We start from the raw sequence: 99,114 nt of genomic DNA, 5'->3' as shown, positions 1-99,114 counted from the left end.
GTTATGGACTTACAATCACGACCGGCCCAACACGGGCATCGGCGGCATCACCCCGAAACAGAAACTCGCACTTGCCGCATAGCCTCTACTCATAGCTCGCGCTAAAAATGGGGGGATTACCGGGTTACCGGCATGGCAATCGGGGTTATTGATGATGCCCGCGGCATTTGCTGCGATGGGGATGAAACTGATTGCCAGTAAAGTGCTGAGACGCTTTGGCTACCGGCAGGTGTTGATTGTGAATACCCTGATGATAGGGATAACGATTTGTTTGTTTTCGACGGTTTCACCGGGCACGCCGCTGGCACTGATCGTATTACTGGGATTGACGCAGGGATTTTTTAATTCTCTGCAATTTTCAAGTATGAATTCGATGGCATTTGCCGATGTCAAAACAGAGGATTCCAGCATGGCGAGTACTATCGCCAGCACGCTACAACAATTGTCGATGAGCTTTGGACTGGCTTGCGGCTCACTTGTCACTGGCTGGTACCTGAGCGGCCTGCCGCAGTCGGATCAGCTCGCAGTGACCGGCGCCTTGCATCATGCATTCATCACACTGGGTGTGATGACGATGCTGTCGTCTATTACCTTCTGGAGCTTGCGTCCGGAAGATGGCGAGAGCGTAAGTAAAGGAGCGACCTGATTCTGCGATAAGCGGGTGAATTCATCTGCGTGCTCACCTGCGTTCGTTTGTTTTTTTCTGCTTCACATGGATTGTTGCGCCACCCAATATGCCGTCTTTGGCAGAATAAATAATAGGGCAATTTACAACAACCGTTGTCGGAGTGAGCTGGATTTCATGCTTGTCAGCGGCGTTCAGAACTTCCTCTTCCGAACGTAAAGTCCGTGGCGTTGTACCTGCTTGCCAGGTCACCAGATAGACCACCCATAAAGGCGTATAAGCCTCGCTGGTATTTTGGTAGCCGATTTTTTGCGGTGCCGACGGGAATACACTACCCTGATTGAAATTGGTAAATTTATACACGCGGTCTACCGCTGTTGGTTGCCCCGGCAGTGGTGCACGCAATACATACGACAGGCGTGACACGTAATTGGTACCAGTTTGCTGCGACATCACTTGATCCGACATATCGGTTGAGATGTAGTGTACTAGTTGCCCTTCGTACCAGCCTGCCAGCAGGGGAAGCTCAATCGTCGCCACCGAGTTCTCATTTAGTTGATGGAGTTGCCTGGCCGCGCTGTCAGCGGCCTGTACGCTGACGCCAAATACGCTCCCGCAGAACAAGACCGCTGCGTACGCTGAAGTTAACATCGTAAACCGAGGCTGCTTGAGTTTGACGGCAAACGGCATGGAATTCTCCCAATAAAAAGATGATTTACCAGTGAAAGCAACATTTACATATGCTGAATCTCAAGTATGAAGCTTTTAGAAGCACTCATAAAGACACACCTATATTCTATGGGCGCTCCAGACCTCTTTTGGCCTGAAAGGCGCATGTACTATGCGGGATCTGTATTAATTTTTCAAAAACGCAGCAATAAGAAATCGCATCATCCTTGATGAGTCGGTTAGTAGATGCATACCTTACAGTCTTTGCCATGATGAATACAAAATACTTAATCTTTCCAGACTACCCGGTTTCTACCGCTATGCTTTGCCTCATACAAGGCTGCATCAGCGCGCTCCAGTAATTTACCTAAACGCTCGTCATCTTCACGGTTGGTCGAGACACCAATGCTGACGGTCAAAGAAAACAGCTCACCGTTCGGCGCGTTAAACACCAGCTCCTGTACACGCTCACGGATGCGTCCGGCAGCAGTCATCGCATCTTCACGAGGTGCCTGCTGCAACAGAATACAAAACTCTTCACCGCCCAAGCGCCCAAATAAGTCCGATTCGCGCAGCTCTTGTCCTACCGTCTGTGCAAATTTGACCAGTACGTTATCACCGCCCAAATGACCGTAGCGGTCATTAATCGCTTTAAAAAAATCCAGATCCAACATCAGTAAAGTAATGCCGGTGGTATAGCGCTGACTGCTTTTAAATAACTGTTCGGCATTTTCTAAAAATGCGCGCCGGTTCTGAATGCCGGTCAGTGTGTCGATCGTAGCCAAGCGCTGCAACTCACGCTCCAGCATTTTGCGCTGAGTCACGTCGCGATATATACCTTCTACGCCAGCAAATGCCCCCTGCTCATCATAAATTGCCTGGCTGCTGATAGAAATGTCGATGATGCGACCGTCCTTGCGCACCATCTGCCCGCCAAAATCGCTGACCTTGCCGTCTCTGGCGATTGCCTGTTTGAGGGCGTCACGGTCTGTTACGTTCGGATAATACGACTCGGCTGTTTTGCCGACGATCTCTTCTGGCTCATATCCCAGCACCGTGCGGACACCGGGGCCAACCATCAGCACGACGCCTTTGGCATCGGTGCGGTAATACACGTCTTGCATATTGTCAAAGAGCCGACGGAAATTTTGCTCACTGATACGAAGCTGCTCCGAGATTTCACTTTGTGCAGTCATGTCCATGCCGACTAACAAAATGGCGCTTTTAGTCTCGAATTCGATAGTCAGACTAGCGACTAAAAGCATGCGCAAATTACCTTTGACGCTACGCAAACGAAATTGCTGGGGCGCGTTAGACCATTCTTTACTCTGACGATGCAGGCGGTTATTTGAACGGGTAATATCGAGCGGATGCACAAAATCACTGACTGGACGCCCAATCAGGACGCTGGCGTTATCGGCTTCCAATAAAATAGCCGCAGCATTGTTGGCGTACGTGATCTGGTTATCAGTCAATACCACCATCGATACTGGCATGATGTCGATCAGATAACGTGAAAATCCATCTGTAAGCATGCCGACCTCATTTCCTTATTTTAATTGTGCTCTGGAGAACAAAATCTGATGCTGAGGTTATTGCCAGGTTTGCGTTTTATGCGTTAATTTAGGGCGTAACAGGGAACAAATTCAAATAAATTCTACTCGAATAGCGTCAAAAACTTTCTATCCGTCGAAAAGATTTTTTATATTGTTTCTTGCTCAGTTTTTATCTAGGCGTTCATCACCTAAGGGGGCTACATAAGGATTCACCGAAACTAGCCATAATTTGGTATCGTGTTGCTCTCTGGATATCCTCCGAACACCCCAAAACTACCCTCCGGCTCAGTCTCATCATAAGTGTGACTGGCGGTGATGTAATACTTAAACCTTCTGGTATTTTTATGCGAATATTGTTGTTTACTCTACTGGCCGCTATGTCATTTTCCACATCTGCAGAACGTCTCACCATCGACCGCATTTACGACAATGCGAATCTGTCCGGCAGCGCGCCGCGCAAACTTCAGGTATCTCCCGACGGCAGCCGCGTGACATTTTTACGCGGTCGCGACAGTGACCAGTTCCAGCTTGATCTGTGGGAATTCAATGTCAAAGATCAAAGCATGCGCAGGCTGGTCGATAGCAAAATTCTGCAAGCCGAAGAAAATATTTCTGATCAGGAAAAAGCTCGTCGTGAACGCGAACGTATCGCCAATCTGCGCGGCATCGTCGATTACAGCTGGTCACCTGACGGCAAACAACTCCTGGTACCACTGGCGGGCGATCTGTATCTGATCGACCTGTCGAATACAGACAAAGCGCGCAAGATCGCTTCTGGCCAGGTCATGTCAGCGCAAATTTCGCCGAGAGGTCGCTATGTCTCTTATGTCCGCGACCAGAATTTATTTGTGTTCGAACTCAGCAGCGGGACTGAGCGCCAGCTGACCAAAGATGGCGGCGGCACGATTCATAATGCCGAAGCAGAATTCGTCGCGCAGGAAGAAATGGCACAGACCAGTGGCTACTGGTGGGCACCAGATGACTCACGTATTGCGTTTAAACGTTTTGACGAAAGTCCGGTACCCGTCGCCCGTCGTTTTGAAATTTATGCAAACCGGACTGAAGTCGTTGAACAGCGCTACCCATATGCTGGCGCATCCAATGTGCTGGTCAGCCTTGCGCTGGTGAGTCCTGAGAACGGTGTGATACAAGCCATCGATCTGGGCAAAGAGAAAGATATTTACCTCGTCAGAGCGGACTGGAGTGCAGACGCCAGCACTCTGGTATTTCAGCGTCAGAGCCGCAACCAGAAACAGCTAGACCTGATCGCCGTCGATAAGCAAAGTCTGGCGCAACGCAACCTGATTACCGAAACAGCAAGCACCTGGGTCAGCATTCTGGACAAACCTTACTTTCTGAAAAAGACGCAACAATTTTTATGGATGTCCGAACGTAGCGGCCGCAAGCATTTGTATCTGTATGACCTGCAAGGCAAGCTGGTGCGCGCCATCAGCCAGGGAGAATGGGGAATTGACGGCCTGCTGGCCGTTGACGAGCAATCACAGACGGTCTATGTCGCCTCCAACCGTGATGCCGTATCCGACAAACAGGTATATGCACTCAAGCTCGATGGCAGCACGGCTAATCAGCCGCAACGCGTCACCAAAAACGACGGCTGGCACGAAACCCGTTTCTCAGCCAAGGCCGAAATTTTTATCGACACCTGGTCGGACGACAATACGCCGCCGCAAGTCAGCTTGCGCAAACCAGACGATACATTAATCACCTGGATAGAACATAACGAACTCAATACAAGCCATCCTTATGCCCGCTTCAAGGAAGCGCATGTCCCGACTGAATACGGCAGCTTGAAGGCGGAAGACGGCCAGACCCTGTATTACTCCATCAAGAAACCACTGAACTTTAATCCAGCCAAGCGTTATCCGGTATTCCTGCAAGTGTATGGTGGTCCCGGCGCGCAGACGGTACAAAGACATTGGGGCAGCCTGTTTGAGCAATACATGGCACAGCAAGGGTATATCGTCTTCAAACTCGACAATCGCGGCTCAGCCCGTCGTGAACGGCAATTCACGAATACCATCTATAACACTCTGGGGAAACATGAAGTCGCCGATCAGCTTGTAGGCATCAACTGGTTAAGTCAGCAAGGCTTTGTCGATGCGAAACGTATCGGCGTATTTGGCTGGAGTTACGGTGGCTTCATGAGCTTGCGCTTATTGTCGGCCGCCTCTGACAAGATCGCGGCAGGGGTCTCCGTTGCGCCGGTCACTGATTGGGCGCTATACGACACGCACTATGTCGAGCAATTCATCAATCAGCCGAAAGACAATGCCGAAGGCTATCGTCAGAGCGGCGTGTTTGCCCATCTCGACGGTTTAAAATCACCGCTGTTGCTCATGCATGGCATGGCGGATGACAATGTGCTGTTCACTAATACCACCAAACTGATTGATGATCTGACGACCCGCGGCGTGCTATTCGACCTGATGACCTACCCGGGAGGTAAGCACGGAATTGCCGGTGCGGCGAAGCAGAAGCATGTGTTTCATACGATAGAAGCCTTCTTCGCCAAGCATTTGAACAATCCTGCCGGTGGCAAACCTTAAGGATAGTTGCTGACCATCGTGCCATAGCGAATTTCGGTTATCTATGGCACATGATGAAACTGCATAAGGAAATGATTCACAATGTAGTGGTATTTGTAGTGATATTGATCTGTATTCACTCGCTTAGGTTTTCTACTTCCGCCGTATTGATTGCTTTGCCTTCCCCCTTCTTCCCTTAAACCATGATGACTCCATTTAATCCGAAAAATTCTGACTTCGCAGTGCGTCGCCGCCTCCTGTCGGGTCTGATCGCGACCTGTATCGCCGCCAGCACAGCATTATCTTTCTCAGCTAGTGCAGCACCACTGTCCGCCAATACCGCACCGGCCACACCAAAATTGCTTGTCGTGCTGGTCGTCGATGGCTTACCGCAAGAACAGGTGCAGCGTTATCGCGATCAGTTCGGTCAGGGCGGCTTCCGTCGTTTGCTAGATCAGGGTGCGTGGTTTAGCGACAGTCATCAGGCGCATGGTGTCACCGTCACAGCGGTTGGCCATGCGGCAGTACTGACCGGTGCCTATCCGTATCAGCACGGCATCATCGGCAATGAGTGGATAGACCGCAGCACGATGACATCGATGTACTGCACACAGGACACAGCGCACACCTACCTCAACGAGAGCACCAAACCCAGTGATGGCACATCGCCAGCTAATCTGCGCGTGAGTACCGTCGGCGACGAACTCCGTTATAGCAATGGCGGTCAGTCCAAAGTGGTGACAGTCTCTGGCAAAGACCGCGGGGCTATTCTGCTGGCAGGTAAATCCGGTACGGCCTATATGTACATGAGTAAATCTGGCCATTTTGCAAGCAGCACTTACTACATGCAAGATTATCCCGGCTGGTATAACAGCTTTAATGCCGCCAAGCCCCAAGATAAGTTTTATGGCAAAAAATGGGAATTATTGTTACCGGAAAAAGCCTATCAGGGTGATGCGCCGGATGGTTCACCAGGGATGGGCAAGCTCGATAACCAAACAGGCTTCCCGTTCGTGTATGACAGCAAATCCGGCAAACCTGATTCGGAATATTATGGCCGGATTTTTACCGGCCCTTACCTAGATGAACTGACCCTCGACTTCGCACGTGCTGCGATTGATGGTGAGCAGCTTGGTCATAATCCGGCCGGAGTCACTGACGTAATTGGTATCAGCTTGTCCAGCCACGATTACATCAATCATAGTTTTGGTCCGGAGAGTCGCATGTCGCATGATCATCTGCAACGTCTTGACCGCTTGCTTGCAAAGTTCTTTGACGACCTGGAAAAACGCGTTGGCCTCGATAAAACTCTGGTAGTGCTGACGGCAGATCACGGTTTCCCGAATGTGCCGGAATTTTCACAACGCCGCAAAATCGATGCACAGCGCCTGAACACCAAAACATTGATGGATGATGTCAATACGCATCTCGCACAAAAATTCGGTATCGCTAATCTGGCTGCTAAATGGTCATCCCCCGCGGTCATGCTCGACTATCCGGCAATAGAGCAAAAGGGACTCAAACGCGACGACGTAGAAAATACCGTGGCGCGCTTCTTGTCAGCATACCCTGGCGTAGCACGCACTTATACCCGTACCCAGCTTGAATCAGGTGCGCTTCCAGACACGCGTCAGGGCAAGTTAATGCAACGTGGCTGGAACCAGCAACTATCCGGCGATATCATGGTCGTGACGAAGCCTTTCTGGTATTTTGGTAGCGGCACGACAGGTACCTCCCACGGCTCACCATATGCATATGACACCAATGTACCGCTGATTATGATGGGCAAAAACTGGATCAAGCCAGGTGCTTACGGGCAATATGCGGAAGTCGTGGATATCGCCCCGACGCTGGCCCATCTGTTACACGTGCGTCCACCCAGCGCCAGCGAAGGAGGTGTACTCACTGAAATCATCAAAGCAGACTCAGTGCGCTGATATCTATTGTTGAGTGAATCGCTTTGTGTCCTTATGTAACAAAAAAGAGCGGCGCAAAGCGATTTCGCGTCAGTTTGTAAGACCTCTTTTACAAATGACAAAACCGACTAAAATGGTGGTGTAGCTGGTTCACAAGCAAGGAGTCAATATGATGCGACGTTCACTGATCACTGCGCTTTTTTGCGCGATCACCCTCCCCGTCTTTGCAGGCGAAGCTCAAGTCGATTTCGTTCAACCAGAAAAGTTCACCGATATCCGCAATGTGAATGACAGTCTGGAAGATGCACAAATCCGGGTAAGCAAAGAATTTAGTTTATATTTTTCAGATCTGGCGAAGACACTTCCCGACGGATACATCCTAGAAGTACAAGTCACCGATATCGACCTCGCGGGCAGGATCGAGTACAACTATGCCAGAACCATGCGTGACATCCGCGTACTGAAAGACATCGACTGGCCAAAAATGTCTCTGTCCTACACGCTCAAAAATCCTCAGCAAGAAGTCGTCGCTTCCGGCAAAGAAGATATCCGCGATATGTATTATTTATCGAAAGCGAACTTAAGCAGCAGTGATTACAAATATGAGGAGCAAATGTTGAAAGAATGGTTCAGGCATCTGCAACGTAGTAAGGTATTTCCGACCAGAGAAAAATCCTGAAAACTCTCTAAGTTACGTTCATCAATAGTAAATCTACCTGCAACGATACAAGGTAAAAAGCCGCTCAGATGATCTGAGCGGCTTTTTCAATTTCACATGAAATTACTCACTATGCGGCGCGGCGACCACGTCTGAATATAAACGATCCCAGACGTACAATGCGGCGATACATAAAGCGCAGCAAAGTGATCGTCAATAAAGCTTCAATCAAGGTCGTCACGAACGCAAATAAAGTATTCCAGCGGGCATCGCGTGCCAGGAACTTAGCGAACATCCGGTCTCTGGCGATTTCTATACTGTCATAAAAAGTCGGTACTACCAGCAAAGTCAGCAAAGTCGAAGTAATCGTACCACCGATGATAGCGACTGCCAGCGGACGATAGAACTCACCGCCCTCACCCAGGCCGATCGCGACCGGCATCATGCCAGCAATCAGGGCGAACGTCGTCATCAAAATCGGACGCAGACGCATACGACCGGCATACATCAGCGCCTCTTCGCGGCCAAAGCCTTCCGTTTCACGTTTGCGGGCACAATCAAGCAACAGAATCGCATTTTTAGCGACTAATCCCATCAGCATAATGACCCCGATGAAACTCATCAGATTCAAGGTGCCACGCGTCAGCAGCAACGCTAGAACCACACCGATCAGACTCAAAGGCAAGGACAGCATTACTGCAATCGGTGCTGTAAAAGAACCGAACTGCATAACCAGGATCAGGTACATCAGGCCAATACCTGAGATCAGGGCAATACCCATCTCGGTGAACAATTCCTTCTGATCACGCGCAGCACCGCCAAGCTCAATCCCGTAGCCGGTAGGAAAATCAATCGCGTTCGCAATCTTCATGGCATCTGCCGTGACTTCGCCAGGCGAGCGGCCCTGTGCGTTGGCAGACACAGCAATCATGCGCTTACCATCAGAGTGCTGAATCTGCGCCGGGCCTTTGCCCATCGTGATTTTTGCGATCTGATCCAGAGGAACCATCTTATCGGTACCGCTGACTGCGATGGGTAAATGCTCGATATTCTCAGCATTGACCCGGTCTTCCGGCTGCAGGCGCACTGCAACGTCACGTGCTTCCCCGGTAGGATCCACCCAGTCGCCGACCTCAACACCGGCAAATGCGACGCGCAGAGATTGCGCCGCGTCACCGACTGAAATACCCAGCGAATTCGCCAGACCGCGATCCAGCTCAATCTGTAGTTCATCAATCGGATCCTGTTCGGATAATCCGACATCAACCGCACCGGGAACGGCGCGTAATTTCTCCATATACGCCGTGGTGATCGCCATTAATTTACGCGAATCAGGGCCGGAAAACTGAATCTGCACTGGCTTACGTGCGCCATTATTCAAGTCGTCCAGCACAACATATTCAGCGCCAATGACACCAGCGACTTTTTTACGCAGATCGACGGCAATTTTTTCAGCGGAGCGCTGGCGCTTGGTACTCTTACCCAAGTCCACGTAGACCCGACCACCGCTGGCATTCACATTACTATTCGTTGCCACGGTCTCTGGCAAGGTACGGGCAATCTCTGCCGCTTTTTCTACCTTCAGCCGTGCGTAATCCAGGCTGGAACTTGAGGGTGTGCGGATATCGATAATGATGGTGCCGTTGTCAGCAGCCGGCAAGAAACTCGAACCGCCAAACATCACATGTAGCGTCAGCGCACCGATCAGGCTGACCACCGCAATAATCGCCATCCAGATGCGGTGATGCAACGCCCAGGCGATCACTTTACTGTAGCGATCTGCCTGATGATCAAACCAGTGATTAAACCTGGACAGCAACAAACTGATGCCCGTTTTTTTCTCCAGATGATGTCCGACCGGATCCCCCCAATATGCCGACAACATGGGATCCAGCGTGAATGAAATAAACAGGCTGACCAGGACCGAACTGGCAACCGTCAAAGCGAATGGACGGAACCATTCACCCGCACCGCCCGGCATAAACGCAACAGGAATAAATACAGCAATAATAGAGAACGTGGTCGCAGCAACTGCCAGACCAATTTCGCGCGTACCGTTACTGGCCGCAGTGCGGCGATCCGAGCCCATTTCCATATGACGCACAATATTCTCGCGCACCACGATGGCATCATCGATCAGCACACCAATCGCCAGCGACAGACCAAGCAAAGTCATGAAGTTCAGCGTAAAGCCACAGAGCCAGACAGAGATAAATGCGGCGATCACTGACGTCGGCAAACTCAGCGCCGTAATCAGTGTCGAGCGCCAGGAATTTAGGAATACATACACAACAAAAATCGTCAGTACCGCACCGAACATCAGCGACTCGATCACATTATTCAGGCTGCTCTCGGCATCCTTGCCACCATCCTGTGTGACTTCGAGCTTGGTTCCTTCGGGCAGTGTTTTATTGATTTCATCCACCAAAGTACGGATCTTGTTTGCTACCGATACCGTACTCGCGTCGCGTGAGCGAGTAATCGAAATACCGACGTTAGGATTGCCGTTACGCATACTAAAACTATTCAGTTCTGCGAAACCATCAGCAATCTTAGCGACCTGTGCCAGACGGATGACTTCCGTGCCGCGGCGCTTGATAACAATTTGCTCAAACTCAGCAGGCGACTCAATCCGCCCCACCAGTCGAATACTTTGCTGATCCAGAATGCCACGTACTTTACCGACAGGTGCCGTCGTATTCTGGTTGCGCAGGGCATTCACGACTTCGGTGACGGAGACATTGTATTCACGTAATTTTTGCGCATTCAGCAGTACGCTCAGTTCACGACGCAAAGAACCATTGACACTGACTACCGCCACACCATCGACCGCACGAAACTTATCGGACAGCTCGTCTTCCGCCTTGCGTGAAATTTCCGCATGTGACATAGTTTTTGATGACAAGGCCAGTTGCATAATCGGTTGAGCTGCCGGATCAATCCGCTGCAAAATCGGTTCACGCATTTCTGCCGGCAATTTATAACGTACTGAGGCGATTGAGTTTCGAATTTCATCCGAAGCCTCGATCATATTTTTTTTGAAGTTGAAGATGATCACGATGCTGGCATTGCCTTCGCTGGCCGTCGCACGGATCTGATACACACCCGTAATGCTTTGCAGCGATTTTTCTACGCGGTTGATAATCTCGCGTTCTACCGTATCGGGTGAGGCACCCGGATAGGGGATATTAATCACCATCACCGGCTGCTCCACATCAGGAATCTGATTCACACGGAGTTTTTTCAGTGCCAGTAAGCCCAGGCACATCATCGCAATAATAATGACGATCGTCGCAATCGGACGCTTAATACTAAAATCGGATAGGAACATAATTATTTCCCCGTTGCTGAGCTGGCAGGCGCACTCATGACGGCGGCCGCTTTCGCGACACCGGCTGCACCGGCCGACTCAACCAACATTACTTTCTGGCCGTCTTTGAGAGTCGATACCGGATTGCGTACAACCTTGTCGCCATCCGACAAGCCAGTACTGACGACATAATCACCGCGGCGCGGATCGCGCTCGCCCAAAGTGATGCTCACTTTTCTGAGCAGACCATCCTTAACACGCCAGGCATAAGCCTTGTCACCGTCACGGACCAGCGCACCGCTCTTAATCATCAGGTTTTGGGTACTACCTGCCTCTATACGACCCTCGGCATACAGGCCGGATACTTTAGGCTGATTGCTGTCAACGAAATCCACCAGCACCTCAACCTGACGTGTAGTTGCATTCGCGGCAGGATCAACACGACGCACCTTACCGATAAAATCCTGCTCGCCATAGCCATTGACACGGAAACTGACCGGCATACCTGACTTGACATCCTTTACACGGTCTGCGGACACCAGGCCTTGCAGGCGCATGCTGGTAGGGTCAATCACTTTGACCAGCTCTTTGCCGATTTGCGCAGTATCGCCTGCAGATACCTTACGTTCACTGATGATGCCGTCGAACGGTGCGCGGACCTCGGTGCGTTGCAATGTCTGACGGGCTTGCGCAGAACGTGCTTTGGCGGCGACCAGATCACTTTGGGAGTTATTACGACGGATCTCGGCATCTTCTAATTGCTGGGTCGACGTCATGCCAGAGGCGCGCAAGGTTTTTAAGCGCTGGAATTGACGTTCCGCCTGATCAAACGATTGCCCGGCAGCACGTACTGCCTCCTCTGCAGAGGTCAGACTGTCGCGAATTGAGGTGTCGTCCAGGCGCACCAGCAGGTCACCACGTTTGACGACATCACCATTTTCTTTGAGTACCTGCAAAACAATCGAGGAAATTTCCGCACGCAGATCTGCGCGGCGCTCAGGCTGTACAGAACCGGTAATGACCGGACCAGAAGCCAGCGAATTATTTTGCACGGTAATCAGATCTTCGGCCGTGACCTGCAAAGTCACCTCTTCCGAAGCGCTGGCTTTCTTGCTGGCGGAGGCATTGTTTTTGTCGCTTTTATCACCTTGTGCACCCTTGCTACATGCAACAAGTGTGGTTGCAATGGCGAGTGCAAGTAAAGTACGACGCAACATAGACGATCTCCCGAAATAGGTACATTTGAACAAAGCAATTTAATAAAACAATTGAAACGCGAGCGAAATAAATCCGCTTGATAAATAAGCTTGATACATATTTTTAAGGAATAATCCTGTAACAAGTTCTTACAATCTTCACGCGGCAGAGTATCGCCAGCTTGTTGCATGATGTCAATCACATAATGTAGATCACAAATATAGGTAATTCATTTGGATCACCCGCGCAAATCACCTACTTAGCAGCTTTTCGCCAAGACAAGCCGCCTACCAGCAAGTTTGCAGATCAAACCTCAGGAATCACTTGAAGTTTGCGTCTAACTCCAGTAGTCTCCGCCCTCTTTCTTGTTTTAGCTTGCAATTGATGAATTGACTGCCCGCGTTGCCGCTGGTGGTCCTCGCTTTATCTATGACCGTCATTATCGCCACCGATGTATTTGGAAACACCCCGGCTGTCGCCAGCCTGATTCGCAGTTTGGACCATCCCTGTCTGATCGTCTCACCACATGACGATCAGGATCACAGCGGCATCCACTATCGCTCCGAACAAATCGCCTATCAAGCCTTCATCGCCCAGGGCGGGCTTGCACGCTATAGAGACAAACTTGACCGTGTTATACAAAAGCAACAGGCAGAATATCGCAACACCCCTTGCGTCACCATCGGCTTTAGCGCTGGTGCCAGTGCGCTCTGGCTGCTGGCTGCAACGGAGAACGCGCATCACATCGATCAGATGGTGCTGTTCTATGGTTCACGCATCCGCGATTACACCCATCTGCAACCACGGTGTCCCGCAAGGCTGATCTTTGCAGCACGCGAAGCTGCCTTTGATCCGCTTGCACTCACCCAACAATTGCGCCAGCAGGGTCAACCTGCCGAATTGATTGCGAATACCACGCATGGATTTATGAATCCTTACTCAGGCGGATTTTGTGTCAAAACACAGGCATTGTTTTTAGAGGAACTCGCGCGGCTAATTCGGGATACACATCCATGCGCATTAGCCGCATGAAATGACGAACAAATGACGAAAGCGAACAATAAGTTTACAGAATGGCGGGCACTAGCAACTGACGGCATCCGTCGCGCAGCACACCTGTTAGGACAACCTATTCAAATAATTTATTTTTTCTGTGCCAGCCAACGGCGGTAAGTCAATAAAGCGACGTGCGCATCATCCGCCGCATAGCGGATCTGCCGCTCCGTCAATGGCGCCAGCGACCAGTTCGAGGTTGACGTCTTTTTAGATTTTTGTAAGGTCATTCCCAAAAACCGTGCTGCGGCAGTTTTCGCCCCCATATCGCTGCCTTTACGCTCGCGCATGGCTCTCGCCAGATCAAGAATCTGTGCAGGATGCATCCCCAAACGCGCACGCAAACGGCTCTGATCATCACCCAGACCAAAACCCACCTTTAATATATGCGATGCCTCCAGCGCCGCCTTAGCCGGTGCCAGATAGGCAGAATCGATGACCGGAAACAGAAACACCTGATCGTCCGTGGCAAGTTGAATCAAATGCGGCCCGCCCGAATTCTGCCCTTTGACAAAAGTCGGTCGCGACTCTGTATCAAATCCCAGCACATCCGCTGCCAGCAAAGTCTGCTGCGCCTTCTCGGCCAATTCAGCATTTGTGACTATATGAATATGGGCTGCACTCACACCCTGATAAGCTGGCAAGGACGGGGGTGCAGCACCCGACACGTCTTTGTCGGGTACTGCGCTGGGGGATTCTTGCTGGTTGGTTAAAGTTGAGTTCATCAGTCAATGATACATGGCATATCAAGGATGTGAAATTGAAGAATCAAGTGGAATAAGAAAAGCAAAAGACCGCATATAGCGGCCTTTTCATTTGGTGCATTTTTCAGCTTGTTAGCGTTCAAAGCACATATCCCAATCTGATAATGCTTGAATAATAGAGATGTATTACGGTAAAGTCAAAGTGTTATTAAAAAAACATAGGATTAAACATGCTCGGAAAAATGGCTTATCGGCTGGCATTAGACCTTGGATCTACCTCACTAGGCTGGGCGATGATTAGACTAAACAATGAAAATCCACCGTTCCCAACAGCCGTCATTAAAGCGGGCGTGAGAATTTTTTCTGATGGGCGCAATCCAAAAGATGGGTCATCGTTAGCGGTAACTCGTCGGGAAGCACGTGCTATGCGTCGTCGTCGCGATCGTTTATTAAAACGAAAAACGCGAATGACTAAATCACTTATTGAACATAATTTTTTTCCTGTTGACGCACAATCACGTAAAGAACTAGAACTACTCAATCCCTACACGCTACGCGCCAAGGGCTTGGATGAAATGCTGACGCCCCAAGAATTCGCTCGTGCACTCTTTCATATTAACCAGAGACGTGGTTTTAAAAGTAACCGTAAAACCGATAAAAAAGATAACGACAGCGGAGCACTAAAAACTGCAATTAATAAGTTACGGTCGGAGCTTATCGAAGAAAACTGTCGCACAGTAGGCGAATGGCTACATAAAAGAGATAGTTCTGGAAGAACTGTACGTGCGCGTTTCCGTGAAAATAAAGTCACTAGGGATGACGGAAAAACTCGCATCGATAAAAGCTACGATCTATATATCGACAGAGCAATGATTGAGGCTGAATTTGAAGCATTATGGCAAAAACAAGCCATATTCAACCCGACATTTTTTAACGAAACAGCCAAAGTAGATTTGAAAGATGCGCTGTTATTTCAACGTCCACTCAAACCTGTCATACCCGGGCGTTGTACGCTGATGCCAGACGAGATGCGAGCGCCACTCGCACTACCTAGTACCCAGCGCTTCCGTATCTACCAAGAAGTAAATAACCTCAGAATATTACGTGCTGGTCTAAAAGAAGAATCTTTAACTATTCAGCAACGAGACATTATTGTCGCAGCGCTCGAAGAGAACAGCAAACGCTCATTTACTCAAATAACGAAATTACTCGATTTAGGCTCCATTACATTTAATATCGAAGATGCAAAACGTCAGGAACTTAAAGGCAACACTACAAGCGCGATTCTCAGTAAATCCGATCACTTTGGAAAAGTGTGGTTTACATTCGACGAAAGCAAACAAGACGCTGTAGTGCATCAATTAGTAACAGAGGAAAATCTCGCAAAATTAATGCGCTGGCTGATAGTTGAAACAAATATCGACGAAGAGCGCGCGGAAGTCATTGCCAACGTTGGCTTACCAGAAGGATACGGAAGTCTTAGTTTGCAAGCGCTAAATCGCATACTTCCAGAATTGCGAAAAGACGTTATAACTTACGACAAAGCGGTGTTAGCAGCAGGCTTTGCACACCATAGCAATATTAGTGCATCGGCTACAGGTGAGATTTTATTAGAGTTGCCTTATTATGGGCAGCCGCTACAGCGCCATGTCGGATTTGGTACAGGCAACCCAAATGACACAGATGAAAAACGTTATGGACGTATAGCAAACCCAACTGTTCATATCGGACTGAACCAAGTCAGATTAGTCGTAAATGCGCTAATTAAACGCTATGGGCACCCTAGTGAAATTATCGTAGAACTCGCACGCGATCTTAAGCAAAGTAAAGATCAGCGGGACGACGTGAATAAGCGTCAAGCAGAGAATCAAAAACGCAATGCACGCTTGCGTACCGATGTGGCAAATATTCTACAAATCAGCGAAGAGCGGGTAAAAGCGGCGGATGTACAAAAAATGATTTTATGGGAAGAACTCAGCTTTGACCCAGCAGATCGTCATTGCCCATACTCCGGGATTCAAATCAGCGCGCACATGTTGCTCAGCAACGAAGTAGAAATTGAGCATATATTGCCATTCTCTATTACGCTAGATGATAGTCTCAACAATAAGACGGTGGCACTTCGCAAAGCGAACCGAATTAAGGGTAACAATACTCCTTGGGATGCGTTTGGAAAGCAAACGGTAGCTGGATTTTCCTATGCCGAAATACTCGCGAGAGCGGAGCAAATGCCTAAAGCTAAGCGATACCGCTTTGCGGAGGATGGCTATCAAAGATGGCTTAAGGACGATGCAGGTTTTTTAGCCAGAGCACTTAATGACACTCGCTATCTAAGCAAAATAGCACGTGAATACGTTCAATTGATTTGTCCAAAAACACGCGTTATCCCGGGACAAATGACAGCAATGTTGCGAGCCAAATTTGGCTTGAATGATGTACTTGGGCTCAATGGTGAAAAAAATCGTAACGACCATCGACATCATGCAGTTGATGCTTGTGTCATCGGCGTTACAGATCAAGGTTTAATGCAACGGTTTGCGCAAGCAAGTGCCAGCGCAAGAGAAAAACAACTTAATCGACTTGTCGAGAATATGCCTTTACCTTGGGATACATATCGAGAACATGTAGAGCGTGCGATACAAAGAATTTGGGTGAGCCACAAACCAGATCATAGCCACGAGGGTGCGATGCATAATGATACTGCTTACAGTTTGCTCGGCAATGGCAAAGTTAGCGTGCATAAGATAGTTGATGGCAAACGTACTCGCGTTGAAGATAATCTAAAGGTCATTGAATTTACTGATGGCAAAGCAATTGATCGGCACGGACTAAAACATAATGGTGAACCTAAGCCCTACAAAGGATATAAAGGTGACAGTAACTATTGTATTGAGATTGTCCGCAACGAAAAAGGTAAGTGGGAAGGAGAGGTTGTATCAACATTTGACGCTTACCAGCTTGTACGTAGTTCAGGAATTAAACGATTGCGTGACTTGACTCAAAGTCTTTCCGGAAAACCGTTGGTAATGCGGTTAATGATAGATGACTTTGTTAGGCTAGAAGTAGACGGCATTCAGCAATCGACTAGAGTTGCAACTATTAGTACTAATGGACAAATTTTTATGGCAGGTATTAATGAGGCCAATGTCGATGCTAGAAACCGGAGTAAAGAAGATGCTTTTGGTTACATATCTAAGTATGCAGGTTCACTACAAAAAGCAAAAGGAAGAATGGTAAAAATATCTCCACTAGGTGAGCTACGTGACCCCGGCTTTAAGGAGTAAACTCCATGATAGGCCGCATAGTAGAAATAGCTGATGATCGCCGCCATTTATTCCTATCACGCGGTTTTATGGTGGTGCAGGATACTGAAGGTCTGCGCAAAGAACTAGGGCAGATACCATTAGACGATATCGCTGCGGTCATCGCTAACTCACATGGCTTGAGTTATACCAATAATCTACTCATCGCCTTAGCGGAACGCTGCGCACCTTTTGTGCTGTGCTCTGCGAATCACAATGCAGCCGGCATGCTACTACCAATCGAAGGCAATTTTCAACAGGCAAAACGTTTTGATGCGCAGCTAGCGGCATCTCAACCCACTATCAAACGCCTTTGGGCCGATATTGTTAAATCAAAACTCCAACAACAAGCGGCAGCGTTAGAGGCAGCTAACGTTGCCAGCATTCCTTTATCGTCCTTGGTACGCAAAGTACGCTCTGGTGATCCAGACAATTTTGAGGCACAAGGAGCACGACGGTATTGGAGTCTTCTATTTGGCGACGACTTTAGGCGTGATCAACAATCTGGCGGATTAAACTCGATGCTTAATTACGGCTACACCGTGTTGCGTGCGACAACAGCACGTGCTGTTGTCGCTGCAGGTCTGCATCCGACGATGGGGCTACATCATAGTAATCAAGGTAACGCAATGCGCCTAGTCGATGATTTGATGGAGCCATTTCGCCCAATGATTGATCTCAAAGTTTGGCAGTTGCATAAGCAAGGTGAGAGTTCTATCACACCGGAAAGTAAGCGCGCATTAGTTCGCACCATGTATGACGATATGCAAACAAATGTCGGGGTCACACCTGTTATTGTCTGTACGCAAAAACTTGCGACATCGTTGGCTCAAATATTTATTGGTGAAAAAGATAAACTGGATTTACCTTTACCTGGCTTACCCCTCAATTTGGCTTCAGCTCTGCAAGAAGAGTAATGCGCCATGCTTACCGGATATCGCGTCATGTGGATTGTAGTGATGTTTGATTTACCTGTGATAGAAAAATCTGAACGCAAAGCAGCAAGCGAATTTCGCAACTCCTTACTCGATATGGGATTTGAAATGTCGCAATTTTCTGTATACATGCGCTTTTGTACTAGCCAAACTCAAGTAGATACGTATTGCAAACGAGTCGAGCAAAACTTACCCAGCGGCGGCAAGGTGAATATCCTACAATTTACGGACAAACAATACGAACGTATCATCACTTTTCGTGGAAAAGCGAAACAAGCCCCTAATAAATCCCCAGATCAATTCGACTTATTCTGATGAAAAATCCCGTTTTCCCCGCCTCAAAAAAGCATAAACCCCTGAATAATCAGGGGTTTATGGTGTTACGAGTTTAGCAGATTGGGATATGTGCTCTGACCGGAACTCTACAGCCAGGCGGTAGGTGCCTGGTGCGAGTTTAGCAGATTGGGATATGTGCTCTGACCGGAACGGCGTGAATGTCATGTCAACCATGTATGTGAGTTTAGCAGATTGGGATATGTGCTCTGACCGGAACTGATTCACTTTTTCATCAAGCTTGTTACCAAGTTTAGCAGATTGGGATATGTGCTCTGACCGGAACAAAAAAATGGTCTGGTATTTTTCGATCAGTAGTTTAGCAGATTGGGATATGTGCTCTGACCGGAACACTGTGACCATGACAATTGTTATTGCATCCAGTTTAGCAGATTGGGATATGTGCTCTGACCGGAACTTGACGAACCGACACGCGACGCGTTGGTCAAGTTTAGCAGATTGGGATATGTGCTCTGACCGGAACGCTCTTCGGCGGCGATTTCAAACATCGTTGAGTTTAGCAGATTGGGATATGTGCTCTGACCGGAACTACAACATGTCTCGTCTGTAAATCGAGGCTAGTTTAGCAGATTGGGATATGTGCTCTGACCGGAACAGCCTTACGGTGAGTCACAACAATTACGCAAGTTTAGCAGATTGGGATATGTGCTCTGACCGGAACTACGTCGTACCAGATACCCAAGCGACTTCGAGTTTAGCAGATTGGGATATGTGTTCTGACCGGAACCCGATGGACATTTTCATTCCGTTTATGTGAAGTTTAGCAGATTGGGATATGTGCTCTGACCGGAACATGCATCCGCATGACGATTAAACTATTGTCAGTTTAGCAGATTGGGATATGTGCTCTGACCGGAATTGGGCAATATAAAACAAAAAAACAATATGCCGCTTATCTTGTTTAAATTACTCTACTCCCTATCCTCAATTTGAATTTCCTCCCCCTATCGCCTATACTCGCACCCGCGTGACACAATCACCGCCCCGTTATTGGCAGCACCACACCGCAGCCCATGACTAGCAAGACCTTGTTGTACTGAGAGACTATTTTTTCACATAACTTTTTTGCGGCACGTCATCATTCGCCTTATCGGGACGCATGATCACCACCGCGCGGAGCCATAAGCATGACCGCTTTTGTATTTAACGAAATCAATTTTGACGACCACGAACAAGTCGTTTTTGCCTCAGAAGCCAAATCCGGCCTCAAAGCCATCATCGCTGTCCACAATACCCGCCTTGGCCCAGCCATGGGTGGATGCCGCATGTGGAATTACGCCAGCGAAGCCGAAGCCGTACGTGACGTACTGCGCCTCTCGCGCGGCATGACCTACAAAAACGCTGTAGCAGGCCTGCCAATCGGCGGCGGTAAAAGTGTCATTATCGGCAACCCGAAAACGGACAAAACACCTGCCTTATTTGAAGCCCTTGGCGAAGCACTGGAGCGCCTCGGTGGCCGTTATGTCACCGCAGAAGACGTCGGCACCAGCCCGGCAGACATGGCCAATGTCGCCAACAAAACCAAATTCGTCGCCGGTCTCGGTGACCGTGGTGATCCATCACCGTTCACCGCGCTTGGCTGCTTTGTCGGCGCGCAGGCTGCAGTAAAGCATCTGCTGAAACGCGACGGCTTCGACGGTCTGACCGTCGCTTTGCAAGGTCTGGGTCATGTCGGCTACGACTACGCACGTCGCCTGCATGAGGCTGGCGCTAAACTCGTTGTCGCGGATATCGATCAGGCGGCACTCAAACGTGCACAGGAAGAACTCGGCGCGACAGTTGTCGGTATCGACGCGATCTACGACGTGCAAGCTGACATCTACGCTCCTTGCGCGCTCGGTGCGACCTTGAATCCAGACACATTGTCACGTCTGAAAGCCAGAATCGTTGCAGGTGCCGCGAACAACCAGTTAGCCACTGCCGATATCGGTGAAGCCTGCCGTCAAAAAGGTATCTTGTACGCGCCGGATTTCGTCATCAATGCGGGTGGCATTATCAAAGTCTGCTACGAATACCTGAATACGCCGGAAGACGGTATGGACGCGCATGTACGCCGTATCGGTGAGACACTGACTGAAGTCTTTATCCGCGCTGATGCAGAAGGCTTGCCAACCAGTGTGGTAGCGGACCGAATTGCTGAGGCAAAGTTTAAACACTAAGCAAACCAAAGAAACTCTCTGATTCATCAGAGCACTACTATCAAAAAAGCCGCCTGAATACTATTTCAGGCGGCTTTTTATTCGCTGGCGAAGTCGGGAGGAGGATCCGGCAAATGAGAACGCCATCGCGTAGCGTCGGCATACGCCACGCAGACGGATCAACGAGTGATCAGCGTCACCGTCAGATTCTGGCTGTCTGCATCGTCAGATGCGCTGGCGATCAAGGTCAGCAGTCGATCGATATTCGGGTGCTTACCCGGAAAAGCTCTGGCATCCGCCGTGTGCTCTGCATACATGGCCAGCCCCTCGGTAGCGGCCGTCACATTGATTTTGCCAAACTTCTTCAGCAATGCATGATAGACGCGCACACTACCGGCTGTGCCAGGCTTATTCTCCAAGCGAGTGACCAGCGTATCGCCATCAAACAACTCCAGCGCTGCGACGTGATCGATGGTGGGCAGAGCAGCTAGGATCTCACTGAATTGCATACAACTTTCCTTTTAAAAAATAAAATAATGTCCTATTGATGCACAGCATTTGTAGGACGTTTTTGGCGATAAATCGGATACCAGCCAGAGATGGGTGATGACTGGTCATGGCTCATCTATCTGGCTCAAGTAAGTATTCAGGTGAGGAGTAGCGAATTTCATTTAGCTTCTGCATCTACCAGCAACGCCTCCAACTGTGAAGCCAGATACCCAGTGGAATCATAATTAGACAGCACAATAACGGTGTATCCACTATCGACATACATCGCCACCTCACCCGAAACACCTTGTAAACTACCCGTGTGCCCAGCCACCTTCCCCATACCGCTGCTCCAGACCTGAAAACCTAAACCGAACGGTCGCCCACCAACATTTTGGCCCTTGCTGTTGTCAGTCCAAAGCAATTGAAGCGATTCATTTTTAATCAACTTCCCTGCTCGTAATGCAGATGTGAACTGCCACAAATCATGGACAGTCGAATACCCCACGCCAAACGGCGAACCCCGGAGAGGAATATAAAAATTATTTTCTTTTGAAAAGTTCGGTGCTTGCGGCGTAGAAAAATAACCCGTGGCGATATTCTCAACCGGCTCGTCCCTGAAATAGCTATCAGAATTCACCATGCCAGCGGGTTGATAGATATGCTCGCGAATATAGGTAAAAAAGTTTTTTCCTGACGCTTTCTCGATTACTAGTCCCAATAAAAAGAATCCCGTATTACTATATAAAAAATTACTATCTGGTTCGAATTTCAGTTTGTCGTTTCTTAACAGAGACTTGTAATCTGCTAGTTCTCTCAGAAAGATCAGTTTGATATAGGGAGCATAAACAATATGCTCAGAAAGCATATCGCCAAAACCCGCACGATGCGACATCAACTGACGTATCGTGACCTGATCAAGGATACTTTTTGGATACCAACTCGTATCCACATAGCGGCTTAATTTATCGTCATAAGAAAGCTTACCCGCCTCGGCCAGTTGTGCGATAGCGACGGCCGTAAACATTTTCCCTATCGATGCGATATTAAATTTGGTCTCCATCGTATTGGCAACGTGGTAGCGCTTATTCGCCTGACCACACACGCCGTCGGTGATGAGCTGGTCTCCTTTCGCAATGACTATTGCACCTGAAAATTGATCCTGATCACATTTCTCTTGAAGCAGCACATGAATTTTTTCTGACAGTTGCGTTTTCGGCGAAGTCTGCTGATTCGGCTGACTCTGCATCACGCTATTTGGAGACTGCGGCGATCCGGATTGACTTGTCGATTGCGCGAAAGAATAAGATATTCCGCTGAAAAACACAGCAACTCCAGCGCAAAAGATTAGCCATTTTTTTATTTGCATACGATTACCTTTATTTTTATTGATTGGATTCTGATTTTTAATTCAAGTTCAGCTCAGTAAAAACGACAAAGCCGCCTGAAAATTATGTCAGGCGGCCTCGTTTTCATAATATCGCTTTTAACGCTGTCCATCAACCGAATCGAATGTCAGAAAATCTAAATCTATATGGGCTCAAACCGGCTTCTCTGCGCCATCCAGATTTAACTCTGCCTCGCTATTAAAAACATCCATATTGGTCTCGCCCAATACTCTGCTAGTAATAGTACCGGCAGTGATGGCGCCGCTGACATTCAGAGCGGTACGTCCCATATCGATCAAGGGCTCCACCGAGATCAGCAAGCCCGCTAATGCCACGGGCAAATTCATCGTCGAGAGTACGATCAGCGCGGCGAAGGTCGCGCCGCCACCGACGCCAGCAACACCAATCGAACCGACAGTGACAATCGCGATTAATTGGGCGATGAAGTTAAAAGTAAATGGATCGATCCCGACGGTCGGCGCAATCATGATCGCCAGCATCGCGGGATAAATTCCGGCACAACCGTTCTGACCAATGGTGGCACCAAACGACGCCGCAAAATTGGCGATGCCTTCAGGTGTACCAAGGCGCTGCGTCTGAGTTTGTACATTCATGGGGATCGCTCCCATGCTGGTGCGCGAAGTAAAAGCGAATGCCAGTACAGGAAAAATCTTTTTAGCGAAACGGACAGGATTCAGGCCAGCACCTGCGATCAGGCACAGATGAACGGCAAACATCAGCAGCAGTGCGCTATACGATGCAACAACGAAGTTGATTAACTTCAGTATATCGGCATAACTCGACTCTGCAACCACCATCGTCATCAACGCAAACACGCCATACGGAGTCAGGCGAAGTACCAGCGTGACCATGCGCATGATGATCGCCTGCGCGACGCTGACAAACTGGGTAAATGACGCGAATAGCAAGGGCTTAGCCCCCGCAATACCTGTTGCAGACAAGCCGATAAAAATCGAAAAAATTACCACCGCAATCGTAGAGGTTTTACGCGCACCGGTTAAGTCTAGAAACGGATTAGTCGGAATAAAGCTCAGTAGCAAACTCGGCAACGTCACCGCCTTGGCACTGGCCAGCGTACCTTGCAGATACTCGCCACGCGCTACTTCAGCTGCGGTGGAACTTAATCCAATCGCAGTCAGGCCAAATAATTTCGCCATCAAAATACCAATGCCTGCTGCCACCATGGTGGTTGCCAGCAGTGTGCCGATGGTCAGCGCACTAATTTTACCGACGGAGCTGGCACCTTTCAGCTTAAGAATGGCACCAACAATCGACACCATAATCAGCGGCATCACAATCATCTGCAACAGCTTGACGTAGCCGCTACCAACGATATCGAGGTAAGCATTCGTCGTCGTGATCACAGCCACCGTGGCAACATCGCCGCCATACAACAAATGCATCGCTGCCCCCAAACCCACACCCAGCCCGAGCCCAGTCAACACCCGTACCGTAAAAGTCGCCTCAATATACTGTTGCCGGTACATAAAAACACCAATCGCCAGCGCGACCGCTAGATTGATCAGAACATAGATGCTGGAATAAGATGCGATCGAACTGATCATGGACTTACCTTTATCGAAATGGAATGAAATGCGGTGACGGATGGGTCACTAGAATGCGGAGATTTTTCGGTAAAAAATCAATAGCCTTCACAATTATACGTGGCAACGATTATTCATTGTCAGCAGAGAAAATCGCAATTTCCGCCTTTCATCGTCTAATCACACAGTTGATAAAACCAAAGTATAAAAGCCAATGTAGCACGGAGTACGGTCATGCTCTGTTCGTTTGTACGCATATAGGCATAAAGATGAGTGTGCCTTGGCTGATTAATTTTAGATGGTGAAACATCATCGTATTTATCTTTAAGGATGCAAAACATACAGCGCACCACGTCGCTAAATTTCGTGGTTGCTGGGAGCATTCTCCCAACCGACATTTTGCAGCACCACACGATATCCGTCGTGATCAGTAAAGGTTTTTCCGTTCACATTCCAATACGGGTTGAATGCTGCCACTTGCTTGAAACCTGCCGATACCATTTGCAGGCAACTTGCTTCCCATTCCTGGTGATCGGGCAGATAAAACACGACCAGGTCTTCTGCTGTCGGTTGCGGGTAAACCGGATGTGATTTGCAATGCGTGAATTCGAAGTGGTAGTGCATACCGGCACGACCGAGCATGACGCCGTCGAATCCCTGATGGTCTTCAAATGTCCCGATGACGCTGAGCTGCAATCCCGCTTGGTACATTGCTTTCGCTCGTTGCAGATCACTCACTGGACGGGCGATTCTGAGATGGGCTTGCATATGATCTCCTGCAGATAACTTATTGGCGACAATGAATTGACATTGAATTAGTCGTGACCAAGCATACTAGTCAGTAGCAATCCTATTATTTAAAACAGATTCACTTACTCCAAAAAACACATACTACCTACCTGTATTTTAAAATTCCCACACGAATAATGCGGATCACGGCTATTTATTTAAAAAATAGGGGGAGTATATGTATCTCGTCAAACTTTAAGCGACTATCTAAGCCACATCAGAAATGCGGTGATACTGAAAGAAGAAGTCGCTGCGATCAGAGGAATCTGTCTCTCCGTCCACCTACAAACCCTGAACTTTCAATGCCTCAATCTCGGCATCGCCATCATCGACCAGTCGCGTCCAGCCGTCGAACTTCGCTACTCCTAGCGACCGTGCCATGGATAGCTGCAGACTTTGACCCGGAGCCGGACGATCTGGTAGCAGTTGATAGACCGGATCTGCGAATGCACTCGCGGGCGTGACGATATTCCAGTCCATGTCTTTAAATTGTGTAATCACATCATCGAGCCATAGGGCGTTAATCAGGTTGTGATGAAGCAGGATGATTTGGGGAATATCGCGGCCTTGCAATTGCTGCGACAGAGCGCGGTAGGCAATGGCACGCTGGCGTATGTGGCTGAGGTAGGTGCGCTTGATTGGGCTGATATCTGCTTGCGGATTTTTTGTCAGAACCTCGGTGAGTTTTTCATCGAGCCGCCAATCACTGGTGTCGAGGCTGACATAGGCATTACGGTAGCCGTGCTGTTTTAAAAATCCGCGCATACCATCGCGCTTTTCCGGTGTATTGCCTTCTCGCAGATAGGTGAAACGAAACCATTTCTGGTAACCGGGTAGCGTGCTGATGATGCGGTCACAATCGAGTATCTCTTGCTGATATTGCGCAAGACTGAGCTTGTCAATATGCAGATCGGGATGGGTCATGGTGTGATTGCCGATCGCGTGTCCGGCATCGCCCCAAGCCTTGGCGAGCGCATATCCAGCGGGCTGAGTTGCCCCATTCGCGGCCGTGATAAATAGTGCCGCCTTGACCTGATGTTTGGCTAGCGCATCAAGCATCGCCTGATTACGTGCCTGAGCCGACAGCAGCGGCGTGCTGGCAACGCTGGGGCCGTCATCGAAGGTAAAGGCAACGGACTGTGCCTGAGCATTGGTGATAAATACAAAGGCCAGCGTTAGCTCAAAAAACGTAAGTAAATTTTTGAAGGTAGGCATACTATTATTTGATCATGAAATGCCATCTAGTTTTTAATCCATACGCCACAAAAAAACACCATGGCAAATGGACATTCTGTCATGTTGACATGAATACCCCTGATTTGACCCGAACTCAGGACTGCAATTGCAGGGTTTTGATAATCCGTGACTCGCCCTTCTCTCCAGCACCAGATCCGCTACTCTTGCTTTCTTTGCGCGTGGTGATCAGACGGTCACCGACCTGCGCATAGACTTGCTCGTCATCATTCGTCGATTCAAAACTGATCACGACGAAGGCGCGGCCGGATACCGTTTCATGCTGGCGACTGGCGAGTGGCGTGCCGTCTGGGGCGACCCAGATGTCGAGTTTGCCTTCGTATTTTTTGACATATTTACGGTCTTTTTCGCTGATCTTGTCGATCGACAGATCAAAGCTCAGCAGGCGTGCCGGTTTGCCGTTGAAAGTATCGGCTTTTTCATTTTTAAAATTCGCTTTTTCGACTGCACGCGATAAGCTGCCTGCCGCATAGATCAGCGGACGTACTTCGCTGGAATTGATTTCTTTCAGGGCGGACAGTGTCGGTGTTTTGACCTTGGCATCTTTTTCTTTGGCGAGCTCTTCGGTGTCGAGTTTTGTCAGCAATTCCTTACTGTAATGAATGTGCAGACCGCGCTGCCCTTCTTCGATAAAAACATTCGCGACACCATTTTTTTCCTCCGCGTCTTTTCCCTCGCCCTGCTTGCTCCAGGTTTTAGCCTCCAGCGTTGCCTTGACTGCGGCGGGACCTTGTAATCTGGCGAGCGCGGCCCTCAGATCGCTCAAGCCATCGGCATGCGCAAATAGCGGGCTGAATGCACAGGCGCTCAACAGACAGATACGGGATAACATTTTTGGGACAGGGTTTAGACGCATTTTTTACCTCAATGTAAAACATTCGTTATTTACAGTATTCATTCATCACATTCATCAAGTTCAAAGCAGTAATTTATCGCATCACATTAATACTCACGCTCTCGAATTTTCTGAAAGACGTATTTCAGACCCAAAGCGATATCACAAGTTCAACTTTGGATAAGGACATAGCGCTATAACTCCAGCGGAAAATCCTTGCGACCATGGGTTACAGCGAATTCGGTAGAAAAAAGCAACGGATAGTGCGACATGGCTGTTTCAATGTTACAAGTTCTCTCGTAGAATTGTTAGCATAGAAAGATTAATTAGCAATATAACGAATGTTATGTGCACTCTTTTTAAAAATACACACTAAGGATTGTGCATCAAGACTCTTTAGCCACTATTACCAGACCAGGAGAGAACATGGGTATGGTCTTTTGCCGCGGTTGCGGAAAAGAAATACATGAGACAGCGATGAGCTGCCCTCATTGCGGCGCTCAGCAATTAGCGCCACAAAATCAGACAACCACAGACAAGCGGATATTACCTGCTGCACTGTTCTGCTTTTTCTTTGGCTTTCTGGGAGTGCACCGTTTTTATGTCGGAAAAGTCGGAACGGGCATTCTGCAAATTTTGACACTAGGCGGGCTCGGCATCTGGGTACTGATTGATTTTATTATGATCGTTGTCGGTAGCTTCACGGACAGTGACGGCAAGAAAATTAATCTGTGGACCTGATGTGAATCAACTGTAACGTCGCAGGCCAAAGTCACCACGATGTCAATAAAATGATTCATGCGGCTTACTTGGCTCATGTGGCTTACACAACTTTTACAAGCGATACAATCAGCAGCACATTGAAGAACTCAAGGGAGATCAAATGAACATGGTATTTTGTCGAGGCTGCGGTAAAGAAATCCACGAAACCGCTGTCACCTGCCCGCACTGTGGCGCGGCGCAAGCCACAAGCTCAGCAACATCAACGGCGTCCACCATAGCAGATGACACGGGCAATGCCTTTGACTGGTATATCTTGGTGTTACAAAAATATGCGGTATTTACCGGTCGCTCACGTCGTAAGGAATATTGGTTTTTCTTCTTGTTTACGATATTGATTTCAATGGGACTGGCGATTGTTGACCGCATCACAGGCACGGCAAGTTTTGGCTCGAATACGGGCTTGCTTGGTGGCCTTTACTCATTAGCTACGTTTATCCCTGGTTTAGCCGTTACGGCAAGACGCCTACACGATACCGGGCGCAGCGCATGGTGGATGTTAATTGCGTTCATCCCTGTTATTGGCTGGATCATCCTGATCGTATTTTTGGCCTCAGAAAGCCATCGTGCAGAAAATGAATACGGCGTATGCCCGAAAATGATGTAAATCAGACTGGCGCCTGCTGCATTTAGGCAATACCTAATCAGGGTATCAGGATCATAAGAGGTGACATCCCAATACGATTGTCACCTCTTTTGTTTTTATCGACACCGATCAGGCAGGCTAGACTGAAGCAAATTCGCCCCTGTCGCCTAAAACCCGCTAAAATCTAAGGCTGTGCAAACTTTACTCTGCGTCATCCAACGCCATCATCCAGAGCGGAACACCAACATGCTGACATTTCAACAAATCATCCTCACACTGCAAGACTACTGGGACAAACAGGGCTGCGCCTTGCTACAACCCTATGACATGGAAGTCGGTGCGGGCACTTCGCATACCGGCACCTTCTTGCGCGCGATCGGGCCAGAGCCATGGCGTGCTGCCTATGTACAGCCGTCACGCCGCCCTAAGGATGGTCGTTATGGCGAGAATCCCAATCGCCTGCAACACTATTACCAGTATCAGGTCGTCTTAAAACCCGCACCGGACAATATTCTCGACCTCTACCTCGGTTCCTTAAAAGCTCTGGGTCTGGATTTGCAGCAAAACGATATTCGCTTTGTTGAAGACGATTGGGAAAACCCGACGCTGGGCGCATGGGGACTGGGTTGGGAAGTCTGGCTCAACGGCATGGAAGTCACGCAATTCACGTACTTTCAGCAAGTTGGCGGTCTGGATTGCAAACCGATTCTCGGCGAAATCACCTATGGCATAGAACGTCTCGCGATGTATTTGCAAGGCGTAGAAAACGTCTATGATTTAGTCTGGACTGAGCGCGAAGAAAACGGTAAAACTGTGCGCCTGTCCTACGGCGATGTCTTCCATCAAAACGAGGTGGAACAATCGACTTTTAATTTTGAATATTCGAATACCGATTTTCTGTTTTCACTATTTACCAATTACGAAGCCGAAGCCAAGCGCCTGCTGGATGTCACCGAAAAATCTTTGGCTTTGCCTGCTTACGAAATGATTCTGAAAGCCGGACACACTTTCAATTTGCTCGATGCTCGCGGAGCGATTTCTGTGACGGAACGCGCCGCGTATATCGGCCGTATCCGTAATTTATCGCGTGCAGTTGCAGCAGCCTACTACGCTTCTCGTGAAAAGTTAGGCTTCCCTATGTGTGCCGCAGATGATCAGCATAAACCAGTCCCTGTATTGGCAGATTAAACGCAAATAGCTAGGGAATATACGTAGGGTGCGCCATGCGCACCACCTCGCAAACCTGTAGTTATAAACCGATGAACTAGTGCGCACTGCGCCCCCTGCATAAGCGAGTTTGGTCGTATCGGACAAAGTTAGAATCTATAGAGATAGAAAAAATGAACAACACACTCTTAGTTGAATTATTTACAGAAGAACTGCCACCGAAGGCACTCGCTAAACTTGGCGAAGCATTTGCCGCTGGCATCGTGAATGGATTGAAAGCACGTGATTTCTTAGAGAGCGACTCTGTTGCCACCAGCTACGCATCACCACGCCGTCTGGCTGTGAGTATCACGAATGTGCGTGCTACGTCGCCAGATAAAGTATTGCGCGAAAAAGTTTTACCGGTATCTGTCGCACTCGATGCAGCAGGTAACGCCACCGCACCGCTGGCAAAAAAACTGGCGGCACTTGGGTTCCCCGATCTGCAAGTCAGTCAGCTCGAACGCGCTGTCGATGGCAAGGCTGAGAGTTTTTTCTACAGCTACACGGCAGCAGGTTCTGCCTTAGCAGGTAGTTTGCAAACGACATTGGAAGAAGCGATTAGTAAATTACCGATCCCTAAAGTCATGAGCTATCAGCGTCCTGATGGTGAAACCGTGCATTTTGTGCGCCCTGTACATCGCATCATCGTTCTGCACGGTGCCGATATTGTGCCGCTTTCCCTGCTTGGCTTAAAGAGTGATCGCGTGACTTTGGGTCATCGCTTTTTGACGACGGGTCAGATCAGTATCACGCATGCAAACGACTATGCCGCCAATCTGGCAAGTCAAGGTAAAGTCATCGCCAGTGTCGCCGAGCGCAAGGAAAAAATTCGTGCTGCCTTGTTAGCAAAAGCAGGCAACGATCAGGTATTGATGCCCGAATCTCTGCTCGATGAAGTCACTGCACTGGTCGAATGGCCTGTGATTTACGAATGCAAGTTCGAAGATGAATTCCTGGCTGTGCCGCAAGAATGTCTTATCCTGACCATGCAAACCAATCAGAAGTATTTTGCCCTGACGGACGCCAATGGCAAATTGCGCTCGCGCTTTTTGATCGTCTCGAATCTGGAAACAGCAACACCGGAACACATCATTCAAGGCAATGAGCGCGTGGTACGCCCACGCTTGTCGGATGCAAAATTCTTCTTCGAGCAAGACAAGAAAAAAACTCTGGAAGCGCGCTTGCCGATGCTAGCAAATGTTGTGTATCACAATAAACTCGGTAGCCAAAAAGAACGTACTGAACGCGTACAGTCACTGGCAGGCCAAATTGCCCTGTCAATGGGTACCGATGCCGCGCTGGCGAAACGTGGTGCCTTGCTGGCAAAAGCAGATTTGCTGACAGATATGGTCGGTGAGTTCCCTGAATTACAAGGCATCATGGGCACGTATTACGCGCTGCATGATGGCGAGCATGCCGAAGTTGCCGCTGCGGCGTCTGAGCACTATCAGCCCCGTTTTGCCGGTGACGCATTGCCTGCGACAGCAACCGGTACCGCCGTCGCGCTGGCTGATAAACTGGAAACACTGGTCGGTATCTGGGGCATAGGTTTACAACCGACCGGCGACCGCGATCCGTTTGCGCTGCGTCGTCATGCTCTGGGCGTGTTGCGTATGCTGGTTGAAAAACGTTTACCGCTGTCACTCAGTACACTGCTGGCAGATACCCTTGCACAATTTGCTGGCAATGCCAATTTTAAAGATCCTAGTGCGGAAGTACTAAGTTTCATGTATGACCGTCTGCGTGGTCAGTTGCGCGAGAAAGGCTTTTCTCAGAATGAAGTCGAAGCTGTCGTTGCACAAAATCCTGACACACTGGACAACATCGTAGAGCGCCTGCAAGCAGTACAAGCGTTCGCCGCCCTACCAGAGTCAGCTTCACTCGCTGCCGCCAATAAGCGCATCACGAATATTCTGAAAAAATCAGAAGCTACGCCAGGTGCCGTGCAAGTCAGCTTGTTGCAGGAAGCTGCAGAGCAAGCTTTGTACAATGCGATGGCCAAGGTAAAGCCAGAAGTCGATGCCGCATTTGCCAAAGGTGATTTCGCAGCAGCACTAAAAACTCTGGCGGCATTACGTGCTGAAGTTGATAGCTTCTTCAACGATGTGATGGTGAATGCTGACGACCTGGCTTTGCGAAATAATCGTCTGGCTTTGCTGAACGAATTGCATGGCATGTTAAATCAGGTAGCAGATATTTCTAAACTGGCTGCGTAATAATTGTGATCGATTACAGTCGATCGCAGTCGCTGATGCTGGCAACTATTGCATAACAGACGCACTCCCCTCACGCTCACTCGCTCGCGGATGAGCGTGAGTAAAACCAGAACTAGCCTAGATTAATCTAATCAGAAAAGGAATGCTCATGGAAAAACCGATGAAGCTGATCATCCTTGATCGCGATGGCGTAATCAATCATGACTCCGATGCTTTTATCAAATCACCGGACGAGTGGCATCCTATCCCTGGTTCCTTGCAAGCAATTGCGAAGCTTAATCAGGCAGGTTATCTGGTGGTCGTTGCTACCAATCAATCCGGTGTCGGTCGTAAGTTATTTGAAATGTCGACGCTGAATGCAATTCATCAAAAAATGCATACGGCCGCACAGCATGTCGGTGCTGAAATCGATGCTGTATTTTTTTGTCCGCATATCGCCGATGATAATTGCGATTGCCGTAAACCAAAGCCGGGCATGCTGCGGGAGATCGCGCAGCGCTACGATATTAGCCTGAAAGGTGTGCATAGCGTCGGTGATTCGCTGCGAGATTTACAGGCGGGATTTGTCGAGGGCTGTGTGCCTCATCTGGTATTGACCGGCAAAGGTAAAAAAACCTTCGACAAGGGCGGCCTGCCTCCCGGAACACAAATTTATCCGGATCTGGCGTCGATGGTAGACATCCTGCTAAAGAACACACCGGCAGAATTTTTTGTAGCGGTTTAGTAACGATTAAGTAGCGGCTTAGTATCAATTAATGGCTCTAATTCCTTGATCCAAAAACAATTTTCACGGTCTTTATGCTGCTTTTTTGTAGATTTTATTTTTCATAATCAGCACTTCCTTTATTGACGATAATCACTTCCCGGTTATCTTGTTGGAGATACGATGCTTCGTTTTACCTATTTTTTACGCTCTGTATTATTTGTCAGCTTGATGGCTGTTGCGACGATAATCTGGGCAATGGCCTGTCTGCTATTCGCACCTTTGCCTTACAACAAACGTTATTACTGGACGGCGCGCTGGAATGTTTTTGTGATCTGGCTGGCGAAGGTCGTATGCGGCATCCGCTATGAAATCAAAGGCCTGGAAAATCTGCCTGACCAGCCAGTGATTTTATTGTCCAAGCATCAGTCCGCATGGGAAACCATTTTTTATATGACCTGCATGCCACGTCCTTTGGTGTATGTATTTAAAAAAGAGATTACCTATATTCCCTTCTTCGGCTGGGGCATTTCTCTGATGCGCATGATCCCGATTGATCGCAGCAAAGGCAAAGATGCCTTCGCCCAGGTCGTAGAGCATGGACGCCGCCGGCTTGCCGACGGACAATGGGTTATTATGTTCCCTGAAGGTACGCGAATTCGTGTTGGTGAAAAAGGCAACTATAAACTCGGCGGCACTCGCCTGGCAACAGAGACCAACACAGCCGTCGTTCCTATCGCTATGAATTCCGGCGAATGCTGGGGCAAAAATTCTTTCATCAAGACGCCTGGGCTGATCACCGTATCAATCGGCAAGCCGATCGTACCGGATGGTTTGAGTTCATCGGAATTGATGCAAAAAGTTGAGGCCTGGGTAGAAGGCGAAATGCGCGTCATCTCGCCGCAGGTATACAAAAAAAACTGATCAAGACTCTCTTGGTCAATCAGGAGAGTTGAAGCATTGAAATCATGTTTGTCATTATTGACCAAGCCTTTGCAGTTTCTGATGCAACTGGACTTATTTTCGGATCATCGTACAGACGATGCGGAATCGTCTGGTTCTGCATCATCCGGTTCACCTTATGCTGATCGCGCGCCACGGTTTAAAAAAACACCATCACTCAAGCTAGAATCCCCGCCCTCTCCCCCTCCCGCTAAAGCGCCTAATAAGCGTCAGGTTCGCCTGGCCGAGCAATGGCTGGAATACACGCTGCTGCGTTCAAAGCGCCGCACCATCGGCTTTCTGATCAACGAGGACGGACTGAGAATTACTGCGCCGCGCTGGGTCACGATTGCCGATATTGAGCAGGCGATTCATGAGAAGCAACGCTGGATAGTGACCAAGCTCAATGAACGCCGCGAACGCGACGCGCGCCAGCTACAACCGCAAATGCAATGGGTGGACGGCGGCAAATTACCTTACCTAGGCAAGCAATTGACCCTACGTATTCTGGCGAACCAGGCGATGGGGATCACACTGGATAATGCCAGCGATGAGCTCAGGATCAGTCTGCCGGCAGACGCAGGTGAACAACAATTGAAAGATCGCGTACAAGCCTGGATGCAGCAGGAAGCGCGCCGGGTATTTTTAGAACGGTTACCGGTCTATGCAGAAAAACTTGATGTCAGCTATCACTCAATGTCTCTGTCAGCTGCGACCACGCGCTGGGGTTCGTGTACCTCGCAAGGCAAGATACGCTTAAACTGGCGCCTGATTCATTTTTCTCCGGCATTGATCGACTATGTGGTTGCGCATGAGCTGGCGCATTTACGCGAGATGAACCATGGCCCGCAATTCTGGGCGACGGTACAATCGGTGTTCCCCGACTTTGAGCAGGCCAAACACGCTTTACGGCATCACGCTATTCATGACATTCCTGTATTTTAGGGGAGTATCTGATTTACATGGCTGATTCCGCAATGTCTACATAGGCATTTAGTTTATTTACCCATATACTCATATCCAGTATATTTATCAATCAAACAAGGACAAACTCATCATGCGTATTTTGCACACCATGCTACGCGTTGGAAATTTGCAAGCTTCCATCGACTTCTATACCAAAATTTTAGGCATGACACTGCTGCGTCAGTCTGACAATCCCGAGTACAAATATACGCTGGCATTTTTAGGCTACGGCAGCAATCCGGAACACGCCGAACTAGAGTTGACCTATAACTATGGCGTGGATAGCTACGATCTGGGCAGCGCCTACGGCCATATCGCGATTGCCGTACCTGATGCTTATCAGGCTTGCGCCGATGTCAAAGCCAATGGCGGCAATGTCACGCGCGAAGCCGGTCCTGTCAAAGGCGGCAAAACCGTGATTGCATTTGTGCAGGATCCTGATGGTTATAAGATTGAGCTGATCGAACGAAAAACAGCCGATCAGGCCACCAGTCTGTGATCGACGACACTATCTGCAAGCGAAGCTATCGCGCTATATACGCACTGTATGAATAATAAAAAAGGAGCCATCTGGCTCCTTTTTTATTATTCATACATTATTTTGACCGGATCAAAACACCATTTACGAATGAGATTCACGCATACTGTGTGATGATTTGTCGACTGAAGCGTGTTGAGACTCTTTAGAATGTTGTTCTTCGGTTTTGATCTCTGCCTGCTTGTTGGCAATGGCATATCCTGTCGCCACCGGCAGGACAAAATATAAGAACCAGTGATCCAGCAATGCCAGGAACATCATGCCGTAAGAATCATCATAGGAAGCATGCCCGCTTTCGATACCCTTCAAAGTAACAACAAGGAAGAGTAAGGCAAGCATCAGATAATTAAAATGAATAGAAGTTGCGGCTCTCATTTTTCGGCGCTCAAAGTCAATAATTAAATTTGCAATTTAGGGTTGGTGATCGGAAACTTGCTCAGACTGCTGCTCTGCGATTTTATTCATGACTTTGACCAGACCAACAAGACCAGCGATTAAAGCAACGGTTAATACACCGATAATTCCGTCCAACATAATAACTCCAATTAGGAAAATATTTCTATAAACCAATAATTTCTACAGGTAAATTATATGGATATTTTCCCGAAGGAAACACCTAGATTGTGTCAAATGTTGTTAAATTTTTTTACGTTTTAAGTTAGGCGATGTTGTGATGGCTTGTCACTATGTTTCATTGTTGTGGTCAACACTGATGACCACAACAATAAATCAGACATGCCCGTGACGGCGGAAATACGCGATCAGGCCACTGGTCGACGTATCGAGTTGTGCGTCATAAGCCTGATCACCCTTGATCGCTGGCAGTAAGCGATTCGCCAGTTGTTTACCCAGCTCGACACCCCACTGATCAAAGGAATTTATTCCCCAGATCACGCCCTGTACAAACACTTTATGCTCATATAAGGCAAGCAACATACCGAGCTGAAAAGGATCAAGATTTGGCATCAGGATCGTTGTCGACGGTTGATTGCCTGCAAATACTTTATGCGGCAACAAGGCGGCAATTTTTGCCTCACTCAGTCCTGCCGCAGATAATTCCACCCGCGCCTGCTCTTCGGTTTTACCGAATGCCAACGCAGCACTTTGCGCCAGACAATTTGCCAGCAAAGGTGCCTGATGCCCAGGCAAGGGATAATCGCTAGACGCCGCCACTACGAAGTCACAAGGGATCAGCCAGCCACCCTGATGCAACAATTGGAAAAAAGCATGTTGACCATTGACGCCGATTTCACCCCAGACAATCGGGTTGGCACGGCAGGTCAGCGGCTCGCCATCACGGCCAACCGTTTTGCCATTCGACTCCATCTCCAATTGCTGCAAGAACGCAGGCAAATGACGGATTGATTCGTTATACGGCAAGATCGCGGTAGTTTCAGCCCCCAGGAAATTGGTATTCCAGATCGAAATCAAAGCCAGCAACACCGGCAAATTATGCTCCAGCGGCGCACTGCAGAAATGCTGATCCATGGTCTCAGCCCCCTCCAAGAGGCGCTCAAACCCATTCATGCCGATCGCCAGCGCAACTGATAATCCAACCGCCGACCACAGAGAATAACGCCCGCCGACCCAGTCCCAGATTTGTAAAATATTGGCATCGGGAATACCGAACTCATGCGCTTTATCCGGGCTAGATGTGACCGCAATAAAGTGCTTGGCAACAGCCCATTCCTCCATCGCTGCCGCCATCAGCCAGGTCCGTGCAGTATGGGCGTTGATGCTGGTTTCCTGCGTGGTGAAGGTTTTGGAGGCCACGATAAACAAGGTCGTCCGCGGATCAAGCTTTTCGAGCAGCGGCGCGAGATGGGCACTGTCCAGATTCGACACATAATAAAAAGTCAGGCCAGGATGCTGAAGCGCAGACAGCGCGCGGGTTGCCAGTTTAGGTCCGAGATCCGAGCCACCAATACCAATATTCACCACGTTCTGAATCGCATCACCTTTAAAGCCGCGCCACAGGCCGCTGCGCACACGCTCAACGATATCGCGCATCTGCTTGCGTACACCGCGCACCAGGGGCATTACATCGTTTTCAGCGGAAGGAAATGGGGTAAAAGTCGTATGACGAAGTGCCGTATGCAAGACCGCACGATCTTCGCTGAAATTGATTTTTTCACCGGCAAACATACGGTCACGCCAGTTCTCAACCTTGGCAAGCCGGGCTAGCTCGATCAGGCTTTGCAACGCTTCTGCATCAATTCTCTGCTTAGAATAATCAACCAGCAAGCCATCCAGCCCGGCAGAAAAATGCTGGAAGCGTGCCGGATCAAAGGCAAATAAATCACGCAAATGCAGCGCATCGAGCCTGGCCTTATGGCCCAGTAATGTCTGCCATTCTGAAGTACGGGTGATATCCATATTGACCTAACTTATACGAGATGCGTTAAACGGGATGCGTTAATTGGAACCAGATTTGGAAGCAGACATTATCGAGACACGGCAAGTTACTGAGCCCTTATACGCCAGATGTTTGCTTCTCTAGCAAACGTGCCAGCGCCACGTAGTGCTCCAGAGAGATCGTCTCGGGGCGCATTTGTGGATTGACACCTGTGTCAATTAATTGTTGTTCGGCAAACATACCCGCAACGCAGTTGCGCACCACTTTACGCCGTTGAGAAAACGCTTTGGTCACAACCTGTTCCAGCATTTTGACATTGCATTCCAGAGGCGCCGCTTTAGGAATCATACGCACAATCGCTGAGTCCACTTTAGGCGGCGGATCGAACGCCGTTGGCGGCACAACAAATAATAAGTCCATGTGATAGCGCCATTGCAGCATCACCGATAAACGACCATAGGCTTTGCTACCGGGCTCTGCAACCATGCGCTCAACCACTTCTTTTTGCAGCATGAAATGCTGATCTTCCACCAGCGGGGCAATCTCGGCCAGATGAAATAATAAGGGGCTGGAAATGTTGTACGGAAGATTACCGACAACACGTAACTTTTTCCCGGCCGGAACCGGAATCGTTGAAAAATCAAACTGCAAGGCATCGCCTTCATGGATGATCAATTTAGCAGGATCGAAGGTTTTCTTCAGACGGGCAACAAGATCGCGGTCAAGTTCAACGACGTGCAACTCGCTTAAACCATCAAGCAGTAATTTTGTCATCGCTGCCAGGCCGGGACCAATCTCGACCATGGTCTGGCCAGGCTGGGGATTGATCGCGCTAGTGATGTCACCAAGGACAAGCTGGTCCGTCAAAAAATTCTGACCGAAGCGTTTACGGGGTATGTGTTTCATGTTGTGTCGAAAAGTTGATTGCCGCGATTGTAAAACATACGCGAGCTATTGAATGTGCGATAAGCGCGGAATCCTTAGTCAATGTTGCAAATGATGCATCCAAGGAAATACTCTGTATCAAAGATACTTCAGGTCACGCCCAAATTCGCCATAGCGGCTGCAACGCGAATTGCAACTAGCATACTACCGACATCGGCATGTCCTACGCCCTCTGCAGCCAGATCCAGCGCAGTGCCATGATCGACCGAAGTGCGTATCAGAGGCAAACCGAGAGTGATATTCACCCCCATGCCGAAACTTGCATGCTTCAATACAGGCAGGCCCTGATCGTGATACATCGCCAGCACGCAGTCTGCTTCTTGCAGATATTTTTGCTGAAACAAAGTATCCGCCGGATATGGTCCCCGGACATCCATTCCCAGACTTTGCGCCTGCTGGATCACCGGGATGATCACGTCAATTTCTTCTCGCCCGAGATACCCATTTTCACCCGCATGCGGATTCAGGCCAGTGACCAGTATTTTCGGCTGCGGCAACCCAAATTTAGTGTGTAGATCGCGATGAATAATCTGGATGGTAGTCAGTAAATGGGTCGGCTCGATCGCTGCAGCGACATCTTTGAGAGGCAGATGGGTTGTTGCCAGTGCCACCCGCAGAGGCTGCGGTAAGTGGGCAGACGCTTCGCAGGCCAGCATCATGACGACCTGAGCAGTCTCGGTTTTTTCTGCGAAATATTCGGTATGTCCGCTGAACGGTACACCTGCATCATTGATCGTGCTTTTTTGCAAGGGAGCGGTAACAATGGCATCACACCAGCCTTGCTGCACACTTTCAATGGCCACATCCAAGGTATGCAAAACCGAGCGGCCGTTGCGCGCATCTAACTGACCCGCGATCACATGTGCGGCCAGCGGACAATCAATCACCGTGATCTGATCCGCGCCGCAGCCGGGCAAGCCGCTGTAACGCAGCGCTTCCAGAGAAACGCCCATTAGTTTCATATCAGGATCAATCTCGCCAGCCAGCATTGCCAGATAGGCCGCATCTCCGATCAGGACAGGACGGATTTCGTGCCGTAATTGCCATGCAGCGCGGAGTGAGATTTCCGGGCCTATGCCGGCGGGCTCTCCCACCGTGATGGCAATTTTCTTACTCAATTATCGTCCAGGCGGAACTCGACATAAGCACGATCACGCAATTGACGCAACCAGTCTTGCAAGGCCTCATCCGCTTTACGATCACGCACGGCCTGGCGGGCAACCAGACGCTGACGCTCTTTGGAAACATCATCGGCTTTACGCTCGGTGACCTGAATCAGGTGCAGGCCAAACGAGGATTCAACCGGTTCACTGACCTCATTGATCGCAAGTTTATTCATCGCCTGTTCAAATTCCGCCACGGTATCGCCAGGATAAATCCAGCCTAGATCACCGCCCTTAGACGCCGTTGCATCGTTCGAAAACAACTTCGCCAGTTCTTCAAATGTAGCGGCCTTATTGTCGAGACGCTGTTTCAATTCGACCAGCTTGCGGCGCGCTTCAGCCGCAGTCACGATCTGGCTAGGCTTGATCAAGATATGGCGTACATGCGTTTGCTGAACGACGGTACCGTCGGCTTTGGTTTTCGCGATATCACGTTTGCCGGTCAGTTTCAGGATGTGGAAGCCATTTGGACTACGTACGATTTCCGTGACTTCGCCGACTTTGATTTTATTCAGGAAATCGATAAACAATTGCGGCAAACGATCCTGCTCACGCCAGCCGATATCGCCGCCTTTGATGCCTTCAGTGGCATCAGAATAAGTCACAGCGAGTTTGGCAAAATCTTCACCTGCACGCAGTTTTTTCGCTACTTCTTCGGCGCGCAAACGACGCTGATTGATTTGCTCAGCAGAAGCGTTTTCCGGGATCAGAACTAGAATATGCGACAAGCTCAATTCTTGCGGAACTTTGCCCGGTGCGGCTTCTATCGCGAGATAGTTATCGACCTCTGATTCGGATACCTGGATTTTGCTATCGACTTCGCGTTCGCGTATGCGCTGCATCATGATGTCGTCACGGACCTCTTCGCGGAAACGCGCATAGGACGTGCCTTCACGTTCGACCTGATTGCGAAATTCCTGTATCGACATTTTGTTTTGTTCAGCCAGACGCACCATGGCGCGGTCTAACATGATGTCATCGACACGCATACCGTTCTCTTTTGCCAGTTGCAATTGAGCGCGATCAACGATCATGCGCTCAAGCAATTGCTTTTGGAGATCTGTACGGTTTGGCAAGGCGGTACCTTGCGCGGCGAGTCGCTTCTCGACTGAACGCAGACGCTCGCTCAACTCCTGGCTGGTAATCACGTCTTCATTCACAACGACAACGATCTTATTGACCAGTTGTCCTTTTTCATTCGGATTGTTCGCTTGATTCACCGGCAGAATCGGCGCGATCGGAGAAATCGCTGGTGCCACTTTTTGCGCCCACACCGGAGCGGCGGCGACCATCGTGACTGAAACAGCCAGAGCAGAGAAAAGAGTACGTTGTGTCATGTGCAAGTTGTGTCGCATAGTGATCCAAATTCATATTAAAACGGACAGGAAATCGCACGTCTTGTGCGCCGCCTGCCACTACTTACCGCTGCCTCGCGCTTAAAAAACATTAAGCGAATTAAGCAAAAGCTGAAATATACGCTAATTTATCGGCTGATAACCTGAAATATTCTTTTTCAGGACCTCTATCGGGTTCGATCCCAATTTGGCCAGTCCGTTCAATTCCAACTGAATAAAAAACGCCGTTGTACTCGCCAGCGTCGTCGTGGAAAAGCGCTGAGCCACCATGCGGAACGACCAGCAATTACAAGGATCTTTGTATTCAAAACCCGCGAGACCATCAACCAGCTTTTTATCTGGCAGAGAATAATTACTTCTACCCACTACAAACCAGCGATTCGCGATTGGCAGTTGGGTAGATAAATCAAGTTGCTCCAGGCTATCGCGCTGATAGCGGTATTCGAGATTCAATACCGTTTGCTGAGCAGGTTGCCAGCGTATGCCGTAATTCGACCGCACCGAATGCCGGTCTGTCTGACTTATCTGCAAAGCTGTATCTGCACTGATCTTGTCGGAGATTTTGCCCGAGGCGGCCAATAATAAATCCGAACGGCTCTGGCTATTGCTGGTGCTGTCGAGTGCGACCTTCTGGGTATTGAAGTAGAAACGCTGGCCAATCGCTACTTTGAAACGCTCTTCGCCATTACCCTCAATAAAACGTGAAATCAATGCGGCAGTAATCTGATTCGCGTCACCGATGCGATCTTGTCCGGTAAAGCGGTTTTCGCTAAAAATCTGGGCAAAGTTGAAATCGGCAGCAGCGCTGTCAAAATTCGGAAACTGGCTTTGATCGCGATAGGGCGTATTGACGTAAAACAGGCGCGGCTCCAGCGTCTGCGTCACCGGTTTACCCAGCAAACTCGACTGGCGCTCGAATACCAGCCCACTATCGACCGAGAAGGTTGGCAGGGTCCGATGAAAATCGGTGTCCTGACCGACGCCGGGATTGGTCAGGTGGTAATTGGTGGCATTGATCGAGAGCTTAGGCACGATGAAGAAACCAGGCTGGACAATAGGATAGGAGATCTGCGGATTAATCACGGCACGATCACCACGTACCAGAGTCGGATGCCAGAAGCGCGTAACGATCGTATCAACCGACCAGTCAAATCCCAGCACATCATGCTGTTCTGCATGCAAATTCAATTGTGGCAAACGGTCATAGGGGCGCGTAATCGGCGCCGTCAAATCCTGCAAGACCTGATAATTCGATGCCCGTAAAGCCGCATAACCAAGCCAGCCAGAGTAAGTCAGGCTCACATCCCGCAGCAATAAACGCTGTGCCGTTTTGGTAATCGAACTCGAAAAATCACTGGCATAGTCATCGTCAGACGCCGTGTTCACATTCCAGGCGAAGTCGAGTTGCGGCAACAGTTTTTGTTGATGCACCGATGCCAGCGCATAACGATTGGTACCTGTCTGACGATCATTCGCCAGGCCCTCTATCGTGGTAGTACCGGAAAAATCATCATCTAGGTAACGCGCCTCGGCACCCAGTTGCAAACCGCGCCGGGTAATCAGCTTGGGGTACAGAGTCAAATCCCGGTTTGGTGCAATATTGAAATAGTATGGCAAAGTCAGTTCCGGGCCACCTTTGGATGATCCGCCCCAGATCGGTGGCAACAAGCCAGAATGACGCGCGCCAGACAAAGGGAACGTTAGCGACGGGGTAGCCAGAATCGGTACGCCTTTGAAATACACGATCGTTTTACCCGCGATACCACGATCTAACCCGGTATCAAGCTTCAGGGTGTCTGACTGCAAGTACCAGTCAGGATCATCACTGCTACACGTGCTGTAGGTGCCGTTAATTACCGTCGATTGCTCTTCATTCTCAAACTCGATGCGCTCTGCTTTACCCTGAGCATTACTTCTGGTTAATTTGTATTTAGGCTTCAGCACAAATCCGATACCGGAATCGAGCTGCAATCGCATCGCCTCGCCGGTGTAGTTATCACCGCCTTTTTGCATGCGCACCTTGCCCGTCGCTTTAACTTCATCGTCGAGGTTGGTATAGGTCGCTTTATCCGCGTTGAGCTTGGTATCGCCACGAGTGACCTCGACATCATCGTCAAAGTCGACATATCGTTCAGGGCGTCCCGATATTTTTTCTGCACGCAATACCGTGGGTTGCTCTTTATCCCCTTTGATCACAACCTCGGACGGTTTGCTGCTGGCCTGCTTGTCCGAATTAGCCACCGCCGCAGGTGCTGAGGCGGAGCTTGTACTGGCGGAGTTCGTTGGCGCGCTCGTTGCTGGCGTTTGAATAACGGCCTGTGCAATAGCGTGGAGCGGAAACAGTGCCGACACAGCAATCGCAGAGATAGTAGGAAACAAATGCTGTGGGTGAGATAATACGGGTTTCCGGCGCATGTAATGTGAGTTCTAAGGAGCTTGTTTGGCGTTTATACGGATGAACACAAGCAGTCAAGTTTGCAACAATATCATCGCAAACTCTTTGCTACTACTTAGCAGTAATGCACCGCTGTAATCGTGTCGCACCCGAAATCAATCGCCTATTATAGGGGAAATGGCAGAAACCTCCGCACATTGTGCTGCCAAGATCTGCTGATCTGACGAAAGTCAGCAGAGCTAACGCCGTTCATACTCACTTTGTATTCGCTTCGTATTCAAACTGCAATCAATAATTATCTAAAATTTACCCAATTCCACCATGTCTACAAGCTCTGAAAACCAACGCATGTCCGATATTCATACCTGGCTTGCCACTATTAATAATCCCAGCCTGAACGTTGACAGCCTGCGCCCGGCTTCCGCTGATGCCAGTTTCCGCCGTTATTTCCGCATTGACGGTCAGGATGGTAAAACGTATATCGTCATGGATGCGCCACAGCCAGCCGAAGACGTGCGTCCTTTTATCAGCATTGCAGAATTATTGACTAAAATGAACTTGTCTGTTCCAGACATTCTTGCTCAGGATGCAGAACAAGGCCTGCTGCTTCTGACAGATCTGGGGACCACAACATATTTCAATGCGCTGAACCACGACACCGCACATAAGCTTTACATGGATGCCGTCGACAGCCTGATTTTGCTGCAAACTCAAAGCCGGCCGGACGTATTGCCCGAGTACGACAGAGAGTTCATGCTGCGCGAGCTGATGATTTTTCCGGAATGGTACATCGCGAAACATTTGGGTGTGACCCTGAGCGCAGCACAGACAGAGAGCCTGCACAAAGTATTTGACGCGCTGCTGGCTAACATCATGGCGCAGCCGCAAGTCTATGTACATCGCGACTACCACTCACGCAATCTGATGGTGCTGGACAAAGGCAACCCGGGGATACTGGATTTCCAGGGTGCACTGTACGGACCGCTGACCTATGATCTGGTCTCGCTATTACGCGATGCCTACGTGCAGTGGGATGAAGAAATGGTGCTGGACTGGGCCATTCGTTACTGGGAAAAAGCCCGCCGCGCCGGATTGCCGGTCAATACCGATGTCGACAGTTTCTACCGTGACTTTGAGTTCATGGGATTGCAACGTCACCTGAAAGTATTGGGTATCTTTGCGCGCCTGTCGCACCGCGATGGCAAGGACAATTATCTGGCCGATATGCCGCTGGTGATGGACTATGTCCGCAAAACCGCTAACCGCTACCATGTGTTAATCCCTTTGCTGCGTCTGCTCGACGAAATTCAGGAGACTGCGCCGACATTCGGTTATACGTTTTAAATCCAGCAGATCAAAGTAACCGGACAGTACTGACGTGAAATTGTTACCGCAAACGCAATGACAGAGGCAAAGGCAATGCGGCCAGCCACGACGCGCGGTAATGCCACCAGAGCGATTTTGCGCAATCACAGTCGAATTTGTATCGCAGCAATCTGCCCGAAGCTACATCACTTGTTACCAGAATAGATTACACGCCTATGAAAGCCATGTTATTAGCAGCAGGTCGCGGCGAGCGCATGCGACCACTGACCGACACCTGCCCTAAACCTTTACTCAAAGTGCGGGGTCGTCCACTGATCGTCTGGCATATCCTGAATCTGGTAAAAGCCGGGATTACCGAGATTGTCATCAACCATGCCCATCTGGGTCAGATGATTGTTGATGCCATCGGCGACGGCAGCAAGTTTGGTGCACACGTCACGTACTCAGCCGAGGCAACGGCGCTTGAGACGGCAGGCGGTATTGCGCAAGCGCTGCACCTGCTCGGCGACGAGCCGTTTCTGGTGGTGTCATCGGATATCTATATTCCCCATTTCAACTTCGAGGAATGTAAAAACACGCTGGAAGACAATGATATGTGGGGCAATCCGCATCCGCTGGACCAGCGCGATGTCGCCTGGCTATATGTGGTCAAAAATCCTGCCTTTCATCCCGAAGGCGATTTTGCGATGAACCTGATGGGCTTGTCGAATGACAGTACCAAAGGTTCGACACGATACACATTCGGAAATATCGGCGTCTACCGGCCAGAGATTTTTGCCGGTATCAAACCCGGCAGTCATGCCAAACTAGGACCTCTCTTGCGCGAAATCGCGGATAAGGGACAGCTCGGCGGCGAACTGTATCGTGGCGACTGGCACAACCTCGGTACGCCAGAACAACTCGCGGCATTGAATGCTCCGCTCAACCCACAAGCCCGTATTTAGCCGAATCGATGGAGATCTGCCTATGAGTTCTTCTACTTGTTTTAGTGATTTCGCTGACTTCACTCATTTTCAAACACGTCGCCAGCAAGTACTGACACAGATGCAGGCACAAGGTGGCGGTATTGCCATTATCCCTACCGCGTACGAGATGACGCGTAACAGCGATAATTTTTTCCCGTTCCGACATGATAGTTACTTCTACTATTTGTCGGGCTTTACTGAGCCGGAAGCACTCATTGTATTGATTGCAAATGCCAGCGAGCAGCGCAGTATCCTGTTCTGTCGCGAAAAAAATCCTGAGCGCGAAATCTGGGACGGCTTTCGCTTTGGTCCGGCAGCGGCAAATGAACACTTTGGCTTCGACAGCGCGTTTGCAATCGATGCGCTCGACAGCACAATGCCGGATTTACTCGGCGATGCGCACACACTGTTCTATGGTACTGGCCGCGATCGGCAACTCGATGCCCGCCTGCACGGCTGGATGGAGGCAGTGCGTGCCAGATCACGCAGTGGCATCAGCGCCCCGGCGACGACTGTCGACATACGCGAACTGCTAGATGAAATGCGTCTGCGCAAAGATACGTCCGAAATCGCCTCAATGCAAAAAGCCGCCAGTATCTCGGGTCTCGCCCACACCAGAGCGATGCAGATCGCATTGCCCGGTCGCTACGAATATGAACTCGAAGCCGAACTACTGCATGAGTTCCGCCGCCAGGGCTCGCAAGCGCCTGCGTATGGATCCATCGTGGCAACCGGTGCTAATGCCTGCATCCTGCATTACAGTAGTAATAATGCCCAAATCAACGATGGGGATTTGATATTGATCGATGCAGGCTGCGAATACGATAGCTATGCATCTGACATCACACGCACCTTCCCTGCCAACGGTAAGTTCAGCGAAGCACAAAAAACCCTGTATGACATCGTCCTCGCCTCCCAGCAAGCGGCACTGGATTGCGCCCGTCCCGGCTCACGCTATATGGACGGTCATCACGCCGCAGTGCGTGTGCTGACCCAGGGCATGCTCGATACCGGACTGCTTGATAAAAACAAAGTCGGCAATCTCGATGAGGCGATTGCCAGCGGGGCTTTCCGCCAGTTTTATATGCACGGAACAGGTCATTGGCTAGGACTAGATGTCCATGATGCAGGCTCTTATCGCGAAGCAAAAAAAGTGGGCGATGAAAAACCGTATCGCCAGTTAGAAGCCGGCATGGTCATTACGATAGAACCCGGCATCTACGTCCGCCCCGCCGAAGATGTGCCAGAACAATTCTGGAACATAGGCATCCGCATAGAAGACGATATACTGATCACAGCAGACGGGCATCTGAATCTGAGCCGGGACACACCAAAAACCGTCGCCGACATTGAAAACGTAATGAAGCGATGAACTTAGCAGACAAAACAGATACGACGAGTGCAGCAAACCCGGTCGATTTCCATATCGCCATCTGTGGCGCAGGCCCTGTCGGGCAAGCACTTGCCCTGCTACTATGCAAACAAGGCGTCGCACCCGAGAGCATCGTTTTGTTTGATGCCAAAACCAGTAGTCAGGCTGAGCAGGATGTGCGTTCGATTGCCTTATCCTATGGCAGTCAGCAGATACTCAGCATTGCTAGCGCATGGCCAGTCAAGGCGACCAGCATCCAGCAAATCCACGTCTCCCGGCGAGGTCACCTGGGCCGCAGTCTGATCGACTGCAAGGATTACCAGATCCCGGCGCTGGGCTATGTCGCCCGCTATGGTGACATCATGATGCCATTGCAGCGTGCTCTCGCACAAAGCGCCATTTACATCCAGCGCCCAGTCAAAGTAAGCGCGTTAGAAGAAACCGAAGATAGCGTCACGTTGCGCTTGCAGGATGGCAGCGCCATTACTGCAGGTGTAGTGGTGCAGGCGGAGGGGGGCAGCTTTGCCGATCAGAGACAAAAAACGCAGCATCACGATTACCAGCAAACCGCCATCATTTCTCACATTACGGTCAGCCAGCCCGTCGCTCAGCGCGCATTTGAACGTTTTACCGGACAGGGGCCGCTGGCGTTACTGCCGCAAGAAGATGGCTATGCCTTGGTATGGTGCGTGCGTCCATTGGTGGCAGAACAGCTTTTAGCATTGGATGATGTCGCGTTTAAACAGGCTCTGCAACACGCATTTGGCGAGCGCCTCGGCACCATCCTGACCATCTCAGTGCGTCATTCCTATCCGTTGGGCCTCAATGCCCAAGCGCATGCTACCAGGCGCACGGTAACAATCGGCAATGCAGCGCAAACCTTGCATCCCGTCGCGGGTCAGGGATTGAATCTAGGCTTGCGTGATGCCAGCATACTGGCTCCGCTTTTAGCAAATTGTATGTCTCTAACAATGCTGCAAGCGGCGTCCGGTGATCTGCTTAGCGCTCAGTTGCAGTTATTCCTTCAGCAACGGCGAACTGACCGCCAGACCACGATCAGGCTCACCGATACCATGGCGAGAATCTTCGCCAGCGCCCCGGATGGCGCACTGACGCAATCGATGTTGGGCCTGGGTTTGGGTCTTCTGGACATCATCAAACCAGCAAAAAAAATCCTGGCAGAGCAGATGATGTTTGGCTGGCGCTAGAGAAAAATCTAGCCAAAATCAGGCAAAACCTGCCAGTGGCAACAACTATGGCACCCGCAAATCCGGTTAGCGGAGGAACTGACCATCCTGCAGCTTCAACAACCCGAACTAACATTAAAATTATTAGTCAAATTGAGGGAGTATATTAAAAAATTCACTTCAATCCTCAAGTGTTTAAAGGGGATTAAAAATATACTCATAGCAGTATATAGATATAATAAGCATCAAAACATAGCGATTCAAACGATAGGTAAACTACTCACTGGCTTGATTTCTTCCATACAAATCATCGAACGCAACGACGCTACACCCGGTACCTGCATCAAGCGATCCGTCAAGAACTGCGACAAACTTTTCAGATCAGGTGCGACTACCTTCAGGATGTAATCGAAATCGCCGGTAATCGTATGGCACTCGATAATGTCCGGGAAGGCCATGATATTGCGCTCCACCTCGCGCACATTACGAAACTGCTCCCTGTCCAGCGACAAATTCACAAAAGCTGTAACGCCAAGACCAATCGCCTCGGCCGACACTTGCGCAACATAGCCGCGGATCACCTTCTTCTCCTCAAGCGTACGGACCCGCCGCAGCGTTTGCGGCGGTGATAAATGGATATGCTCTGCCAGTTGCAGATTACTCATGCGACCATCATCCTGGAGATGCTTCAAAATACTGCGATCATAGTTATCCATATCATCCTCAAAAATTTAATAATTTTATGATTTAATTAAATTTAGAAACTAAAATCATTAAACCAATCTAATTAGAAATTATATTTCATTAAATCTGTTTTATATATTCCATTTAGAAATCTAATTTCCGGCCGATTCGCTACAATTTATAGCAGAACATCTAGCGATTCAGGCGTACAAATTCTCTTGAATCCGTTCTGGCACTACCCCCAAAAATCAACGGAGAACATCATGGTGACCTTCATCGGCACACAGGAAATGCAAAGCCACCTGAAAAAAGTCAGCGTAGAAACAGCGATTGCACGCTTAGCTGACATGATCAAGGAAGATTATTTACGCTGGAATCAATTCGACAAATGCGCACGCGTTGCCAGCCACTCAGATGTTGGTGTAATCGAATTAATGCCCATCTCTGACGGTACTCAATATTCATTCAAATACGTCAACGGACATCCAAAAAATACACAAGAAGGCTTGCTGACAGTGACAGCATTCGGTGTATTGGCAGATGTGGATACAGGTTATCCCAAGCTCTTGTCGGAATTAACATTGACTACCGCCATCCGGACTGCTGCCACCTCGGTACTCGCCGCTAAATACATGGCGCGACCAGACAGCCGCAGCATGGCCCTGATCGGCAATGGCGCGCAAAGCGAATTCCAGGCAATCGCCTTCCATTGCATCCTTGGCATACAAGAATTGCGTGTGTATGACGTCGATCCGGCTGCCACCGATAAATTGATCAATAACCTGCGCGCGTATCCAAATTTGCGTATCATTCGCGCTGGGTCTACAGCAGAGGCTGTCAAAGGTGCAGATATCGTCACGACAGTAACGGCGGATAAAACCAATGCGCTAATTTTGCTGCCGGACATGATAGGCGATGGCGTGCATATCAACGGTGTTGGCGGTGATTGCCCCGGCAAGACCGAATTGCATGCCGATATTCTGAAAAACGCCAACGTTGTTGTCGAATACGAGCCACAAAGCCGCATCGAAGGTGAGCTGCAACAGATGCCGGCAGATTTTGCTGTCACTGAATTATGGCAAATATTAGAAGGTCGAGTTGCAGGACGTCACAACGAAAAACAGGTCACCGTATTTGATTCCGTTGGCTTTGCTTTAGAAGATTTTTCCGCAATGCGTTATCTAGAAAAATACGTGATGCAAAAGAGTTCGCCCATCCTGGATCTGGTACCCGAGTTACTCAATCCTAAAGATTTGTTTGGTATGGCCGTGGATGAAAAATCGACCACCGTGTCCGGCATCATTGCAACAGAAACAGCAGTACCGATAATCGCTTAAATTTTAATAAATAACCGAATGAAAACCATTTCCTTAATTGGAGCTCCAACCGATGTTGGGGCAAGTGTCAAAGGTGCAGGCATGGGTCCCGACGCGTTGCGCGTCGCTGGTTTAGTAGAAGCACTGGAGGCCAGGCAATTGCGCGTCGTTGATCGCGGCAATTTGCATGGCCCTGCCAATCCATGGCAGCAACCGGTAAATGGTTTGCGTCATTTGAAAGAAGCGATTGACTGGAATCAGGCCGTATTTGATGCCGTCGATCAGGCGCTTAACGATGGTCACATGCCCATGATGCTGGGCGGCGACCATTGTCTGGCAATCGGCTCGATCAGCGCGATTGCCAAACACTGCAAGAAGAACGGTAAAAAACTCCGTGTCCTGTGGTTTGACGCTCACGCCGACAGCAACTTGTCGACGATTAGCCCGACCGGCAACATCCATGGGATGCCTGTCGCCTGCCTGATGGGCCATGGTCCTGAGCAATTAATTCATTATGCTGGCCACTCACCGGCAATGTCACCTGACCAGATTCGCATGATCGGCATACGCAGTGTGGATGCAGGCGAGAAAAAATTCATTCACGAAATGGGCATGCAGGTATTCGATATGCGTTACATCGATGAACATGGCATGCGCAGCGTCATGAATAGCGCACTCGAAGGTATCGATGACAACACGCATCTGCATGTGAGTTTCGATATGGATTGTCTCGATCCTGATATCGCCCCCGGTGTAGGAACTGCAGTGTTGGGCGGTCCGACTTATCGTGAAGCGCAATTATGCATGGAAATGATTGCCGACAGCGCCCACCTCGCCTCACTCGATCTGGTGGAACTGAATCCTGCTCTTGATATCCGTAACCAGACTGCGGTGTTAGCCGTTGATCTGATCGAAAGTCTGTTTGGTAAATCTACACTAGTCAGGATGTAATGCTAAAGCGGATGTAGCAAAGCCCCGCAGCCCTGCAAATTTTCGCAGAATGATCACGAAAATGTTACGAATTAGCAGAGTTAGCCGCATGTTACTGCATGCGGTTTTTTTTATTCCTCTTCGCCTGTTGTAGCATGAAGTTTTGATTGATGACACGCAGATCGCAAAAAGTTTCAGAAGCTTACAAATTAAGCCACAAATCCCCGGCATATTTCGCTTCATCGCTGGAAGTAAAATTGTTTTAGCGTTATGCTAAGGCATGACCGCCGACACGCTACGCACCCACCTGCCGCATACCAATCCAGTCCCCAAAGGGCGTATTGGCCGCTTCGTATATGAGAGTGAAATAGGGCAAGGCTCAGTTGGTATTGTGTATCTGTTTCGCGATCCATTGATCGGCCGCAAAGTCGCGATCAAGATTCTGAATCCGCAATTACCTTCAAATCAACGTCAATTATTTGAAAAACACTTCATTCAGGAGGCACGTGCTGCAGGTCGCCTGAATCACCCAAATATCGTGACGGTCTATGACGCCGATAAAGAGGGCGATTTGCTGTACATCGTCATGGAGTACCTGGAAGGCAAAGAGCTACGCGATTTAATGATGGGAGGCCATCAATTCAGCTACAAACAGATTGCTGACATGATCGCCCGTACCGCCAACGCGCTGGATTACGCGCATGAGCATGGTGTAATCCATCGCGATATCAAACCTGCCAATATATTTATCACCGGTACAGCAACACCGAAGGTCCTGGATTTCGGCATTGCCAGCGCCTCTCGTCAGTTGTCCGATGGCGATGCAACACTGGGGCAAGATCATTTATCTGAACAACGTTTACTCGGCACACCCAACTACATGTCACCGGAGCAGACGCGCGGAGAATTAGTAGATGCGCGCACGGATATTTTTTCTCTAGGCGTTGTTCTGTACCAACTGCTGTGCGGTCAGTTGCCGTTTAAGGGCGATAGCATTAAGCAGATTTTGCATGCGATTGCACATGATCCGGCGATCCCGCCACAAGAAATACGCACCGACGTTCCTTTGCGTCTGGCACGGATTGCTGCCAAAGCATTGGCTAAAAAACCGGCTGACCGTTACGCCCGCGCCTCGGACATGGCGAACGATTTAAACCGTTTTTTATCCAAAGAAAGAGCCGAGCGCATCATCGCCAAAATTCAGCAGCCCTCGACAGAAAAAGATATCGCCGCCGATGCAACAGGTGACCGGCGCAGAAAAAGTGATCAGAAAAAATGGGGTATCAATCACCTGCTGATCGCTGCCGGATTATTCGTGGTGGTCGCGGTAGGCGCCTGGTCCTGGATGCACCCGGCTCCGCAAACGCTGGCTCCCGTTATCGTGCAGACCGAGGTGAGTAACCCGTCGACCGCAGCGCCGCCCGCAGAAAAAACCTCTGCCGTCCCAGCCAGCAGTTCGGTCAAAGAAGACTCTGAAGAAATCGTCAATTTACCACTGGCAGCGACCACAACACCTGAAAAAATCAATAAAACGGATCCGGCAACGGCTAAGTCTCAGCAAAAACCCAAGGCATCCGCAGCTACGGTTGCGCTACCGCCAGTACCAGTCGTGCTCGGCGCAGTACAACTTGCCGTCTCCCCATGGGGTGAGGTGTATGTGGACGGAGAAGCCAAAGGGGTAGCACCTCCACTCACCAAATTAAATCTTGCGGTGGGTAAGCATAAAATTGAGTTCCGCAATGGCGACGATAGCTATACCGTCAACATCGAAGTCAGTGCAGATAAGGAGAATAAAGTTGGCCACAGATTTTAAGCAGTCATTACTGTATACAACAACACCTGATAACCGCACGGATACACCCAGTCTGGATTCATCCGAAAAACTATCTGGCAAGCAAATAAGTCAAGGGTCAAACGCCTTGACTGGCATAGTGAGTGCGCTCGGATTAGCGCTCGTTCTGGCTGGCTGCGCCGCGCCGGAAGCACAAGTCGGATTGTCCGACCTATCCGCCCGCCCTGGCGAAAAAGCCCTGCTATCCGGCATCCGTTCTTACGAAGATGCTCAATATGCCGAAGCAGAAAAATCGCTGACGCTGGCACTCGGCTCTGGCTTTACCGTTAAAAAAGATGCCGCGCTTGCGCACAAATATCTGGCGTTTATTTTTTGCACCAGCGCACGGATTGACGCATGCAAACAGGCATTCCGCTCAGCACGTATGGCGGATCCGGGATTTGAGCTCACTAAAAGTGAAGTAGGCCATCCGCAATGGGGGCCTGTCTATAAACAAGTCATGGCTGAATAAACTCAGACCAGATCCGCTCTCAGCTTCCTTCTCACATCCTCTGTCACAGATACTGTCCGGACATTCATGATACGCAGCCTGCTGAAATGGCTGGTGATTGCCAGCCTTGTTTTGTTAGGCGTTTCGCTATGGCGCATGCATGATTTGCCACCGGCGACGGAACTCTCTTCGTCATTGCTTGAAGAGCCTATTCAAACGCCGCTGAAACAAGCAGTGTTTTCCGTAGAATCACATGGCATCACTTACCAGGTTCAGCCGCTCTATCAATATGATTTAACAGGTTTGGTCGTCAGCAAACATGATGCCAATACCTGGTGGGATTACTTGCATCGCGAGTGGAATGATAGCCTGAATATTGTTGATGTCTGCGTCGTCTGGGGTAATAACGTCCGCAGCGGTTCATACGCAGATATCAATTTTTCCAGTGGTCAGTTCACCTGCAATTTCAGTACGAATTCGAATGAGGCGTTTGCGGCTTTCGATCAAACGGCAATTTCAAACAATCATCTGCTTACCGATAACCCGCAACTCGCAAAGCTCATCCGCAGCGTGCAAGTAGGCGACCAGATTCATTTTCGCGGCCAGCTTGCGGAGTACTCACATCATCACGGTTTTGCATTTAAGCGCGGCACCAGCATCACCCGCACAGACACCGGCAACGGCGCTTGCGAAACAGTATTTATTGAAAATTTTGATATCCTCAGGACAGGCGGAAAACCCTGGCGCGGCCTGTGCTGGATCGCGGGATTGATGCTGCTCTTAAGCCTGATTGCGTGGTTTATGCAACCTGTCAGATTTAATGATTAAGTAACTGCATACAGATCTCTTGATGTCTGTATGCCGGACGCAATAAAAAACCACCCTGATGTTGAGGGTGGTTTTTGTATGGCCTAAATCTAGTCGCTATTCAACCGCTTTCACCATATCTTCGATCACTTTTTTCGCATCGCCGAACACCATCATGGTTTTATCCATGTAGAACAATTCATTGTCCAGACCAGCATAACCCGAGGCCATGGAGCGCTTGTTGACGATGACAGTTTTCGCTTTGTAAGCTTCGAGAATCGGCATGCCGGCGATCGGTGATTTGGGATCTTTGGCCGCTGGATTGACCACGTCATTCGCGCCCAATACCAGCACCACATCGGCCTGACCAAATTCGCTGTTGATATCTTCCATCTCAAAAACCTGGTCATACGGTACTTCGGCTTCTGCCAGTAAGACGTTCATGTGACCAGGCATACGCCCTGCCACGGGATGGATTGCATATTTGACGGTGATCCCTTTGTGTGTGAGTTTTTCAGTTAATTCTTTCAGCGCATGTTGAGCACGTGCCACCGCCAAACCATAGCCCGGAACGATGATGACCGTCTCCGCATTACCCAATAAGAAAGCGACGTCGTCGGCAGAACCGGACTTCACGTTACGCTGCGCCTGCCCAGCCGCTGCCGCTTCAGTCGGCGCACCGCCGAAACCACCCAGCAAGACATTAAAGAAAGACCGGTTCATCGCCTTACACATAATGTAAGACAGGATCGCTCCCGAGGAACCCACCAGAGAGCCCGCGATAATCAGCATCGAATTATTCAGCGAAAAACCGATACCCGCTGCCGCCCAGCCCGAATAACTATTCAGCATCGACACGACGACCGGCATATCCGCGCCACCGATAGGGATAATGATCAATACGCCAAGGATAAAAGCAATGGCTGTCATCAAGACAAATGGCAACCATGCCGGCGCATTACCTGGCGCGAAACAAAAAATCAGCCCCAGACCAAGCATAGCAATGGCCAGTATCAGGTTCAGAAAATGCTGGCCCTGAAAACTGACTGGTGCGCCCTGAAACAAACGGAATTTGTATTTACCGGACAATTTACCGAACGCAATCACCGAACCCGAGAACGTAATCGCACCGACAAACGTACCGATAAACAATTCCAGACGGTTACCAAAAGGAATTGCCGCGTCGCGCGTGGTGATATTAAAAATCCATGGTTCAGCCACTACCGACACCGCAATACACACTGCTGCCAAACCGATCAGCGAATGCATCGCAGCGACCAGCTCAGGCATCTTGGTCATCTCAACACGCTTTGCCAAGGTTGCGCCAATGCCACCACCGACGACGACACCAATAATGACCAGTCCATAACCGAGGCCAGAGCCAGCTGATTCATTTTTTAGCTTAACGATCAGCGCAACCGTGGTGGCAACCGCAATTGCCATACCAATCATGCCGAAAGCATTACCACGTCGTGCCGTCGAAGGATGCGACAGGCCCTTGAGCGCCTGAATGAAACACACCGAGGCGATCAGGTACAACATCGTAACCAGATTCATACTCATTATTTGTGCTCCTTAGCGCTGTTTGCATTGGCCTTGGGCTCTTTTTTCTTGAACATTTCCAGCATGCGCTGGGTGACCAGAAAGCCGCCGAATACATTGACCGCCGCCAGTGCAACTGCCGCAGTGCCCATGACTTGTGCCAGCAGGCCTTCGGTCATTCCGGCAGCCAGCATCGCGCCAACAATAATGATGGCGGAGATGGCATTGGTCACAGCCATTAACGGTGTGTGCAATGCCGGTGTAACCGTCCAGACCACGTGGTAACCGACATAAATCGCCAGTACAAAAATGATCAGGTTGGTGAGGGTGTGACTAACTTCCATGATGTCCTCTCTTTTCTTTATTTGGGTGAGACATGCAAAGTAAACCGTCGGGATTAATATTCTTTAAGACTGGTAATTTGATTCTTGCCATCGACGAAAACGACTTTCGGCTTAAAGTTACTCGCCTCGTCATCGCTCATCGGAGCATAAGTGCAGATGATCATCAAATCACCGAGTTGTACCCGACGCGCTGCTGCGCCGTTCAACGAGATTTCTCCGCTACCACGTTTGCCTTTAATGACATAGGTAGAGAAGCGTTCGCCGTTGTTAACGTTATAAAGCTCAATCCGTTCGTGCTCCTTGATATCGGCAGCATCGAGCAGATTTTCATCAATCCCACACGAACCTTCGTAGTGGAGATCGCACTGGGTCACAGATGCGCGATGAATTTTGGCGCGGAGCATATTTCTTTGCATGGTCGTTCTTCTTTCAATTACATTTACTAAAAAATTCTGGCTAAATTTCTTTAGCTGCACTACGTCACATAAAGGCCGCTGACGAATATCTGGTCTTATTTTCTTAAAACTTCACCGCCTGCGCACACCAGAGTCGCGACGACGATTTCATCGTCTTTATTGATCGCCAGAGCGGCGTCTTTATCGATGATCAGTTTTAAAAAATCCAGTACGTTGCGGGCATATAAGGCAGATGCATCAGCAGCAACCAGCGTGGCCAGATTAGGTTCACCGATAATATGCACGCCGTATTTGGTGACGGTTTTATTCAGTTCGGACAATGGACAATTGCCGCCTTGCTCGACCGCCATATCGACAATCACGGAACCGGGCTTCATTGCTTTGACCGTGTCTTCGGAAATCAAAACCGGTGCCTTGCGGCCAGGGATCAGCGCCGTCGTGATGATGATATCGGCTTGCTTGGCGCGCTCATGCACCAGAGCCGCCTGACGTTCCATCCATGCGGCGGGCATCGAACGGGCATAGCCGCCGGCGCCTTTAGCGATTTCGCGCTCTTCATCCGTCTCGTAAGGGACGTCGATAAACTTTGCCCCCAGAGATTCAACTTGCTCTTTCACCGGCGGGCGTACATCCGATGCCTCAATCACGGCTCCCAGACGTTTTGCCGTCGCGATTGCCTGCAAACCCGCAACGCCAACGCCCATGATCAGGACGCGAGCGGCTTTGACGGTTCCCGCAGCGGTCATCAGCATGGGCATAAAGCGCTGATAGGTATTCGCAGCCAGCATGACTGCTTTGTAGCCAGCGATATTTGCTTGTGAAGAGAGCACGTCCAGCGACTGCGCACGGGTAATGCGCGGTGCAGCCTCCAGTGCAAATGCAGAAATGCCGTGTGCGGCCATCGCTGCAATATTCTCTGTATCAAACGGATTGAGCATGCCGACCAGCACCGTACCGGGTTTGATCATGGCACGTTCATCTGCACTTGGCGCCCTGACTTTCAGCACCAGTTCGGCACCAAACGCTTCAGCCGCAGTACCGATCTGCGCACCTGCTGCCTGATAAGCTTCGTCCGTGATACTGGCTGCAATACCGGCACCGGATTGCACGATGACCTGATGTTTGGCCGTCACATATTTTTTAATGGTCTCTGGGGTCGCCGCTACACGCGTCTCGCCCGGCCGTGACTCGGCGGGGATGCCGATTCTCATAGGTTTGCTCCTTGGTTGCTTGTTTTAAATTAGTCGCACGGGCTCAAGACTCGACCCTCAATAATTTTTATCAGACTATGCAAGACTCAGGCAATTCCAGACCCTCTCGGTGCTTGCTCCAGCCGCCGGAATCCTTACCCGAATCTTACACTTGATATTCGACAACGATATTACACGCAAAATGTTTTTTAGCACAACCGTTCTATTTTCTGCTTTTTCTAGCAAAGACTGCCTTGTATTTGCACCAATAGCGGGCAAATTGCGTTTGCTACACTAGCATGAAAACCCGCTTGAAATAAGGCTTTATCCATAAAACAGCCAAATTTAATACGTCTTTTCCGGCAAAACTGTTTGCTATTAATTCATCATGAAAACTGCCCATAGATAAAATTCGCATTAGCTAATTCGGCATCAGATTTGCTGCTTTGCCACACAATATTTGATGGCAAAGTAAAATACCGGACTTATTGAAAGAAGCTATGTCCACAATTTGGAAACCCTCGGTCACAGTTGCTGCCATTATTGCGCGTGACGACCGATTTTTAATGATAGAAGAAGAGACCGAAGACGGCGTAAGGATCAACCAGCCAGCCGGTCATCTTGATCCCGACGAAACCCTACAACAAGCTGTGATCCGTGAAACGCTGGAAGAAACCGCGCACGATTTTACGCCGACAGAGTTAATCGGGACGTATCTGTCACGCTATGTGTCGCCAAAAACTGGCGAACAGGTGACCTACTTGCGCTTTGCTTTTAGCGGCGAGTTGGGTCAACTGCATCAGCGCGCGCTGGATCATGGAATTTTGCGTACTGTCTGGATGAGTCATGCAGAATTACTCGCATCACAGGAACGCCATCGCAGCCCTCTGGTGATGCAATGTGTGAACGACTACCTGGCAGGTCAACGTGCGCCGCTGTCGCTGCTCTATACGCATCCGTCTGCATTAGACATCAGCATCACGAAATCCAATTCTGAGCATAATTAAGCAAGACCACGAATAAGAAATAAGAAAGAGAAGTACAGCATGGCAAAGAGACGCGTAGTAATAGGCATGTCCGGTGGCGTTGACTCATCCGTCTCCGCATGGCTGCTCAAAGAACAGGGTTATGAAGTCATCGGTCTCTTCATGAAGAACTGGGAAGATGACGATGACTCAGAATATTGCTCGTCCCGCGAAGACTGGATTGATGCCGTCAGCGTGGCTGACGTGGTCGGCGTCGATATCGAAGCAGTGAATTTTGCGGCGGAGTATAAAGACCGCGTATTCGCCGAGTTCCTGCGCGAATATCAGGCAGGTCGCACCCCGAATCCGGACGTGCTGTGCAACGCAGAAATTAAGTTCAAAGCCTTTCTCGACCATGCGATGAAGCTCGGCGCCGATTACATTGCCACTGGTCATTACGCACGCGTTCGTGAGGTCAACGGTGAATTCCAGTTACTCAAAGCCCTCGACGCTAGCAAAGATCAAAGCTATTTCCTGCATCGCCTTAATCAGGCGCAATTATGCAAGACACTCTTCCCATTAGGTGAAATCCAAAAAACTGACGTGCGCAAAATTGCAGAACAACTGCAACTGCCGAATGCCAAGAAAAAAGATTCTACCGGTATCTGCTTTATCGGCGAACGTCCTTTCCGTGAATTTTTAAACCGTTATCTGTCGTATCAACCCGGTGACATGAAAACACCTGAAGGCGAGATCGTCGGCCAACATGTCGGCTTGAGTTTTTACACTTTGGGTCAGCGTAAAGGGATAGGTATCGGCGGCATAAAATCACACCAAAATGCCGATGGCAGCAGCGATGCCTGGTATGTCGCTAAAAAAGATATCGCCAGCAATACGCTGTACGTCGTGCAAGGTCATGATCATCCATGGTTGCTGTCCTCCGCATTAGAGGCCGAGCAAAATAGCTGGATTACCGGACGTGTGCCAGACCAGATCCAGCTTTCGGCAAAAACTCGCTACCGCCAGGCAGACATCGCCTGCGCGCTACAAACACAAAGCGACAGCTTCGCCTTACATTTCGACGTCGCCCAATGGGCGGTAACGCCAGGTCAATCGGCGGTTTTATATGCTGGCGATGTGTGTCTGGGTGGCGGGATTATCAGTGGTGCGACGGCGAGCTAGGCAGCGAGTTAAATGCATGGGTTATGCAGCTCATGGCGAGCTGGCATGCTTGTTTCTTTTGACACGCACCGGGACTTTTTCGCTATAGTGCCGCATCTCAAAAAAATCAGCTTGCTCGTATGCCATCCTGTCTGCCATCCTGTTTGTCATCTTCTACTTCATCCCTGCTTACCTTTTCCCGTTTAGCGCTGTGTGCGCTAACATCGTCCAGCGTATTAAGCGCAACTGCAGCGGACGAGAACGGCGCTGCCAATACCAATAAGGAACCTTTACATAGCGTCGAGGTGCGCGGTGCGCATAGCGTACTGGACGAACGCAAGCAGGCAACCGCCAGCAAGGCCATCGTCAATCAGGAAGACATCGCGCGCTATGGCGACAATAATCTCAGTGATGTGCTCAAACGGGTGCCTGGTTTAGGTTTCAGCAGCACAGGTGCTTTACAGATGCGGGGGCTGGGAAATGGCTATACCCAAATTTTGCTGAACGGCGAAGCGACGCCGCAAGGCTTTTTAGTCGATAGTATCGCGCCCGATTTGATTGAGCGTATTGAAGTCTTGCGCAGTGCGACGGCAGAATTCAGTACGCAGGCAATTGCCGGGACGATTAATATTATCCTGAAAAGCAACGTCAAAAAACCACAGCACGATCTCAAAATCGGCGTCACCAGCAGCAATGGCAAGATTTCACCAACTATGTCACTGCAATTAGCTGATCGACGAGGGGCGCTGGCTTATACCGTTGCCGGAACATTACAACATCAGCAGCGGATAACACCGTCCACTCAGGACGAAACAGGTAGCGGTCAGATCGCATCGATGAATCTGCAACGACACGCCAATCTGGAAGAACGTTTTACCAAAGATGAATTGAGCGTTGCGCCACGTCTGGTCTGGACGTTTTCAGAAGACGACACCCTAACCTCCCAAAGTTTTCTCAGCAGCAGCCGCATCAATAATGTCAAAGAGCGGCATGAGATCAGCACAACCGGTACGCTGTCTGAATTCCCGAACAATACCGGCAGTTGGGATGCGTATACCAATGCCTTGCGCAGCAACCTGAACTGGCGACGTAAATTATCCGACAGCGCCAGGATAGAAACGAGTGTCGGACTCAACATCAGTCACCGGCATACCTATTTTGATTTTAAAGGAATGTCCGCGCAACAGGCTTTGTTAGAGCGACACGAAGTCGTTTCCGGCATTGATGACCAGACCGCGACATTCAGCGGCAAATACACCGCACCATATATTGATCATCATGCCTTGGTGTTAGGCTGGGATGGCAGCCTGATACGTCGCGACGAAAATCGTATTGAGCACATGAGCGATGCGCAGGGGCAAGGTACTGCGGATAGCAATGAAGCCTATCAGTCGAATGTCAGGCGCCTTGCCTTATTTGTACAAGATGAATGGGAAATCAGCCGCCAGTTAAGTGCTGCCCTGGGCTTACGCTGGGAGGGGTTGCAGACCACAACCACTGGCAATGTCCTGAGTCAGGTACATAATCAATCCAGCGTCTTCAGCCCTTTGCTACAAAGTGTGTGGAAACTCAGTGATGATGCCGCCAACGCCAGACAAACGCAGCAATTCCGGCTGGCGCTGACGCGCACTTATAAAGCACCGACGACCACAAGTCTGATCCCGCGTCGCTATACCGTCGATAACAATAACAGCGCGATCAATCCTGATAACCAAGGCAATCCGCAGTTGCGCCCGGAACTCGCATGGGGTTTGGACGCCGCGTTTGAACAGTATTTCGGACAAGGCGGTTTGTTCAGCGTGAGTATGTTTGTACGTAAAATTGATGACGTGATTCTAGATAAAGTAACGCAACAAAACACCGTCTGGACCAGTACCCCGACCAATAGTGGCAAGGCACAAGTGCACGGCATCGAACTGGAAATCAAGTTGCCGCTACAAAACCTCATGAGCAAGGCGCCTGCCATTGATCTGCGTGCCAATCTGAATCGCAACTGGTCCAGCGTCGATCAAATCCCAGGCCCCGACAATCGCCTCGACCAGCAAACACCGCTCAGCGCCAACCTCGCACTCGATTACAAATGGGATCATCAACTCACGCTCGGCGGCAATCTCAGCTATCAACGCGGCGGCAATGTCCGCAACTCATCCACCCTGAGCGGCATGACAGGCAATAACCGGACACTGGATTTATATGCGGCATGGAGTCTGGCAAAACAAACGCAACTGCGATTGTCGCTGACGAATCTGTTCCCCAAAAATAAACTGGAAATTGCCCACTATAAGGATATACAGACGGCTCGCCAATCAACGACAACGACATCGGGATTGAGTAGCGTCAAATTAATGCTGGAACAGGCGTTTTAGCTTGCCCCCGGATAAGGGGAGCAAGTGGCAAGTGCGGTCAAACACTTGTGCAAAAAATGACTTCAAGGATACGATATAGCAAGAGCCGAGCAGCTTCTTTGGGGGAGCGCAATAAATATACTCCCCTTATTTTTTATAAAATCAACCTTAATCCGCAACGTTTATGCAGGCATAAAAAATATACTCCTTACGAGTATATTAAATATGTGAATATATCTAGATATATATATGCAGATACATTTAGATATCAGCGCTATTTTCAGGCGACAACAAATCCATCCCAAGTCTGCTCTCCAAAAAATATATCTACCCCTCGTTTAAGCAATCTCGCCTGATGCGGTCTGAGCTCAATCCAGAGTCAGTTAATCATGAAATGGTAAGTGGCAATCTGTGCGCTAGCAAACAGATCATCACAAATGAAGCAGGCATGATGCGGTGTGTTTGTATGACCGGATCGGCTAAGCAATACATCAATACCCTACCTAATGCATCGCCACCACACGATCCGGTGATCTGATGACACTCTCTTTAGTCAATCACTCCGCCGCTGTCCGGGCTTTTTTTCAACGCCAATGCGGGAATGTTTGCTTCTCAACTATTTTTACATTGAGGTACTTATCATGAAATATCCGATTTTATTATTGACCCTGCTTGGCACTATGACTTTATCCGCTTGTGAACGTCAGGCTCCGCCGGTTGTGGTTCAGGTTCCGGTCGCAGTACCCGGCCCTGCCGGTGCAACGGGTGCAACAGGTTCCACTGGCGCGGCAGGTCAGACCGGAGCGCCAGCGTCTGTCGGTGCGACGGGAGCTACCGGCGCCAGCGGCGCTCAAGGCATGCCTGGCTACGATGGCAATAAAGGTGATGCGGGTGCCAAAGGTGAGCCAGGAACGCCCGGCAAACCCGGCGACACCGTTATCGTCGTGCCCAAATAAATCCGCTCAGATTGTCAGAGGCAAGAAATCCTCTCCGGAGGATTTCTGAAAAACTTTTGCGCGTCATCACATGGCATGCAAAGACAAAAATAGTACGGAACAACACAAATAACACAAACAACATAAGCGACAACAGCCACATTGTCGCGCTATTACAAAATCACAAAGGAAATCCTATGACAATGCTCATCAATCTTATTATTTATCTGGTGATATTCGGACTAATCTGGTGGCTGGTTGGCTTACTTCCCCTACCCTCACCGGTGGCACAAGTCGTACGCGTACTATTCATCATCTTATTGATTGTGATTATTTTGTCCGCGTTCGGTATTGTGCCCGGCATCCATTTGCCGAGCTTATCAGGCTGACTCCGCCAAAGCTCATGTCAGCCATCAGCGACAGTCCCAGTATTTGATACTAGCTTGACCCGCGCGCACCGTTGTACACTCAGGGGATACCATCACCCGCTTATCAACGGAGAACACCATGCATGTTGCGCGCTACCTGACTTTGATCATTGCCAGCTTTGTGTTTTTGTTGTCGATGTTCATTGCCTATTTATTTCACGCAGGCTGGTGGCTGGTAGCACTTTCTGGTGGCATCACGGCAATCGGCGTTGCCGACCTGCTGCAAACCAAACGCTCCATCTTACGCAACTATCCCATCATCGCGCATTTTCGTTTTTTCTTTGAATCGATCCGTCCTGAAATACGCCAGTATTTTTTAGAGGAGGATACCGCTGCCAATCCTTTCTCCCGGAATCAACGCTCGATTGTGTATCAGCGTGCCAAGCAAGAATTGGATAAGCGCCCTTTCGGTACGCAGCTTGATGTCTACCAATCGGGCTATGAATGGATCAATCATTCGATTACCCCTAGCAAAATAGATAACCACGATTTCCGTATTACGATCGGCGCGGATCGCCCGCAGCCCTACTCTGCCAGCGTGTTTAATATCTCCGCAATGAGCTTTGGCGCCTTGTCGGCGAATGCCATTCGGGCACTGAATCAGGGAGCACAAAAAGGCCGCTTCATGCATGACACGGGCGAAGGCAGCATCAGCCGTTATCACAAGCCTGAGAGCGACGATGAGTCAGGTGGCGATCTGGTCTGGGAAATCGGTTCCGGTTATTTTGGCTGTCGCAACGCAGATGGCAGTTTTTCTGAAGAGCGCTTCGTCGCCAGCGCCTCTTTAGCTCAGGTCAAAATGATAGAACTGAAATTGTCACAAGGCGCCAAACCAGGCCACGGCGGCTTGCTACCTGGAGCCAAAGTGACGATAGAAATCGCTGAGGCTCGCGGCGTTCCGGCAGGTACAGATTGCGTATCACCGGCATCGCACTCGGCATTTTCTACTCCGGTAGAAATGCTGCAATTTATCGATAAACTACGCACACTGTCCGGCGGAAAACCGACGGGCTTTAAATTTGCCGTCGGTCATCCATGGGAATTTTTTGGCATTGTCAAAGCCATGCTAGCAACGGGGATCACGCCGGACTTTATCGTGGTTGACGGCGGAGAAGGCGGCACCGGTGCGGCTCCGGTCGAGTTCACCGATCACGTTGGCGTACCTTTACAGGAAGCCTTGCTGCTCGTACATAACACGCTGGTCGGCACAAACCTGCGCGACAAAGTAAAAATCGGCGCTTCCGGCAAAATCATTACCGCATTCGATGTCGCTCGTACGATCGCTCTCGGTGCTGACTGGTGCAACTCAGCTCGCGGATTCATGTTTGCACTCGGCTGCATTCAGTCACAAAGCTGCCATACCGGCAAATGCCCGACCGGTGTCGCAACCCAGGATCCGCTGCGTCAACGTGCCCTGTTCATTCCCGATAAGGCAGAGCGTGTTGCGCATTTCCACCAAAATACCCTCAAAGCACTGGCAGAACTGATCGCCGCAACTGGCTTACATCATCCTTCAGAACTCAAGCCCTACCATTTGGTACGCCGCGTTTCGGGCAACCAAGTCAAACTGGTATCTAGCCTACTACCTTATCTGGACGCTGGAGAACTGCTAGATCCTAGTCAGCTTAGCCGCATGCCGGAGGTATTCTCAACCTACTGGCCACTGTCTCGGGCAGAATCGTTCCATCCGATCAAATAAACATACTCCCCATATTTAGATAAAAAATACACCCATTCCGCATGTATTTATTAGAGTTTTAAAATATACCCGGGTGGGTATATAAAATGGAAGCTCTTACATGGCACGGCGAGAAATTGTATTCTTTCATCTTTTTACTAACAAAATTGAGTAACGAGATGTTATTTCAAAATAAAACTCGATAGAAACCCGATATTCTTGGCGGCTACCTAATTTCATTCAATTTTAACGAGAAAAAATCTGAAATTCGGCTCTGCGTAAAATTTCAGCATTTTTTTGATGCGTTTTATTTCTTTACAATTTAAAACGATGAAATTATATTTACATTTAACCTGCCGATTAATCTTTACTCACCTCCTTTAGATTGCCACCGATCATGAATCGATTCGATAACCAAGCACTAGGTGGTACGGTTAATACCCGCATCGGCAAGGTGTATATGCACCTATCCAAGGCGCACAGAAAAACTGCCGACTACGTGTTATCGAATGTCTTCCGCTCAGCAACCATGTCGATTGATGAACTGGCAAATGCCGTCGGGATCTCGGTTGCAACTGCAAACCGCTTTGCCCGCGCACTGGGCTTTGAAGGCTATCCGCAATTCCGCGCAGAATTGGTCTGCGGTTTTGAAGCGATGTTGGCACCGATTGATAAATTGCGCAGCGAATTACAACGCCCGGCGACCAGCACTGAAATCATTGCGGGCTCGCTGAATGAAGATATCAATAACCTTGAGGCGACACGTCGCTCTCTGGTCGCTGATGTCTGTAATCAGGCTGTCAAAATGATTTCGAATGCCGAACGCATCTATATCGTTGGTTATGGCGCGAGTGCTTTTCTCGGCGGACTGATGGCGCATGGGCTGGATCCGTATTGCCAGACTATACAATCCACGATTGGATCGGGCGGACCATCGCATGTGGCACGTCAGTTATTCAAATACACCGAACGTGATCTGGTGATTGGCATTACCTTCCCGCGCTATGCAGAAGATGTGATCACGCTATTGCAGCAGGTACGGGAAAAAGGTGTGCCGATTCTGGCACTGACTGATGCCCCCAGCTCGCCGCTGGCATCGATTGCAAATCTGACCTTGTACGCGCAAACCCGTCGTCAGCTGTCACCGAATTCCGAAGGTGCGGCTCTCTGTCTGATCGAAGCTATTTGCAGCGCCGTCGCGCATCAAGCCAAATCACCAGTGCACGCTGCGTCAGAGATGACAAAATTCATGCTGCCATGGATGTATCAGGAACCAAATTCAGGCGCACGCAAATCAACGCCCGTCGAAGATACGACAAAAAAATCACCCTCTGATCATCCTGTCTAGTCATCCCGCTTGATTCGCGCTGACACATCCATGTTGCGATGTGTTTGATGTCGTCCCCGCCGAGCAATACCGGACTAAATCACCATCAGCGTGTTGGTGAAATCAATCACCGATTACCGCAGGATTTCACTGGCACAAACACTAGCCAGCTACTACACTTGCCTTGTTTTCATTCAAACAACAAGGTACATCCATCATGCTTGCACAAAAGCTGCCCAAAATTATTGCGCTGGTCATTGTTCTCATCCTGCTGTTCTCTCTTTCACCTTTTGCTACGATCCCGGCAGGTTATCGCGGGGTATTGACGACCTTCGGCAAACCGTCGGACGAAGTGTATAGCGAGGGTATTCACTTCGTCTGGCCAATAGCACAAAGCATGCACCGTGTCTCTGTCGCGATCCAGAAAGGCGAAGGCGACGGCGATGCTGCTTCCAAAGATTTGCAAACGGTACACACAAAGATTGCGATCAACTATCACATCCGTCCGGACGCTGTCGTATCGGTGTATCGCGACCTCGGTAATGAGGCAGGTGAGCGCATCATTATCCCTAGCGTGCAAGAAGCGGTGAAAGCCGTTACCGCGCGCTTCACTGCCGAAGAGCTGATCTCACGCCGCTCACAAGTCCGTGATGAAATCATCCTCGCATTACGCGAACGGATGGCCCGCCACGGTCTGGTCGTCGATGAATTCTCCATCGTCAATTTCAACTTTAGCAAAACCTTTAACGAAGCGATCGAGGCGAAGACAACAGCAGACCAATTGAAGATGAAAGCGGAACGCGACCTGCAAAGAATCGAAGTCGAAGCGAAACAAAAAATCTCCCGCGCCCGCGCTGAAGCAGAAGCCTTAGCTCTGCAACGTCAGCAGGTGACGCCAGAATTACTACGTTTGCGCGAGACCGAGAATCAGGCAAAAGCGATAGAGAAGTGGGATGGTCGCTTACCGACAACCACCGGTGGCGCGATTCCTTTCCTGAACATTGGCAGCCGTGGTGGTGATAAGTAAAAGACATGCAAGAAGTCATTCACCCAGCGTCTGACATGTTGAATGTGAAGGTTGAAGGTTGAATCTCGGAGGTAGCAAGCAAAACGGCAGCCTCACTGGCTGCCGTTTTTACATACTTTTGCAGAAAGAAACAAAGAACAATTATTCTGCAGCGATCACCTGTGCTGCCGCATTTACCACCGCAGCGATACGGCCAACATCACGCAACTGCACGGTCGACATTCCTTCTTTTTTCAACAATTCAAAATGCGATTTCACACAGAAATGGCATTTACCAACGATCGATGCGGCAAGCGCATACATTTCAAAACGACGCTTATCAACACCACCGTTTGTCGCGTACGCGTTCATACGTAATTGCGCCGCCTGAGTTTTGAGATCGGCATCATCTGCCATTTCAACGAACGGATACCAAACGTTATTCATCCCCATTAAAGCGGATGCCGTTAAGGCCGCATGAATTTCTTCAGGCGAGATCGCGCCGCTGCCTTTGATTGCATCGATGATGGCCTTGCTTTTTGCAGCGAATGCCGCAGCCAGCGCAACGCCGACGGCATCATTGCCTTCGAGACTAGAGCGAGCAATCGTGCCATCGATATTCAGACGGATATCTTTCGCATAATCAGGAATAAGGTCTTTAATTGAATTTAAGAATTCCATAGTATTTACCTATCATTTCGTGATTTTAAAACCCGCCGAGGCGGGTTTTCGTCATTGATGTGGACATAACACGGTGTCCGCGTCAAATTTACAGTGTAGAACCACCAACTGTGCGATTGCATGGGCACAGTTCATCTGTTTGCAAACCATCCAGAATACGCAAGATTTCTGTCGGGTTACGGCCGACGTTCAGATTATTCACCGAAACGTGTTGAATGACATTGTCTGGATCAACGATAAAAGTCGCACGCAAAGCCACGCCTGCGTTCACATCACGTACACCCAACATATCAACCAAAGAGCCTGTAGCATCACCGAACGCGTGGTGATTCAGCTTGTCCAGATCTTTGTGTTCACGGCGCCATGCCAATTTGCAGAATTCGTTGTCAGTAGAGCCGCCCATCAAAATAGCGTCGCGATCAGCGAAATCTTTTGTCAATTTAGCGAATTCAACGATTTCTGTCGGACAAACGAAAGTGAAATCTTTTGGGTAGAAGTAAATGATTTTCCATTTACCCGGGAAAGAGGCTTCAGTGATTGTTTCGAAAGCGGATACGCCGTTTTCTTCATGATGATTAAAACCTGGCTTAGCTGCTGGTACGCTGAACGCGTCGAGTTTTTGACCTACAGTTTTCATAAATTTCTCCTGAATGGTGGTGTAAAGAGTGGCTAAAACAGTCTGTTTAGTCACATTGGATCGAAGCATATCACTATGAATTTTAAATATCCAATAGATTTTAGCTAAAAACAAATTAGCCAAAACATATACCAGTTAATGGTGCGCCTTTGATTAACGACTATCGACGCCCATTGATGCTCCACAGCAGCATCATGCAGCAGATCTAATACAAACGTATGACATTTAGCGGAAGGAATTGAACGTACCGTATTGAGTGCGCATCTACCGCTTTAGCCGTTCGCTGGCATTAACCCACTAAGCATTGCTTGCTGTCTGCGTTTGCACGAAGTAATAGCGGTTTAGTGGAAAATCCGGGTTAACCCCGGATTAAGCTCCCATTCCGCGCAGTCACCGTTATAATCCTTGCACTTCTTTATTTGGATTGATTTATCGTGTCTGATCGCCTCGCTGTATTACCCCAATATTTAATGCCAAAAAAAGCGCTGACTGAATTTGGCAGCCTGATTGCCGATGCTAAAGCAGGCAATCTGACGACTAAACTCATACGCTGGTTCGTCGGCAAATATCAGGTCGATATGAACGAAGCCGCAAATCCGGACATCGCCAGCTACGCCAGCTTCAACGAATTCTTTACGCGAGCACTGCGCCCGGATGCCCGTCCATTAGCGGGCGCCGATATGGTGTGCCCAGTTGATGGCGCCATCAGCCAGTTTGGCCCGATTGCACAAGGCCAGATCTTTCAGGCGAAAGGTCATGATTATTCTGCTACCGCCTTAGTCGGCGGCGATAAGGAGCTGGCAGCCCATTTTCATAAAGGCAGTTTTGCAACCATTTATCTGAGTCCGCGTGATTACCACCGTATTCACATGCCTTGTGATGGTCGCCTGACGAGAATGATCTATGTTCCCGGTGATCTGTTCTCTGTCAATCCGACTACCGCTCGCGGTGTACCGGGCTTATTTGCTCGTAATGAGCGTGTTGTTTGCGTGTTTGAGTCAGCGAACGGCCCGTTTGTACTGACACTGGTGGGTGCGACGATCGTCGGCAGTATGGCGACAGTCTGGCACGGCATTGTCAATCCGCCGCGTACCAAGCAAATCCGGGAATGGCACTACAAGAATCAGACCATCGTTCTTAAAAAAGGCGAAGAAATGGGGCGCTTCTTATTAGGCTCGACCGTCGTTCTGCTATTTCCAGAAAACACGGTGGATTTCAACCCTGCGTGGCAAGCTGCCGGTCCTGTCCGCATGGGCGAGATGATGGGTAATACACCGAAACAACTGAATCCTTAAAAAATCGCGGACAAGCATTACATCCGATAATACAGTATTACTTGTCCGCGATCTCGACACTACCGGTAGTAGAAATTACTCTTCGGCACAGGTGAAGTTCCTGCATAGGTAACGCTCCCGTCATATCGCGGTCGCTTTAGCAGCGCTGACTGCCTCTTGCAAAATACTGCGTATGGCCGGTTCTGCACTGAGTGCGCTGGCTTCTTGTTGCTTACCCAATGCATCCATCTTCTTGCCGCGCTCGTCCATTTGCTTGCCCATTTCATCCATTTTTTTACCGAGCGCATCCATTTTTTTTGCGGTCTCGCTTTGGAATACAGTTGCTGCCATCTTGACGCCCAGCGCTCCCATGCTGACGCCATCGGCCCCCATTTCCAGCCCCAGTTGATTCATCTGACGACTAGTCTGATCCAGCTCTTTGAGCGCCTCATTCGCCTTGGCGACCAAGGTACTGTCTTGGATCAAATAACTTTTACCATTTTGCTTAAACCATAAAAAATCTGTACTGCGCCCCGATCTCAGCTTATCCACACTCCGGATCTCAGACGACGTGCAGTAAAAAATAGAATCCGCACCCGCAGCCGTGCGTACCAGAGCGTAGGTCAGATCGCTTTTCCGGTTTTCGATCTGCACATTCTTTGATAGCAGCTCTTTACTGATACTGATATTAATTGAGGCCGTTGACGAGGCATCACCTGAACCCGCCCAGCTTGCCATTGGCGCACTTACCAAGCCTAAACAGCACAGACTGATTGCTGCAACACACATTAATTGACGACGCATAAGATTCTCCGCAAATAAATTCATGGCGCTGAATTATCTGCATCAGGCCATGTAGCAATCATACTGCGTGCTCAAAACTCCTTATATCGCTTTCCGACAAACTGCCAAAACAAACGTCTGGAACGCCAGATGAGAAGATAAGCAGCGCGGCCACACCCTAGATTTATTCCTCAGGTCAGTTGCACTGTGTCATGCACCCCCATTTCACCCTGGCTGATACATAGTACCTACCCATAATTTGATCAAAAAAAGCTTGCAAAGCAAAAGATTTTGCACAATAATCTAAATAAGAATTGTTCTCATTAATATTTAAGAGGTAGATATGACTGAATTGATGACGGAATTTTCCACTCAGGAAAAGACCGCAAGCACGTCCACAGACAGCGCTACCCCACTGACATCAATCAGCATGACTAACAAAATGGCCATCGACGGGAAACAGATACCGCGCCTGAAAAGTCGGGAACTGATGCGTGAAATGCGTGAGGTTGAGATTGACCATGAGGGGAAAATTTATCGCCTACGCGTTACGCAACTGAATAAATTGATCCTCACTGCCTAGCCGGTAATCCCGGCAAACCAGGGAATCATCAGAATTGTGTTTGATTGAATACTGTAGCCAGCAAAGCGGAATTCATGCGAAGCGAGCCAGACACCCACCAGGAGAGTTTGATGCTTAGCACGAATCCGGAGTTTTTTGAAACGCCCGCCAAAGCGAATCAACCAGAATTATTAGTTTCAGCGGTCCTGCATCTGATGTCGCATTACACCGTCAGCACGGGACAAAATAAAGATGACGGTGCTTGTTTAAAACTCGCTTCCGTGATTGAACGGCACTTGAAAATTTTAGCCGAACTGCCTGAGTTAGGGCCTGTACTCAAAGCAACATGCCTGCAATTATCAGAGCAGTGGGCAATCTTGGTCGAGCACAGTCTGTCGAGGCAAGGGCGAGTCAGTCTGTTTGAGCGCCTGGTCTCAGGTAATCGTTAGTACGTGACCAAGCGGATTGAGCGGATGAAGTGAATTAGCGAAATCAGCCTGAACAGGGTCTTATTAAATTGATTTAGAGGAATAGCATGATTGTCTGTGTTTGCAATAATATCTCAGAAAAAAAACTGCGTCATGCGGTCGCATCGGGTTTAAACACGATGGCAGACTTGCGCACTCACCTCGACGTCGGAACCTGCTGCGGAAAATGTGCTAGCTGTGCACGCAGCATTCTGCGCGAATGCCAGAACGCTAGCCAAAGCGCTCATCACGCAGTCATGGCATCGGTAACGCCAATGACTTTTCAACGCCAGCCCGCTACGCCTCATTTTCAAAATAATGCGCTGGCAGCATGAGTATGAATATCGTTCTGAGTCCTGCCATGTTAGGTCCCGCTAAATTAAGTCTTGATTACCCGGCGTTCTCTGCTCGCCCAACCACACGCTTATTACCGATCCTGGGTATCGTGCTCACGCATATCGCACTGATCTATGCATTGGCCAATGGATTGCTGGTTAAAGCTGTACAAATTATTCCTAAGGAAATCATGGTCAGTATGGTACAGATTTCTGAACCGCCTCCTGTCGTGAAGCCAAGTGTTAGCCTGCCCAAGCTGAACAATGCACCAACGGTATTTGTCCCGACACCCGAAATTGCCGTACCTGTCGTCAATACGGCGAATATCCAGGTCAGCAGTACACCGCCAGTGACGCAGCCAATCGCCGCCTTAGCGGAGAACACGCCGCCAGTACAGGCTCCGGTCCATCAGGTCGCGACGCCAAAGCTGGTCACGGGCGTCGAATACATTCAGCCTCCGCAAGCAGACTATCCGCCGCTGTCACGTCGTATGGGTGAAGAAGGGAAAGTTACCTTACGCGTACTCGTCAATGAAAAAGGCCGTGCAGAAAAAGTAGAAATCCAAAAGTCGTCTGGCTCGAATCGCCTAGATGAAGCAGCCCGAATCGCCATTCTGCGTGCCCTGTTTAAGCCACATATTGAAGACGGTCGCCCATTAATGATGCTGGCAACAGCAACGATCAGTTTTTCGTTGAATAGCTGACAGACACATCAGACTTATCACTCATTAATAACTTACATCGCGCCTGAGTAACCGGTAAAACGGCACTTAGGTAATTTTGTTTGGTTTTCATCTCCCATATCCTCTCACCGCATCTATACTAGAACATTAGTCTTCCCACAACATATCCGAGGTTCCCATGAAAGGTGACGCAAAAGTAATCAAGTTACTCAATGCGCAGCTCACAAATGAGTTAAGTGCGATCAATCAATACTTTCTGCATGCACGTATGTACAAGCATTGGGGCTTTGAAAAAATCGCCAAAAAGGAATATCAGGAATCCATCGGCGAGATGAAGCATGCCGACAAACTGATCGACCGCATCCTGATGCTGGGCGGCCTGCCTAATCTGCAAGCTCTGCACAAGCTAATGATCGGCGAAGATACGCCGGAAATGCTGCATTGCGATTTAAAACTGGAAAGTGCTGCGCAAAAAACCGTAAAAGAAGGCATTGCGACCTGCGAGGCTGCCGGTGACTACGTATCACGCGATTTGTTTCAATTGATACTCGACGATACCGAAGAACATATCGACTGGCTAGAAACGCAGCTCGACTTAATCGAAAAAATCGGTCTGCAAAACTATTTGCAAGCGCAAATGCTGGATAACGAGTAGCGGAAGGAAATCATTTGAACTCATTCAAATGACTAGAACCCATTCGAGCTTGTTTTAATTAATCAATTTGAATTAATTTGAATTTAATTTAATTAATTATTTAATAGACGGATTTAATCCATAAGAGCGAGTTCAAAATAAAAGGGATGCATGCCAATAAGCTTGCATCCCTTTTTTATCATCCGTCTAAACTCCGTGCTTACGTAGCAAAGCAATTAGTAGAGTAACCAAACAAAGTGAATACTGAAATCACCTTATTGCCGGCAATGTTTATTGAGGAACCGTGTCTTTGAACGAAGGACGCTCAGACAATTTATCGAGCAATTTCGCTAAATTTGGATAGTCGCCACGCCACTCAATTTCAGGGAAGCGGAAAGATAACCAGTCCAGAGTGCAGGCGACGCTGACGTCAGCCAGTGTCAAATGCGTGCCGGAGCAAAAAGCCGTATCGCCCAAACCGCTGGACATAGCTTTCAAGCCTTCAGTGACCTTGCTCATCTGGCGCGCTATCCAGGCAGCGCTTTGCTGTGCTTCGGGACGTTGATTTCGCTCCAGACGGATCAAAATAGCAGCATCGGCCACGCCATCTGCCAGAGCTTCCCAGCATTTGACTTCTGCGCGTTCGCGGCCATTCACCGGGATCAACTTACCAACCGGGGTTAAGGTATCCAGATACTCGACAATCACGCGAGAATCGAACATAGCACCGCCATCTTCCATTAACAAGCATGGGACTTTACCCAGTGGGTTGGACTGCTGGATTATGGTGTCTGGCACCCAGACATCTTCTAACACTAAGCTGTAGTCAAGCTTCTTTTCCGCCATAACGACGCGGACTTTTCTTACATAAGGACTTGCGAGGGAACCGATCAGTTTCATAGGCACTTTGTGAATTTATTCGTCCGAATTATAGCATCGCCACCTGTAAAACCCGTTTCCGGTCTTGCTCCAGAACAGGTGTAAGCGAGGCTGGCTAATGGTAAAATCACACATTCCACGCAAAAAACAGAATAAATCTGCCAGAAATACCTCGTTTTACCATTCGAATCGCTATTACAGATTATATCGGGAACTTGCACATTTTGTTGTATTTTGCGCAATTTAACTATTTATCATAATTGCCGCAAAATTGTCAGATGCTGGTGCGGCAACGACGCTAATACGCCGGGTATAGCAAGGGGTTGCTTCATCGCTTTAGCAGTTTTTGCGCTGATCCTATGTTTTTTGCCACTCTTTTTTCCACTTATCACTGCCCGCACATCATGACACTCTCTACTCTCTCAGCACTGTCCCCGCTCGATGGCCGCTACGCCAGCAAAGTTAATGCATTGCGTTCTACTTTGTCCGAAGCTGGTTTTATGCATCACCGCGTTAAAGTTGAGGTGTCCTGGTTGCAAGCGTTATCTCAGGCAGGCTTTGCCGAGATCACCCCTTTTTCATCCGCCGCAAATGCCTTGCTAGATAAAATCGTCAGCAACTTTTCTGAAGACGACGCAGCGCGGATCAAATCGATCGAAGCCGTCACCAACCATGACGTCAAAGCGGTCGAATACTGGCTGAAAGAATCCGTCGGCCTGCCTCTGCCAGACAGCTATGGACATTTACCGGCGCGCCAGTTAGCAATTGACGCGGCGATCACAGAAGAGTTGAAATCAGCCGCGGAGTTTATTCACTTTGCCTGCACCTCCGAAGACATCAACAATACCTCGCACGGCATGATGCTGAAAAATGCACGTGACGGCGTCATGCTGCCAGCGCTGGAAAGTCTCATCGCTCGCCTGACCGAACTCGCTCATAGCAATTCAGACGTTCCCATGCTGTCACGCACGCACGGTCAGGCAGCCAGTCCGACTACCTTGGGCAAAGAGATGGCGAACGTCGTCGCCCGTCTGCAACGTGCCGCAAAGCGTATTGCTCAGGTAGAAATCCTCGGTAAGATGAATGGTGCCGTCGGCAACTACAATGCGCACTTGTCCGCTTACCCACAGCATGACTGGGAAAGCTTCTCCAAAGCCGTGATTGAACAGCGCTTGGGTCTGACCTACAACCCATACACGATCCAGATTGAACCGCATGACTACATGGCGGAAATGTTCGACGCCTTTGCCCGCGCCAATACCATCTTGCTCGATCTCAACCGCGATATCTGGGGGTATATTTCAGTTGGTTATTTCAAACAAAAAACCAAGGCAGGTGAAATTGGTTCCTCGACGATGCCGCATAAAGTTAACCCGATCGACTTCGAAAACTCCGAAGGCAATCTTGGTCTGGCTAACGCCCTGCTCAAACATTTATCTGAAAAATTGCCGGTCTCCCGCTGGCAGCGCGACCTGACCGACTCTACCGTCTTGCGCAATATCGGTGTCGCGCTCGGTTACACCTTGCTCGCTTATGACAGCTGCCTGCGCGGCCTGAACAAGCTGGAAACCAACCCTGAGCGCCTGGCAGCAGATCTCGATTCAACATGGGAAGTGCTAGCAGAACCGGTACAAACCGTGATGCGTCGCTATGGCGTAGAAAACCCGTATGAACAGTTAAAAGAACTGACGCGCGGCAAAGGTATCTCTAAAGACGCTCTGCGCGAATTTGTCTCTGGTCTGGCAATTCCACAAGATGCCAAAGATTTGTTGCTGGCGATGACGCCTGCCAATTACATCGGCATCGCGGCGAAGTTAGCCAAGGCAATTTAAAGATTGCGCGACTGGCCTGGCTAAATAAAATAAGTCAGGCAAGCCGTGTTTTTACCGCAGAAATTCGCAGGGGAAAACCTGAAATTCCCCTGGAAAAGTTCAAGTAAGCACACTATTCTAAAACCTAGTTTTGGGCAGTCTCTGCAAACTTGAACTTTTTTTGCTATATTAGTTCTAATGCGAACTAATTAATATGCAATCACTATTTAATTAATTAGTTTCATCACAACCTATTTTGACAGGAGTCGTCATGCCCACACCACAGCGCTACCCGTTAGCAAGTATTGCGTTTCACTGGCTGATTGCGCTCTTAATTGTTGCTGCCTTTACGCTGGGCACCATCATGACCGATATGAAAATCAGTCCAACCAAATTGCAATACTACTCCTGGCACAAATGGCTGGGCGTAACCGTGCTAGGCCTGGTTGCCTTGCGCTTGCTGACACGCTTGCTGAACCAGGCACCCGCCTATCCGAACAGCATGCCCGAATGGCAGAAAAAAGTAGCAAGTCTGACTCATGGCGTACTGTATTTGCTGATGTTTGCCGTACCGCTATCGGGCTACTTCTACACGTCTGCCGCGGGATATCCCGTGGTGTATCTTGGCCTGATACAACTACCTACGATTATTGGTCCCAATCCTGAATTAAAGCCGGTATTAAAAGAACTGCATGAGCTGCTCACCAATGTGTTACTGATACTCGTGATACTGCATGTAGTCGCGGCGCTCAAACACCATTTCATAGACAAAGATGGCCTATTGCAACGCATGCTGCCTGGCCGATAACTCCATTCGATTACGTCGTTTATCCTAATTAAAAAGGAACATTATGTTCAACATTAAATCACTATTCACACGCAAGACTGCAACATCGAGATCAATATCAGGATCAAGATCGGGCACAGCAGCAGTAATTCTTGCGCTGGCGACTGCCATTGCTATTCCTGCCTATGCCGCACTGGTCAAACTCGACACAGCAAAAAGCGCCGTCACCATCATTTTTAAACAAATGAACGTACCGGTTGATGCGAAGTTTAAAAAATTCAGCGCCAACATTGATTACGTTGCGGTCAAACCAGAAGCCTCCAAGGCCAGTGTCGAAATCGACCTCACAAGTTTTGATCTCGGCGATCCTCAATACAACCAGGAAGTCTTGAAAAAAGAATGGTTCAACACAGCACAATTTCCGAAAGCCAGCTTTGTCTCCACTGCGATGAAGCAAAGCGCTACCGGCAAATTAGATGTCAGCGGCAAACTCACGATCAAAGGACGCGTCCTTGATGTGACTTTCCCTCTGACCGTCAAGAAAGAAGGAAGCGGCCAGGTATTTGATGGCAGCCTCCCGATTAAACGCCTTGCTTTCAACATCGGCGAAGGCGAATGGAAAGACACCGGCATGGTTGCCGATGAAGTAGTTATTAAGTTTCACGTTGTAACGCAATAAAACCAATTGAATCACATCCAAACCAACAAGGACTACACCATGAAATTACGTCAAATTATCGCTGCCGCTTTACTTCTGAGCGCTGCTCCAGTATTCGCACAAAGCTACACCATTGATCCTAACCACACCTACCCAAGTTTTGAAGCAGATCATTTCGGCGGCCTGTCTGTATGGCGCGGCAAGTTCGACAAAAATAGCGGCAAAATCACGTTAGACCGTGCGGCAAAAACCGGCACAGTCGATATCACCATCGACACAACATCGATCAATTTCGGTCATGAAAAAATGAATGATCATGCCAAGTCCAAAGACCTGTTCAATGTCGCTCAATTCCCGACTGCGACTTACAAAGGTACATCGATCAAGTTCAACGGTGATACACCGGTATCAGTACAAGGCGATTTCACTTTGCTGGGCGTGACCAAGCCTTTGACATTGACGATCAACAAATTCAAATGCATTCAGCATCCTATGTTGAAAAAAGAAGTCTGCGGCGCTGATGCGACAGCAGAATTCAAGCGCACAGACTTTGGTCTGAACTACGGCATCGCTTATGGCTTCGCACCAGAAGTCAAACTGTCGATCCAGGTTGAAGCCATCAAAGCTGATTAATCTCAAGACAGCATAGCAATATCGCAGGCACATTGACCGGACCGAAACAAGTCCGGTCAACTAACATTCTTCTCGAATTGATTTTATGGGTAAACGTTTTCTGCGCAGCATACGACTACTGGCTGAATGCATGCAGGCGTTTGAACATTGTTCGACGTTGAATGTTCGCCAGTTCGGATTAACGCATTCCCAGTTTGACATCATCGCCACACTCGGCAACACCGCAGGGATGAGCTGCAGAGAGCTCGGTGAAAAAACTCTGATTACCAAAGGAACGCTGACCGGCGTGCTTGATCGTCTTGAGCAAAAAGGCCTGATCCAGCGCGAACGTAATGGCGAAGATCGTCGTCAACTTTTTATTAAATTAAGTCCGGCAGGAGAAGCCGTTTTTGATGATGTGTTTCCGCAAGTCGTCGCCAATGGCGAAAGACGCTTTACTGCTTATAGCGAACAGGATTTCGTCGCGCTGGAAAAAGAATTAGTCAAACTGAAGACCAGCCTGACCCAGCATATCGGAAAGAAATAGTCCGTCTCTGGACGTGCGCTTCATACAGTCCACGCCAGCCTCTACCGCTCACAGCGTAACCATCCCCCCCAAGCGCAAACTCGTCGCAATATTGATGCCGCACTTGAGTTGCAATGACGATCCGGCTTAATACCATCGCCTCTAAAAAAATATATACCCCCTACCTGTATTTTATAAACCTCCCTATAAAAGCGCGGGAATAGGGTTATTTTTATAAAATAAAGGGGGAGTATATGATTTTATGACTATTCACTACAGGTACACCACAGCCAGACGCCGACAGCGGCCGGCTGTGCATGAGGACAGACTACAGCGTATCCCCGACGATAGGTCCCTTGCCACTGAAACGATCCAGTGCCAGATAAATCACCGGCGTAATAAACAAGGTTATCGCCTGCGAGAAGATCAGACCACCGACAACGGCAAGCCCTAGAGGCTGACGTAATTCAGCACCAGCGCCTAAACCAAAAGCAATCGGTAAAGCACCGACCAAGGCCGCCAGTGTTGTCATCATGATAGGCCGGAAGCGCTGGATGCACGCCTCGCGAATCGCCTCTGGCGGTGTCATGCCGTGATGGCGCTGCGCATCAAGCGCAAAGTCAATCATCATGATCGCATTTTTCTTCACAATACCGATCAGCAGCAAGATACCGATCGTCGCAATCAAAGTCAGATCTTCACCGAAAATCTGCAACATCAGCAACGCGCCCACTGCCGCCGAAGGCAATCCAGCCAGAATCGTCAGCGGATGAATATAGCTCTCGTACAAAACGCCGAGCAAAACATAGATCACTAGTAAAGCGGCGACAATCAGTACGACCTGACCTGACTGAGAATCCTTGAATACCGCAGCATCGCCGCCATAGGAGGTGATGATCGATGCTGGTAATTTAATCTCATCACGGTATTGCTCGATCTTTTTAGTCGCATCACCCAGCGCCGATCCCGGCGAAAGGTTGAATGATACTGTCACCGCCTGCAACTGGCCTACGTGATTAATTGAGGTCGGGCCAACTGTGCGCTTAATCGTCGCGAAACTCGACAAAGGCACTAAAGCACCAGTATTGCTGCGTACATAAATGGCGTTAATCGCGCTCTCATCTTTTTTCGCATCAGGTGCCAGTTCCATAATCACCTGATAACTATCCACGTTGGTGTACATGGTAGATACCTGACGCTCACCGAATGCGCTATACAGACTCGACCGTACGCTATCCATCGCCACACCCAGCGCATTGGCACGGTCACGATCAATATTCAGCGAGGCTTGCAAGCCCTTGAGTTGGGAATCAGTCGTCACGTCTTTAAATGCCGGATCGTTCCTCAACTTATCCTGCAGTTTTAAGGACCAGTCGCTCAGCTCACCGGCCTCCACACTCTGCAAGATGTATTGGTACTGACTCTTACTCGGACGCCCGCCTAACTGCAAGTTTTGGGTTGGTCGCAAAAAAACAGAAATACCAGCGACCTCACTCAGTTTTTTGCGCAAGCCATCGACGACCTGCTTCATCGGCTTACGCTGATCGCGCGGCTTCAGATTGATAAACATACGACCTGTGTTTTGTGAACCGCTGCCGCCGTTAAATGAAGTCGCGGTCAGGACATTCGGGTCATCACGAATAATCTTGGCAACCTTATCCTGCAAGGTCACCATGGCCGGGAAAGAGGTATCCTCTGCCGCCTCGGTCGACACGTTGATCTGCCCGATATCCTCTTCTGGGAAGAAGCCTTTCGGGATCGACGTGAACATATACGCGGTCGCAACGAAGGTCGCCAGAGCCACCAGCAAGACGGCGCCGCGATGACGCAGCGCGACATCCAGACCACGGGCATAGGCGTTTAAGGAGGCGTTGAAACTGTTTTCAAATACATGCAGCAAGGCTGCGATCAAACGCGGTGGCTCCTTCATTTCATGCTCGCTTTTCAGAAAACGACTCGCCAGCATCGGAACCAGTGTCAGCGACACAAACGCCGACGCCACAATCGCCAGCGACACGATCACAGCAAACTCATGAAACAACTGACCAATCACGCCAGGCATGAAGAAGATCGGAATAAACACCGCGATCAGAGAAGTCGAAATCGAAATAATCGTAAAACCCACTTCACGCGAGCCTTGCAGCGCCGCTTTAAAAGGTGGCTCGCCAGCTTCGACATGGCGCATGATATTTTCCAGCATCACAATCGCATCGTCGACGACCAGGCCGACCGCCAGTGTCAGGCCCAGCAAAGAAATATTATCCAGGGTATAGCCAAAACCCCACAGCAAACTGATCGCACCGATCAGTGATACCGGCAAAGACAAGGTCGGAATAATCGTTGCAACCATACGGCGCAAGAATAAGAAAATCACGATCACGACCAGAAATATCGTCAGCAACAGCGTCAGATTCACGTCATGCAAAGCATCGCGAATAGACACGGAGCGATCATTCACCTGATTGATTTTGACCGAGGCAGGCAGCTGGGCCTGATAGCCTGGCAAAGCGGCCTTGATCGCGTCGACCACTTTCACCGTATTGGCATCCGTCTGGCGCTGGATCGCTAATGTAATCGAGCTCTCGCCATTGAAGTTCGCCGCCGATTTTACAGTCTCAAAACTGTCTTCGATCTTGGCAACATCGCGCAAACGTACCACCTGTCCGCCCTTGTTACTAACGATCAGATCGGCAAATTCAGCTGCGCTCTGTAACTGGCGATTCGCGAGCAACGTCAAAGTCTGTTTGTCGCCCTCCAGCGTACCGACCGGTGTATTGGCGTTGGAGGCACGGATACTGGCAGACAATTCATCAAGTGAGATATTCCGTGCTGCCAGCGCTTCCGGCATTACGCGTACACGCACGGCATATCGTTTGATACCAAAAATATTCACCTGCGCCACGCCGTCCAGAGTGGATAAACTAGGTGAAATCAGATGCTCGGCATAACTCGTTAATTCGGACAAACTCAAGGAGGGTGAAGTCAGTGCCAAAAACAGAATCGGCGCATCAGCGGGATTGACTTTGCGATAGGACGGCGGCGACGTCATGTCTTGCGGCAGCGAGCGCTGGGCGCGCAACAAGGCGGCTTGTACATCAACCGCGGCGGCATCAATTTTCCGGTTCTGATCGAACTCCAGCGTCAACGACGTCGAACCCAGCGTATTGCTGGAACTGATCACCGACAAGCCAGGGATCGTTGCAAATTGTTTTTCCAGCGGCAGCGCCACCGAAGTCGCCATAGTCTCAGGACTGGCACCAGGCAAGTTAGCATTGATGCTGATCACCGGAGTATCGTAACTAGGCAACGCGGCAATCGGAATATAGCGATATGCCAGCACACCGGCAACGATAATCGACAGGTTCAGCAATACCGTCATTACCGGACGACGGATAAACAGCTCCGACAAATTCATGATGCGCTCGCTGATGCTGATGCAGCGGCTGGAACTAACGCCGGAGCGGACACTGGCACCGCGCTGGCTGATGCTTTCCTCATATTTTTATCAGCACCGTTGCTATCCGCAGTACGTTCACGAACTACGCTACCTGGCCGCAAATTCTGCTTACCATCCACAATAACTTTCGCCCCTGCATCAATGCCTTTGACGACGGCGTCCGCACCTGCGGCATTCAATAAAGTGACGGGACGTAAGGCGGCCTTGCCATCTGCATCGACGATGTAGACGATGGTGCCTTTAGGGCTGACAACCATCGCATCCATCGGGATCACAATCGCATCTTTCAAGGTGCGTACGCTTAAGTCGACGTTCGCATATGCACCTGGCCATAATTTCAATCCTTTGTTATCAAAGACCGCTTTAGCCTTCACCGTTCCTGACGAAGCATCGACAGCATTATCGACGAACTGCATACGGCCTTTGAACTGATCAGGACGATCTGGCAATTGCGCTGTCACCGCGTTGCCAGCTTGTTGCATGCTCTCCAGGGCGTCCTGCAAATTGCGCTGAGGCAGCGGGAAGCTGATGGCAATCGGATCCATCTGAGTGATCGTGACCAAGGGCGTCGCCGTGGTATTCGCCTGCACCAGCGATCCCGGATAAACGCTGATCACACCCGTGCGTCCGGCGGCAGGTGCAACGATACGGTTGTAACTCAATGCCACCTTGGCCGCATTCACAGCAGCGCGATCCGAGGCAATCACGGCAAGCTGGGCATCAACCTGGGTCTGGCTGGTATCAAGCACACTTTGTGAAACAAATTTTTTATCGAGCAAGTCCTTGCTACGCGCTAACTGGCGTTGCAAATCGGCCAGCGACGCCTGATCTTTATCGAGTTGCGCTTGTGCCTTGGCCAGATTCACTTCATCAGGACGGCTATCCAGCGTGAACAATAACTCGCCCGCACGCACAAACTGCCCCTCTTTGATATGTACCTTAGCAACGGTACTCGTAATTTGGGAACGAATATCGACCGTATTGAGTGCAGTCACAATGCCGTTAGCGCTCAGACGAACGGGATAGTCACGTTGTTGTGCAATCGCGGTCGTCACACTGACAGGACGATTACCGGCACCGGCCGCTTTTGCAGCTTTGTCAGCGGTATCCGCTTTGCCAACACTCCACTTGTAGTAACCACCTGCTGCAATAGCGGCAATGCCCAATACGATAACGGTCGTTTTTAATTTACTCATACTTGTTTGCCTTGAAGGGATACCGGTGATGTCTTGTTCTGATGAGAATAATGAGATTTTGGGTCTGCGTATAAACGGCCACATGTACGACAAAATATGCGCCGAGACATGCAACAACATACGCAACCAAATGAGCGGCTAATCTACCGTCCTTGGCTAGGACAAAGATTTGATGGTTTCGTTCTGTTGAACAACAAGATTTTTGTCAAAACCGCTTGTCTCAGAAATATCGCAATATGTAATGCTAACAAAGAAAAAGCCAGCATACAGGCTGGCTTTAACTTTTAATACTTTTCGTTACATGCAACTCGGTTCAGTTGCGTGATTGACGCATCCGGCTTACGTAGATTTATACAACTGCGCCGTCGGTCTCGTCTTTTTCCTTGATCGGCTTGATCAGGTCTTCGCGTTTAACGCCTAACCACATCGCAATCGCGGCTGCAACGAACACGGAAGAATAAATACCGAAGCAAATACCGATGGTCAGCGCAATCGCGAAATAATGCAAAGTCGGGCCGCCGATAAACAGCATCGACAACACCATCATCTGAGTACAACCGTGAGTAATAACGGTACGCGAGATCGTGCTGGTAATCGCATTATCAATCACCTCTGTCACCGACATCTTGCGCTGTTTGCGGAAGTTTTCACGGATACGATCAAAAATAACCACCGACTCATTGACCGAATAACCGAGTACCGCGAGTACCGCTGCCAATACCGACAGATTAAATTCCCACTGAAAGAAAGCGAAGAATCCCAGAATGATGACGACGTCATGCAAGTTCGCAATGATCGCAGCGACCGCGAATTTCCATTCAAAGCGGATTGCCAGATAGATGACGACACCTGCGATCACCATCAACAAAGCCATCAGGCCGTCGTGGGCAAGCTCATCGCCGACCTGTGCACCGACGAGCTCCGTACGTTGTAATTTCACTTCCGGATCTTGTGTTTTCAATGCTTGCAAAACACGATCAGTTTGTTGCTGAAAATTACCATCTTTCGGCAAGGGCAAACGGATAACAACATCCTGTGCCTTACCAAACGTCTGCACCGGCGTATCAGTGAAACCAAGGCTATCCACTGTTTTACGAATCGCATCCACATTCGCCGCCTTTGGATACGTCACTTCCATGACAGTACCACCAGTAAATTCGACGGAAAAATGCAAGCCTTTGTGCAACAGGAAAAACACGGCAGCAACAAATGTGAGTGCCGAGATGACATTGAAAATCAGCGCATTGCGCATGAACGGTATGTCTTTTTTGATACGGAATAATTCCATGATGAGTCCTTATATTCTGATCGATGCTGAGTCTTTAACTATTCGGTCGGTTTCCAGATCTGACCGATCGCAATCGAGTTCAGTTTTTTCTTACGTCCGTACCAGAGATTGACGACACCGCGTGAGACAAATACCGCAGAAAACATTGACGTCACAATACCCAAGCAATGCACAATCGCAAATGCCTTAATCGGACCGGAACCAAACATCAATAAGGCCAGACCAACAATCAAAGTCGTCACGTTGGAATCGAGAATCGTCGCCCATGCGCGATCAAAACCTGTGGCAATCGCTGCCTGTGGGGTGCTGCCGGCACGTAACTCTTCGCGGATACGTTCATTAATCAATACGTTCGCATCAATCGCCATCCCTAGAGCCAGCGCAATCGCCGCCATACCTGGCAGTGTCAGTGTGGCCTGCAATAAAGACAATATAGCAACCAGTAACAACAAGTTCACCGATAACGCCAAGACGCTGAACACACCGAACAGCAAATAATACGCTGCCATGAAAATACCGATAGCGATGAAGCCATAAAGTGTTGAGTTCAGCCCTTTCTTGATGTTCTCAACACCAAGCTGAGGACCAACTGTGCTCTCTTCAATAATATCCATCGGCGCCGCCAAAGAACCAGCGCGCAACAACAAGGCCAGATCCGATGAGGCGGAAGTAGAGCCCATACCGGTAATATTGAAGCGGGAACCGAGTTCATCCTGAATCGTGGCTACGGTCAATAGTTCGCCCTTACCTTTTTCAAATAAGACGATCGCCATTTTTTTACCGATCTTGCCACGCGTACCTTCACGCATCTTGCGGCCACCATCGCCATTCAGATCAATGCTGACGGCTGGTTGCTGATGCTGATCGAAACTTGCTGATGCACCGGAAATATAATCTCCCGTGATCACAGGATCTTTGTACAGGATTGCCGGACCACCGCGACCAACTTTAAACATCTCAGAACCGAAAGGCACCGCGGTGCTGTCATCGACGACACCAATCACGCTTTCATCAACCAGACGCACTTCCAGTGTCGCCTGGCGACCAATGATTTCTTTCGCACGAGCGACATCCTGCACACCTGGCAACTCAACGACAATACGATCTGCGCCTTGCTGCTGGATGATAGGTTCTGCTACACCGAGTTCATTCACGCGCTTGGACAGGGCCGTGATGTTTTGCTTTACACCTTCGGTCATTGCGGCTTTTAATGCCTCTGGTTTCAGACTGACCTGGAGATTAATTTCGGTGTTGTCGGCATTTTTGGTATCAACAAAATTCACATCCGACATCTGATTGCCGATGACATTAATTGCCTTCGTCATCGTTTCTGCATCACGGAATTTCACATTGATCACATCACCATCACGAGAGATACCTGCATGACGGACTTCTTTATCACGCAATACCGTACGCACTGAGGATTGCAGACCTTGCAAGCGCTTGTTCAACACGGCTTTGGTATCAACCTGCATTAGAAAATGCACGCCACCGCGCAAATCAAGACCCAGATACATAGGGAAGGCATGCAAGCTTTGCAGCCATTTCGGCGTGTTTGGCGACAGGTTAAACGCTACGCCATAAGTAACTTCCGCCAAATCTGGATTCAATGCTTTTTCGATCACCGATTTCGCTTTGAACTGGTCGTCTGTGTCCTTGAAACGTGCGCGCACTGTACCGACAACACCGTTGTTTTCATAGGTCAGGCTAGTCGAAGCGATCGCTTCTTTTTTCAAGATCTGATCAACACGGTCGACCATGCTGCTGTCGATTTTTACCGTAGAACGGGTACTGCTGATTTGTAATGCAGGTGATTCACCAAAGAAGTTTGGCGCGGTGTACAGCGCACCAAAGACCAGTGCGATGACAATGAGAAGATACTTCCAGAGAGGATAGCGATTCATATCGGTTCAGAATAAGAGTAAAGCTGGGCTGAATGAGCAACGCAGCCCGATTGCAAGCTGCGCCGGATCAGAGGATCAGATCGCTTTGATGGTGCCCTTAGGCAGCAACATGGTGACGGCAATTTTCTGCACTACAACTTCAGTGCCATTGGCAATTTCAAGTGTTACGTAAGCGTCAGTCACTTTAGTCACTTTGCCCAAGACACCGCCAGCGGTAATGACTTCATCGTTCTTCGCCAACGCTTCCATCATGGATTTTTGTTCTTTTTGACGCTTCATTTGAGGACGAACCATCAAGAAGTACATCAAAACGATCATTGGGATGAAAATAAACAACCCAGAAAAATCGCCACTGGCCATTGGCCCAGACTGCGCATAAGCATTGGAAATAAACACGTTGAAATTCCTTAAATTTTAATAATTATCTGCAAGGCAAGAATAAATCGACATCAAGTCATCAAATGGTGACAAAAATACCAATTAAAAGAGTCTGCCAACGATCGCAAAGCGCCACATTCTAGCATTGGAGAGCGTGAATGCTAGGTTTTAGTATGGTGACGATGTTCGGCCAATCAAGATTTAAACCGCTGCCGGGCAGATTTTGTGGAAATCCTGCACAAATCAGGTAGTTAAGCAACATTTGTATGGCAGCATAATCCGGATTGCCGCACTGAATTTGAGTGTAATTCAATCGGTACCGCATACAGGAATGCTCAATTAAGTTATGCTAGCGGCAATATTAATGAAAATATATCAACGGAAGATAGCATGCGATTCATACAACCGGCAATGTGGCGTGCCTGCCTGATCAGTCTGGCGAGTTTGACAGCCCCGCTACTGGCTTCTGCGGCACCTCAAGCATCGCTACCGGCTCAGGCTGCCACTGAGAGCGACGCCAGTCAGGTGCGTCAGCCCCCCTCGTCTGCCGCACAGAAACTATATTCCTCCGCCAAAGCCGACTTATTACAAATCCGCATGTTGCTGAAAAATGCGCGCAGCCAGTCCTCGGTCGGCTCCGGATTTTTGATTGGTACCAGCAATCTGGTGCTGACGAATTACCATGTGGTGTCACAAATGGCACTTGACCCCGATGTGTACGTAGGCGAGTACATAGACACCGAAGGTAAGCGCGGCCCCGTCGAATTATTGGCGGTCGATGTGCTGCATGATCTTGCAGTCGTCAGGATCAACCGCAACGGCACTGGCTTTTTCACAATTCCCGATACGCTGGCGCCGCTGACGCAAGGGCAATACCTTTACTCACTCGGCAATCCCCTGGATCTGGGCTTTGCGATTTCAGAAGGTTCCTATAACGGCGTCATTACCCGCAGTTTTTATGACCAGCTGATGTTCACTGGCCCCATCAATTCCGGTATGAGCGGCGGCCCCAGTGTCAATGTCGATGGTGCGGTTGCCGGCGTCAATGTATCCAAGCGCCTGGACGGCGAGCTGGTAAGTTTTTTAGTGCCGATCAAATACGGACAAGAGTTATTAAGAAAAGTCGCGAAGCAGAGCAAAACACCCAAAGACTTCAATCCCCTGATCGGCGACCAGTTGCTGGAACATCAGCGTGGCATGATCGCCAGGCTGCTAGATTCCCCGTTCACGCAAAAGACGATGGGACCCTATCAAGTTCCCGTCAGAGAATCGGATCAGGTGCGCTGCTGGGGGCACTCCAACGTCAAAGATGAGGTGGGATTTACGGTCGACAGCATCAACTGCAAAATGGAGTCGGCGATTTTTATCTCCGACTCGCAACAGACCGGGCATGTCTCTATGGGGCATCAGTATGTCACCACCAAGACTTTGGACACCTTACGTTTCTCGCTTCTGGCAAGTCGTATGTTCAAAGCGAATAACATGGGCTCCCGCAAAGACAGCCAATTGACCAGTGCCTCGTGTACCGAACAGTTTGTAACGACCAAAACTCTGCCGTTGCGCGCGGTACTCTGTGTCCGCGCCTATCGGAAGTTTGTCGGTTTGTATAACTTCACTCTATTTACTGCTAGCACAGATGAAGCCAAGGCCAGTTTGCAGAGTCGCATTGATGTGACCGGCGTCTCCTACGAAAACGGCTTGAAGACGACACGCAACTTCCTCGATGCGTTGTCACGCGGGAGCAAAAAATGAGCGCCCCTTATTTCATCGAAATCCTGGCACGCAATGGTGACGTCATACAGCGCCATCAGATTCAGACACTGCCGGTCCGCATCGGACGCGCTTACGATAATGATGTGATTTTGGACGATGCACATATCGCGGCACACCATGCGATCATCGAACTCGACAGCGAGGCGCAATTATGTGCACGTGATACCGGCAGCCTCAATGGCATTATCCTAGGGGGAAAACGTCAGTCGACCATCGCACTGAATGGCAACACCGTGATCCGTATCGGGCACACAAGCATCCGAATACGCGACACGAGTTTTACCGTCGCGCCAGAAGCACCCGACCGCACCCGGCACACTTGGGAAGGTTTTGTACCGGGAACGATCGGTACGTTCCTGATCGCCTTGTTTGCGATTTACTCCACCTGGCAAACCGATACCAAGCCGTTGCAGGCAATCAGTTATGTCCAGGCAATCGCCTATATCCTGGGCGGCGGTCTGGTGTGGAGCGGACTCTGGGCAATTGCGAATCGCTTATTTGCCCAGCACCCGCGCTTTGGCCGCCATCTGTTTATTTTCGGTGCAGGCATAACGGCGCTGACGCTGTTGGAGCTCGGTCTCAGCGTGATTGCTTACGCCTTCTCGCTCGACTGGCTAAGCCGCTATATTGTGCATTTGTATATCATGGCCGCATGCACCATGCTGTTCTTTCACCTGCTCACGATCAAACCACATCATCCCAAACGCCTCGCGGGCGTATCCGTGTTGTTAATGTTATTAAGTTCCAGCCTGATCCTGATGAGCAATGAACAAAAACTGGGCCGACTTTCTGGTGAAGCGTTTATGAGCGTGCTCTTGCCACCCGCAATACGCATCAGTCCCGATCACAGTACAGACGAACTTATGCAAAATGTCAGTGCAATGAAAGCTAAACTCGATATTGAGCGTACGAAAAAAGTGAAAGACGATGGTAGTGATTCCGAGGATGATTGAATTTAATAATCGCTGCGTAAAATAGATATTCAACATACTGGAACGGCAATATTCGTCACCTACTTATTTATTTGCAGGAAAAACACAATGTTGGAATTAAAGAAAATAACAGGAGCTTTTCCCTCTGCGCGAATTGCATCACAATCTGGCGGCCTACCTGTCGAAGTCTCGCTCATTGCTCAGCTCGGACACGGATCTGGCAATCATCTGTATGCCAGTGTACTAGCCAGACAAAGCGCTCATCAGGATTTTATCGATGAACTGGATGAACCATCTGCAAAATTAGCTGGAACTGATTTTGTGAAAGGCGATGTAACTTCACTCTACTCGTTCGCTGTCGGAGCAAAAGGACATCCATTTCATCGTCACGCCGGACACAGAATATTTACTGCGATCTCCGGTAGCGGTGGCGCACAATTACGATTCTCTACCGCATCACCGGAACAGATAGAAGTTGACGCCAAAAATTTCATCAAAGCTCTGCAATACATCAACATTCCACCAGACTGTCTTTTCACCGTGCGTTTCGGTGGTGAAACCTGGCATCAATTTGCCCCGCTGACAGAAAACTCCAAGCACCCGGTATTTTTTGCCTTGTCTTGTCATACAAACGAATTAGGTGGCACCCTGTCCGAGACGCTACGTCAACAAGTTCTTAATAATGAGGCGAGCATACCGTCACTGACTGAGTTACTTCCAGAAAAAATTCTCCGCCTATTGGAGCTGCCCGATTTTCAACAGACACACATCCCAACCATTGCCCTATCCCTGGATGCGCCGCCCGGAACGCTTCAACGTACTGTGTGCGACACGACTCGCGGCAAGCTAGGGATGGTACGTGGTGCCTGGGCAGCATGGCGAAGACCAAGCGGCTTTTTTTCAGACAATGGAAAAGGGCTCAAAGTAGTGGAATTAACCGGTACGCCAATTGACTCACTACTTACAAACGAACTTGAAAAGGTACGTTTGCATCATGACGACACATTTAGCCTGACATTAGAGCTAAATGACATCAGCAATTTGAAGGCAGATAAAATTTTAAGCGCCGTACTCAAGGGCTTCCTGGAGAATCCTCCGAAAGGAGTATCTCGCATGATGGCGTTCCGCAACGTATTAGTACGCCCGATGGGGCTGAGAACATCGAGCTTGGGATGTCCTGTGTCGTCTTTGCTCTCACAACGCAGCACCAGCTTATTTGACAACCGCTACCCTGTCTTGAATCAGCACATCAACGACAGTCATACGCGCGCGCAAGTGATTCTGGGCGCAAATGACAAACATCTGATATTTCGCTCATGCGTAGGCGTTGAAGTGATTAATCCACAGCGCATTGTAGTTACTCTGGGCACAAGGGTTCATTGTAAAAATTTTTTCGGACGTTTCTACATGGCGGTAATTAATCGTACTCACCGCTCCTACGTGACACCGACTATGCTGCGTTTCGCTGTAGAACATGCTTTGCCATACATTAGTGGAAACAGCAGCATCAGACATGCCAATAACACTAGCATTACTCCACCTGACGTATTTGGAAGCCTTTCTTCTTAAGAAATTCGAGTATGTTGTTTTTACCAATCATATGACCCGCCCCCACAACCACAAAAACTGACTGTCCACCATTCATCAATTTAATGATTTTTTCACTCATGCCCACATTGCGGTCGTCGAGTAAACGCTTCATCATCTTGGCAGAGGCGGCGTCTTTGTTATTGAGGTCGTCGAGGATTTTTTCTAGGGCTGGTGCGTCACCGGTTCTCCAGGCAGCAACCATGTTCTCGGCTTCTTTGACCGCTTCGCCGCTCTGGATACCTTTGAGGGTAGACGCCAGCATTTCATCGCCTTCTTTATCGCTGAAATCAGTCAATACTTTTATCTGAAACGCCAGTGTTTCTAATTCCTGAATTTTCTTTTTATCTGCTTTAGCACGATTCAGGAAATACACATCAATACCGGCCTGCGGCTGATAGCCCTGCCCCATCATGACACCGACGACTAAGCCGGTACTGACCATAGCGGGCTTAAGCATTTGTAATTGTGTAATGGCGGGACCTGCAACCTTGTTCAGTTCTGCCCAGGTTTCAGCGGAGATATGTTTGTCTAACTGGTCCGGCGCTTTATATATAACCTGCGGCATGACTTTAGCAATTGCTTTCTGGTCCGTCGCATCTACCTCGACTGCCAGGATCTTCGACTTGGTGTACGCCTCTTCTACCGCCGTTGTCAGCGGATAAAAATCCGGTTTAGCCAGATGGATTGATCCCAGCAGATAAGCGGTTTTCTGACCTGCCTTGATTTCCCACATCAGACCTTTTGCCGGCGCGGACTGATTCGCGTCGGTGATTTTGGCGACTTCGGCATCGGCATACGCTGACTGATGCGGTGCGAACAAGACGACTGCTGCACTGAATAAAGCGGTCAGTGCGTGGCGATATTTATTTGTTTTGTGCAGGTACATCATTAGACTCCTCTGGCACGGTCAGCATGGAATTGCGCGACGAATTCCGGGAAACGTTCATCATCCAAAGACTGACGGATTCCCTTCATCAGTTCCAGGTAGTAGTGCAAATTGTGAATCGTATTCAGACGTGCGCCGAGGATTTCGCCAGTGCGGTGCAGATGGTGCAAGTAGGCGCGTGAGAAATTTTTGCACGCATAGCAGGCACAGGTTTCATCAAGCGGTGCTTTGTCTTCTTTATAGCGGGCATTCTTGATTTTGACATCGCCGTAACGGGTGAATATCCAGCCATTGCGCGCATTGCGGGTCGGCATAACGCAATCAAACATGTCGATACCATTGGCAACGCCGGCCACCAGATCCTCCGGCGTACCGACTCCCATCAGGTAATGCGGTTTGTTCTCGGGCAAACGCGGTCCGACATGCGCCAGTACACGCAGCATATCTTCCTTCGGCTCACCGACCGACAAGCCACCAATCGCAATACCGTGAAAATTCAAGTCATTCAGACCGGCCAATGATTCGTCACGCAGATGCTCGAACATGCCGCCCTGCACGATGCCGAATAAGGCATTTGGATTGCCGCCCTGGTCAAACTCGTTTTTGGAACGCTGCGCCCAACGCAGCGACATACGCATGGATTTTGCCGCTTCTTCTAACGTTGCCGGACGACCGTCGATTTCATACGGTGTGCACTCATCGAACTGCATGACGATATCGGAGTTCAGCGCGCGCTGAATTTGCATGGAAATCTCTGGCGATAAAAACAGACGCTCGCCACTAATCGGTGACGCAAACTTCACGCCCTCTTCGGTAATCTTACGCATGGCACCCAGAGAAAAAACCTGAAAGCCGCCTGAGTCAGTCAATATCGGTTTGTCCCAACCCATGAAGTCATGCAGACCGCCAAACTTGTTGATCACGTCCAGACCCGGACGCAGCCACAGATGGAAGGTGTTGCCGAGAATGATGTGGGCATCAATCTCTTTCAGCTCCAGCGGCGACATCGCCTTCACAGAACCATAGGTACCGACAGGCATAAAGATCGGCGTTTCAATCACACCGTGATTGACGGTGACGCGACCGCGACGGGCAGCGGTGGTTTTGTCTTTTTTAATTAATTGAAATTCAAGCATAGGATTTACCGACCTAAAAATAAAAGTGCATTGTAAGGTGCGCCGCGCGCACCAAAAATTTGTGTGAACCAGTGATGCGCATGTTGTAGCTCACTGATTCTCGGATTGTTCAACCTAAAACAATCTATTCCAGAGGGATTGTGATTGTCTCTTCCTGCCCAGAGGTATTCGTCAACAACATCGCATCACCATAACTAAAAAAACGATAGCGACTGGCGATGGCATGAGCATAAGTTGCACGGATGCGATCATAGCCTGCAAAGGCGGATACCAGCATCAGCAGGGTTGATTTTGGTAAGTGAAAATTGGTGATAAGCCTGTCGACGGTCTTGAAAACATAGCCCGGCGTAATAAACAAGCGGGTGTCATCACTACCGGCCTGCAAACTGCCCGATTGCGACCCCGACTCCAGCGCACGCATGCTGGTTGTGCCAACGGCGACTACGGATTTACCGGCGGCCTTCGTGGCGCGCACCGCATCGACCGTAGCTTCTGAGATGGTGTACCACTCACTGTGCATGGCGTGATCCGCCAGATTCTCGGTACGTACGGGCTGAAATGTACCGGCACCGACGTGCAAAGTCACATAGGCAAACTGGATACCTTTTGCCGCACAACGGTCAAGTAAAGCCTGATCAAAATGCAGGCCAGCCGTTGGTGCAGCAACCGCGCCAGGCACGCGTGAGTACACCGTTTGATAGCGATGTTCGTCAAAGTCATCGGCTTCGTGATTGATGTAAGGAGGTAAAGGCAGGCGACCATATTGCTCGATCAACTCAAATACATCGCCGGGAAAATGCAGAGTAAAAAATTCACCGGCACGCTCGCCGACCACCACATCAAAGGCATCTGCCAGACGAATTTTTGCACCGGCCTGCGGCGACTTGGAAGCGCGCAACTGGACGTGCACAATATGCTCGTCAGCCGTATTGCTGATCACGCGCTCGACTAGCATTTCGACCTTACCACCGGTTTCCTTGACGCCATGAAAACGCGCCTTGAGTACGCGGGTATCGTTAAATACCAGCAAATCGCCTGCCGTCAATTGCTCGACAATATCGGCAAAATGCCGGTCAACCAGACGGTCGCCATCAACATGCAGCAAACGTGATGCCGAGCGGTCAGGCAAGGCGGTTTGCGCGATCAACTCTTCGGGCAGATCAAAATCAAAATCACTCAGGGTCAGGGTAGACATGCGATGCAATAAGTAAGAACGGTCAGGTAAAAAAAGAAAGGTCTAAAGGAAATTTTTAAAAACAAACACACAGTATTCATGCGGCTTCGCAAGGCTTTTCATCTGAAAACCCGCATCAACATTGCGGAGTCAGTTTAGGAAACCTCTAAAAACAGCTAAAACGACAACAATCTCACACCTCAATGAAACTTCGCGCTAGACACTGTATAAAAAAACAGTAGAATGACGTCATTCCATTTCATGAAGCACGCCGTAGCAGTCTATAGCAGCAATGCGTAAGTCCTTGTGTCAAACCAATCAGACGAACAGAAAACCCAGCATTCTACCTTATGCCTGCTCCTTCTCCATTGAGTCCACACACTCCCGATATGCCCGAGATGCCCGGTGCGTCTGGCAAGGCGCGTAAGCGATCCGCATCTGGTGCAGCCCCTGACACCAAGCCCAAGAGCGCAGCCAAGCTTGTTGTCAATAAGCTGGCCGACAAGTTCGCCAAACTCGGTTTACGCTCAGAGATGGATTTTGTGCTGCATCTGCCGATGCGCTATGAGGATGAGACTGCAATCACCAGCATGCATGACGCCAGTTTTCGCGGTGGCAGTATGGTGCAAATAGAAGGCGTCGTGACGGAATGTGATATTCAATATCGACCGCGTCGGCAACTGGTCGTCACGATTGCGGATGAAACGGCGCAAGTAGTGCTGCGCTTTTTAAACTTCTACGGCAGCCAGACCAAGCAGATGGCGGTTGGCATGCGGGTGCGGGCGCGTGGCGAATTGCGCCACGGCTTCTTCGGTGCAGAGATGGTGCATCCGAGCTACAAGATGGTCAACGAAGGCGCACCGCTGCCCACCGCGCTGACGCCGGTCTATCCCGCCGGTGAAGGCGTGTCGCAAACCATGCTACGCAAGGCGATTGCAACCGCGCTGACCAAGGTGCAATGGCAAGACACACTGTCGCCAGCCTTGCTCGCAGAATTACAGCTAGAGAGTTTTGAAGCTTCCGTCCGCTTGCTACACAATCCCCCGCCCGATGCCGATCAGCATAGTTTGATCGAACATGAGCATCCGGCCTGGCAGCGGATGAAGTTTGATGAACTGCTGGCACAGCAGCTTTCACTCAAACGGGCACAAGCAACTCGCAGAGCAAAAGGCGCGACCGCGTTGCCTGTCGTTGGTGAACTCTGCAATGCGTTTTTGATGACGCTACCCTTCACACTCACCGGCGCCCAAGAACGCGTGCTGGCAGAAATCCGCAGCGACCTGAAACAAAGTTTCCCTATGCAGCGCCTGCTCCAGGGTGATGTCGGCAGCGGCAAAACCATCGTCGCTGCGCTGGCTGCGGCACAGGCGATTGATAGCGGTTATCAAGCTGCGTTAATGGCACCGACCGAGATTCTGGCGGATCAGCATTTTCGTAAGATCGCTGCATGGCTGGAACCATTAGGCGTCAAAACCGCATGGCTGACCGGCAGCCTGAAGAAAAAAGACAAAGAAAAAGCGCAGGCCATGATCGCCTCGGGCGAAGCACAGCTCGTGATCGGCACACACGCGCTGATCCAGGATGCAGTGCATTTTTTTAATCTCGGTCTGGTCATCGTCGATGAGCAGCATCGCTTTGGTGTTGCACAGCGCCTCACTCTGCGCAATAAAGCACAGGCCGGAAAAATCCCGCATCAGCTCATGATGTCTGCCACACCGATTCCGCGCACCCTGGCAATGACTTATTACGCAGATCTGGAAGTGTCAGTGATTGATGAGTTACCACCGGGACGCACACCGATCGTGACCCGTGTCGTCGATCAGAACCGGCGCGACGAAGTCATCGAGCGCGTGCACGCAGCAGCGCAAGACGGCAAGCAAGTGTATTGGGTATGTCCGCTGATCGAAGAATCCGAAACCCTACAATTGCAAACAGCAACCGATACCCATGCAATGCTGAGTGCCGCATTGCCCGATCTGCGGGTAGGTCTGGTACATGGCCGCTTAAAACAGGCGGAGAAGCAGGCCGTGATGGATGCTTTTACCAGAAATGAAGTACAAGTACTGGTCGCGACCACGGTGATTGAAGTCGGTGTCGATGTGCCGAACGCCAGCCTGATGGTGATAGAGCACGCCGAACGTTTCGGCCTGTCACAGCTCCATCAATTACGTGGCCGTGTCGGTCGCGGCGCCGCAGCCAGCGTATGTTTGCTGCTATATTTGGGGCCACTGGGCGGCACGGCGAAGCAGCGCCTGATGACTATGCGCGAAAGTACCGATGGCTTTGAAATCGCCAGAAAAGATCTGGAGTTACGCGGCCCCGGCGAATTCCTCGGCGCACGCCAGTCGGGTGAAGCCATGCTGCGTTTCGCCAACCTGGAAACTGATCAATGGCTGGTCGAAAAAGCCCGCAATCTGGCCATCGATTTACTCCAGCATGACACCGTGACGGTCGACGCCCATCTGCAGCGCTGGATGGGGAATAAAGAAGAATTTTTACGGGTTTAATCTGCTTATTTTCGATTCAAACGCAACACATTACTACTCTTCACCGCTTGCTGGATAGAGAGTGAAAAACAAGCACTCACAAGTATTCATCCACAACTATTTCACAAACACAAACCTAAAAATCTCACCATGCACACCATCATCAACGCCGACCTGCACAATCCCCAGCACGCAAACGACCTCGTCATGCTGCTCAACGCCTATGCATCCGACCGCGTGGGTGGCGGTGATCCGCTGTCAGCATTTGCTACCGCCAACTTGATTCCCGAATTGCAAAAACGATCGAATGCGTATGCGGTAGTTGCTTATGTTGACGGACAAGCCGCTGGCTTCAGCATTTGTTTTGAAGGGTTTTCGACTTTTGCCTGCAAGCCTTTGCTGAATATTCATGATCTTGGTGTACTGGATGAATTTCGTGGCCTAGGTTTATCCAAACTGATCCTGAACCACATCGAACAGATCGCCCTGGAGCGCAGCTGTTGCAAAATGACGCTGGAAGTTCTGGAGGGAAATCATCTCGCGAAAGGTATCTATCAAACGCTCGGTTTCGCCGGATATGAACTGGATCCAGCAATGGGCGGCGCGATCATGATGCAAAAAAAATTAGCATGCTGAGTCACTCCGGCCATCAAATTAAAATAGAATAGTCGTACTTTTTTATTTCAACTTCACGTTCTGCTTTCTTTTCACTTTCTTATTCACTCTCTTATTCACTTTATTAAAAGGTAAAACATGATGATCGATTTCAAAGGCCGTGTGGCCATCGTGACAGGTGCTGGTGGTGGCTTGGGTCGTGAACATGCGCTGGCATTGGCCAAACGCGGCGCCAAAGTCGTGGTCAATGATCTCGGCGGTGCGCGCGACGGTTCCGGCGGCTCATCCGCCGCCGCCCTGGCAGTGGTTGAAGAAATTATACAAGCCGGTGGCGAAGCGATTGCCAACGGTGCCTCCGTCACAGATTTCGTCGCGGTACAGGCCATGGTCAAACAGACGATGGATACCTGGGGTCGGGTCGATATCCTGATCAATAATGCCGGCATCCTGCGTGATAAGAGTTTCGCCAAGATGGAGCTGGATGATTTCAAAATGGTGGTCGATGTACATCTGATGGGAGCGGTCAATTGCTGCAAAGCTGTCTGGCCCATCATGACGGAACAAAAATACGGTCGCATTGTCATGACGACCTCCTCTTCCGGTTTGTACGGCAACTTTGGTCAATCGAATTACGGCGCGGCGAAACTGGCGCTGGTTGGCCTGATGCAAACCCTGTCATTAGAAGGTGCGAAAAACGATATCCGCGTCAACAGTCTGGCACCGACCGCAGCAACCCGCATGACAGAGAGCCTGTTCCCGGAAGCAATGCTGCAAGCCCTGCAACCATCGGATGTCGTCCCGGCGATGCTGGTTCTGGCAGCAGAAAGTGCGCCAACCCGCACCATCCTGTGCGCCGGCGCAGGCAGCTTTGAGGCAGCGCATATCACACTGACACAAGGTGCATGGATCGGCCGCGGCGACGACGCACCAGAGCGCCTGGCAGCACAACTGGCAGACATCAAAAACCGCAACGGCGAAATCGTACCGGAAAGCGGCACAGCGCAAGGTCACGCAGAATTAACTCGTGCCATGAGCAAGATGTAATATTTCCTGCACATTCCCCTGATATTACCAATCCGATGGATTTTCGGCATCTGCTTGAGGCGCACAATTTGTGCCCAAGCGATGCTTATTGATCTCAACACCATGTGGATCGAACTTGATTTATTGATGGGAAAAGACTCTCAGATCAATGTACTCTGGTAATCCCCCCATTTTTAGCGCGAGCTATGAGTAGAGGCTATGCGGCAAGTGCGAGTTTCTGTTTCGGGGTGATGCCGCCGATGCCCGTGTTGGGCCGGTCGTGATTGTAAGTCCATAACCAGCT

Annotated in this window: 85 protein-coding genes, 1 pseudogene and 1 CRISPR repeat array; of the genes and pseudogenes, 51 read left to right on the top strand and 35 right to left on the bottom strand. The window is 49.6% G+C overall.

Annotated elements, in window-relative coordinates; all coding sequences use genetic code 11:
• Nucleotides 1–121 precede the first annotated feature (121 nt).
• A pseudogene (locus tag ACO0LE_RS14620) lies at nt 122–646 on the top strand (MFS transporter); the annotation flags it as partial.
• Between the two features lie 33 nt (nt 647–679).
• Here ACO0LE_RS14620 and ACO0LE_RS14615 read toward each other — a convergent pair.
• Both ACO0LE_RS14615 and ACO0LE_RS14610 read right to left on the bottom strand, forming a co-directional pair.
• A complete protein-coding gene (locus ACO0LE_RS14615; protein ID WP_422961087.1) occupies nt 680–1,315 on the bottom strand; it encodes a DUF7482 domain-containing protein in 636 nt (211 codons plus the stop codon).
• Nucleotides 1,316–1,581: 266 nt separating this feature from the next.
• A complete protein-coding gene (locus ACO0LE_RS14610) occupies nt 1,582–2,829 on the bottom strand; it encodes a sensor domain-containing diguanylate cyclase (protein WP_422961086.1) in 1,248 nt (415 codons plus the stop codon).
• Between the two features lie 398 nt (nt 2,830–3,227).
• Between ACO0LE_RS14610 and ACO0LE_RS14605 the strand changes: the two genes are divergently transcribed.
• From ACO0LE_RS14605 to ACO0LE_RS14595, 3 genes are all read left to right on the top strand, one after another.
• Nucleotides 3,228–5,417 (top strand): alpha/beta fold hydrolase, encoded by a 2,190-nt coding sequence (locus ACO0LE_RS14605; protein ID WP_422961085.1) that lies wholly within the window; start codon nt 3,228–3,230, stop codon nt 5,415–5,417.
• 182 nt (nt 5,418–5,599) lie between these two features.
• Complete coding sequence (locus ACO0LE_RS14600; RefSeq protein ID WP_422961084.1) at nt 5,600–7,333, top strand: alkaline phosphatase family protein; 1,734 nt, start codon at nt 5,600–5,602, stop codon at nt 7,331–7,333.
• A 148-nt stretch (nt 7,334–7,481) separates the two neighbouring features.
• Nucleotides 7,482–7,991, top strand: a complete 510-nt coding sequence (locus ACO0LE_RS14595; RefSeq protein ID WP_422961083.1) for a DUF3016 domain-containing protein — start codon at nt 7,482–7,484, stop codon at nt 7,989–7,991.
• 109 nt (nt 7,992–8,100) lie between these two features.
• Here ACO0LE_RS14595 and ACO0LE_RS14590 read toward each other — a convergent pair whose 3' ends face one another.
• Nucleotides 8,101–11,301 carry an efflux RND transporter permease subunit gene (locus ACO0LE_RS14590; RefSeq protein ID WP_422961082.1) on the bottom strand — a complete coding sequence of 1,067 codons (3,201 nt, stop codon included), beginning with the start codon at nt 11,299–11,301 and terminating at the stop codon, nt 8,101–8,103.
• Nucleotides 11,302–11,303: 2 nt separating this feature from the next.
• Nucleotides 11,304–12,497: an efflux RND transporter periplasmic adaptor subunit gene (locus ACO0LE_RS14585; protein ID WP_422961081.1), complete on the bottom strand. Its 1,194-nt coding sequence runs from the start codon at nt 12,495–12,497 to the stop codon at nt 11,304–11,306.
• Nucleotides 12,498–12,906: 409 nt separating this feature from the next.
• On the opposite strand from ACO0LE_RS14585, the gene ACO0LE_RS14580 reads away from it, so the two are divergent.
• On the top strand, nt 12,907–13,509 hold the full coding sequence (locus ACO0LE_RS14580) for a hypothetical protein (RefSeq protein ID WP_422961080.1): 603 nt from the start codon (nt 12,907–12,909) through the stop codon (nt 13,507–13,509).
• 110 nt (nt 13,510–13,619) lie between these two features.
• On the opposite strand, the gene ACO0LE_RS14575 is transcribed toward ACO0LE_RS14580, so the two are convergent.
• Complete coding sequence (locus ACO0LE_RS14575) at nt 13,620–14,255, bottom strand: 3'-5' exonuclease (protein ID WP_422961079.1); 636 nt, start codon at nt 14,253–14,255, stop codon at nt 13,620–13,622.
• Between the two features lie 209 nt (nt 14,256–14,464).
• Between ACO0LE_RS14575 and cas9 the strand changes: the two genes are divergently transcribed.
• The 4 genes from cas9 to ACO0LE_RS14555 all read left to right on the top strand — a co-directional run bounded on the left by cas9 (nt 14,465) and on the right by ACO0LE_RS14555 (nt 20,984).
• Nucleotides 14,465–17,518, top strand: coding sequence for a type II CRISPR RNA-guided endonuclease Cas9 (gene cas9, locus ACO0LE_RS14570; RefSeq protein WP_422961078.1), 3,054 nt, complete (start codon nt 14,465–14,467; stop codon nt 17,516–17,518).
• A gap of 5 nt (nt 17,519–17,523) precedes the next feature.
• Nucleotides 17,524–18,453 carry a type II CRISPR-associated endonuclease Cas1 gene (gene cas1 / locus ACO0LE_RS14565; RefSeq protein ID WP_422961077.1) on the top strand — a complete coding sequence of 310 codons (930 nt, stop codon included), beginning with the start codon at nt 17,524–17,526 and terminating at the stop codon, nt 18,451–18,453.
• 27 nt (nt 18,454–18,480) lie between these two features.
• Nucleotides 18,481–18,786, top strand: a complete 306-nt coding sequence (gene cas2 / locus ACO0LE_RS14560) for a CRISPR-associated endonuclease Cas2 (protein WP_422961076.1) — start codon at nt 18,481–18,483, stop codon at nt 18,784–18,786.
• Between the two features lie 70 nt (nt 18,787–18,856).
• A CRISPR array of direct repeats spans nt 18,857–19,684; the repeat unit is 36 nt; unit sequence AGTTTAGCAGATTGGGATATGTGCTCTGACCGGAAC.
• 268 nt (nt 19,685–19,952) lie between these two features.
• A complete protein-coding gene (locus tag ACO0LE_RS14555) occupies nt 19,953–20,984 on the top strand; it encodes a Leu/Phe/Val dehydrogenase (RefSeq protein WP_422961075.1) in 1,032 nt (343 codons plus the stop codon).
• 158 nt (nt 20,985–21,142) lie between these two features.
• Here the strand turns inward: ACO0LE_RS14555 and ACO0LE_RS14550 are convergent, their stop codons facing one another.
• The 6 genes from ACO0LE_RS14550 to ACO0LE_RS14525 all read right to left on the bottom strand — a co-directional run bounded on the left by ACO0LE_RS14550 (nt 21,143) and on the right by ACO0LE_RS14525 (nt 27,304).
• On the bottom strand, nt 21,143–21,472 hold the full coding sequence (locus ACO0LE_RS14550) for a DUF2322 family protein (protein WP_422961074.1): 330 nt from the start codon (nt 21,470–21,472) through the stop codon (nt 21,143–21,145).
• Nucleotides 21,473–21,630: 158 nt separating this feature from the next.
• A complete protein-coding gene (locus tag ACO0LE_RS14545) occupies nt 21,631–22,821 on the bottom strand; it encodes a serine hydrolase domain-containing protein (protein WP_422961073.1) in 1,191 nt (396 codons plus the stop codon).
• A gap of 171 nt (nt 22,822–22,992) precedes the next feature.
• Nucleotides 22,993–24,426, bottom strand: coding sequence for an L-cystine transporter (locus ACO0LE_RS14540; RefSeq protein ID WP_422961072.1), 1,434 nt, complete (start codon nt 24,424–24,426; stop codon nt 22,993–22,995).
• Nucleotides 24,427–24,762: 336 nt separating this feature from the next.
• Nucleotides 24,763–25,173 (bottom strand): VOC family protein, encoded by a 411-nt coding sequence (locus ACO0LE_RS14535; protein WP_422961071.1) that lies wholly within the window; start codon nt 25,171–25,173, stop codon nt 24,763–24,765.
• A gap of 303 nt (nt 25,174–25,476) precedes the next feature.
• Complete coding sequence (locus ACO0LE_RS14530; RefSeq protein ID WP_422961070.1) at nt 25,477–26,409, bottom strand: polysaccharide deacetylase family protein; 933 nt, start codon at nt 26,407–26,409, stop codon at nt 25,477–25,479.
• 115 nt (nt 26,410–26,524) lie between these two features.
• Complete coding sequence (locus ACO0LE_RS14525) at nt 26,525–27,304, bottom strand: hypothetical protein (RefSeq protein WP_422961069.1); 780 nt, start codon at nt 27,302–27,304, stop codon at nt 26,525–26,527.
• Nucleotides 27,305–27,709: 405 nt separating this feature from the next.
• Between ACO0LE_RS14525 and ACO0LE_RS14520 the strand changes: the two genes are divergently transcribed.
• The 8 genes from ACO0LE_RS14520 (at nt 27,710) to gloA (ending at nt 35,184) form a co-directional block, all read left to right on the top strand.
• Nucleotides 27,710–28,024: a zinc-ribbon domain and TM2 domain-containing protein gene (locus ACO0LE_RS14520; RefSeq protein WP_422961068.1), complete on the top strand. Its 315-nt coding sequence runs from the start codon at nt 27,710–27,712 to the stop codon at nt 28,022–28,024.
• A 142-nt stretch (nt 28,025–28,166) separates the two neighbouring features.
• Nucleotides 28,167–28,670 (top strand): DUF805 domain-containing protein, encoded by a 504-nt coding sequence (locus ACO0LE_RS14515; RefSeq protein WP_422961067.1) that lies wholly within the window; start codon nt 28,167–28,169, stop codon nt 28,668–28,670.
• A gap of 225 nt (nt 28,671–28,895) precedes the next feature.
• A complete protein-coding gene (glyQ, locus tag ACO0LE_RS14510) occupies nt 28,896–29,837 on the top strand; it encodes a glycine--tRNA ligase subunit alpha (RefSeq protein ID WP_422961066.1) in 942 nt (313 codons plus the stop codon).
• A gap of 152 nt (nt 29,838–29,989) precedes the next feature.
• A complete protein-coding gene (glyS, locus tag ACO0LE_RS14505; protein WP_422961065.1) occupies nt 29,990–32,074 on the top strand; it encodes a glycine--tRNA ligase subunit beta in 2,085 nt (694 codons plus the stop codon).
• Between the two features lie 160 nt (nt 32,075–32,234).
• Complete coding sequence (gmhB, locus tag ACO0LE_RS14500; RefSeq protein WP_422961090.1) at nt 32,235–32,798, top strand: D-glycero-beta-D-manno-heptose 1,7-bisphosphate 7-phosphatase; 564 nt, start codon at nt 32,235–32,237, stop codon at nt 32,796–32,798.
• Nucleotides 32,799–32,960: 162 nt separating this feature from the next.
• Nucleotides 32,961–33,701 carry a lysophospholipid acyltransferase family protein gene (locus tag ACO0LE_RS14495; RefSeq protein WP_422961064.1) on the top strand — a complete coding sequence of 247 codons (741 nt, stop codon included), beginning with the start codon at nt 32,961–32,963 and terminating at the stop codon, nt 33,699–33,701.
• A gap of 81 nt (nt 33,702–33,782) precedes the next feature.
• Entirely contained in the window at nt 33,783–34,664 is an 882-nt protein-coding gene (locus ACO0LE_RS14490; RefSeq protein ID WP_422961089.1) for a M48 family metallopeptidase, read from the top strand.
• A gap of 112 nt (nt 34,665–34,776) precedes the next feature.
• On the top strand, nt 34,777–35,184 hold the full coding sequence (gene gloA / locus ACO0LE_RS14485) for a lactoylglutathione lyase (protein ID WP_422961063.1): 408 nt from the start codon (nt 34,777–34,779) through the stop codon (nt 35,182–35,184).
• A 123-nt stretch (nt 35,185–35,307) separates the two neighbouring features.
• Here the strand turns inward: gloA and ACO0LE_RS14480 are convergent, their stop codons facing one another.
• The 7 genes from ACO0LE_RS14480 to ACO0LE_RS14450 all read right to left on the bottom strand — a co-directional run bounded on the left by ACO0LE_RS14480 (nt 35,308) and on the right by ACO0LE_RS14450 (nt 43,421).
• Entirely contained in the window at nt 35,308–35,598 is a 291-nt protein-coding gene (locus tag ACO0LE_RS14480; protein ID WP_422961062.1) for a hypothetical protein, read from the bottom strand.
• Nucleotides 35,599–35,634: 36 nt separating this feature from the next.
• Nucleotides 35,635–35,757 (bottom strand): hypothetical protein, encoded by a 123-nt coding sequence (locus ACO0LE_RS14475; RefSeq protein WP_422961061.1) that lies wholly within the window; start codon nt 35,755–35,757, stop codon nt 35,635–35,637.
• Nucleotides 35,758–35,952: 195 nt separating this feature from the next.
• Complete coding sequence (pgi, locus tag ACO0LE_RS14470; protein ID WP_422961060.1) at nt 35,953–37,599, bottom strand: glucose-6-phosphate isomerase; 1,647 nt, start codon at nt 37,597–37,599, stop codon at nt 35,953–35,955.
• A gap of 97 nt (nt 37,600–37,696) precedes the next feature.
• Nucleotides 37,697–38,485 carry a 16S rRNA (adenine(1518)-N(6)/adenine(1519)-N(6))-dimethyltransferase RsmA gene (rsmA, locus tag ACO0LE_RS14465; protein WP_422961059.1) on the bottom strand — a complete coding sequence of 263 codons (789 nt, stop codon included), beginning with the start codon at nt 38,483–38,485 and terminating at the stop codon, nt 37,697–37,699.
• Nucleotides 38,486–38,613: 128 nt separating this feature from the next.
• A complete protein-coding gene (gene pdxA, locus ACO0LE_RS14460; RefSeq protein ID WP_422961058.1) occupies nt 38,614–39,642 on the bottom strand; it encodes a 4-hydroxythreonine-4-phosphate dehydrogenase PdxA in 1,029 nt (342 codons plus the stop codon).
• Entirely contained in the window at nt 39,639–41,042 is a 1,404-nt protein-coding gene (locus tag ACO0LE_RS14455; protein WP_422961057.1) for a peptidylprolyl isomerase, read from the bottom strand. Before ACO0LE_RS14455 ends, pdxA begins: the two co-directional genes overlap by 4 nt.
• Nucleotides 41,043–41,165: 123 nt before the next feature.
• Entirely contained in the window at nt 41,166–43,421 is a 2,256-nt protein-coding gene (locus tag ACO0LE_RS14450) for an LPS-assembly protein LptD (RefSeq protein ID WP_422961056.1), read from the bottom strand.
• A gap of 337 nt (nt 43,422–43,758) precedes the next feature.
• Here ACO0LE_RS14450 and ACO0LE_RS14445 point away from each other — a divergent pair, with 337 nt between their 5' ends.
• The 4 genes from ACO0LE_RS14445 to ACO0LE_RS14430 all read left to right on the top strand — a co-directional run bounded on the left by ACO0LE_RS14445 (nt 43,759) and on the right by ACO0LE_RS14430 (nt 48,308).
• Nucleotides 43,759–44,781, top strand: coding sequence for an aminoglycoside phosphotransferase family protein (locus tag ACO0LE_RS14445; RefSeq protein WP_422961055.1), 1,023 nt, complete (start codon nt 43,759–43,761; stop codon nt 44,779–44,781).
• Nucleotides 44,782–44,978: 197 nt separating this feature from the next.
• Nucleotides 44,979–45,707, top strand: coding sequence for an N-acetylmuramate alpha-1-phosphate uridylyltransferase MurU (murU, locus tag ACO0LE_RS14440; protein ID WP_422961054.1), 729 nt, complete (start codon nt 44,979–44,981; stop codon nt 45,705–45,707).
• A gap of 22 nt (nt 45,708–45,729) precedes the next feature.
• Nucleotides 45,730–47,100: an aminopeptidase P N-terminal domain-containing protein gene (locus ACO0LE_RS14435; protein WP_422961053.1), complete on the top strand. Its 1,371-nt coding sequence runs from the start codon at nt 45,730–45,732 to the stop codon at nt 47,098–47,100.
• Complete coding sequence (locus ACO0LE_RS14430; RefSeq protein ID WP_422961052.1) at nt 47,097–48,308, top strand: FAD-dependent monooxygenase; 1,212 nt, start codon at nt 47,097–47,099, stop codon at nt 48,306–48,308. Before ACO0LE_RS14435 ends, ACO0LE_RS14430 begins: the two co-directional genes overlap by 4 nt.
• A 239-nt stretch (nt 48,309–48,547) precedes the next feature.
• On the opposite strand, the gene ACO0LE_RS14425 is transcribed toward ACO0LE_RS14430, so the two are convergent.
• Nucleotides 48,548–49,003: an Lrp/AsnC family transcriptional regulator gene (locus tag ACO0LE_RS14425; RefSeq protein WP_422961051.1), complete on the bottom strand. Its 456-nt coding sequence runs from the start codon at nt 49,001–49,003 to the stop codon at nt 48,548–48,550.
• Nucleotides 49,004–49,234: 231 nt separating this feature from the next.
• Between ACO0LE_RS14425 and ACO0LE_RS14420 the strand changes: the two genes are divergently transcribed.
• The 5 genes from ACO0LE_RS14420 to ACO0LE_RS14400 all read left to right on the top strand — a co-directional run bounded on the left by ACO0LE_RS14420 (nt 49,235) and on the right by ACO0LE_RS14400 (nt 54,327).
• Entirely contained in the window at nt 49,235–50,308 is a 1,074-nt protein-coding gene (locus ACO0LE_RS14420; RefSeq protein ID WP_422961050.1) for an ornithine cyclodeaminase, read from the top strand.
• Between the two features lie 18 nt (nt 50,309–50,326).
• A complete protein-coding gene (rocF, locus tag ACO0LE_RS14415) occupies nt 50,327–51,238 on the top strand; it encodes an arginase (protein ID WP_422961049.1) in 912 nt (303 codons plus the stop codon).
• 259 nt (nt 51,239–51,497) lie between these two features.
• The gene (locus ACO0LE_RS14410; RefSeq protein ID WP_422961048.1) at nt 51,498–53,030 is read left to right on the top strand and encodes a serine/threonine protein kinase; all 1,533 of its coding nucleotides are present in this window, start codon (nt 51,498–51,500) and stop codon (nt 53,028–53,030) included.
• Complete coding sequence (locus tag ACO0LE_RS14405) at nt 53,014–53,520, top strand: TssQ family T6SS-associated lipoprotein (protein WP_422961047.1); 507 nt, start codon at nt 53,014–53,016, stop codon at nt 53,518–53,520. The genes ACO0LE_RS14410 and ACO0LE_RS14405 overlap by 17 nt, the downstream gene beginning before the upstream one ends.
• A gap of 66 nt (nt 53,521–53,586) precedes the next feature.
• Nucleotides 53,587–54,327, top strand: coding sequence for a hypothetical protein (locus ACO0LE_RS14400; protein ID WP_422961046.1), 741 nt, complete (start codon nt 53,587–53,589; stop codon nt 54,325–54,327).
• Between the two features lie 96 nt (nt 54,328–54,423).
• Here the strand turns inward: ACO0LE_RS14400 and ACO0LE_RS14395 are convergent, their stop codons facing one another.
• The 4 genes from ACO0LE_RS14395 to ACO0LE_RS14380 all read right to left on the bottom strand — a co-directional run bounded on the left by ACO0LE_RS14395 (nt 54,424) and on the right by ACO0LE_RS14380 (nt 57,819).
• On the bottom strand, nt 54,424–55,869 hold the full coding sequence (locus ACO0LE_RS14395) for an NAD(P)(+) transhydrogenase (Re/Si-specific) subunit beta (protein WP_422961045.1): 1,446 nt from the start codon (nt 55,867–55,869) through the stop codon (nt 54,424–54,426).
• Complete coding sequence (locus ACO0LE_RS14390) at nt 55,869–56,192, bottom strand: NAD(P) transhydrogenase subunit alpha (RefSeq protein ID WP_422961044.1); 324 nt, start codon at nt 56,190–56,192, stop codon at nt 55,869–55,871. The genes ACO0LE_RS14395 and ACO0LE_RS14390 overlap by 1 nt, the downstream gene beginning before the upstream one ends.
• A gap of 53 nt (nt 56,193–56,245) precedes the next feature.
• Nucleotides 56,246–56,608, bottom strand: a complete 363-nt coding sequence (panD, locus tag ACO0LE_RS14385; protein WP_422961043.1) for an aspartate 1-decarboxylase — start codon at nt 56,606–56,608, stop codon at nt 56,246–56,248.
• Nucleotides 56,609–56,703: 95 nt separating this feature from the next.
• Complete coding sequence (locus tag ACO0LE_RS14380; RefSeq protein ID WP_422961042.1) at nt 56,704–57,819, bottom strand: Re/Si-specific NAD(P)(+) transhydrogenase subunit alpha; 1,116 nt, start codon at nt 57,817–57,819, stop codon at nt 56,704–56,706.
• Between the two features lie 479 nt (nt 57,820–58,298).
• Between ACO0LE_RS14380 and ACO0LE_RS14375 the strand changes: the two genes are divergently transcribed.
• From ACO0LE_RS14375 to ACO0LE_RS14340, 8 genes are all read left to right on the top strand, one after another.
• Nucleotides 58,299–58,805: an NUDIX hydrolase gene (locus ACO0LE_RS14375; protein ID WP_422961041.1), complete on the top strand. Its 507-nt coding sequence runs from the start codon at nt 58,299–58,301 to the stop codon at nt 58,803–58,805.
• A 39-nt stretch (nt 58,806–58,844) separates the two neighbouring features.
• Nucleotides 58,845–59,945: a tRNA 2-thiouridine(34) synthase MnmA gene (gene mnmA / locus ACO0LE_RS14370; RefSeq protein WP_422961040.1), complete on the top strand. Its 1,101-nt coding sequence runs from the start codon at nt 58,845–58,847 to the stop codon at nt 59,943–59,945.
• A 143-nt stretch (nt 59,946–60,088) separates the two neighbouring features.
• Complete coding sequence (locus ACO0LE_RS14365) at nt 60,089–62,290, top strand: TonB-dependent receptor plug domain-containing protein (RefSeq protein WP_422961039.1); 2,202 nt, start codon at nt 60,089–60,091, stop codon at nt 62,288–62,290.
• Between the two features lie 620 nt (nt 62,291–62,910).
• Nucleotides 62,911–63,225 (top strand): collagen-like triple helix repeat-containing protein, encoded by a 315-nt coding sequence (locus ACO0LE_RS14360; protein WP_422961038.1) that lies wholly within the window; start codon nt 62,911–62,913, stop codon nt 63,223–63,225.
• Nucleotides 63,226–63,401: 176 nt separating this feature from the next.
• Nucleotides 63,402–63,593 (top strand): Thivi_2564 family membrane protein, encoded by a 192-nt coding sequence (locus ACO0LE_RS14355; protein WP_422961037.1) that lies wholly within the window; start codon nt 63,402–63,404, stop codon nt 63,591–63,593.
• Between the two features lie 118 nt (nt 63,594–63,711).
• Complete coding sequence (locus ACO0LE_RS14350; protein WP_422961036.1) at nt 63,712–65,331, top strand: FMN-binding glutamate synthase family protein; 1,620 nt, start codon at nt 63,712–63,714, stop codon at nt 65,329–65,331.
• A gap of 376 nt (nt 65,332–65,707) precedes the next feature.
• Nucleotides 65,708–66,658, top strand: coding sequence for a MurR/RpiR family transcriptional regulator (locus ACO0LE_RS14345; RefSeq protein WP_422961035.1), 951 nt, complete (start codon nt 65,708–65,710; stop codon nt 66,656–66,658).
• 196 nt (nt 66,659–66,854) lie between these two features.
• Entirely contained in the window at nt 66,855–67,664 is an 810-nt protein-coding gene (locus ACO0LE_RS14340) for a prohibitin family protein (RefSeq protein WP_422961034.1), read from the top strand.
• A 141-nt stretch (nt 67,665–67,805) separates the two neighbouring features.
• Here ACO0LE_RS14340 and ACO0LE_RS14335 read toward each other — a convergent pair whose 3' ends face one another.
• Both ACO0LE_RS14335 and ACO0LE_RS14330 read right to left on the bottom strand, forming a co-directional pair.
• Nucleotides 67,806–68,324 carry a carboxymuconolactone decarboxylase family protein gene (locus ACO0LE_RS14335; protein ID WP_422961033.1) on the bottom strand — a complete coding sequence of 173 codons (519 nt, stop codon included), beginning with the start codon at nt 68,322–68,324 and terminating at the stop codon, nt 67,806–67,808.
• Nucleotides 68,325–68,412: 88 nt separating this feature from the next.
• Entirely contained in the window at nt 68,413–68,961 is a 549-nt protein-coding gene (locus ACO0LE_RS14330) for a peroxiredoxin (protein ID WP_422961032.1), read from the bottom strand.
• Between the two features lie 434 nt (nt 68,962–69,395).
• Here ACO0LE_RS14330 and asd point away from each other — a divergent pair, with 434 nt between their 5' ends.
• A complete protein-coding gene (asd, locus tag ACO0LE_RS14325; RefSeq protein ID WP_422961031.1) occupies nt 69,396–70,256 on the top strand; it encodes an archaetidylserine decarboxylase in 861 nt (286 codons plus the stop codon).
• 120 nt (nt 70,257–70,376) lie between these two features.
• Here the strand turns inward: asd and ACO0LE_RS14320 are convergent, their stop codons facing one another.
• Nucleotides 70,377–71,039, bottom strand: a complete 663-nt coding sequence (locus ACO0LE_RS14320) for a hypothetical protein (protein ID WP_422961030.1) — start codon at nt 71,037–71,039, stop codon at nt 70,377–70,379.
• Nucleotides 71,040–71,361: 322 nt separating this feature from the next.
• On the opposite strand from ACO0LE_RS14320, the gene hemP reads away from it, so the two are divergent.
• From hemP to bfr, 5 genes are all read left to right on the top strand, one after another.
• Complete coding sequence (hemP, locus tag ACO0LE_RS14315; protein ID WP_422961029.1) at nt 71,362–71,601, top strand: hemin uptake protein HemP; 240 nt, start codon at nt 71,362–71,364, stop codon at nt 71,599–71,601.
• Between the two features lie 110 nt (nt 71,602–71,711).
• Nucleotides 71,712–72,029 carry a hypothetical protein gene (locus ACO0LE_RS14310; RefSeq protein ID WP_422961028.1) on the top strand — a complete coding sequence of 106 codons (318 nt, stop codon included), beginning with the start codon at nt 71,712–71,714 and terminating at the stop codon, nt 72,027–72,029.
• An 86-nt stretch (nt 72,030–72,115) separates the two neighbouring features.
• Entirely contained in the window at nt 72,116–72,382 is a 267-nt protein-coding gene (locus tag ACO0LE_RS14305) for a (2Fe-2S)-binding protein (protein WP_422961027.1), read from the top strand.
• A gap of 2 nt (nt 72,383–72,384) precedes the next feature.
• The gene (locus tag ACO0LE_RS14300; protein WP_422961026.1) at nt 72,385–73,086 is read left to right on the top strand and encodes a TonB family protein; all 702 of its coding nucleotides are present in this window, start codon (nt 72,385–72,387) and stop codon (nt 73,084–73,086) included.
• Nucleotides 73,087–73,243: 157 nt separating this feature from the next.
• Nucleotides 73,244–73,720 (top strand): bacterioferritin, encoded by a 477-nt coding sequence (bfr, locus tag ACO0LE_RS14295; RefSeq protein ID WP_422955581.1) that lies wholly within the window; start codon nt 73,244–73,246, stop codon nt 73,718–73,720.
• Between the two features lie 270 nt (nt 73,721–73,990).
• Here the strand turns inward: bfr and ACO0LE_RS14290 are convergent, their stop codons facing one another.
• Nucleotides 73,991–74,599 (bottom strand): glutathione S-transferase C-terminal domain-containing protein, encoded by a 609-nt coding sequence (locus ACO0LE_RS14290; protein WP_422961025.1) that lies wholly within the window; start codon nt 74,597–74,599, stop codon nt 73,991–73,993.
• Between the two features lie 383 nt (nt 74,600–74,982).
• Between ACO0LE_RS14290 and purB the strand changes: the two genes are divergently transcribed.
• From purB to ACO0LE_RS14265, 5 genes are all read left to right on the top strand, one after another.
• A complete protein-coding gene (gene purB / locus ACO0LE_RS14285) occupies nt 74,983–76,410 on the top strand; it encodes an adenylosuccinate lyase (RefSeq protein WP_422961024.1) in 1,428 nt (475 codons plus the stop codon).
• A 250-nt stretch (nt 76,411–76,660) separates the two neighbouring features.
• On the top strand, nt 76,661–77,197 hold the full coding sequence (locus ACO0LE_RS14280) for a cytochrome b (RefSeq protein WP_422961023.1): 537 nt from the start codon (nt 76,661–76,663) through the stop codon (nt 77,195–77,197).
• A gap of 43 nt (nt 77,198–77,240) precedes the next feature.
• Complete coding sequence (locus ACO0LE_RS14275) at nt 77,241–77,855, top strand: YceI family protein (RefSeq protein ID WP_422961022.1); 615 nt, start codon at nt 77,241–77,243, stop codon at nt 77,853–77,855.
• A 39-nt stretch (nt 77,856–77,894) separates the two neighbouring features.
• Nucleotides 77,895–78,467 (top strand): YceI family protein, encoded by a 573-nt coding sequence (locus tag ACO0LE_RS14270; RefSeq protein ID WP_422961021.1) that lies wholly within the window; start codon nt 77,895–77,897, stop codon nt 78,465–78,467.
• 85 nt (nt 78,468–78,552) lie between these two features.
• Entirely contained in the window at nt 78,553–78,993 is a 441-nt protein-coding gene (locus tag ACO0LE_RS14265; RefSeq protein WP_422961020.1) for a MarR family winged helix-turn-helix transcriptional regulator, read from the top strand.
• A 307-nt stretch (nt 78,994–79,300) separates the two neighbouring features.
• Here ACO0LE_RS14265 and ACO0LE_RS14260 read toward each other — a convergent pair whose 3' ends face one another.
• The 5 genes from ACO0LE_RS14260 to yajC form a co-directional block, all read right to left on the bottom strand.
• Entirely contained in the window at nt 79,301–82,387 is a 3,087-nt protein-coding gene (locus tag ACO0LE_RS14260; RefSeq protein WP_422961019.1) for an efflux RND transporter permease subunit, read from the bottom strand.
• The gene (locus ACO0LE_RS14255) at nt 82,384–83,625 is read right to left on the bottom strand and encodes an efflux RND transporter periplasmic adaptor subunit (RefSeq protein WP_422961018.1); all 1,242 of its coding nucleotides are present in this window, start codon (nt 83,623–83,625) and stop codon (nt 82,384–82,386) included. The genes ACO0LE_RS14260 and ACO0LE_RS14255 overlap by 4 nt, the downstream gene beginning before the upstream one ends.
• A 349-nt stretch (nt 83,626–83,974) precedes the next feature.
• Complete coding sequence (secF, locus tag ACO0LE_RS14250) at nt 83,975–84,913, bottom strand: protein translocase subunit SecF (RefSeq protein ID WP_422955590.1); 939 nt, start codon at nt 84,911–84,913, stop codon at nt 83,975–83,977.
• Nucleotides 84,914–84,951: 38 nt separating this feature from the next.
• Nucleotides 84,952–86,817: a protein translocase subunit SecD gene (gene secD, locus ACO0LE_RS14245; RefSeq protein ID WP_422961017.1), complete on the bottom strand. Its 1,866-nt coding sequence runs from the start codon at nt 86,815–86,817 to the stop codon at nt 84,952–84,954.
• A 75-nt stretch (nt 86,818–86,892) separates the two neighbouring features.
• Nucleotides 86,893–87,213, bottom strand: a complete 321-nt coding sequence (yajC, locus tag ACO0LE_RS14240; RefSeq protein ID WP_422961016.1) for a preprotein translocase subunit YajC — start codon at nt 87,211–87,213, stop codon at nt 86,893–86,895.
• Nucleotides 87,214–87,585: 372 nt separating this feature from the next.
• Here yajC and ACO0LE_RS14235 point away from each other — a divergent pair, with 372 nt between their 5' ends.
• From ACO0LE_RS14235 to ACO0LE_RS14225, 3 genes are all read left to right on the top strand, one after another.
• On the top strand, nt 87,586–88,947 hold the full coding sequence (locus ACO0LE_RS14235) for a S1 family peptidase (protein WP_422961015.1): 1,362 nt from the start codon (nt 87,586–87,588) through the stop codon (nt 88,945–88,947).
• Entirely contained in the window at nt 88,944–89,921 is a 978-nt protein-coding gene (locus ACO0LE_RS14230; protein WP_422961014.1) for an FHA domain-containing protein, read from the top strand. The genes ACO0LE_RS14235 and ACO0LE_RS14230 overlap by 4 nt, the downstream gene beginning before the upstream one ends.
• A gap of 87 nt (nt 89,922–90,008) precedes the next feature.
• On the top strand, nt 90,009–91,469 hold the full coding sequence (locus tag ACO0LE_RS14225; RefSeq protein ID WP_422961013.1) for a DUF2867 domain-containing protein: 1,461 nt from the start codon (nt 90,009–90,011) through the stop codon (nt 91,467–91,469).
• Here ACO0LE_RS14225 and ACO0LE_RS14220 read toward each other — a convergent pair.
• From ACO0LE_RS14220 to queA, 3 genes are all read right to left on the bottom strand, one after another.
• Complete coding sequence (locus tag ACO0LE_RS14220; protein WP_422961012.1) at nt 91,432–92,376, bottom strand: TraB/GumN family protein; 945 nt, start codon at nt 92,374–92,376, stop codon at nt 91,432–91,434. The genes ACO0LE_RS14225 and ACO0LE_RS14220 overlap by 38 nt on opposite strands.
• Before the next feature lie 2 nt (nt 92,377–92,378).
• On the bottom strand, nt 92,379–93,512 hold the full coding sequence (gene tgt / locus ACO0LE_RS14215; RefSeq protein WP_422961011.1) for a tRNA guanosine(34) transglycosylase Tgt: 1,134 nt from the start codon (nt 93,510–93,512) through the stop codon (nt 92,379–92,381).
• A gap of 124 nt (nt 93,513–93,636) precedes the next feature.
• Entirely contained in the window at nt 93,637–94,707 is a 1,071-nt protein-coding gene (queA, locus tag ACO0LE_RS14210) for a tRNA preQ1(34) S-adenosylmethionine ribosyltransferase-isomerase QueA (RefSeq protein ID WP_422961010.1), read from the bottom strand.
• Between the two features lie 377 nt (nt 94,708–95,084).
• Between queA and recG the strand changes: the two genes are divergently transcribed.
• The 3 genes from recG (at nt 95,085) to ACO0LE_RS14195 (ending at nt 98,831) form a co-directional block, all read left to right on the top strand.
• Entirely contained in the window at nt 95,085–97,193 is a 2,109-nt protein-coding gene (recG, locus tag ACO0LE_RS14205) for an ATP-dependent DNA helicase RecG (protein ID WP_422961088.1), read from the top strand.
• A 129-nt stretch (nt 97,194–97,322) separates the two neighbouring features.
• Nucleotides 97,323–97,808: a GNAT family N-acetyltransferase gene (locus ACO0LE_RS14200; protein ID WP_422961009.1), complete on the top strand. Its 486-nt coding sequence runs from the start codon at nt 97,323–97,325 to the stop codon at nt 97,806–97,808.
• A gap of 117 nt (nt 97,809–97,925) precedes the next feature.
• Nucleotides 97,926–98,831: an SDR family NAD(P)-dependent oxidoreductase gene (locus ACO0LE_RS14195; RefSeq protein ID WP_422961008.1), complete on the top strand. Its 906-nt coding sequence runs from the start codon at nt 97,926–97,928 to the stop codon at nt 98,829–98,831.
• The last annotated feature ends 283 nt before the right edge of the window (nt 98,832–99,114 follow it).

It is taken from the genome of Undibacterium sp. Xuan67W, from assembly GCF_049340165.1.
Taxonomy (GTDB): domain Bacteria; phylum Pseudomonadota; class Gammaproteobacteria; order Burkholderiales; family Burkholderiaceae_D; genus Undibacterium.
Note: the sequence above shows the minus strand (reverse complement) of the source record. Positions and strands in the feature narration are given on the sequence as shown.

What these genes read in the sequence shown, in the direction of transcription:
- ACO0LE_RS14615 (WP_422961087.1), bottom strand. Translation starts at nt 1,315, where the DNA reads ATGCCGTTTGCCGTCAAACTCAAGCAGCCTCGGTTTACGATGTTAACT.
- ACO0LE_RS14610 (WP_422961086.1), bottom strand. Translation starts at nt 2,829, where the DNA reads ATGCTTACAGATGGATTTTCACGTTATCTGATCGACATCATGCCAGTA.
- ACO0LE_RS14605 (WP_422961085.1), top strand. Translation starts at nt 3,228, where the DNA reads ATGTCATTTTCCACATCTGCAGAACGTCTCACCATCGACCGCATTTAC.
- ACO0LE_RS14600 (WP_422961084.1), top strand. Translation starts at nt 5,600, where the DNA reads ATGATGACTCCATTTAATCCGAAAAATTCTGACTTCGCAGTGCGTCGC.
- ACO0LE_RS14595 (WP_422961083.1), top strand. Translation starts at nt 7,482, where the DNA reads ATGATGCGACGTTCACTGATCACTGCGCTTTTTTGCGCGATCACCCTC.
- ACO0LE_RS14590 (WP_422961082.1), bottom strand. Translation starts at nt 11,301, where the DNA reads ATGTTCCTATCCGATTTTAGTATTAAGCGTCCGATTGCGACGATCGTC.
- ACO0LE_RS14585 (WP_422961081.1), bottom strand. Translation starts at nt 12,497, where the DNA reads ATGTTGCGTCGTACTTTACTTGCACTCGCCATTGCAACCACACTTGTT.
- ACO0LE_RS14580 (WP_422961080.1), top strand. Translation starts at nt 12,907, where the DNA reads ATGACCGTCATTATCGCCACCGATGTATTTGGAAACACCCCGGCTGTC.
- ACO0LE_RS14575 (WP_422961079.1), bottom strand. Translation starts at nt 14,255, where the DNA reads ATGAACTCAACTTTAACCAACCAGCAAGAATCCCCCAGCGCAGTACCC.
- cas9 (WP_422961078.1), top strand. Translation starts at nt 14,465, where the DNA reads ATGCTCGGAAAAATGGCTTATCGGCTGGCATTAGACCTTGGATCTACC.
- cas1 (WP_422961077.1), top strand. Translation starts at nt 17,524, where the DNA reads ATGATAGGCCGCATAGTAGAAATAGCTGATGATCGCCGCCATTTATTC.
- cas2 (WP_422961076.1), top strand. Translation starts at nt 18,481, where the DNA reads ATGTGGATTGTAGTGATGTTTGATTTACCTGTGATAGAAAAATCTGAA.
- ACO0LE_RS14555 (WP_422961075.1), top strand. Translation starts at nt 19,953, where the DNA reads ATGACCGCTTTTGTATTTAACGAAATCAATTTTGACGACCACGAACAA.
- ACO0LE_RS14550 (WP_422961074.1), bottom strand. Translation starts at nt 21,472, where the DNA reads ATGCAATTCAGTGAGATCCTAGCTGCTCTGCCCACCATCGATCACGTC.
- ACO0LE_RS14545 (WP_422961073.1), bottom strand. Translation starts at nt 22,821, where the DNA reads ATGCAAATAAAAAAATGGCTAATCTTTTGCGCTGGAGTTGCTGTGTTT.
- ACO0LE_RS14540 (WP_422961072.1), bottom strand. Translation starts at nt 24,426, where the DNA reads ATGATCAGTTCGATCGCATCTTATTCCAGCATCTATGTTCTGATCAAT.
- ACO0LE_RS14535 (WP_422961071.1), bottom strand. Translation starts at nt 25,173, where the DNA reads ATGCAAGCCCATCTCAGAATCGCCCGTCCAGTGAGTGATCTGCAACGA.
- ACO0LE_RS14530 (WP_422961070.1), bottom strand. Translation starts at nt 26,409, where the DNA reads ATGCCTACCTTCAAAAATTTACTTACGTTTTTTGAGCTAACGCTGGCC.
- ACO0LE_RS14525 (WP_422961069.1), bottom strand. Translation starts at nt 27,304, where the DNA reads ATGCGTCTAAACCCTGTCCCAAAAATGTTATCCCGTATCTGTCTGTTG.
- ACO0LE_RS14520 (WP_422961068.1), top strand. Translation starts at nt 27,710, where the DNA reads ATGGGTATGGTCTTTTGCCGCGGTTGCGGAAAAGAAATACATGAGACA.
- ACO0LE_RS14515 (WP_422961067.1), top strand. Translation starts at nt 28,167, where the DNA reads ATGAACATGGTATTTTGTCGAGGCTGCGGTAAAGAAATCCACGAAACC.
- glyQ (WP_422961066.1), top strand. Translation starts at nt 28,896, where the DNA reads ATGCTGACATTTCAACAAATCATCCTCACACTGCAAGACTACTGGGAC.
- glyS (WP_422961065.1), top strand. Translation starts at nt 29,990, where the DNA reads ATGAACAACACACTCTTAGTTGAATTATTTACAGAAGAACTGCCACCG.
- gmhB (WP_422961090.1), top strand. Translation starts at nt 32,235, where the DNA reads ATGAAGCTGATCATCCTTGATCGCGATGGCGTAATCAATCATGACTCC.
- ACO0LE_RS14495 (WP_422961064.1), top strand. Translation starts at nt 32,961, where the DNA reads ATGCTTCGTTTTACCTATTTTTTACGCTCTGTATTATTTGTCAGCTTG.
- ACO0LE_RS14490 (WP_422961089.1), top strand. Translation starts at nt 33,783, where the DNA reads ATGCAACTGGACTTATTTTCGGATCATCGTACAGACGATGCGGAATCG.
- gloA (WP_422961063.1), top strand. Translation starts at nt 34,777, where the DNA reads ATGCGTATTTTGCACACCATGCTACGCGTTGGAAATTTGCAAGCTTCC.
- ACO0LE_RS14480 (WP_422961062.1), bottom strand. Translation starts at nt 35,598, where the DNA reads ATGAGAGCCGCAACTTCTATTCATTTTAATTATCTGATGCTTGCCTTA.
- ACO0LE_RS14475 (WP_422961061.1), bottom strand. Translation starts at nt 35,757, where the DNA reads ATGTTGGACGGAATTATCGGTGTATTAACCGTTGCTTTAATCGCTGGT.
- pgi (WP_422961060.1), bottom strand. Translation starts at nt 37,599, where the DNA reads ATGGATATCACCCGTACTTCAGAATGGCAGACATTACTGGGCCATAAG.
- rsmA (WP_422961059.1), bottom strand. Translation starts at nt 38,485, where the DNA reads ATGAAACACATACCCCGTAAACGCTTCGGTCAGAATTTTTTGACGGAC.
- ACO0LE_RS14455 (WP_422961057.1), bottom strand. Translation starts at nt 41,042, where the DNA reads ATGCGACACAACTTGCACATGACACAACGTACTCTTTTCTCTGCTCTG.
- ACO0LE_RS14445 (WP_422961055.1), top strand. Translation starts at nt 43,759, where the DNA reads ATGTCTACAAGCTCTGAAAACCAACGCATGTCCGATATTCATACCTGG.
- murU (WP_422961054.1), top strand. Translation starts at nt 44,979, where the DNA reads ATGAAAGCCATGTTATTAGCAGCAGGTCGCGGCGAGCGCATGCGACCA.
- ACO0LE_RS14435 (WP_422961053.1), top strand. Translation starts at nt 45,730, where the DNA reads ATGAGTTCTTCTACTTGTTTTAGTGATTTCGCTGACTTCACTCATTTT.
- ACO0LE_RS14430 (WP_422961052.1), top strand. Translation starts at nt 47,097, where the DNA reads ATGAACTTAGCAGACAAAACAGATACGACGAGTGCAGCAAACCCGGTC.
- ACO0LE_RS14425 (WP_422961051.1), bottom strand. Translation starts at nt 49,003, where the DNA reads ATGGATAACTATGATCGCAGTATTTTGAAGCATCTCCAGGATGATGGT.
- ACO0LE_RS14420 (WP_422961050.1), top strand. Translation starts at nt 49,235, where the DNA reads ATGGTGACCTTCATCGGCACACAGGAAATGCAAAGCCACCTGAAAAAA.
- rocF (WP_422961049.1), top strand. Translation starts at nt 50,327, where the DNA reads ATGAAAACCATTTCCTTAATTGGAGCTCCAACCGATGTTGGGGCAAGT.
- ACO0LE_RS14410 (WP_422961048.1), top strand. Translation starts at nt 51,498, where the DNA reads ATGACCGCCGACACGCTACGCACCCACCTGCCGCATACCAATCCAGTC.
- ACO0LE_RS14400 (WP_422961046.1), top strand. Translation starts at nt 53,587, where the DNA reads ATGATACGCAGCCTGCTGAAATGGCTGGTGATTGCCAGCCTTGTTTTG.
- ACO0LE_RS14395 (WP_422961045.1), bottom strand. Translation starts at nt 55,869, where the DNA reads ATGAGTATGAATCTGGTTACGATGTTGTACCTGATCGCCTCGGTGTGT.
- ACO0LE_RS14390 (WP_422961044.1), bottom strand. Translation starts at nt 56,192, where the DNA reads ATGGAAGTTAGTCACACCCTCACCAACCTGATCATTTTTGTACTGGCG.
- panD (WP_422961043.1), bottom strand. Translation starts at nt 56,608, where the DNA reads ATGCAAAGAAATATGCTCCGCGCCAAAATTCATCGCGCATCTGTGACC.
- ACO0LE_RS14380 (WP_422961042.1), bottom strand. Translation starts at nt 57,819, where the DNA reads ATGAGAATCGGCATCCCCGCCGAGTCACGGCCGGGCGAGACGCGTGTA.
- ACO0LE_RS14375 (WP_422961041.1), top strand. Translation starts at nt 58,299, where the DNA reads ATGTCCACAATTTGGAAACCCTCGGTCACAGTTGCTGCCATTATTGCG.
- mnmA (WP_422961040.1), top strand. Translation starts at nt 58,845, where the DNA reads ATGGCAAAGAGACGCGTAGTAATAGGCATGTCCGGTGGCGTTGACTCA.
- ACO0LE_RS14360 (WP_422961038.1), top strand. Translation starts at nt 62,911, where the DNA reads ATGAAATATCCGATTTTATTATTGACCCTGCTTGGCACTATGACTTTA.
- ACO0LE_RS14355 (WP_422961037.1), top strand. Translation starts at nt 63,402, where the DNA reads ATGACAATGCTCATCAATCTTATTATTTATCTGGTGATATTCGGACTA.
- ACO0LE_RS14350 (WP_422961036.1), top strand. Translation starts at nt 63,712, where the DNA reads ATGCATGTTGCGCGCTACCTGACTTTGATCATTGCCAGCTTTGTGTTT.
- ACO0LE_RS14345 (WP_422961035.1), top strand. Translation starts at nt 65,708, where the DNA reads ATGAATCGATTCGATAACCAAGCACTAGGTGGTACGGTTAATACCCGC.
- ACO0LE_RS14340 (WP_422961034.1), top strand. Translation starts at nt 66,855, where the DNA reads ATGCTTGCACAAAAGCTGCCCAAAATTATTGCGCTGGTCATTGTTCTC.
- ACO0LE_RS14335 (WP_422961033.1), bottom strand. Translation starts at nt 68,324, where the DNA reads ATGGAATTCTTAAATTCAATTAAAGACCTTATTCCTGATTATGCGAAA.
- ACO0LE_RS14330 (WP_422961032.1), bottom strand. Translation starts at nt 68,961, where the DNA reads ATGAAAACTGTAGGTCAAAAACTCGACGCGTTCAGCGTACCAGCAGCT.
- ACO0LE_RS14320 (WP_422961030.1), bottom strand. Translation starts at nt 71,039, where the DNA reads ATGCGTCGTCAATTAATGTGTGTTGCAGCAATCAGTCTGTGCTGTTTA.
- hemP (WP_422961029.1), top strand. Translation starts at nt 71,362, where the DNA reads ATGACTGAATTGATGACGGAATTTTCCACTCAGGAAAAGACCGCAAGC.
- ACO0LE_RS14310 (WP_422961028.1), top strand. Translation starts at nt 71,712, where the DNA reads ATGCTTAGCACGAATCCGGAGTTTTTTGAAACGCCCGCCAAAGCGAAT.
- ACO0LE_RS14305 (WP_422961027.1), top strand. Translation starts at nt 72,116, where the DNA reads ATGATTGTCTGTGTTTGCAATAATATCTCAGAAAAAAAACTGCGTCAT.
- ACO0LE_RS14300 (WP_422961026.1), top strand. Translation starts at nt 72,385, where the DNA reads ATGAATATCGTTCTGAGTCCTGCCATGTTAGGTCCCGCTAAATTAAGT.
- bfr (WP_422955581.1), top strand. Translation starts at nt 73,244, where the DNA reads ATGAAAGGTGACGCAAAAGTAATCAAGTTACTCAATGCGCAGCTCACA.
- ACO0LE_RS14290 (WP_422961025.1), bottom strand. Translation starts at nt 74,599, where the DNA reads ATGAAACTGATCGGTTCCCTCGCAAGTCCTTATGTAAGAAAAGTCCGC.
- purB (WP_422961024.1), top strand. Translation starts at nt 74,983, where the DNA reads ATGACACTCTCTACTCTCTCAGCACTGTCCCCGCTCGATGGCCGCTAC.
- ACO0LE_RS14280 (WP_422961023.1), top strand. Translation starts at nt 76,661, where the DNA reads ATGCCCACACCACAGCGCTACCCGTTAGCAAGTATTGCGTTTCACTGG.
- ACO0LE_RS14275 (WP_422961022.1), top strand. Translation starts at nt 77,241, where the DNA reads ATGTTCAACATTAAATCACTATTCACACGCAAGACTGCAACATCGAGA.
- ACO0LE_RS14270 (WP_422961021.1), top strand. Translation starts at nt 77,895, where the DNA reads ATGAAATTACGTCAAATTATCGCTGCCGCTTTACTTCTGAGCGCTGCT.
- ACO0LE_RS14265 (WP_422961020.1), top strand. Translation starts at nt 78,553, where the DNA reads ATGGGTAAACGTTTTCTGCGCAGCATACGACTACTGGCTGAATGCATG.
- ACO0LE_RS14260 (WP_422961019.1), bottom strand. Translation starts at nt 82,387, where the DNA reads ATGAATTTGTCGGAGCTGTTTATCCGTCGTCCGGTAATGACGGTATTG.
- ACO0LE_RS14255 (WP_422961018.1), bottom strand. Translation starts at nt 83,625, where the DNA reads ATGAGTAAATTAAAAACGACCGTTATCGTATTGGGCATTGCCGCTATT.
- secF (WP_422955590.1), bottom strand. Translation starts at nt 84,913, where the DNA reads ATGGAATTATTCCGTATCAAAAAAGACATACCGTTCATGCGCAATGCG.
- secD (WP_422961017.1), bottom strand. Translation starts at nt 86,817, where the DNA reads ATGAATCGCTATCCTCTCTGGAAGTATCTTCTCATTGTCATCGCACTG.
- ACO0LE_RS14235 (WP_422961015.1), top strand. Translation starts at nt 87,586, where the DNA reads ATGCGATTCATACAACCGGCAATGTGGCGTGCCTGCCTGATCAGTCTG.
- ACO0LE_RS14230 (WP_422961014.1), top strand. Translation starts at nt 88,944, where the DNA reads ATGAGCGCCCCTTATTTCATCGAAATCCTGGCACGCAATGGTGACGTC.
- ACO0LE_RS14225 (WP_422961013.1), top strand. Translation starts at nt 90,009, where the DNA reads ATGTTGGAATTAAAGAAAATAACAGGAGCTTTTCCCTCTGCGCGAATT.
- ACO0LE_RS14220 (WP_422961012.1), bottom strand. Translation starts at nt 92,376, where the DNA reads ATGTACCTGCACAAAACAAATAAATATCGCCACGCACTGACCGCTTTA.
- tgt (WP_422961011.1), bottom strand. Translation starts at nt 93,512, where the DNA reads ATGCTTGAATTTCAATTAATTAAAAAAGACAAAACCACCGCTGCCCGT.
- queA (WP_422961010.1), bottom strand. Translation starts at nt 94,707, where the DNA reads ATGTCTACCCTGACCCTGAGTGATTTTGATTTTGATCTGCCCGAAGAG.
- recG (WP_422961088.1), top strand. Translation starts at nt 95,085, where the DNA reads ATGCCCGGTGCGTCTGGCAAGGCGCGTAAGCGATCCGCATCTGGTGCA.
- ACO0LE_RS14200 (WP_422961009.1), top strand. Translation starts at nt 97,323, where the DNA reads ATGCACACCATCATCAACGCCGACCTGCACAATCCCCAGCACGCAAAC.
- ACO0LE_RS14195 (WP_422961008.1), top strand. Translation starts at nt 97,926, where the DNA reads ATGATGATCGATTTCAAAGGCCGTGTGGCCATCGTGACAGGTGCTGGT.